The following is a 115343-nucleotide window of genomic DNA, read 5'->3' on the forward strand; positions in this document are numbered from 1 at the left end:
TTGTTCATCCAGCCGGTCGCCTGCGCCTCGGGCAGACCGATCCCATCCGTCCCGTCACCCCACCGCACCGCAGGCGACCCCTTGAACGGCTCGTCCAAGGTGGCTTGTTGGGCTACTGCTTCCGTCGGCGGCGGCTGATCCGGGCTCTCCGATTCCGCGGCGAGCGGCGCGCTCTCGCCGCCCCCGCCTCCGAACCATCCCGTGACCCGCCCGGGATCCAGAGCCACGACCAGCAAGGCGGCCGCAGCCAGCAGACCGACGGCGTACCAGCCCTTGCCTCTTTGCCGCCGGGCCGGTTGATGACTCCGCCACGGCTCCGGTCGGGCGGTCTCCTCCAGGCGCCGCGCCACCATACGGGCTCGCGCCGACGGCTCCTTGGGCGCGCCCTTGGTCCCCGCCTCGGCTTCGCGAAGGAAGCGCTCCCACTCTTCGTCCGGTATGGACTCCCCACCCTTGCCCACGACGGGCCCCACCTTTCGCGCGCGCCAGGCCCTCCCCCGGACCGGCAATGTTCAGCGCATCATCACACAGCTCGACTTGAGCCCATGATCGCCACTGGTGGATCTCCGGGGGCTCCTGCCGTTGCACCGAGTTGAGCACCACTTCAGGAGTTCGGTCCATGGCGCTACCGCATGCAGCGGCAAGGGGCGCGGCGGCGTAGCGGACTGCCGGGGACCGCTCATGGCCCACGCGCACGTCGTCTGCCGCCGTTGATGTCAGGCGCGGATGTAGGAACGGATGTCAGGCGCGGATGTCAGGCGGGCCGAGGCACGATGCTCACGGCGCGGTAGTCGTACCCGTCCTGCTTGAAACCGGGGGCTTCCCATGTGAGGTCGATCCGCTGTCCGGGAGACAGCGTGCGGAAGCCGGTCATCTGGATGTCGGAGTAGTGGCCGAAGCAGCCGCCGGGGGTCTCGGGGGAGTCGAGCACGCCCCACCCTTCCTCGTCGTTCCACTCGCGGACAGTCGCAGTCACCATGGGCAGCACCCTATGGGCTCTGTCTGCGCCGGCCCCTACCTGGAGCCTTGGCCTCGAAGCCACCGGGGCCCGCGACCGGTTGAGAGGCTGCTGAACGGCCGGGCGAACGCCGGGGCCTTGACCGACTCGGGCCGACCTGAGGTGTACGTACAACCATGCCCCAGGTGGAGGGTGTTGTGCACACCCGGACTCCAGGAGCGGGGTGCCGACCCACCTGTCGTTCTGAACGTCGCTGAATGAGACGGAAACTGAGACGGCCTGGCACGAGGCCAGATCATCTCCATCTCCGTCTCCATCTGGGCAGCCTTCTGAGCCGTAGCTCCAGCCAGTTCGGTCAGCGCCGGTCAGCGTCGGTCAGCGTCGGTCATTCCGGTCGCTCCGAGGCCTCGGAGGGACGGCAGCGGACAGGGGCGGTCGCGGGGGGTGCGGTATCGCGCTCCCGCGCAGCCCGCTTCGCTGCCGTGTTCCGGGCGTGAGCTTCGCGTCGTAGTCGCCGTTCGTAGTCGGCGATCTGACGAGCCACGGGGACGCCGGTACCAGTTCGGATCAACCGCTCATTGTCGCGATCCACCAAGAAGGGTCCGTTGCCTCCCAATCGAGGGCGCTGTCCGCTCCGACCGTCCCAGACTGCTCCCCAGTAGAAGATCCACCCGAACGGCAAGGCCTCTACGCGCAGGATCTGAAGGTCGTACTCGACGCAGCCTCGCACGCCTTCGATCTCGGCAAGCACCAGTCGGCGCGCGTCCCCCTCGGTCAGCATCGGCCGATGATGACATGGTGCCGCCACGCGCCCGCCCGATTCGGCGATGAGGATTCGGCGGGCCTGTTGGCGTGGCTGTTTTTTGGGTGGCTGCCCGATCCCACTCTCGGCATGTTGACTACGAGCATGCTTGCGCTCTGGCCTGCGGTTGAGTTGCACCGTGCGGGACCGCCCCGACGGCTCGCCGTTGTTGCCGCTGTCCTTGCGCTGGCAACGGTGACACTGCTCGTGGCTGCAGTAGCGAACTGGGCCCTTCCCGCGTCGGCTGACTCAGACGTCGGTATCCTCATCGGCTACGTTGTCGCCGTACCCGTCGGCGCGGCTGTGTTCGCGTGGTTCATCAACAGGGCAAACGTTGCCTGATGCGGCACTAGCTGCTGCTGGCAGCGTTCCGAGCCTGCCTCCTTGATCGGCGGTACCGGTGCCACCTTGGCGCAAGCTCACCGCACACGGCCACCCAGGCGGCGGCGACGGCACACGTACCGATGCCTTCGGGTTCTCCCGTCAGCTTGCTCAACGCCCAGAGGGCCGGCGTCGTAATGAGCCATGCCAGGAGCAGGGGCCTTGCCTTCGGCCACCAGTGCGGATCCTTCACAGGCGGGACGGTATCAAGGGCTCATCCATCCGCCTGATGACGGCAGGAGGTCGGCTCCGAGACCTTGGGAGGGAGCTGCCATGGGGCGAGTGATCATGGACCCTTAAGCTTCCGGCGAGCGTTGCTCACTTCGCGACCGGCGCGCTCACTGGAACCGCGCTCTTGAAATCGGTCAGCGTGAGCGTGCTCTGAAAGCCGGGCTCGGACGCGAAGTGGACGTCCTGACGTACGCGTACGATCCGGCCGTCCTTGTCGATCCATACATCGGCGTTGATCGCGATGGCGGGGCGCAGGTTGCGCCCGCTGATCTTGTCGACCGATTCGATGTCCTTCGGAGTGAGGCGGCCCGACACACGGACGGGTTCGCTCTCCCGGTGCACCGAGCCGCCGTGATCAAGGATGAGATCCACGTACTGAGGAAGTCGGTCCACGGGAATGCCGCCCTTGGCCACCGATGCGGGGAACTCCTGCCACACACCATGGGAGCCAGTGGCCCTCCGGTACACCTTTTGCCGGGTGATCACGACGTCCTCGGTGTACTGCTCGGTCTCGTCTCTCGTGCGCCCAGTGAAGGGCGCGTTGAGGTTGATCCGCCCGACAACACGCTGCAGTCGTCTGGTACCAGACTGCGTGACAGCTTTGAGCGCTGCCGAGTAGGGGGTGTCGTCGGCTGCGGCCAGCCGGTCGTGGACCACCTGCTCGCCGGTTTTCACGCGCGTGGGTGAGTCCGTGGCGCATGCCGAAAGCATCAATCCCGAGAACACCAGAATCAGGGCCATTGTCCGGTTGTGGGTCAAGAGTGAGTCCTTGCAGTACCCGGCCTGGAGAGAGCCATAGCCCAGGCCGCAGGGTGGTTGGTCGACTCATCCTTGCCTGCCGCCGGAACCAGGAAGCATTCGGGTCATCCGGCTGCACGATGCCCGGCACTGCTGCGCGACCCTGCTCACCGCGGCCGGCGTGGCGCCCCGCGTCGTGATGGAAATCCTGGGGCACAGCCAGATCGCCGTCACGATGAACGTCTACGCGCACGTCGTCCAGGACACGCAGCGCGAGTAGTCACGGCACTGATGTCAGATCTGGATGTCAAAGGCCCCCAGCCATGATCGGCTGGGGGCCTTGTTCCTGGTGGGCGCGGACGGTTTCGAACCGCCGACATCCGCCTTGTAAGGGCGGACGTGGCCGGCGGCGGAGTTCCCCAGGTCGTTCCGGCTGTAGCGGCAGCCCGGGGGAACGGTGCATCTCAACTGCGGCAAACCGTTGTTGACCGTGGTTGACCGCAGGATGTGGCACGACTGTGGCACGCGACCTTCTGATCCGTAGCACTACGCAGGTCGGTCGATGAAGGTCAAACCGCTCGGCCAACGGTTCTCAGCGAACCTTGCCGGGCGGGGTCGGCCGCTGTGGTCGCTGTACTTCGCTGCTGTACCGCAGCACTCGTTGCAGCGGCTTCGCTTGGTCGTGCTCGGCTGCCCTGAACGTGGGCCCGTACGTGATCTGAGGTTGGGTGCGCTCGGTCATCGCCAACAGCTCGTCGGCTGACGAGGGACGACCGGAAGCACCGTACGGCGGCGACCGCCGGGCCGGGGAGTTGCTCCCGTTGCGCCCCAAGGGCCGGCGCGGGCCGGATACCGTTCCCCGACATGAAGATCGTGATCTGGTCCTTCCTTGCCCTGTTCCTCATCGTCGCCGCCATCGGCGGCTTGCTCAGCGCCGCACATGGACACGACGCCCCAAGCGTCATCCGCGGCCTGGTCGCCAGTGCCTGGTTCTCGTGGGGGGCCTGGGTCAGTTGGAAGAGGGCATCTCGCCCCCGGAACACGGAAATTGCCCCCATCCAAGAACCGCACCAGAGACTTTGGCGGCGACGATGACCCCTGCTGTCGGCCTGGCCACGGGAGTACGCACCTCAATTGACCATTGGTTGAGGAGCAGTTGTTGACGGTCGTCATTGGTCGTCGCGGGAGGTTCCCGACTTGGGCCCCGGACATCGCACGCCGGGCGTCCGGCCGTGCTGTCGGAGGCGGCTTGTATCCTGCACGCATTCGACGATCAAACGATCACGGATACGGGCATGCGGGCATGCGGGCACGGGGCGGGCGTCCAGGGGCGGGAGCGCGGGGATTTCGATGAGTGACGCACATCCGATACAAAGCCATAGACCGGGCCTCTCGGTCGGCGCGCGCATCATCGCCGTGGTCGTCCTCGTCGCGATCGGGGCCGTCAGCGCCTGGCTCCAGCACGACGCTCCCGGCCGGAGTGCGGAGCCGCGTACGGAGTTCACCGCGAACAACCCGCCCGCCGGTCTGCCCACCGCGCTCACCACCGGCCAGCACCTCCACTGGTCCGACTGCACCTCGCCGCCCACCGCGCGCACGGGCTACGACTGCGCCACCATGAAGGCCCCCCTCGACTACCGGAAACCGGACGGCAGGACGATCGACGTCGCCCTGATCCGCCGCAAGGCCACCGGCCCGAACGCCCGGCGCATCGGCTCGCTCGTCCTCAACTTCGGCGGCCCCGGCGTGTCCGGCGTGAGCGGACTGCCCGAATCCCTCAACGAGTACGAACCGCTCCTCGACCGCTACGACCTGGTCTCCTTCGACCCGCGCGGCGTCGGCGCCACCATCCCCGTGCGATGCGGGAAGACCGCGGACGACACCGGCTACGACGGGGCCGAGGCCTGCGCCGAGCACTTTGGGGCGCTCCTCCCGTACATCGGCACCTCGCACACCGCGCGCGACCTCGACCTGATGCGCTACCTCCTCGGCGACGAGCGGCTGCACTACTTCGGCGTCTCGTACGGAACGGCGCTCGGCGCGGTCTACGCCCACCTGTACCCGTCGCACGTCGGACGGCTCGTCCTCGAAGCGTCCGTCGATCCGACCGAGGACCTCGACGAGGAGCAGGTGTCGCAGGTCAAGGCGGTCCAGGCGGCGTTCGACCGGTTCGCCGCGCACTGCGCGGCCCGTATCCGCCACTGCCCGACCGGCGACGGGCCCGAGGAGGCCGCGCGGCGCATGGCGCGCCTGGCCGACCGCCTGGAGAAGAAGCCCGCCCCGGCCGGCGCCGGAAGGAACCTCGACGCCGACGACCTCGCGTTCTCCGTCAGCGACCATCTCCGCCTCGGCACGGACGGCTGGGCGCCGCTCGCCAAGGCCCTCACCGCGCTGATCGACCACAACGACGGCCGTCCGCTGATCAAGGACCCGGACGACATCGGCTCCGCCGACCGCGCGGCGAGCCCGCGCGACAGCATCCGCGCCGCCCTGATTGCGATCACCTGCGCGGACTCCAGCCTGCGCCCCGGCTTCGAACGCCTCGACCGGGACGCGGCCCGCGTCAAAGCCGCCTCACCCGTCTTCGGCGCGGCCTGGTCCAGCGGCGTCTACCTCTGCTACGACTGGCCGTTCGACGGCGAGCGCGCCACGCTCCAGGTGAACGCCGACGGCGCTGCTCCCGTCCTGGTGGTCGGCGGCACCGGCGACCCGACCACCCCCTACCCCGGCGCCCGCCACATGGCCCGCGCCCTGGGCGACGGCGTCGGCGTCCTCCTGACGGCCGAGGAGGAGGGCCACGGCACATACCCGCAGAACCGCTGCGTCACGGAGACGGTCGACCACTACCTCCGCACGGGCCGCACCCCGGCCCCGGGGACGGTGTGCCGGGGCAGCATGTCCTGAGGCTCGTACGGATCCGCCGGGCGGCTCAGCAACAGCGCGGGCGTTAGCACGTGAATGGCGCAGCGGCCCCCACCGGCCGGAAACGACAGAGGCCCAGATCACCGGCTTCACACCGGCTGACCTGGGCCTTGTTCGTGTCCTGAGACTGGTGGGCGCGGACGGTTTCGAACCGCCGACATCCGCCTTGTAAGGGCGGACGTGGTCGGTGACATGTTCGCCCAGGTCACTACGGCCCTTGCGGCAGCCCAGGCGAACGGCGCATCTCGACTGCGGCGAGCCGTCGTTGACCGTGGTTGACCGCACGATGTGGCACGGCTGTGGCACGTTCCGAACGACCGAGGGTCTAGAAGGCACTTTGCGGGTAGAGCGTCCACCCTCGGCTGACCTGCCTCTCCCTACGCCCGGCCGCTCTCCGAAGAGCACCGAGAGCGCGACGATCCGTGACAGAGTCGGCGGTGGTGCAGCCTGCGTCCCGCCTTGCGGGGTTCCATGAGCGATCCATTAGCACTACGGTGCCGCTCGTGAACTGGGGGACACAGATCAGCACGGTCATCGGCGCCATGCTGGGCATCGGTGCCACCTTGCTCGTCGATCGCGTGCGGTACCGCCGTGATCATGCGAGCCGTGTTCAGGATGTACGACGAGATCTCTACACCAGGTACCTCACGGCCCTGACCGAGAGTTCATCCTCCTTGCGGCTGATCATCCTGAGGGAGGCTGACCCAACTGTTCGCTACCAGGCCGCTTTGGATGCCTTTCGAGACTCCTCGGTGCTCATGCGGCGCTATGAAATCAATCTGCAGGCACCGCCGGCAGTCAAGGAGAAGTCGGATCGCGTGTACCGACTCTTGCGTCAGTGGCGAGACCTGCTCGACACAAGGCCGGACCTCTCCTTGACCTCAGCGGAGTACATCGAAGCTCTTGATCAGTTCCACGAAGCACGCAAGGACCTTCAGGCGGTAATGCGCGAAAACCTCTGACACAGGGCACCGTTGGCCCGCGATCAGTGGAGCCTGGCTGGTGGGGCGCCGTTCATCGCTTGCCGACCGTGCCGCGCCCCTGACACAGGCTTTGAAGTCTGGCCTCATCCTTATCAGGTCGATCACAGGGTCCTATCAGCGTCGCTCAACCGGCCCTACGTCCCGCTCGATCGTCCATTGAGGTCCCGCGCCGACCGCTCGTGTTCGTGCCTGTTGGTGTCAGCCGCTGATGTCAGCCGGGCCGCACAGTGCCCAAGGTCCCTCCAGGCGTGACCATCCGGCGCCCCTTGCAATCGGTACTCAGGTACAGGTTTACCGTCGGAGGTGTCCCAGAGAGGGGACGTGATGACGGGAGTGAGCGCGATGACAGAGCTGGGCTGGGTACCGCAGTCGTGCACGCTGCCGACCGAGGAGCAGCCGTTGCGGCTGGCTGAGTGGGATGCCCTGTTCGCCACGCAGGTCACGGCGCCTATGCGGCTGGAGCCGCTGCGGGTTCGGCTGGAGCTGCCCGGTGGAGCGGAGTGCGAGGAACGGACGCGGGACCTGGCGGAGCGGGAGAACGGTTGCTGCTCGTTCTTCGGCTTCACGGTCACCGGTACCTCGGCCGCGGTTGTACTCGATATCTCGGTGGGTCAGGAACATGAGGCCGTGCTGAACGCTCTGGCGGCACGGGCGGGCGCCGCAGTCGCCTCTCAGGAACTGCAGTGAGCGGCGCAGACCTGCGCAGTGGCCAGGTCGCCGATGCCGCCGGGGTGAACATCCAGACCCTGCGCTATTACGAGCGCCGCGGGCTGCTCGCCGAGCCGGATCGAAGCCCCGGAGGTCACCGCCTGTACGGGGGTGAAGCGGTGACCACGCTGCGCATAATCAAGGCTGCTCAGCGCCTGGGCTTCACGCTGGACGAGGTGGCCGAGCTGCTGGAGACCGGACGCCACCGCCACGGCCGCCCCGTCGCGGGCTTGCAGGAGCGTGCGGCGGCCAAGCTCGCCGAGGTCGACGCGAAGATCGCGGACCTGACCACGATTCGCACCGCGCTGGTCACGGCCGTCGAGGCCGGGTGCGATGACCTGACCGAGTGCGCGGCGAATGCCTGCTGCCCGATCCCCTTCACCGACCTAGCCGAGGAGAACCGCAATGCCGGCCCCTGCTGCTGATCCCCGCCCGCCCCGGACCACCAACGCGCTGGCGAGCCTAGCCGGGCTGGCCTGCCTGGCGTGCTGCCTGCTGCCCGTCCTCATCACCGCAGGCGTGGTGGGCGCGGGAGCCTCCGCGATCGTGGGATGGCTGCCCGCCATCGCCATCACCCTGGCCGCCCTGGCCGGAGTGACCTGGTGGGCCATCCAGCGACGCCCCTCGTGCTCCTGCGCTCCGTCGACCGGAAGCGACGCTGGCTGCGGGTGCGGGAACCGTACGCACCCGGCGAAGATCACAGACTCTAGTGCTGGGTAGGGTCCCGATCCATGGTCGTCGCCCGCTCCCTTGCTCTGTTCGCCGTCGCTGCCCTCTTCGAAATCGGTGGGGCCTGGCTGGTGTGGCAGGGCATCCGCGAGCACAAGGGCTGGATCTGGGTCGGCGCCGGCGTCATCACCCTCGGGCTGTACGGCGTCGTGGCCACCTGGCAGAGCGATGACAACTTTGGCCGCATCCTCGCCGCCTACGGCGGGATCTTCGTCGCCGGATCGATCGCCTGGGGCATGATCGCCGACGGATACCGCCCCGACCGCTGGGACGTCATCGGCGCTCTGGTCTGCCTCGCCGGAATGGCTGTGATCATGTACGCCCCACGTAACCACTGATCGGGGCGCGGTACTGGCGTCATCCCCGGTGTACCGGGCGCTCTAGTCTGTCGCATCAGAGCGAGCGGGGACGGGCTGGGCGAGGCGGGCCATCAGGTGAACTGGGAGCTGGGTGCGGCCGGGCTGGCGGTCGGGATGCTGATTGCCGTGGTGACTGCGCCGGTTGGAGTGTCCGGGGCGGTGTTCCTGCTGCCGGTGCAGCTCAGCGTCTTCGCCGTGCCGAACCCGTCCGTCACGCCCACGAATCTGCTCTACAACGTGGTGGCGGGACCCGGCGCCCTGCTCCGCTACCGACGCGACGGCGCCCTGCGGGGACCGCTCGTGCGCCGACTGCTGCTGGGTACCCTGCCCGGCGTCGTCCTCGGAGCGGTCATCCGCGTATTCGCCCTTCCGGGTCCGAACATCTTCCGCCTCCTGGTCGCCGCCCTGATGCTGCCGCTCGGCACCTGGCTCATCTTCCGGACCCTGCGCCCTGAGCCTCCGGAGGCCCGACGCCCTGAGCCTGCCCCGAGGACAGTCACCGGCCTGGCCCTTGTGGTCGGGGTCGTGGGCGGCATCTACGGCATCGGTGGCGGCTCGATCCTCGGCCCCGTCCTCGTCGGCCGCGGCGTCCCTGTCTCCCAAGTCGCCCCCGCCGCGCTCGCCTCCACCTTCGCGACCTCGCTGGTCGGCGCCTCCACCTTCGCCCTGCTGTCCCTGACCCAGAGCGGCAGCATCGCCCCCGACTGGTTCCTCGGCCTGAGCTGCGGTCTGGGCGGCCTCATCGGCGGCTACCTCGGAGCCCGCATCCAACCGCGCCTACCCGAGAACCTGCTCCGCCTGCTCCTTGGCACACTGGCGGCCGGACTCGGCACCCTCTATGCGATCAACGCCCTGCACTGATCTGCCACCTCAACCTCTCACGGCGCCTGCACTTGAGGACGGCACCTCTCGAACTCGGAACTTGAGCGCACCGGCCAGGACCCAGCTTTGAGAACCCCTTTCGGGGGGCGGCATTTGAACCCACGACCTCTTCGTCCCGAACTCTCGGCCGAGAGGTCACTGAGGTCTGCCGGGCTGGTCAGTCGGGGTCTTGCGGCTGCTGTCGGTCACCTAGGGTCGGGAGGGTTGCTGTACTTCACTGCTGTACGCCAGGAAGGGCCCTGCTTGGATCGGCCCATGATTTCTGTTGGCACCCCGGACGAGACGCAAGAGAAAGCAGAGCTTGCGGTCTGGTTCGGCGGAGCGTCCTTGGCGTTCTGGTTCTGCTGTCCGTTCTGGATACTGGTCAGCTTCGTCGCGCTGCCTCTGGCGCTCGTTGGCCTGGTGCGGGCCTTTGTCGAGTACAGCGCATCAAAGTCGGGGCGAGCGAACAGGACGCGAGCCGTAGCAGGTGGCGTGTTGTCCCTCTTGGGGGCGGCAGCGGCGATCACCTACATGATCTTTCTGGCCACCCATCCTGATCTTCCCGTCCAGGGGTAGCCGCCTCATGGCGGCCTGTTCGATGCGGGTTAGGCGGACGAATAGACCCACCGCTTTAGGAGCGAGGTTGGGCGATCCCAGGCGTGACCTGCGGATTCCCTGGCTTGGGAACAGGTCGGCGGTATTGCCCTGGCAACCCCCGACACCCCGTGAGCCCCCGTGCGTTCTGGCACGAGAGTGGCACGGCCCGGGACCGTGATCCCCTGGAGGACCTCAAGGTCGCCCCTTTTTGAATCGGCACTCAGTCCCGTGCGAGCCATCTCTTGACGTTATCGGCCTCATCCGTCGTGAGTTCGCCGTTCCTGAGCATGAACTGGGCAAACTTCCTGATCGCTGAAGCGCGGTGAGGACGCGGCACCGCCAAAACCGACAGGTCCTCCTGGTTCTTCGTTCCGACGATGATGACGTCCCCCGTCGGAGACATCGTGGCAAGTCCTTCCAACGCGGGCCCGTTGATGGTCTCCCTGTTGGAGCCGGCAACGGTCCATTGCGCCTGGAGCCGCACTCGCGCCCAGTAAAGGTCACTGTCGTATGGTTCGTCGTCGTGCAGATTGACCATGAGGAGGAACTCTCCGCTCTCCCCGAACAGCCCGAATCGCGATGCCAGACCAAACCAGGCGTCGTCGACCTCCTGGAGAGGATCGGGACTGTCGTATGCGACGACGATGTCGACGCGCCCGTCTTGCGGTCCACATGACGTTGCATGAGCCGCTTGGGGCGGACAGGAGGTCACCGTTCGCTCGACAGCGAGCAGAGTGACCCCCGACGAGGCAAGTATCCTGGACAGTTCCTCAAACGTCTTCAGGGCTGCCTCCCAGCAGAAGCGTGCGAATTCGAACTGCACGAGCTTCCCACAAGCGTGGCCCCAGAACGCCGTTCGCTTTCCTGCCACAGTGACGCCAAGGCGAACGGCATTCTCGGGTCCCGTCTCCTGGACCGCCTCTTCGGGGAGTGACCGCTCAAGCCGAGTCAAAAGGACCGCCCTTCGGGCGCCCACTCGCCATGGGAGCTCCCGCACGCGGGCGTCTACTGGGTAGCGGGTAGTGGGGTCCCCAGTAGAAACGCCCCAGTAGAGGCCTCGGAGCGCCCTGACTGGGGTGCCTACTGGGTAGTGGGGTGCCGTCCCTCATTACCCAATGGCCCCGCCAGGCCCGCTCTCTGGAGACACCCAGGGTGTTTTCGGCGGGATGTATGAGAGCCAGTGGAACGGCGGATTCTGGAGCCACGTTGGGCCATCCGCGAGGAGAATGGACAACGGCACAGCACCATGATCGGCGGCGGAAACGGGAGCCGCCCCTATCGGGTGACTTCGGTCAGCCCGGTTTGCATGCGGGAGTGTCTGTGGCGGGGATGTGGCCTTGAGCAGGTAGCTCGTGGGCCCCGGGCCCTGCCGGTCCGTGTCCCTGACAGGCGCGGTCGGGGAGGGCCCGGCCTCGTTCTGCCGTGGCGAGTAGTGGGTCGGAGGTCCTAGGTCGGGCTTACGTCTCCAGCCCGTTACGCCACCGTGGCGCCCTGCCTACTATCCATGTCATGGATACGACAGGGACTCTGGATGAGGCGCTTGAACGACTGCACAACTCGGGGCCCGAGCGGCTTGGACGGCTCACCAATCACGCGCCGATGGCCGTCGAGGCCCTCGCTACTCACGGACAGGCACATTCGGTGCACCGCTGGCTCGACCTGTACGCACGCAAGCTTGAGGAGTTCCCGTCCCGTGTCGAGCCAGTCACGGACGGCAGTTGGTTTTCCGCGCTTGGCGATCCGCGTCGCGCGGCCGACTGGATTGGCTACTTCGAGCGCGAGATCGCCGAGCGTCCGTGGCGCGAGGTGCTCACTCAGTGGTGGCCCCGTCTTCTGCCCGGCATGTACGGCGGCTCGACACATCCGGTGATTCGGGTGGGCCACGCCGTGCGCACATTGCTGTCCGGCGAGGTGACCGAACCTCGTCTGGCTGAACTTGCTCACGGTCTCGGCTACTGGGCCGCGCGCCACCGCACCGTCGCGGTTCTTGCCCCGCTGCCCGGCGCCGACAGCGCAGCTGCCGCCCTCGACACGATATCGCCCATCGCCATACAGGACGGTGGCTTCTCCACCCGACTCAACCGCGTCACGGCCCTGCCAGTGTGGGCGGCCTCGGTAACGGAACCGAGCGACGCATACCGCCACCTCGCCGAACTGGTGCGGGCGGCAACACACCGATATGCCACCCACGGCCACGGCGAGGAAACGATGCTGGTCCACGCGGCCACGGCTCCCAACGCTGTCCTGCGCACCCTGCCCGCGCTCCCCCACGCCCTGTGGCTATCGAGCCTGCGGGCAGCCTGGACGGCCTCCGCGGCAGTGACCGCGATGTACGCACCGGCCACCTCGGTTGCATACGCCCCGCCCGGCACCTTCACTCCCGAAGAGGTTTTTGAACGCGCCTTGGCGCACGGCGATGAACACGTCATCAAGCTGACAGATACAGCCCTCGATGTCGGCGATGAACCGGCCCTTGCGGCGGCTTTGCGTTCCATGGAGCTGAGCGCCCCGTTGGGATGAGCGCAACCGCCTGCACCGGGTGCGGAGGTGCATGCCACGGACATCACCGTTTCTTGCTCTGGCGTTCGTCCTGAGTGGCCTGGTAGCGGTAGGAGTCGGTGCCGGTCTGGATGAGCGTGCAGCGGAAGGTGATCCGGTCGGCGATGGCCGCGCAGAGCCGGGGGTCTCCGAAGGTCTTGTCCCACTCGGCGAACGGGGAGTTGGTGGCCACGGCGGTCGCCTTGCACTCCTCCCGCTCGGTGCACGTGGTGCAACAGCTCAAGCTAAGCCTGAGCAAGGCCGTGTTCGCGCCCCCGAAGGGCGGCAAGCTCCGTGACGTCCCTCTCTGCCCGACCCTGTGGCAGAGTCGCTACAGGAGCACATCAAGCGGTTCCCGCCTGTGGAAATCAAGCTCCCGTGGATGCGAGCGAACGGCCAGCCGGTGACCCGGCGCCTCATCTTCACGGGCCCCAATGGTGGGCACGTCTGGCGTACGTCGCTGAACGAAGACCACTGGAAGCCCGCGCTCGCCAAGGCCGGCGTCATCCCCAAGGCCAAGAGCCGCGAGCACGCCGCCGCTCGGGAGCACGGCATGCACGCGCTCCGGCACTTCTACGCGTCCGTGCTTCTGGATGCCGGGGAGAGCATCAAGGCCCTCGCGGAGTACCTCGGGCACTCCGACCCGGGCCTGACGTTGAAGGTGTACGCGCACCTCATGCCGAGCAGCCGGGACCGGGCCCGGAAGGCTCTCCGGCCGCAAGATCACGAGGGCTGAGGTTCCAGAGATGTTCCACAGCATGAAAATGCCCCCGATCTGCGCCGTTAACGCAGGTCGGGGGCGTGATCACATTCTCTACTTCTTCTTGCCCTGGGTCTTGCCGGAGATCTTGGTGAGCTGGGTTTTTGCTGGTCAGGAGCAGTGGCCTCGTGCTCCTGGTGGTCGTCGTTGGTCATCAGTGGCCACTGTTGAGCGACGTCGGACGGCCCAGAGACGGCCCAGCAAACGCCATCATGAGCGTCGGTCTACAGCATTACGCAGTGCTTCGAGCCAACCGGTAAGGAGCCACCGAAGACGCCATAGCCAGCCTCTCCGCCTTCCGTGCGGCTGCAGGACCGGACTTGGCAGCGTGCGGGAAGGCCGGCGCGGAGTACGGACGCTTCTGCGCCGCGGACTGCCACCGCCATGCAGATGGCAGTAACCGTTCCACCCGGCCGAGTTTCCGCACGCTCGCCCCCGCAGTGTCACACCGGCACAACGCCCCATGAGCGGAGTCTCGCAGAGCCCGCACGACCAAATCCGCCGACGGAGACAACTGCTCACGACAGCTACTCAGATCCATCCCTTGAGCTATCAGCTTGGGAAGCTGCGGTCCTTTGCGGGCAGTTCAGGCGCTGACCTGGTCGGACCGATGGGTGCAGCCTTGACGGTCTCGGCCGCTTTCACCGTGTTTTCCCGCTGTTCCCCGCACGATCTGGTGCGGTTGTGGTGCGGGCTGCGCTGTGACAGCTTCCGGACAGCTACCTCGCCGGACTCCGCCTGTGCGCGTCGATGATCTGGATCAAAGACCTCACCCAGGGCGCTGATTGATCACGAACTCGATACGTTCTCCAGGTACGCGGCCTGGGCGGAGGGCTGGGTGTCTGTTCCCAGCCACTCGCAGAACAGGATGGTGGCGTCGTCCTGGAGCTGTCCGTGGTGGTGGTCCAAGACGGCGTGGATGACGCGGCGAAGAGTCTCGGGAACGGGTAGCCCGTCGGCGTGGCACCGGATGAGGAGTTCCACGAACCGGGCGAGGCCGAATTCCGAACCTCCCGCTCGTCGTGCTTCGGTGATGCCATCGGTATACAGCACGACCCGGTCGCCGGGTTCCAGCTGTTCGCGGCACAGATGCACAGGCAGGCCGAGGTCGATGCCCATGGGGAGGGCAGGCTCGCACCGCAGCCGACTGTTCCAGCGGCCGCCCCGGATGATCAGGGGCAGGTGGTGGCCGCGGTTGACGAAAGTGAGCAGACCGGTGGCGGCGTTCAACTCTGCAAGGATGCCGGTGGCGTAGCGCTGGTGGTGGAACTGCTCGATCAGGTCGGCCTCGATCCGTTCGCTGGTCTCGACCAGATCGCATCCATGGCGTCGGGAGTTGCGGCAGGTGGCCATGGCCAGGTTCGCAGTAAGCCCTGCCGCGGTGTCGTGGCCCATGGCGTCGAAGATCGACAGATGGACGTGGGTTCCGGCCGTCGCGTAGTCGTAGGCGTCGCCACTGACTTCATAAGCGGGCTCCAGTGCTGCCGCGATGACAACCCGGCCGTCGGCATAGGCGTGCGGCGGCATGAGATTCCACTGCATCTCCGCGCCGACGGCCATGGGCGCGGTCCGCGTGAGCCGGGCGTAGGAGTCGCTGCGGTCCCGCTTGCTCGCGACGACCAGGGCAGTGAGTGCGGCCAAGGCATCGGCGTCCTCGCGCACCATATCGTCCTCACGAGAGGTGCAGACCTTCATCACCCCGAAGCGTTCCATGCCGTTCAGTACCGGAACCCACCAGGCGCGGACACCATCGTCATTTACAGGTCCCGCAGGGAGGATCTCCCCAGTCTGGTAGGTACGTCCCGCCAAGGTGCCGTCGATCCGCAACTCCGCCGGGTCATCCCCGGGATCCTCGCCGGCATCCGGTCCTTTGCCGGTGAGCAGCCGCAGGCACCGCAGCTCCAGGTCCGACAGGTACACGAGCACAGTCGGGAATCCTGCGGGAGCGGCGCAGCGGTCCAGGGACTCGGGCAACGACTCCAGGGGCGCGAGGTGGCTGGTCTCCAGCAGGTCGACCAGCATTCGACGTACCGGGCCGTCCCACGTTGTCATCCGGGCACCGCCGATCCTGGGCGCACACGCCAACCGTTGGCTCCAGTCTTGCGGCCGAAGCCGCGCCACGCACCTCCGAGCAATTCGGAGGCGCCCCGTGCCGTACCGCGCAGCAGCCACGTGCGAGCACAGCGAGCTACCAAGGATCGCGCGACCGTAGACCGTTCCTTACATCACTATCCGTGACACCGGCAGGTGGCTGAACGATTGCTTCTGGTACTGAATACGGCCTCTGACGAAGTGCGGCGCTGCGCCGAAACTCGCCGGGGAGCTGCACGTTCGCTGTCCTTGACTGTCGTCGGCGGCCACCTCGGACGGCCCGGAGACAATTCCGGGACCGCCGTGTTTCCCGTTGCCTGGACCCCCTCGATGCGAACTATGGGCGCGACGGTTGTTGAGGTCTGCCGGGCTGGTGAACCGGTCGCCAAGCGCTGGTGGAGGTCGGCTGCGGTCATGCTGGTTGCTGTACTTCGCTGCTGTACAGCAACCAGTTTGGAAGATCGCGTTTGTGAGTGCGGCCGACCTGCGACCGCGCCGCACGCGACCTGCCAGCACCCGAATGCATCAGCGGCGTTCGTCGGCCTGGGATGCCCGGTTGCGTAGGGTGACCGAAGAGCCGGGCAGGCGAGTGAACCGGCCCCGGACGCGGGAAGGGTCGTGCGGTGGGCGAGGCTGAGCACGGGGACGTTCCGAACGGCGGTAAGCCGGACGCGGCAGCGAGCCCGGTCAAGCAGTCGGGCGCCCGCAGGTGGCTGCACATTCTTGGCGCTGTCGTGGTGGCGATCGTGCTGCCGGTCGCGGTGGCCGGGATCGTTGCCGGGCAACTGGGTGCCCGGGCTGTGTTCCTCGGACTGCTCCTCGGCGTTGTCGGGGCGAAGCTGGGCGGAACCCGTCGCATGCTGTACCTCGCCCCCGCGGTGGGGGTCGCGGTCGGCCTGGGCTCGTTCACCGCCTACGACTGGTGGTGGGTGGCGCTCCTCGCGGTGACCGGCGCCGTCGTGGGGGCGGGGATCGGCTTCGGCTGGTTCCCGCCGCTGCTGACGCTCGCCTTCGCTGCCACATTCGCGGCACCGACGCCGTCCGGCACCGACGCGCTGATCTCCGGCATCATGGCCGCCCTCGGTGTGGGCTACGGCATCGTGATCGCCCACCGCTTCGGCACCGCCCCCGTCGTCGAAGGCGACCGCCTGCCCGCCGGGGTGGCCGCCGTGGTGGCGCTCGTGTTCGGCGTCGCCCTCGGTGCCGGGGCCGCACTCGGGGTCGCACTCGGGTGGACCGAGCCCTACTGGGTGCCGGAGCCGATCATCATCCTCGCGCTGTACATCGTCACAGGAAAACGCGACCGGATCCGGGGCAAGGCCATCGGCACCGCAGTCGGTATCGCCGCCGCCCTGCCCGTGGCGATCCTCGCCCCGTCCGTCTGGGTCACCTCGGCTATCGCCACCGCTGCGTTCATCGCCGCTCTCACTCAGGCCGACAAGTACTGGCTGATGTACGGCCTCTACACCTTCGCCCTCGTCCTCGCACTCGCTTCCCCCGGCCAGGTCGCCGTTGAGGCCGAGCACCGGGGCTTCGAAATCCTCGCCGGCGTCGCCATCCTCGTCATCGGCCTCGCCGTCGTCCACGCCATCGGCAACCGCCTCCTGCGGCAAAGCCCACAACCCGAACTCGCAACCGGCAATCACAGCATCTGACGGCTGCCCACACCTCGCTCACCCCTGCGGACCCCAGTTCCCCGTGAGTTTCTGTCCGTTCTGGCACGAGAGTGGCACGGCTCGGAGACCGTCCAGCATCTCGCCTGCCGAGGGCTGACAACGGCGAGAGGTTGGCTCCGAGACTTTGGGCGGGAGCTGCCATGGGGCGAGTGATCATGGCCCCGTAAGCTCATCGCGAGTCGGGCAGTCTGTGGACCTGCCCGTTAAAGCACGACGTTGGGGCCATGATCTTCGAGGCTCGCCCCATGGTGGCTGCCTAAAGTCTCGGAGCCAACCGCCCCATCAGCGTGTTTACCGTTCTCGACTCGGGCCCGCACTCGCTGCGGCCCAGGGCTTGGCCCCGGCGCCGAAGGCGCAGAGGGGCCAAAGCCCAAGGGCCAGCCCGCGCTCGCGCGGGCACTTGATGAAGTAGAGAAAGTTCTATCCCTTGGGCTGGCTGCGCTCAGCGCGGTACTCGTCCAGCAGGCTGAAGAACAGCTCGACCGCTGGTGTGTTGGAGGCCTCGGCCTCGCGCTCGATCTCAGCTGCCCATCCCAGGGAGCTGTGCCTATCCAGCCGCTTCCACAGCCACTCGGCGAATGGCCCCTGGCAGCCAGGGTTCCAGAAGTCGAAGTCCTCTGCGGTGCCGTGCACTGCCAACGCGACTCGGTATCCGACAAGCATGGAGTCGAGATGCTGCAGGGAACTGTCAGGCAGCCACATCCCGGGGCGCAGGCGGACCTCGTCAAGGAAGTCGTGTACGTCGCCCAGCTCGGTCAGCTGCCTCGGCTTCTGCCGTGTTCCATCTGGTGCAGTCATCGGGGCACCTTAGCGGCGCAGCAGTTGCTTGCCATCGTGGCTCCGCACGTGCGGGCCGTTGCCGTCCAAGGCGTCTAGGAGCCGGATCGCGAAGACCTCGGCCATGCGCTCACTGACCTCTTCGGGCGTGAGCCAGTCAACCGCGGTCGATTCGCTGGACGTGCGCTCGGTGCCCCCGGAGGGCTTGCACCGGAAGACCAAAGCGACGACGCCCCTGGTCGTGTTCTTGTAGACGCCGGTGAGCTGGTCCACCTCGACGTGAATGCCCGTCTCCTCCAGGACCTCGCGGGCGACGCCGGCCTCGGGGGTCTCGTTGAGTTCGAGTACGCCGCCGGGGAGCTCCCAAGTGCCGTTGTCCGCGCGGCGGATCGCCAGGAGTCGGCCGTCCTCACCGATCACCACTCCAAGGGGCGCCGCCGCCGCTTCGGGTCCGTGCGCAAGCTGCCCTCCGGGCGCTTCCAAGCCCGCTACCGGGGCCCGGACGGTTTGATGCGGACGGCTGACGCGACCTTCGCGACGCAGACCGATGCGGACCGCTAGCTGGTCAGGCAAGAGGCCAAGATCCTTGACGGTGACTGGAAGAACCCTGACGTGAAGATCGCGTTCGGCGACTTCGCGGCGTCCTGGTTCAAGGATCGTGGCTACGCGGCCACCACGCGTGAGCGCAACGCGGGCGTCCTCAACCGGCACATCCTGCCGACGTTTCGCGCGGTCCCCCTGCGGGAGATCACCACGCCGCAGGTACGGCGCTGGCGTACCGACCTGCTCGATGCCGGGGTCGGGCCGGCCACCCTCTCCAAGGCGTACCAAGTGCTCCGGGCCATCCTGAACACGGCCGTGGATGACGAGCTGATCGAACGCAATCCGTGCCGGGTCAAGGGCGCGGGCACGGTCACCCACACCGAGCGGCCGTTCCTCTCCGTACCCGAGGTGTACCGGCTCGCCGATGCGGTCCCGCCTCGCTGCCGCGCCCTGGTGCTCCTCGCCGCGTTCGCCGCGCTCCGCTTCGGTGAGCTGGCCGCGCTCCAGCGCCGGGACGTCGACCTGGAGGCCCGTACCGTCTCCGTCCGCCGCTCGTACGCCGAGACCCGGACGCATGGCCTGACGGTCAAGGCTCCCAAGAGCGCGGCGGGCGTCCGCACCGTGGCGTTCCCGGCCTCGCTCGTGCCCGAGCCGGCGCACCACCTGGCCGAGCACGCGGAGGCCGCCGAACCGGGCTCGTCTTCGTCGGGGCCCGCGGTGGTGTCCTGCGGCGGAACAACTTCCGGCGGATCTGGCTCCGCACGCTCGCCTCGACCGGTCTCGGTGACGTCCACTTCCACGATCTCCGGCACACCGGGAACACCCTCGCGGCGACCGGCGGCGCCACGACCCGTGAGCTGATGCAGCGCATGGGCCACTCGTCGGTGCGGGCCGCGCTGGTCTATCAGCACCTCGTCAACGGACGCGACCACCAGATCGCCGACTACGTGGACGGTCAGATCAGGAAGGTGCGGCGCCCTCCGCGCGGTCCATCTGGCACGTGAGTGGCACGACAGCCCCCACCGACCGGAAACGACAGAGGCCCAGATCACCGGCTTCACACCGGCTGACCTGGGCCTTGTTCGTGTCCTGAGACTGGTGGGCGCGGACGGTTTCGAACCGCCGACATCCGCCTTGTAAGGGCGGCGCTCTACCGCTGAGCTACGCGCCCAGGACGATTCGACAGCCTACATGGCCCGGGGGGATACCCCGCAAACCCGTATCGGGCGAGCGGGTGGCGGGGGGACGAAGGCTCGGGGTGACGGGGCCCGCCAGGTCGGTCCGTGGCGGGGGCCACGGGGGCTCGGGGCCCGTGGTCCGGGGGTTATCCCCACCTTTCATTCGGGAGCGGCCCGGATCGTCCAGGGCTCCGTGGGTGCCTACCGTCGAAGATGCTTCGCCGACCGGCTCCGGTCGAGGTGTCCAGGTGTCCAGGTGTCCAGGCATCCGGGATCCCGCATCCGGGCTCGACGTTTGCGAAGTTCCGACCGACCGTCCCAGGGGGAGATCGTCATGGCCCGCACGCGCACCCGCGGCACCAGCAGGAACCGTACCCACAGCCCCACCCGCGCCACCCGCCCCGCCGCCCTCACCGCACTCGCGCTCGCGCTCGTCGCCGGTGTCAGCGCGTGCGGGGCGTCCGCGGGGGACGACAAGGAGCCCGAGACGCGGTCCTTCGGGCTGCACGGGCGGACCCTGACCGTCGACTCGGACGACTCCGCGCTCGATCTGGTGGTGTCGGACTCTGCCGAGGCCGGTGAGGTCCGGGTCACCCGGTGGTTCCAGGGGCACGTCACCCTCGGCGGGGACCCCGAGGTCACCTGGGGCATGAAGGGCGGCGACCGGCTGGTGCTGCGGATGAAGTGCTCGGGTGTCGTCGCCGACTGCTCGGCCCGGCACCGGATCGTGGTGCCGCGCGGGGTGGCCGTCAAGGTGGAGGACGGGGACGGGTCGGTGAGCGCGCAGGGCTTCGAGGAAGCGCTGAGCATTCGTACGGCGGACGGTTCGGTGCGGGTCAGCGACTCCTCGGGAGCGCTGGATCTGCGCAGCGGCGACGGCTCCATCCGGGCCGTCGGCGTGGACGCCCGCAGCGTGCGGGCCCGTACCGACGACGGCTCGGTGCAGCTCGAACTCGGCACCGTGCCGGACCTGGTGGACTCCCGCAGCGGCGACGGCTCCGTCTCGATCGTGCTGCCCCGGGCCGCCTACCGGGTGACGGCCGGGAGCGGTGACGGCTCGGTCCACGTGGACGTGCCTCGCGACGGTTCCAGCTCCCACCGGGTCTCCGCGCACACCGACGACGGAAAGATCACGGTACGAACAGCGAACTGACCGGCCCGTGTGTTCGTCTTCAACCGGTGGGAGAATGACAGCCGGGCTAGGCGGATGACAGCACGGGAGAGGGATGTGACGGCGACACCTTCGCGGCCGTACTCGCCGTTCGCGGGACCCGCGCGGCCTGCACACCCACACCCACACTCGCCCGGCTTCCGGCGGGGCCGCCCGTCGGCACGGTCGGGGCGCCCCCCTCGTACGTACGTCGCTGTCCGTGACGTTCTCACGCTCGTCGCTCTACCCCTGCTGGCCGCCCTCGCGCTGCCCGCGGCCTTCGCGGGAGGCGGCACCCGGCGCTGGTTCGGCGGGCGGTCCGAGAGCCAGCGGGCCGAGGCGCAGGCAGCCAAGGACGCCGCGGCGGCGGCGTTCTACGAACTCGACACCGCCCAGCGCGACCTGCGGATCTCGATCGAGACCATCACGGCCGTGGACGACTCGCCGGCCGCCCGCCGCGTGGTCTCCGACTTCGCGGCGCTGGGACAGCGGATCGACGAGGCCAGCCAGAAGTACATCACCGCCGTCGACGCCCACGATCTCGACCGGGACGAGCTGGAGGCGTCGGTCGCGGAGCGGGCCCGCGCCGAACTCGTCGCCGCGAAGGACGAACTCGGCCGTGTGAAGGCCGATCTGGACCGGTTCGAGCAGAGCCTCGGGCCGCTGCTCGGCAAGGCCGAGACCCAGCTCGCCCGGCTGGCCCCGGCCGTCGAACGTGCCCGCCAGGCACTGATCGCCGCGTCCAACGCCCTCGATTCCGTACGGCAGTCCGGGCTGAAGGCCGACGATCTCGCCGCCCGGCTCGCCGCTCTCGGCCCCGAGCTGACCAAGCTCAACCAGGGGGCCGGGCAGCACGGCGTGCCGGAGACGCTGGAGCGGGCCGAACGGGTGTCGCGCGAGGCCGAGGCGGTGCGCTCGGAGGCGGAGCGGCTGCCGGAGCGGGCCGCGGAGATCGACCACCGGCTCGTTTCGCTGCGGACCCGGGCGCAGGCGCTGACGACCCGCTCGGGGCAGGTGGAACCGGTGCTGAGCGAGTTGCGGCGGCGGTTCTCGGCGGCGTGCTGGCAGGACCTCCAGCATGTGCCGGAGCAGGCCACGGAGAACGTGCGGCAGGCAGAGGCGAAGCTGAACGAGGCGCGGACCGCGCGGGAGGCGCAGCGCTGGCCGGACGCGACCTCGCTGCTGGCGACCGTGCGCGCGCTGCTGAACAGCACGGACGAGGCGGTGTCCGCAGCCGGTGACCGGCTGCGGAGGCTGAACGCCGTGCAGAAGGATCCCCAGCAGGAGATCGACCGCACCCGGTTCGCGATCCGGGACGCGCAGCGGCTGGCCATGGCGGGCCGCTCGACGCCCGACCCCCGGCAGGCCCGCCCGCTCGACGAATCCGTCGGCCGGCTCGACCGGGCCGTGGCCACGCTGGAGGGCCGGCACCCCGACTACTGGCATTTCCTGACCGAGACGGAGGCCGTGCGGCAGACGGTGGCCCGCGTGGTCGCGCAGATCCGCGAGGAGCGCGGCGGCGCCTGAGACGCCCCGCGGTCACGCGGGGAGACCGAGACGTCCCGCGTGACCGGAAACCCCCAGGTGGCGGCGGAAAGCCCTGAAGGGGCTCCGAGGTCGTCTGGGCCATCCCCGGAGCCCCTCGCGGCCCCTCGGAGCCCTCGCGGCTTCCCCGGAGCCCCTGTGCCTTCCTCAGAGCCCCTGTGCCTTCCTCGGAGCCCTCTCAGGAGTCCTCCCGCACAACTCCTGCCACCGGCCGATCAGGGGCCGATCGGACTCCGGCCGGGTCCGATCAGGTGCGGTATCCGTAGTACGCCGCGTTCGGGTACGCCGCGAGGAGGCTCGACAGCGAGCGGCGGTAGGTGTCGGTGTCGTGGTAGGTCAGGTACGGCACCCCACTGGCGCTCCGGTACGACGTGATCATGGAGTGGTCCTTGGACCCGTCCTTGTCGAAGTCCATCTGCATCACGTCACCGATGTCCATCTGGTAGACGTTCGCCAGGGGCGTGGAACGCTGGGCGGTCTGGGTGAACCAGGACCACTCGTTGACGCCGACCCAGGTGTCGGTCTGGGTGGACGAGGTGTAGTTCCAGGTGCCGTACTCCTCGTCGGAGCCGGCGACCGTCGCCCAGCCGCCCGCCTTCAGGGACTGGCTGACGTAGTTGGTGCAGTCGCCGCCGACGGAGTTGAAGCTGCGGTAGGCGGGGTTGTAGTTCTTCCAGTACTTCTCGGCGTACGTCGCCATGCCCGCGTAGTCGTACGGGCCGCCGGTGAGCGTCTTGGGGTTGGCGGGCGCGGGGTACGTGGTCGCTGCCCGGGGGGCGTCGACAACGGCCATCGTGGTCCTGCGCGGTGCTGTCGTGACGGGCTCGTTGACCTGCCGGGGACCCTTGTCCGTCGAGCGCTCGCCCGTCAGCTTCCAGGTGCCGTCCGGCTGGGCGGCGAAGGTCAGGACGTGGTGGGCGCGAAAGCCCGTGGTGGCGGGTTCGTCGCCGCGGATCTTCCGGTAGGTGAGGGTGGTGGTCTCGGTGACCCAGGCGGTGGCCAGCCGGCCCGTCACCCGGGTCCGGTCCACGGCGACCTCGGTGTCGGCGGCGCTGTAGGCCTCACCGAGGGCGGCGAGACGGGACCGCGTGCCGCGCAGCGAGGAGAGAGCGGCGCTCTCGGTGTGGGCGAGGGTGCCGGACACCCGTATGCCCGCGGTGGTCGCCTTGAGGGCCGTACGGGCCGTCGGGGCCCGGTCCAGCAGGGCGGCGGTGCGGTCGGTGAAGACGGCGTCGGCCACGCGGCCGAAGGCATCGGCCGTCGACGCGGTCACCCGGGGGGCGGGGGCCGCCGCGTGGGCGGCGGACAGGGGCAGCAGGAGGGCGGAGAGGGTGATCGCCCCCACGACGGAACAACTGCGGCTTAAGTTCTTCGGTGTCACTGGTGATTCTCCTTGATCCCCGGTCGGACTCCAGGGAAGGGAATCTTTACATGTCCCACTCAACTGTGCGGAATCCGGGGGGAGTTCGCGTCGAGTGCAACCAAGTCCCATATGTCGGAGGTAAGTTGATCTCAATGCGCTGCCGGGGGGCCATCGGCCCGACAGCGGACCCTACTTCACCACGGTCGACCAGTCCGGTGACTGAGCGGGGTCCAGGCCGCGCAGGCGTTCCAGGGTCTCGGGCTTCTGCACGTCGAGCCAGTCGGACAGCTCTTGGAAGGACACGCACTTGACGCCCTTCTTCGTGCACACAGTCTTGATGACCTGATCGATGGCCCTCATGTAGATGCCGCCGTTCCAGTCCTCGAAGTGGTTGCCGATGAACAGCGGTGCCCGGCTGCCGTAGTACACACGGTTGAAGCCGGCCATGTAGGAGTTGACGGTCTGCTGCTCCCACTGCGGGTACTGGGCCGGGTCCCCCTCGGTCTCACCATCGGACTGGTTGTAGAGGAAGTTGAAGTCCATGGACAGGCCTTGGTACTTGCCGTTCTCGTAGGGAAGCATCTGCAGCGGGAAGTCCCACACGCCCTCCTTCTTCTTCGGCCAGATCTGGAAGTCGCCCGCGGAGCTGGCGTCGTAGCGCCAGTTGTACTTCTTGGCCGTGGCCTTCATGGCCTTGAGCAGGTTCTTCTGCCCTTCGAGGCAGGGCGCGCGGCCGCCGCTGATGGCCTTCGCCGGGTCGAAGGGGAGCGACGCCAGGTCGGTGTAGCCGGTGTTGGTTCTCCACTTCTCCACGAAGGAGAAGAACTGGTTGATCTCGCTCTCCCACTCCTCGACACTCCAGTCCCCGCCGCCCTTGTCGCCGCAGAAGTGGCCGTTGAAGTGGGTGCCGATCTCGTTGCCGGCCTTCCACGTCTTGCCGAGCTCCTCCAGCGTGGTGCGTATGTGGTCGTCGGTGGCGTAGCTGATGGCCGCCGAACCGGGCGAGTGCATCGGCGGTTCGTAGAGCGCCTTCTTGTCCTTGGGCAGCAGGTAGATGCCGGTCAGGAAGAACGTCATGTGGGCGTTGTACTGCGCGGCCAGCTCCCGGTAGTGGGAGAAGAGTTCGTCGTCGCCCTGGAGGGCGCCGTCCCAGGAGAAGACGACGAACTGGGGCGGTTTCTCACCGGGCTTGAGCGGTACGGCCTTCAACTCGCCCTTCTGCGGGCCGGTGTAGGACGTGGAGCCGTCGCCCAGTACATGGGTCTTGCCGTCCCAGACCGGTCCCTTCTTCGCCTTGGTGGCCTGACCGTGCGCGCGGGCGGACGCGGCCGGGGTGGTGTGGTCGGTGTTCAGGGCCAGGTAGGTGGCGGCCGTGGACGTGACGACGAGGAAGGCCGTCATGGCCGCGAAGCCCTGACGTGCGGAGGCGGCGGCCGCGGCGGGATCGGACTCACGGCGTCGGCGCCGGCTGTGCTTCGAGTTCATACGGGGCACATTCTGCGAGGGGGACGGAAGGAGCGTGGCGCGGCCACGGGGTGGCCGTCGGCGGGGGCCGAGCCGGACGGTCGGCCGACGGGATCAGCGAAGCGGGCTCATCGCACCGGACCAGATGCCGTACGGCACGTCGGCGACGGGTGCGCCGGCGATCCCCTCGAGCGGGAGCGGTTCGAGGCTCTTGGTGAGGTCGATGCGGTACAGGACCACCGCCGTCGACACGGAATCGTTCGAGCCCGCGTACCAGGCGGCCTTGTCGTCCAGCGTGGCGCCCCGCTTGCCGGCCACCTTCACCGAGAGGGGGGCCGCGCCCGGGTGGCCGATGCGGAAGGAGTCCGCGAGTGCCTCGGTGACCTGGCGGGCCACCTCGGCGCGCATCGCGCGGTGGGGTGCGGGCATGTCCAGCCGGACGCGGGAACCGTTGCGGGTGATGCGCCGGACCGAGTACGGCTCGTAGTGCGTTCCGTCGGCGGCGAAGGTGGCGTAGGCGCTGGCCATGCGGATCGCGCTGGGGGTGGCGGCGCCGAGGGACATGCCCGGCACCTGCGGTCCGATGCTGGAGGGGAGCAGGCCCGACGCCTCGGCGGTCTTGCGCACCTTGTCCAGGCCGGTGTCCATGCCGAGCTGCATGAACGGTGTGTTCACGTTCTGGGCGAGCGCCGAACGCAGGGAGATCTGGCCGTAGTTGCGGTCGCCCTCGTTGCGGGCGGCGACCTTCTTGCCGCCTCGGTCCCAGTAGGGGCCCTCGGGCGTGCTGACCGGGACGCCGTTGTCACCGTTGTACAGCGTCTCGGGGGTGACCGGTGTGGCCGCGCCCTCGCGGGTCTTGTGGACGCCGTTCTCCAGGGCGGCCGCGTAGACGAAGGGCAGGAAGGCCGAACCGGCGGGGACGGTGGTCGCGTTGGACTCGTTGTATCCCTGTTTACGGTGGTCGGGGCCGCCGTAGACGGCGAGGATCCGGCCGTCGTCGGAGATCGAGGCGGCACCGTAGTGGGCGGCCTTCGCGTTGGCCGGGTCGTCCTTCTTCGCCTGCTTGCGGGCCTTGGCCACGGCGTCGGTGAGCGCGCTCTCGCGCTTGCGGTCGAAGGTCGTGTAGATCTGGTAGCCGCCGAGGTCGAAGTCCCGGTCGGAGATGTGCCCGGCCTTCTTGGCGTACTGGGTCGCCAGCTGGACCAGGTAGTCGGTCTGCTTTCCGGTGTCGTAGCTCCCGGTCTGCTTGATCGGCTCGGGGAACTTCGTGTACTTGGCCCGCTCTGCGGCGGAGAGCTTGCCGGTCTTGACCATGCGGTCGAGGATCCAGGACCACCGTTCCTCGGCGCGCTCGTGGTTGGCCTTGCTGAGGGTCGGATCGTAGAGACCGGCGCCCTTGAGGAGCGAGGCGAGGAGGGCGCCCTCGCTGGCGTTGAGGCGGCTCACGTCCTTGCCGTAGTAGGCCTGCGAGGCGCGCTGGAGGCCGTAGGTGCCGCGTCCGAACCAGCTCGTGTTGAGATAGCCCTCGAGGATCTTGTCCTTGCTCATCTTGTTGTCGAGCTTGAGGGCGATCATGGCCTCGGTGAACTTGCGGGTCACCGAACGGTTCTGGGTCAGGTAGACGTTCTTGACGTACTGCTGGGTGATGGTGGAGCCGCCCTGGGTGTCCCCCTGGCCGACCGTCTTCACCAGGGCGCGGGCCAGACCCTTGGCGGAGATGCCGGGGTCGCTGTAGAAGCTCTCGTTCTCCGCCGCGAGGACCGCCGAGCGCACGTCCTCGGGTATGTCCTTCAGCGGCATGTCCTGGCGTCGCACCCAGCCGGTACGGGCCATCGGGCTGCCGTCCGACCAGAAGTAGACATTGTCCTGCTGGGTGGCATATGTGTTCAGGTTCTGGGGTATGTCCGTTGCCGCGTAGGCAATGACGAGCAGCGAACCGCTCAGGCCTATGGACAGCGCGAAGGCGCCGAGCCATTGCCGCCAGGAGGGCAGCCAGCGCCGCAGGCCGGTCCGGCCGGGGCGTGGATAGGCGGGCTTGAGGCGCCGGGTGTACGGCGCGAGGCGGGCGGCCAGCCGGGCCGGCGCGGAGGGCTGCGAGGGTTTGCGACGGCTGCCGCGACCGCGCTGCGGTCCGGATGCGTCAGCCACGGCACACTCCCGCGCCTCGGCGGCCCAAAGACAGGGGATTCGAGGCATCGTTGCGATGCCGGGTCCTGGTCACGACTGCGTCTCCCTCCGCACTCCGGATCTGCGCGCGCGGGTAGTTGCAGCGGCCGCTTTCGCGGCTGCGAGCCCCCCTCCCCGACCTTGCGGCTCGTCGCGGCCCTATTAAATTATCAGCGACCAATGAAATCGCTTCGATCAGCAACGAGACAAAAAAGCTCAGAGGCCAACGGAGTTCACTGGTTCACCCTGTGCGAGCGGCCGTCACTCCCTCTCCGGAAGCCTCGTCGCGCCACGCACGGCGAAGGCCGCCGAGCCCTCGGACGGCGGCCCGTTCCGGATAGCCTGTGCGCATGCCTCGCTACGAGTACCGCTGCCGGACCTGCGGCGACACCTTCGAACTGACCCGCCCCATGGCCGAATCGGCCGCTCCCGCGGCATGCCCCGCCGGGCACGACGACACCGTCAAACTGCTGTCGACGGTCTCCGTCGCCAGGGGTGGTTCGGGGTCCGCGCCGGCACCCGCACCGCGTTCGGGCGGCGGCGGAGGCGGGTGCTGCGGCGGAGGCTGCTGCGGCTGATCGCGGGGGATTTCTTACCAACTCTTCTCCAACGCCCGAATCCGCACCGGCGTGTTCACCGCGACATGGTCTCGGTCACACCAACAGGACGGCGCCGGGACAAAGTTGTACACATCCCCTGGAGCGCCCCGAACCGGGCGCGTCGCCCGCGAAACGACGTACAGACTCTCGATTCGCCCGTATCGCACGAAGTTCGCCATACCGCTCACCCGTTCATGAACCGGGCGCGGGAAGTGGGCGCTGAAACCTGGGAACTTCAGGGATCCGGCCGGGCGTGCCGGGAGCGTGCGAAGGCGGTTGCGCCAGAAGCGTGCGAAGGCGCGGGTGTGCCGGGGGCACGAAGGCGACTGTGCCGGGGGCGCGAAGGCGGGTGTGCCGCGAGCATGCCCGGCGGGGTGTGCCCCGAGCGCGCCCGGCCGGGTGTGCCGGAGGGAACGCCCCCGGCACACCCACGCCTTCGTACGGGACCGGAACCGGGTTCCGTGTGCCTGTCAGACCGTTCCGGGGACGCCACCGGCGCCGGGGCCACGGTCGGCGCAGATGCCCACGAACTCGCGCAGGATCCGCTCCCCCGCCACGACACCCCGCTCCGGCAGCGAGGTGACCGCCGGTGCCGTCCAGTCGTCCTCGGCGAGTTCACCGTGACCCGGACGCCAGCCGCGGTCGGCGGCGAGCAGCAGGTCGGCGTCGAGCAGCGAGTCCCCGGCGGCGAGGGTGAGGACGGCTCCGGTGCGGCGGGCGACCTCGCGCACGGCCGCGCTCTTGGTGAGCGGCCTGGGCACGGCGTAGATCTTGCGGCCCTGCAACGAGACCGTCCAGCCGCGCTCCTCCGCCCACACGGCCAGGTTCTTGACCCACTCCTCGGGGAGAAGCTCGCGCTCCACCACCAGATAGACGAACAGGTCCTCGGCGACCCGGTGCTTGCGTACCCATTCCGGGTCCGCGGTGGCCTCCAGGTGCTCGCGCACCTCGTCGAGCGGCGCGCACTCGGAGGCGAGCCGCTCCTTCACGACCGTGTGCCAGTCGAGGTCGGTGACGCCGTCGACGAGCAGATGCCCGCCGTTGGCGCAGATCGCGTACTCCGGGGCCGGGCCGGGCAGGTTGATGCGCTGGTACTGCTTGCGGGTGCGGGTCGTGGTCGGCACGAAGTGCGCGAGGTCACCGAGTTCCGTGAGCAGCGCGGCGGCCGTCTCCGTCATGAAGGAGAGCGGTCTGCTCTCGTGCACCTCGACGCAGAGCAGCCGGGGCGCGCGGGCGTCCGGCATGGTGAGGGCGAGCGCGGCGGAGGAGTAGATGAGCGTGCGGTCGAGGTCGCTGGCGACGAGCACCTTGGGCGTGGACATCAGAGGGTCACCGCCTTGCCGTCGGCACCGGTCGCGCCACGCGTGTACTTCGGATGGATCAACCCCACGCAGGTGTAGGGGAGTTCCTCGACCTCCTCGACGGGTACCCCGCGCTGCCCGGCGAGCAGCCGGACGTGGTCAAGGTCGGCACCCGCTCCGGCGCGCGCGAGGATCTTCCAGGGGACCCGGCGCAGCAGCACCCGGGTGGTCTCTCCGACGCCCGGCTTGACGAGGTTCACGTCGTGGATGCCGTACTCCTCGCTGATCCGCTCGACCGCGGCCCAGCCCTCCCAGGTGGGTTCGCGGTCGGCGGCGAGGAGTTCCTTCGCCCGGTCGCGGGCCGATTCGGCGACGTCGGGGAAGTGGGCGGCGACGGCGTCCAGGAACTCGACGGAGACGTCGGAGCCGGCGAGTTCGCGGTAGAACTTCGCGCCGTGGAAGTCGTGTTCGCCGACCAGGTCGGAGCGCAGGACGGTGCGTGAAATGAGCCCGGAGACGGTCGAGTTGAGGCAGGCGGAGGGGATGAGGAAGTCCTCGCGGGTGCCGTACGTGCGCACGCAGGAGCCCGGGTCGGCGAGCACCGCTATCTCCGGGTCGAAGCCGGTGACGCCTTCGGCCTCCTCGAACTCCTTGATGGCGTCGGCAAGTTCGCGGGTGATGGCGCCCTTGCCGGTCCAGCCGTCGACGAACACGACGTCGGCCGGGTCGTGGTGGGCGGCGAGCCAGCGCAGCGCGTTGGCGTCGATGCCGCGGCCGCGGACGATGGAGACGGCGTAGTGGGGCAGGTCGAGGCCGTGCTGGTGCTGGGCCCAGCGGCGCATCAGGACGCCGACGGGGGTGCCGGCGCGGGCCAGGGACACCAGGACGGGACGCGGGGACCGGTCGGCGAGCACGAGTTCGGTCACGGCGCCGACGGCCTCGGCGATCCGGGCGGCGGAGGCGTCGAGGGCGGCGCGGAACAGGTTCTGGTACTCGGCGCTCGGCTGGTACTCGACCGGCAGCGATTCGGCGTAGTGGGCGCCGCCGCTCTGGATCGCCTCCTCGCGCTCCTCGGTCGGCGCCTCCAGCGTCACGTCCGACAGGTCCTGGAGCAGCCACCCGACCTCGTCGGGGGCGTACGAGGAGAAGGCGGGGCCGCGGAGGGGCTCGGGCAGCATGGAGGGCCTTTCGGTGGACGGCCGTGCGGGGACGTACGAGGGCACGACGGCGAGCAGGACGTGCGGGGTGTGCGCCGCCAACTGTGCCAACAGGCCGTCGGGTGCGTGCAGTTCGGGGGTGTCGGCGGTGGAGTCGACGACCGCCACGACGGCGTCGAAGCCGGCGCCCGCGACGTTGTAGGCGTAGCGCTCGCCGGGGCCGTCGTCCGGGTCGTCGTGGGCCGGGAAGGCGATGCGGCTGCGGATCGCGTAGCCGGGGTCGTCGAGGGCGAGCACCGGGGAGCGGGTCGTGGTGGAGAAGCGCACCTCGGCGGGGACGGCCCGCTCCAGCTCACCGGCCAGTCGCAGCGGCGCGTACATCAGTTCCTCGAAGCCCAGGACCAGGACGCGGCTCGCGCCGTCGGGCAGGGCGTCGGCGAGCCGTGCCGCCATGGCGGGCAGGGCCGCCTCCAGGCGTATTCGGTGTCCCGGGGTGAACCCGTGCCGTCCGCCGTCGGGGAGGCCGTGCGGCCAGCCGAGGCCGACGCGGACGGCCGGGCTCGCGGGGGCGGGGGCCTCAGGTGCCGCCGGTTCGTGCCGGGCGACCAGGGCGGTGCCCTTCGCCAGGACGTCCTCGGGCAGGCGCACCGTGCCGGACGCGGCCGCGACCAGGTCGACGCGGGCGCCGATGTCCCCGGCGAACTTCTCGAAGCGGGCGTGGTCGGCCTCGGACCGCATGTCGACCAGTGCCACGACGACGTACCGCTCGCGCGGGTAGCGCCGGTGCAGGTCGCGGATCGTGTTGAGGACGGTGTTGCCGGTGGAGAACTCGTCGTCGACGAGGACCAGCGGGCCGGAGCCCGCGAGCAGGCCCGGGTCCTCGGGGAGGAGGAGGTGCGAGGTGGCGTGCGAGTGGGACTCCTCGAAGCCGCCCGCCTGCCGGACCCCGCGGACCGGGCGGCGGGTGGAGTGGAGGTAGGGGGCGACGCCGATCCCGTCCGCGACGGAGTGGCCGAGCCCGGTGGCCGTCTCGGCGTACCCGAGGACGACCGCCGCGCGGGCGTCCTCGGTGCCCAGCAGCTCGCGTACCCGGCGGCCGAGCTCGACGCCGTACCCGTGGACCACGGCCGGCGACTGCGGCACGTGCTTGCCGAGGATGTTCGAGACGAGCAGGTGGGCGCGCTTGGGGTTGCGTCGCAGCGCGAGTCCCAGCAGGCCGTTCAGCCCTTCGTCGCCGACGAGCTCGACGCCGAGCCGCTCGGCGACCCAGGTCCCGGTCCACACCGCGGCGTCCGTGGCGCCCGTGGGGTCCGGGCTGTTCGTGCCGTCCGGGCCGCTGCCGCCGTCGGGGTGGTTCGGGTCATGAGCGGGGAGGTTCATCTGTTCCTTGCTGTCGGGGGTGCGCGTCGCTCGGCCGGGCCGGCTCACGCCGGGAGTCCGGCGGTGAGCAGCTCGACGAAGCCGATGTCCTCGTGGGCGACCCCGAAGACCTCGGCGCGCAGCAGGGTGCGCTCGGCCCAGGCGCGATGCGGCTTCACCTCGTTCATTTTGTTCGTGTACGCCGACCTCAGTACACCCCCGCCGCCGCGCTCGGGCCTGAGGATGTCCTGGGCGTCACTGAATTCCTCGTGGCTGACCACGGACAGTGCGTGTACGGGCAGCACGTGCGAGGGGTGGATGCAGGTCTTGCCCATCAGGCCGTTGGCCTGGTCGAGGGCGATCTCGCGCAGCAGTCCGTCCATCGCGTGTTCGAGCAGCCTCTCGCGCAGTTCCTCCGCCTCCCCCTCCAGGAAGGGGCTGCGGCGCAGCAGCGGCTTGAACATGCGTTCCTGGACGCGGAAGTACTCCCACACGGGCCCGGTGACGGTGAAGCCGGTGCCGTCGGCCCGCCCCAGCATGTTCACCACGTCGGCGATCACGGAGGCGACCACCTGGACGTCGTAGGCGGTCATGTCGGGGGCACGGCGCAGTCCGTACGAGGAGCAGAAGTCCGTCACGCCGAGGCGCAGCGCGAGCACGCGGTCGCGGTACTTGTCGACGGCGCGGGAGATGCCCTCCAGGGTCTCCACGCGTGATTCGCGGTAGAGCAGCTCGGGCGACTCCAGGACGGGCATGGCGAACAGCCGTCTGCCGCTCTCCGCCTCGGCGTCGGCGAGGGCCTCCAGGAAGGGAGTGCCGCGGTCCTCGGTGAATTTGGGCATCACGAAGCCCGACAGCAGCCGGACGGCGGGGCCGAGGCGCCGTACGAGATCGGGGATCTGTTCGGGGTGGCGGACGCGGACGAACAGCAGGGGCGGTTCGCCGGCGTCCGGGCGGGTCGCGAGGTCGGTGAACTGGCGGACCAGGTTCTCCTCGGCGCCGACGACCTCGGAGTCGTCGATCGAGTCCTCCAGGCACAGCACCATCGAGACCACACCGCGCGTGGTCTGCTTGACGATGTCGTCGGCCAGTGTCGGCCGGGTCGCCGGGCTGTACAGCGTCGCGCCGAGGGCGGCGGCGAGCACTCTGGCCGGAGAGTCGGAGGTGAAGACGCTGGGCTCGCGGTGGAAGAGACGCTGCCGCTCCACCGGGGTGACGTGACCGAAATGACGCATGGGACTCCCCCGTGGCGGCTAGGTGGCCGAATGTGATGTGGCCGGTAATAGTACGTACTTATCCATGTCAGGGATTCCCACCGGGCGTGAAGTTCAGGTAACTGCGCCATGTCCAACACCGGCCGGTTCGCGAACGACCCCGCATTGTCGTGACCAGGACCGACAGGGCAGGATGACCGCATGACGCACGCGATGCTGAAAGGGTCGAACGTCCCGCTGGACGCCACAGCGGTGCGCGCCGTCCTGCGCTGGACGCCCGGGCAGGGTGTCCCCGATGTCGATGCCTCCGCGCTGCTCCTCGGCCCCGACGGTCGTGTGCGATCCGACGAGGACTTCGTCTTCTACAACCAGCCCCGCCATCCGTCGGGCAAGGTGTGGCGGCTCGGCAAGAAGCGCGGTGCCGAGGGCCTCACCGACACGATCCAGACGGATCTGACGGGTGTCGAGCCCGGCGTCGGACAGATTCTCCTGGTCGCATCGGCCGATGACGTCGCCTTCGACCGCGTACGTGATCTGCGCATTCTGCTGTACGACGCTGCCGTCGCGGACGGTGAACCTCTGGCGTACTTCGACATCAAGCCGGAGACCGGTGCGGAAACGGCGCTGATCTGTGGCGAGCTGTACCGCCGCGGTGAGGGATGGAAGTTCCGGGCGCTCGGCGAGGGCTACTCCAACGGTCTGGTGGGACTCGCGACCGATTTCGGGATCTCGGTGGACGAGTCGGAGGCGGCGGCCGCCTCCGCGCCGGAGCCGACCGCCTGGGCCTCGCCCGCCACGGCTCCCGAGACCTCGCAGCCGCTGCCGCCCGAGCATTCCGCCCCGGTCACCCAGCAGCCGGCCCCGGTCCCGCAGCAGCCCGCCTACGGCTATCCCGGGCCCGCCGCCGCCCCGGCCACGACCGGCCCGGCGTACGGCTACCCGCAGCCGGCCGGCCGGCAGGCGGATCCTTCCGCCTACGGCTACCCGCAGCCGCAGAGCGCGCCGGCCACGCAGCCCGCGTACGGCTTCCCGCAGGCGGTGGGCTCCGGGCCGGACCCGGACTTCCGGCTGCCCCCGCAGGGGCCGCAGTTCCTGTCCCGCTGAGTCCGGCGGACGCGAGCACGAGCGGCCGGCCGGATCCGGCCGGCCGCTAACGGCCGGCCTTCGACTTGTAGCCGCGGCCCCACTGGAGCCCCCAGCCGTAGAGGCGGTCGAGTTCGGCCTGGAAGCCGTACACGAACCTGACCTCGCGGCGTACGGTCACCTCGCCCTTGTCGCACTCGATCATGACGACGGCGCAGGAACGGGCCTGCGGATGGCGTTCCTCCAGGCCGATCTCGATGCGCGGGCCGTTGCTCGGATAGAGCGTGATGACGGCGTGCGTACGGTCGAAGGCCGGGGTCTGGTCGTAGATGTAGACGAAGACCAGCAGACGTTTGATGTCGTCGCGGTGGTCGAGGTTGACGTAGGCCGTCTCGCCCGACCCGGAACCGAAGCGGTCGTCGCCGCTGAGCTTCACGAACGGCGGGGCGTTGAGTTCCCCGAAGAAGCTGCCGAGCGGCTGGACGACGCCTTTGGTGCCGTCCGTCAGCTCGTACATGACGCCGAGGTCGAGGTCGACGTTGACCATGCTCTGGGTGTGCGCCTGGACCACTTCCGGCTTGAAGGTGCGGAAGGGATGGCGCAGCAGGCTGCCGCGCTGCGGCCCGCCGATGTCGGAGGTGCGCATCCGCCAGGACAGGTTGATGCGGAGGTTGCCGCTGGCCGCGCCCTGCTTGGTGAGTGAGACCGTGTGGTTGCGCTTGGTCAGTTCGATGGAGTTGGACGCCGCGCTGCCGGAGTCGAAGTCCGCCGAGCGGCCGCGCCACAGGTCCTGCCAGATGCCCATTCGGCCCCCCACGTCGGTCGGTATGCGGCGGGGCGGCTGTCGAGGACTCGTCCTCGACAGCCGCCCCGATCAGAGCGTTCCTCAGCCGGAGGGGTGTCACACCCCGGACGAGACCTCAGCCTTCTCGTCCGAGGTCGGGCCTTTTCCCTCGGCCTCGGCGAGCGCCTTGTTGCGGCGCACGGAGGACCAGAAGGACCAGCCGATCAGGACGACGCCGACGAGGCCGGTGATGACCTCGTTGATCTCGTACTGGATGGTCACGAGGAGGATCGCGGCGAGGGCGCCGATCGCGTAGTGCGCGCCGTGCTCCAGGTAGACGTAGTCGTCGAGGGTGCCCTGGCGGACCAGGTAGACCGTGAGCGACCGGACGTACATGGCGCCGATGCCGAGGCCGAGCGCCATGAGCACGATGTCGTTGGTGATGGCGAAGGCGCCGATGACGCCGTCGAAGGAGAAGGAGGCGTCCAGCACTTCCAGGTAGAGGAACATGAAGAACGCGGCCTGGCCGGCGAGGACGACGGCCGGCTTCTTCTTGCCGGTCCGCTCGGCCTCCTCCTCGGCCTCGTGTTCGCGCTCCTCCTCCTCTTCGAGCTTGTCCTCGAAGTAGCCGGAGAGACCGCCGACGATCATGTACGTGATCAGGCCGGCGACGCCGGAGATGAGCACCGTCTGCGCCTTGTCGACGTGTCCGCCGCCGTGCTGGTGGGCGTGGACCGCGAAGGTCATGGAAGTGATCAGCAGGACGATCAGGGCGATGCAGACCGACAGCATGTCGACCTTGCCGAGCTTGGCCAGCGGCCGCTCGATCCAGCGCAGCCACTGGATGTCCCGGTCCTCGAAGATGAAGTCGAGGAAGATCATCAGCAGGAACATGCCGCCGAAGGCCGCGATCGACGGGTGGGCGTCGGTCACCAGCTGCTGGTACTGGTCCTTGTCGTTCAGCGCGAGATCGACCGCGTCGATCGGGCCGATCTTGGCGCTCATGGCGACGATCACGACGGGGAAGATCAGCCGCATGCCGAAGACGGCGATCAGGACGCCGATGGTGAGGAAGATCTTCTGCCAGAAGGCATTCATCTTCTTCAGGATCCCGGCGTTGACGACCGCGTTGTCGAAGGACAGCGAGATCTCCAGGACGGCCAGGATCGCCACGATCCCAAAAGCGGTCCACCCGTCATAGGCGGCCGCCGCCGCCAGCCCTAGCACGGTGATCGCGAACGACCAGCCGAAGGTTTTCAGAAGCACTGGCTACCCAATCATCGTGTGGTGGGGGCACCCCCAAGCGGTGGCTCGGGAAGTGCGCAACCCCCGTGCCGTACTCGGCTTTACCTACTGTTGACCACGAAGTCTAAGGGGCCGCCTTCAGCTGATACAGGTGGGTCTAGGAAACATTGACCCCGAAGTCGAGTGCGATCCCCCGCAAGCCCGACGCGTACCCCTGACCGACGGCACGGAACTTCCACTCGGCGTTGTAGCGGTAGACCTCGCCGAAGATCATCGCCGTTTCGGTGGAGGCGTCCTCGGAGAGGTCGTAACGGGCGAGCTCCTGGCCGTCGGCCTGGTTGACGACACGGATGAAGGCGTTGTTGACCTGGCCGAAGGTCTGGCCGCGATTGTCCGCGTCATGGATGGACACCGGGAAGACGATCTTGTCGACCACGGCGGGGACCTTGGCGAGATCGATCAGGATCGACTCGTCGTCGCCCTCTCCCTCACCCGTGAGGTTGTCGCCGGTGTGCTCCACGGAGCCGTCCGGGCTCTTGAGCTGGTTGTAGAAGATGAACCACTCGTCCCCGAGCACACGGCCGCCGCTGCACAGCAGGGCGCTGGCGTCGAGGTCGAAGTCGGCTCCGGTGGTGGAGCGCGCGTCCCATCCGAGCCCGATCAACACGTGTGTGAGGTTCGGTGCGGCCTTCGAGAGGGAGACATTGCCCCCCTTGGCGAGCGTGACGCCCATGATGCTGGTCCTCCCCGAGGTTCGATCTTCACTTGGTACGGCCGGTCCGGTGCCGCACCGAAGCGGTGCGGCACCGGACCGGGATGCCCGAGGGCCTGCGGGACTCAGACGTTGACGCCGAAGTCCTGCGCGATGCCGCGCAGGCCCGAGGCGTAGCCCTGGCCGATGGCCCGGAACTTCCACTCGGCGCCGTTGCGGTAGAGCTCGCCGAAGACCATCGCGGTCTCCGTCGAGGCGTCCTCCGAGAGGTCGTAGCGCGCGATCTCCGCCTCGCCGGCCTGGTTCACCACGCGGATGTACGCGTTGCGGACCTGCCCGAAGGACTGCTGGCGGTTCTCGGCCTCGTAGATGGAGACCGGGAACACGATCTTCGTGATGTCGGCGGGAACGGTGGCGAGATTGACCTTGATCTGCTCGTCGTCACCCTCGCCCTCACCGGTGATGTTGTCGCCGGTGTGCTCCACCGAACCGTCCGGGCTCTTCAGGTTGTTGAAGAACACGAAGTTCTGGTCGGAGCTGACCTTGCCGTCCGCGTTCGTGAGGATGGCGCTGGCATCGAGGTCGAAGTCCACGCCGGTGGTGGTACGGGCGTCCCATCCCAGACCGACGATGACCGCGGTCAGTCCCGGGGCCTCCTTCGACAGCGATACGTTGCCGCCCTTGCTGAGGCTGACTCCCACGAATCCTCCCAATGGTGTTCAGGGGCGGGGAGCCCCGTAGGTGCGTTGGTATCGGATCAACGGTTCGATCCTAGTGACGGGTTCCCGTGCCTTGCAGGGCTTGGAACCGAAGAATCACAGGGTGTCGAGCGCCTTGACGTACTCGTTCAGGTCACGCGCGTCCGGCAGCGCGTTGACGACCGTCCAGCGGACGACGCCTTCCTTGTCGATGATGAACGTGCCGCGCACGGCGCAGCCCTTGTCCTCGTCGAAGACGCCGTACGCGCGCGAAATGTTGCCGTGCGGCCAGAAGTCGGAGAGAAGCGGGTACTCCAGACCCTCCTGCTCGGCGAAGACGCGCAGGGTGTGGATGGAGTCGTTGGAGACCGCGAGGAGCTGGGTGTCGCGGTCCGTGAACTGCGGCAGGTTGTCACGCAGGGAGCACAGCTCGCCGGTGCACACGCCGGTGAAAGCGAAGGGATAGAAGAGCAGTACGACGTTCTTCTCGCCACGGAAGTCGGACAGTTTCACGGTGGCGCCGTGGTTGTCCTTCAGCTCGAAGTCCGGGGCCTTGGTGCCGACCTCGATGGCCATAGTCACTCGCTTCCCTTCCAAGGGTCTGTTCGGGTGACGACCAGCGTACGCAGTGATCGGCTCCCGGCGGCGGCGCGACCCCCACCGGGTCGCCCGGGTGCCGGTTCGGGGCATGCGTGAGGCCCCCGCCGAGGTGGCTCGGCGGGGGCCTCACGGATGCTCTGCTTGCAGACGGGGCTGCAGCTCAGCGCTTCGACTTGGGGGTGGCCAGGCGGGTGCCCGACCATTCCTTGCCGACGGAGATGCTCTTCGTCTGGGAGAGGCCGGCTGTCTGTGCGGCATCACTGATGTCGCTGGGCTCGACGTAACCGTCCCTGCCGGTCTTCGGGGTCAGCAGCCAGATCTGGCCGCCGTCCTCAAGGAGACCGATGACGTCCACCAGTGCGTCCGTGAGATCGCCGTCCTCGTCCCGGAACCACAACAACACCACGTCTGCGACGTCGTCGTAGTCCTCGTCGACCAGATCCTGGCCGATCAGCGATTCGATGCCTTCACGGAGCTCGTGGTCAACGTCGTCGTCGAAGCCGATCTCCTGGACCACCTGTCCGGGCTCGAACCCCAGCCTGGCGGCCGGGTTGGTCCGCTCCTCCGCGTGGTCCGCGGTCGCGCTCACGGCTTGCCTCCTGATCATGTTTCGGAATTGGGGTCTCCCTCTGCTCGTCCAGAGCCGGGGGATCTCAGCCACGCGCGTACGCGAAGCGTTGGCCGTAGTCCACACGGGCGGAGCGGATCGCGCAAGTACCCGGCCGTCGAGACCGTCGAAACGGTGACGATCCTGGCAGTGCCGACGCAACTCCCGACGGGCCATCATGACGCCGCGTGACGGGCACCACACACTTCTGCCCCATTTGTCCCCTTCGGAACCCTTGGAGCGTGCGAAAGCCGAACGGCTTTGCGGAACGCGTCACGCCCTGAGCGTATCGTTACGTTTTGGTCGAGACCGTCCCAACGGTCCGCACGGGTGTCTCTATTACCCCCTGGTAGAGATGACGTACTCGTTCGCGGGGTACACGATGGGGATCGGTGCAGATGCAGGGAAAACCCACCGAAGACAGCCCTCTGACAGCGAAGGAACAGCGTGGCTTCCGGATCCGATCGCAACCCGATCATCATTGGCGGCCTTCCCAGCCAGGTCCCGGACTTCGACCCTGAGGAGACTCAGGAGTGGCTCGACTCCCTCGACGCCGCCGTCGACGAGCGCGGCCGGGAGCGGGCCCGCTATCTGATGCTGCGGCTGATCGAGCGAGCCCGTGAGAAGCGCGTGGCCGTGCCCGAGATGCGCAGCACGGACTACGTCAACACGATCGCGACCAAGGACGAGCCGTTCTTCCCCGGCAACGAGGAGATCGAGCGCAAGATCCTCAACGCGACCCGCTGGAACGCCGCCGTCATGGTCTCCAGGGCGCAGCGCCCCGGCATCGGCGTGGGCGGCCACATCGCGACCTTCGCCTCCTCCGCCTCGCTCTACGACGTCGGCTTCAACCACTTCTTCCGCGGCAAGGACGAGGGCGACGGCGGCGACCAGATCTTCTTCCAGGGCCACGCCTCGCCGGGCATCTACGCCCGCGCGTTCCTCCTCGACCGGCTCTCCGAGCAGCAGCTCGACGCGTTCCGCCAGGAGAAGTCGAAGGCGCCCAACGGACTGTCCTCGTACCCGCACCCGCGGCTGATGCCGGACTTCTGGGAGTTCCCGACCGTGTCGATGGGCCTCGGCCCGCTCGGCGCGATCTTCCAGGCGCGGATGAACCGCTACATGGAGGCGCGCGGTATCGCGGACACCTCCAAGTCCCACGTCTGGGCGTTCCTCGGCGACGGCGAGATGGACGAGCCGGAATCGCTCGGCCAGCTGTCGATCGCCGCGCGCGAGGGCCTGGACAACCTGACCTTCGTCGTGAACTGCAACCTCCAGCGCCTCGACGGCCCGGTACGCGGCAACGGCAAGATCATCCAGGAACTGGAGTCGCAGTTCCGGGGCGCCGGCTGGAACGTCGTCAAGCTCGTCTGGGACCGCACCTGGGACCCGCTGCTCGCGCAGGACCGCGACGGGGTGCTCGTCAACCGGCTGAACACCACGCCGGACGGCCAGTTCCAGACGTACGCCACGGAGACGGGTTCGTACATCCGCGACCACTTCTTCGGCGACGACCACCGGCTGCGCTCGATGGTCGAGGGCATGACCGACGACCAGATCCTGCACCTCGGGCGCGGCGGTCACGACCACAAGAAGATCTTCGCGGCGTTCTCGGCGGCCAAGGCGCACGCGGGCCAGCCGACGGTGATCCTGGCGCAGACGGTCAAGGGCTGGACGCTCGGCCCGAACTTCGAGGGCCGCAACGCCACGCACCAGATGAAGAAGCTGACGGTCGCCGACCTCAAGGGTTTCCGCGACCGGCTGCACCTGCCGATCTCCGACAAGGAGCTGGAGGACGGCGCGCCGCCGTACTACCACCCGGGCCGGAACTCGGAGGAGATCCAGTACATGCACGACCGCCGCAAGGGGCTCGGCGGGTACGTCCCGACGCGCGTCGTGCGGTCGAAGCCGCTGGTCCTGCCCGAGGACAAGACGTACGCGAGCGTGAAGAAGGGCTCGGGTCAGCAGTCCATCGCCACGACCATGGCCTTTGTGCGACTGCTCAAGGACCTCATGCGGGACAAGGAGATCGGCAAGCGGTTCGTGCTGATCGCGCCCGACGAGTACCGCACGTTCGGCATGGACTCGTTCTTCCCGAGCGCGAAGATCTACAACCCGCTCGGCCAGCAGTACGAGTCGGTGGACCGCGAACTGCTGCTCGCCTACAAGGAGTCGCCGACCGGCCAGATGCTGCACGACGGCATCTCGGAGGCGGGCTGCACGGCCTCGCTGATCGCCGCGGGTTCGGCGTACGCCACGCACGGCGAACCGCTCATCCCGGTCTACGTCTTCTACTCGATGTTCGGTTTCCAGCGAACGGGTGACCAGTTCTGGCAGATGGCCGACCAGCTGGCGCGCGGCTTCGTGCTGGGCGCGACCGCCGGACGGACGACGCTGACCGGTGAGGGTCTGCAGCACGCGGACGGCCACTCGCAGCTGCTCGCCTCGACGAACCCGGGCTGTGTCGCCTACGACCCGGCGTTCGGCTTCGAGATCGCGCACATCGTCCAGGACGGTCTGCGCCGTATGTACGGCTCGTCCGAGGAGCACCCGCACGGCGAGGACGTCTTCTACTACCTGACCGTCTACAACGAGCCGCTCCAGCACCCGGCCGAGCCGGAGAACGTGGACGCCGAGGGCATCCTGAAGGGCCTCTACCGCTTCAGCGAGGGCACCTCGGGCACCATCCCCGCCCAGATCATGGCGTCCGGTATCGGCGTCACGTGGGCTCTGGAGGCCCAGCGGATCCTCGCCGAGGAGTGGAGCGTCAGGGCCGACGTCTGGTCGGCGACCTCCTGGAACGAGCTGCGGCGCGAGGCGGTCGACGTGGAGCGGCACAACCTGCTGCACCCCGAGGAGGAGCAGCGCGTCCCGTACGTGACGCGGAAGCTGTCCTCCGCCCAGGGTCCGTTCGTGGCCGTCTCCGACTGGATGCGATCGGTTCCCGACCAGATCGCCCGGTGGGTGCCCGGCACCTACCAGTCCCTCGGCGCGGACGGTTTCGGCTTCGCGGACACGCGCGGCGCGGCCCGGCGCTTCTTCCACATCGACGCGCAGTCGATCGTGGTCGCCGTGCTGACCGAGCTGGCCCGTGAGGGCAAGGTGGACCGTTCGGTGCTGAAGCAGGCCGTCGACCGCTACCAGCTCCTCGACGTGAGGGCGGCCGGACCGGGCGCGGCGGGCGGCGACGCGTAGGACAGGTCCTGGCCGCCGGTACGACGGGCGAGGGGCGAGGGGCGACGGGCCGTGGGCCCGCCGCCCCTCGCCCGTTTTCTTTCTACGATGCGGGGCATGAAGGAAGACTCGGCACAGGCCCGTTGGGAACTGCGCACCCAGCGGCCCCTGCTCGTCCTCGCGGTGGCGTTCGCCCTCGCGTACGCCGTGCCGATCGTGGACAGCGACGCCGGCCGAACCCTGGCGTTCACCTGCACGGTGGTGGAGTGGGTGGTGTGGGGGGCCTTCGCGACCGACTACCTCGTGCGGCTCGCCCTCACACCGCGACGGATGTCCTTCGTCCGCGGCCACTGGCTCGACCTGTGCGCCGTGATCCTGCCGATCCTCCAGCCGCTGCGGCTGCTGCGGCTCGTCGCCACGCTGATGCTGGTGGGGCGGCGCGCGCGGATGGCCTCGCAGATCCGGCTCACGACGTACGTCGGGGGCGCGGTCGTCGGCCTGCTGATGTTCGGCTCGCTGGCCGTGCTGTCGGTGGAGCGGGACTCGCCGAACGGGAACATCAAGACGCTGGGTGACGCGGTGTGGTGGTCGTTTACGACGATGACGACCGTGGGGTACGGCGACCACGCCCCGACGACGGGGATGGGCCGCGTCCTCGCGGTCGGCCTGATGCTCTCCGGGATCGCCCTCCTCGGTGTGGTCACCGCGAACATCGCCGCCTGGTTCATCTCCCGGTTCGAGAAGGACGACGTGGAGGAGCGGCGGCAGACCGCGGCGATCGAGGCGCTGACGGCCGAGGTGCGGGCGCTGCGGGCCGAGGTCGCGGCCCTGACGGGCGGCCCGGGAATCCTGCCGCATCCCTTGTCGGCGGGGTCGGAGGAACACTCGCCCACCTAGCCCGGGGAGGGTGGGGGGACGGCTGCTCGCTCGTACGGACCGGTGGAAACGCTCATACGGACCGGTGGGCCGCTCGTACGGACCGGTGGGCCCGCCCCGAACACGCCGACGGGCCCGCGCGCCGCACAGGCGGCACACGGGCCCGTATCCGGTTCGGCCCCTCCGGTGTCAGAGCAGGCCGTTGCCCGGTCCGCCGCCCAGCCAGATGACCGCCAGGAGTGTGTCGATCGCTCCCAGCACCAGGGCTATCAGTGCCGGCACCGGCCCCGAGCCGGTCCAGCGGCGGCCCATCGCGAGCCACCCGCAAACCATCGCGGCCGGCCCGAGGACGATCCCCAGCGTGAAGAACCCGGCCACCGCACACACGGTGCCGACGATCCCCAGGGTCGCGCTGTCCGGCCCGGTCCGTGATCCTGTACGGCCACGTGAACGGGGGTGCCTGCGCGTACCGTTTCCGAAACCCGCCATCATCCGCTCCTGAACTCCCGTGACCTGTCGGTCGGTTCGGGTCGATGGACCGGGTACCCCCGTTTCACGCCGACAGACCCGCCCGGGCCCGGACGGGTCTGTCGGAGGCGAGAGGGTCAGATGTGGCCGACGCCCGCGCCGGCCTCCGCGTTCTCGCCCCGCTTGGTGAGCAGCGCGACGAAGACGGCCACGACGGCGACACCCGCGGCGACGAGGCAGGCGAGGCTCATGCCGGAGATGAAGGTCTCGTGGGCGACGTCGGTGATCTGCGCGGCGATCGCGGCCGGGGTGTCCTTGGTGACCGGCGCGACGCCGACCCGGACCGCCTCGGAGGCCTGGTCGAGCTGGGCCGGGGTGAGCGGCGGCAGCTTGGCGTCGGTCCAGTTGCCCGGGAGGTCGCTGTCGACCTTGGAGGCCATCACGGCGCCCAGGACGGCCGTACCGAGGCTTCCGCCGACCTGCATGGCGGCCTGCTGGAGACCGCCGGCGACGCCGGAGAGCTCCATCGGCGCGTTGCCGACGATGACCTCGGTCGCGCCGACCATGACCGGCGCGAGGCCGAAGCCCAGCAGGGCGAACCAGACGGACATCACGCCGCTGGAGGTGTCGGCCTCCAGCGTCGACATGCCGTACATGGCGATCGCGGTGGCCGCCATGCCGCTCGCGAGCGGGATGCGCGGGCCGAGCTTGGTGATGGCCAGACCCGCGAGCGGGGAGCCGACGATCATCATGCCGGTGAGCGGGAGCAGGTGCAGGCCCGCGTCGACCGGGCTCATGCCGTGCACGCTCTGGAGGTAGAACGTCACGAAGAACAGGCCGCCCATGAAGGCGATGGCCATGAGCACCATCAGCACCACACCCGCCGAGAGCGGGACGGAGCGGAAGAGGGCGAGCGGGATCAGCGGTTCCTTCACCCGCGTCTCCCAGATGGAGAACAGCGCGAAGCCCAGGACCGACAGCCCCAGGAAGAGCCAGGTCTTGCCGTCGCCCCAGCCCCAGGCCGGGGCCTTGATCAGGGCCCACACCAGGCAGAACATCGCGCCGGACAGCAGCACGATGCCGAGGATGTCGAAGGAGCGCGGGGCGTTCTCGGCGCGGTGGTCGAGCAGGATCAGCAGGCCCAGCACGAGGGCGATCAGGCCGACCGGCACGTTGATGAAGAACACCGACTGCCAGCTGACGTGCTGGACGAGCAGTCCGCCGAGGATCGGGCCGCCCGCGGTGGAGGCGCCGATGACCATGCCCCAGATGCCGATCGCCATGTTCAGCTTCTCGGCCGGGAAGGTCGCGCGGAGCAGGCCCAGCGCGGCCGGCATGAGCAGCGCGCCGAACAGGCCCTGGAAGACGCGGAAGGTGACCACGAGGGCGATGCTGTGCGACAGGCCGATCGCGCCGGACGCGGCGGCGAAGCCGGTCACGCCGATCAGGAAGGTCTGCCGGTGGCCGAAGCGGTCGCCGAGCTTGCCCGCGGTGATGAGGGAGACCGCGAGGGCGAGGAAGTAGGCGTTGGTGATCCACTGGACGTCGGCGAAGGTCGCGCCGAGGTCCTTGGCGATGGCCGGGTTGGCGATGGCCACGATGGTGCCGTCCAGGGCCACCATCATGACCCCGACGGCCACGGTGATGAGGGTGAACCACGGATGGCCGCGCAGGCCCGTGGACGGAGCCCGGTCCAACGGGGAGTCCGGAGTCTTGTCCTCCGGGCCCGTCTTGTCGATGGTGGTCTGACTAGTCATTTTTCGAGGCTAGTGACAGCCGCTGACAATTGACAAACTGATTCACAAGTCGGTAACTGTCACGTCGCTCACAGATAGGCTGAACTGCGCGAACAGTTCGGTTGGGGGAGAACGCGACAGATGACGGAAACGGTGGACACGACAGGCGTGGCAGGCGTGGCAGGCGCGGCAGACACGGCCGGAACGGCGGAGCCGGCGGCCGGGACGGGGGCGTCGGCCGTCGGCGCGACGGCGTCGGCGGAGCCCATGGAGTCGGTGGCGTCGGCGGAGTCGGCGGAGTCGGTGGTGCCACGCCCCGGGCTTCGGGAGCGCAAGAAGCAGCGCACCCGGGACGCCCTGCTGCGGGCCGCCCTCGAACTGTTCACCACCCAGGGTTACGAGCGGACCACGGTCGACGAGATCACCGAGGCCGTCGACGTCTCCCAGCGCACCTTCTTCCGCTACTTCGCGGGCAAGGAGGACGCCGCCCTGTTCCTCCAGCGGCTCACGGAAACACGTTTCATCGACGCGGTGCGCGAACGACCGCCCGACGAGGCCCCGTTGGAGGCACTGCGCCGGGCCGTCCTGGAGAGCTGGGACACGATCGGCGAGGCGATCGAGGAGGTGGTGCCCATCGAACTGCACATGCGCACCTATCAATTGATCGAGTCGACCCCCGCGCTGCTCGCCGCGCACCTGCGCCGCTCGGAGGAGATCGAGGAGGAGATCGCGCGGCTCATCGCCGAGCGCGAGGGCCTCGACGTGGACACGGACCCGCGCCCGCGCATCGCGGTCGCGGTGTTCGGCGGGGTGATGCGGGTGACGGGCCGGCTGTGGGGCGCGGGCGAGGACACCAGCGTCGAGGCGATCCGCGAGCTGACCGCGACCTATCTCGACCATGTGGGGCCCGCGTTGGCGGAGAAGTGGGGCAGCGCGCCGCGGTGACGGCCCGGTGATCCCCCGGTGACGCCTCGTACCGCCGGGTCACCTCTTGGAAGCCCACCGGGTCACGCTTCGGAAGTCCGCCAGGTCACCCTTGGCAACCCGCCAGGCCACCTCTTGGAAGCCGGCGCGACACCCTCGGGGAGCCCCGGCGCGACACCCGGTACCCGCCCGGGCGGGAGAGCCGGTTCGGACCGGCGTACGGAATACGCCGCCCTCCCGCGTACACGGTCCGGCCCAGAACCCGTACGCGAGCTGACGCACGCGGGCGTACGGAACCTCCCGCACGCCCGCGCTCGTTGTACGGATGCCGCCCGCGCGGGACGCTCCGCGAAGGCACCGGACCATCACAACACCCCCATGCAGAGCGTCACATATCGCACACGCATAGCGGAAAAGCACGTACACAGCGTCACTATTTAACTCAAACTGAACCCGGTTTGCCCTAATTACCCCATCAGAAACGTGATCCCAGTCACTCGTTTAACGGGAGGCTCTTCACTTCTCCTAGGGTGTCCTCTCAGTGACTTCCTTCGACACCACCCCCCAACTCAACGTCTGGCGCGCACTGCTCGCGCTGGCCGTGGTGTTCGTGATGCTGGCCACCAGTGGCTGGACCGCGCTCCACAGCCACCGGGCAGCATCTCCGCTCCAGGCGTCGCGCTCCGCGTGGGAACGCGGCAGCATCGCCGGGCACAAGCTGCCCGACCCGGACTCCGCTCCGGGTTCGCTGTCCCAGTTCTTCACCACGCTCGACGCGCAGCAGCGTTCGCAGCTCGCCCACCGTTATCCGCTCGCGGTCGGCAACATGAACGGTGCGCCGGTGACCCTGCGCTACGCGGCGAACCGTCTGGCGCTCAAGCACGAGCGCACGGTCGAGCGCGGGCGCATGCACGACAACCGGCTGTCCTCGCTCGGCCAGTACGACGCGGGCCGCCGCATGCACCGCTACGAAGCGCTGCTGCACAAGGACCGCAGGATCCTGGCCTTCGACCCCAACGGCTCGGGCCGGGTCGCCGAGGTCTTCGGCGACCTCGACAAGGCCCGCCGGGTCTCGGTCGTGGTCCCCGGTGTCGACACCGACCTGCTCACCTTCCAGCGCACGTACAAGCAGTACTCGGCGCCGGTCGGCATGGCGGGCTCGCTGTACAGGGCCGAGCGCTCGGCGGACCCGGGCATACGGACGGCCGTGATCGCGTGGGCCGACTACACGACGCCCAGCGGACTCGGTATCGACTCGGCCACCGCCATGCGGGCCGAGGACGGCGCGGTGCGGCTGAACGCGCTGGTGCGGGCGCTGCCGGGCAGTTCCGAGGTGGCGCTGTACTGCCACAGCTACGGCTCGGTCCTGTGCGGGGTGGCGGCCTCTTCGCTGCCCTCCCGGGTGTCCGACATAGCGGTGGCGGGCAGCCCCGGCATGCGGGCGGCGAAGGCGGCCAACCTGCACACCACGGCCCGGGTCTGGGCGATGCGCGACGCGGACGACTGGATCCAGGACGTGCCGCACATGGAGGTCGGCGGCCTCGGGCACGGCGCGGACCCGGTGTCGAAGGGGTTCGGGGCGCGCGTCCTGTCGGCCGAGGGCGCGAAGGGTCACGCCGGCTACTTCCAGCCGGGCACGGAGAGTCTCCGCAACTTCGCGGAGATCGGGATCGGCGCGTACCGCGCTGTCAGCTGCGCGCGTGATGACGACGCCTGCCGGACGGGTTTGTCCGCCGGCGCGTCGGCCTGACGCGCGTAGAGGACGAAAAACTGCGGTCCGCCCAGAGAGGCGACGGAGGCTTGCGTGCCGCATACGATGGCCCGCATGGGTGACGTACTGGCCGGATTTCATGCCGCCTGGGAGTTCGAGTCCGACTCCGTGCTCATCCGCTTCGAACGGGGGATCCGTACACCGAAGCTGTTCCAGGCGCTCGGCGAACGCCGTGTTCCCCTGGAGGCGCTCGCGGCGGTGACGCTGACGCCCGGGAAGCGAGGCACGGTCGTTCTGCGTGCGGTGCCGAGACCCGGCGCCGATCCGCTGATGGAAGCGGCCGCGGGACAGCTCAAGGAGGGGTGCGACCCCTATCGGCTGGTGCTGCCCGCCGAACGCGAGACGCTCGCCGAGTACTACGCGGACGAGCTGCGCGGACAGCTCACCACGGACGACGAGCCCGCCGAGCGCTTTCTCGTGAAGCCGCCCGAGGGGCCGCTGACCTTCAAGGCCTACGACGGAAAGGCCACCTTCGACGGCAAGACGGTGTCCTTCCGGTGGTTCTGGACGGGCGCGTCCTCGGCGAAGTGGAAGGCCGGCGACCAGACCTTCCCGGTCTCCTCGCTGTGCGGGGTCGAGTGGCGCTCCCCCGAGGTTTTCGAGGGGCATCTGCGGCTGCTGCGGCGGGAGCCCGCCCCGGCCCATCCCGCGCAGGCGGACCAGGACCCGGCGGCGGTCGTCTTCGGGCTCGGGTACGGGCCCGTCCACGAGTCGCTGCCGTTCGCGGCGGCCGTGCTCGCCGCCGCGCGCTCCGCGAGTCCCGCTCCGGTGAACGCGGTCCCGGCGCCGCACCGCGACCCGGCCGACATCGCGGACCGGATCCGGCATCTCGGGGAGCTGCACGAGGCGGGGCTCGTCACGGACGAGGAGTTCTCCGTGAAGAAGGCGGAACTCCTCGCCCAGCTGTAGCCGCGGGGGCCGGGACGCTCCGGGCCCCGCTCACTCCCGGCCCGCCGACGAGAACGACATGTCCGGGTAGCGGTCGCCCGCCACCTTGGCCGCGATCGGTTCCAGGAGGGCCAGCTCGTCCTCGGTCAGGGCGATGCCCGTGGCCGCCGTGTTCTCCTCCACCCGCGCGCGCCGCGTGGTGCCCGGGATCGGTACGACGGTCAGACCGTGGACACTCGCCCGCTGCTGGACCCAGGCCAGCGCGATCTGGCCGAGCGAGGCGCCACGGGCGTCGGCGACGGTACGGATCGGGTCGAGCAGCGCCGCGTTCGCCGCCGCGTTCTCGCCGGTGAAGCGGGGCTGGGTGCGGCGGACGTCGTCCTGCCCGAGGTCCTGGTCGGCGTTGCCGAAGGAGCCGGTGAGGAAGCCACGGCCCAGCGGTGAGTACGGGACGAGCGCCACGCCCAGCTCGCGGGCGGCGGGCACCACGTTCGTCTCGATGTCTCGGCTGAACAGCGACCACTCCGACTGGACCGCCGCGATGGGATGCACGGCCTGGGCGGCGCGCAGCTCCCCCGCGGTGACCTCGCTCAGGCCCAGATGCTTGACCTTGCCCTCGCGGACCAGGCCGGCCATGGCGCCGACGCTCTCCTCGATCGGCACGTTCACATCGCGTCGGTGCATGTAATAGAGGTCGATCACGTCGACGCCGAGGCGCTGGAGGCTGCCCTCGACGGCCTGGCGGATGTACGGCGGGTCGTTGCGGATGATCCGCTTGCGGGGGTTGTCCGGCGGGACCGTGACGCCGTACTTGGTCGCGATGACGATCTCGTCCCGGTGCGCCTTGAGGAACGGCGCCAGGAACCTCTCGTTCTCGCCGCGGCCGTACCCCTCGGCGGTGTCGTAGAGCGTGACGCCGAGTTCCAGCGCCCGGCCCAGGGCGGCCCTCGACGCGTCGGCGTCCGGCGGCCCGTACGCCCAGCTCATGCCCATGCAGCCGAGGCCCTGCACACCGACCTCGGGCCCGTCATCGCCGAGCCGTACCGCCGTGATCCTGCTGTCGGTCATCAAGACCTCTCCGACGCGAGGACGTGCCCCGCGTCCGCATAGAAACTGATCTTCCGGTCGAGCACCGCGAGGGTGTCCTGGAGCTCCGCGATACGGGCCCGGACGTCCCGGCGGGTCGCCTCCAGGAGCTCGTAGCGGTCCATGTACGTGTGGTCGCCGGCGCGCACCATCTCCGCGTAGCGGACCATGTCGGCGACCGGCATCCCGGTGAGCCGGAGCTTGCCGACGAGGTCCAGCCAGTCCAGGTCGCGGTTGCTGTAGCGGCGCTGGCCGGTGTGCGAGCGGTCGATGTGCGGCATCAGCCCGATGCGCTCGTACCAGCGCAGGGTGTGCGCACTGAGGCCGGTAAACGCGACGACCTCGCTGATCGTGTAGTTGTCCCGGCCGTCCGGGCGCCGCTCCTGCTCGGGAGGGCCGGCGCAGGTGTCGGCCCCGCTCGCGGTCCCGGTGGCCTCGGCTGTGGTCTCCATCACGGTCATGCCCTCCACGCTAAAACCTTGGAGTCCACTCCAGGCAACCGAACCGGCCGAAAATCCCAGGACATGGCCGGGAGGCGATGGTTACCGTGCGGATCATGAGCCTCGTACGCCGCGCCACTCCCGAGGACGCCTCCGAAGTGCTGCGCCTGCGCCAGGTGATGATCGACTCGGTCTTCGACGTGGGCTCCTCCAGCGCGTGGCACGCCGCGTCGCTGCCGACCGTACGCGCGAAGCTCGCCGATGCCGAGGAATCCTTCGTCGCCTTCGTGATCGACCACCCGGAGCGGCCGGGCACCCTCGCGGCCCTCGTCGCCGGGACGGTCGAGTACCGGATCGGGCGGGCGGACAATCCGCACGGCGCGGTGGGGTACGTCTTCAGCGTCGCCACCGATCCGGGCACCCGGCGCCGCGGCTACGCCCGCGCCTGCATGGAGACGCTCCTCGGCTGGTTCCGTGAGCGCGGTGTCGCCCAGGTCGACCTCAACGCCTCCACCGAGGCCGAGCCGCTCTACGCGGCCCTCGGGTTCGTCCGCAAGCCGGACCCCTCGATGCGGCTGTGCCTCTGAGCCGCTTAGGCTCGGGGCATGTCCTTGCAGAGCCTGGCGCTGATCTCGAACTGGCCCGTTCCCACCGCCGCGGCCGCGGTCGTCCGCGCGGACGGCACCGTGGCCGGCTCGCACGGGCCGGGCGGGCACCGGTTCGCGCTGGCGTCCGTCACCAAGCCGCTCGCCGCGTACGCCGCGCTCGTCGCGTACGAGGAGGGGGCGATCGAGCTCGACGAACCCGCCGGGCCCGCCGGTTCGACGGTCCGGCATCTGCTCGCGCACACCTCGGGTCTGGCCTTCGACGAGCACCGGGCGACCTTCACGCCCGGGGAGCGGCGGCTGTACTCCAACGCCGGGTTCGAGGTGCTCGGGGACCACATCGCCAAGGCGGCGGACATGCCGTTCGCGGAGTATCTGCGGCAGGCGGTTCTCGAACCGCTCGGCATGACCGCGACGACGCTGGACGGTTCGCCCGCGAGGGACGGTGTCTCGACCGTCGACGACCTCGTCCGCTTCGCCGCCGAGCTCCAGGCGCCGCGGCTCCTTGACCCGCGTACGGTCGCGGAGGCGATGACCGTCCAGTACCCCGGCACCAAGGGCGTCCTTCCGGGGTACGGCCACCAGAACCCCAACGACTGGGGGCTGGGCTTCGAGATCCGCGACTCCAAGTCACCGCACTGGACGGGGAGTTCGTCCTCGCCGCGCACCTTCGGCCACTTCGGCCAGGCCGGTACGTTCCTGTGGGTCGACCCGGCCGTGGGCGCCGCCTGCGTCGCGCTGACCGACCGGAACTTCGGGCCCTGGGCGATCGAGGCGTGGACGCCCTTCACGGACGCGGTGCTGGCCGACCTCGCCTCCTGACGCGGGCCGGCGTCAGCCTCGGAGCCGGCAGGGGAAGGCCGCCGCGTCCGGTCGGCCCGCGGAAGGCCGGCGCCTCGCGCCGAACCCCGGCGTCAGCCGGCCGCCATCTCCCACATCAGCAGCTCCGCCGGGGCCCCGGCGACCAGCTCCAGGTCCTTCGCGTCCGTGACCCGGGCCGCGTCCCCCTCCCCCAGTTCCACGCCGTCCAGCCGGACCTCGCCGCGCACGACATGGAGGTAGACGTGGGGCGCGTCGGGAACGGCCGTGCGCTCACCCGCCGTCAGCCGGCGCACATGGAGCATGGCTCCCGCCTCGGGAACGGCGTACGGGGTGGAGTCGGCGATGCCGCGGACGGTCTCGTACGCGGGGTCGCCGCCCGGTTCCACCGGGGCCAGCCACATCTGGACGAAGACCAGCGGCAGCTCGCCGTCGTTGCGCTCGACATGGCGGACGCCTCCCGCCGAACTCAGCCGCTGGACGTCCCCGTGGCGCAGCACCGACTCGTTCCCCGCCGAGTCGCGATGGGTCAGCTCGCCCTCCACCACCCAGGTGACGATCTCGGTGTGGCTGTGCGGGTGCTCGTCGAAGCCCGCGCCGGGGGCGAGCCGCTCCTCGTTGCAGGCGATCACCGCGCCGAAGCGGAGGTTGTCGGGGTCGTAGTGCGGGCCGAAGGAAAAGGCGTGGAGCGAGGAGATCCCGGCCGCCGGGTCCCCTCCGCGGTAGCGCTCGTCGGCGCGGCGGACGTCCATCACGCCTCCACGGTAGGGCCTGTCGTCCCGATCGGTCGGCACCGAGGTGCGTCCCGCCCCATGATCCGGACGGCAGGCCCCGGCCCTGGCCCGGCGGCCGCCTCTCGCTTACTTGCGACCCGCCGCCGCACAGCTCCGTCCGGATAAGGCAGTCTTGTCCCGTGCCCGAACCCCATGCCAGCAACACCGAGCGCCCAGCGCACGAAGTCGACTCGCACACCGCGACCCTCAAGCGGCTGGAGAAGTCGGCCGGCAGTCTCGCCGCCCAGGCCATCACGCGGATGGACGAGACGCTGCCGTGGTACCGGGCCATGCCACCGGAGAACCGGTCGTGGATCGGGCTGGTCGCCCAGGCCGGCATCGCGGCCTTCACGGAGTGGTTCCGGCACCCGGACGCGCCGCAGGCCATCTCCACCGACGTCTTCGGCACCGCGCCACGCGAGCTGACCAGGGCCATCACGCTGCGCCAGACGGTGGAGATGGTGCGGACGACAATCGAGGTCATGGAATCGGCCATCGACGAGGTGGCGGCGCCCGGCGACGAGTCCGTGCTGCGTGAGGCGCTGCTCGTCTACGCCCGCGAGATCGCCTTCGCCACCGCCCAGGTGTACGCGCAGGCCGCGGAGGCACGCGGTGCCTGGGACGCCCGGCTCGAGTCGCTCGTGGTGAACGCGGTGCTCTCCGGCGAGGCCGACGAGGGCGCCGTCTCCCGGGCCGCCGCGCTCGGGTGGAACTCGCCCGACCATGTCTGCGTGGTGCTGGGCACGGCGCCCGACGGTGACAGCGAGCTGACGGTCGAGGCGATCCGGCGGGCGGCCCGGCACGCCAAGCTCCAGGTGCTGACGGGCGTGCTCGGGGACCGGCTGGTCGTCATCGCGGGTGGCAGCGACAACCCGCTCGCCGTCGCCAAGTCGCTGATCGGTCCGTATGCCGCCGGATCGGTGGTGGCCGGGCCGATCGTGCCCGATCTGCTGGCCGCGACCCGGTCGGCACAGGCCGCGGCGGCCGGGCTGAAGGCGTGTTTCGCCTGGCAGGACGCCCCGCGCCCGGTACTGGCGGACGATCTGCTGCCGGAGCGCGCGATCGCCGGAGACCCGTCGGCCCGCGAGCAGTTGGTGGAGGAGATCTACAGACCGCTGGAGGAAGCCGGCTCCGCGCTCCTGGAGACACTGGCCGTCTACCTGGAGCAGGCGAGCAGCCTCGAAGGCGCGGCCCGGATGCTGTTCGTCCATCCCAACACCGTGCGCTACCGGCTCCGACGTGTGACTGACGTCACCGGCTGGTCGCCCTCGGATGTTCGATCGGCGTTCACGCTGCGGATCGCGCTGATCCTGGGGCGTCTGGCCGATGGAGATCCGCAAACCTAGGCTTTTGTCGGGGACCTACAATTCCCCCTCGTGTTCTTCGTCCCTGTCCCCACGGGCGGCCGTGGCCGTCCACAAGAGAGAGTGTGAGAGTGCTCGTACTCGTCGCTCCCGGCCAGGGCGCTCAGACGCCCGGCTTCCTGACTCCTTGGCTCGACCTCCCCGGCGCCGCCGAACGCCTCGCCGCGTGGTCGGACGCCATCGGGCTGGACCTTGCCCACTACGGCACCCAGGCCGACGCGGACGCGATCCGCGACACGGCTGTCGCCCAGCCGCTCCTGGTCGCCGCCGGTCTCCTGTCCGCCGCGGCACTCGGTGACGTCACCCCCGGTGCCGTCGCCGGCCACAGCGTCGGCGAGATCACCGCCGCCGCGTTCGCGGGAGTGCTCGACGACACCGCCGCGCTGACCCTCGTACGCAAGCGCGGCCTCGCGATGGCCGACGCCGCCGCCATCACGCAGACCGGTATGTCGGCGCTGCTCGGCGGGGACCCCGACACGACGGTCGCGCACCTGGAGAAGCTCGGTCTGACCCCGGCGAACGTGAACGGCGCGGGCCAGATCGTGGCCGCCGGCACGCTGGAGCAGCTGGCCGCCCTGGAGGCGGACAAGCCCGAGGGTGTCCGGCGTGTCGTGGCCCTGAAGGTGGCGGGCGCGTTCCACACCGTCCACATGGCACCCGCGGTCGAGGCGCTGGCCAAGGCCGCCGAGGACCTGACTCCGGCGGACCCGCGGGTCACCTACGTGTCGAACCGGGACGGCCAGACGGTCGCCTCCGGTACCGAGGTCGTCTCCCGCCTGGTCGGCCAGGTCGCCAACCCGGTCCGCTGGGACCTGTGCATGGAGACCTTCCAGAAGCTCGGCGCGACCGCGCTGATCGAGGTGTGCCCCGGCGGCACGCTCACCGGTCTGGCCAAGCGCGCGCTGCCCGGTGTCACGACGCTGGCCCTGAAGACCCCCGACGACCTGGACGCGGCTCGCGAGCTCATCGCCGAGCACGGCGCTGCCTGAGGAGCCCGAGAGCATGTCGAAGATCAAGGCACCCAAGGGCGCTCCGTTCGCGCGCATCCTCGGCGTCGGCGGCTACCGTCCCGTCCGGGTGGTGCCCAACGAGGTGATCCTGGAGACGATCGACTCGTCCGACGAATGGATCCGTTCGCGCTCCGGCATCGAGACCCGGCACTGGGCCTCCGACGAGGAGACCGTGGCCGCGATGTCGGTCGAGGCGTCCGGCAAGGCCCTGTCCGACGCCGGGATCAGCGCCGACCAGATCGGCGCCGTGGTGGTCTCCACCGTGTCGCACTTCTCCCAGACCCCGGCCATCGCCACCGAGATCGCCGACAAGCTCGGCACGAACAAGGCCGCGGCCTTCGACATCTCGGCCGGCTGCGCGGGCTTCGGTTACGGCCTGACCCTCGCCAAGGGCATGATCGTCGAGGGTTCCGCGGAGTACGTCCTCGTCATCGGCGTGGAGCGGCTGTCCGACCTCACCGACCTGGAGGACCGCGCGACGGCCTTCCTGTTCGGCGACGGCGCGGGCGCGGTCGTCGTCGGTCCCTCCGACGAGCCGCACATCGGCCCCACGGTCTGGGGCAGCGAGGGCGACAAGGCCGGCACGATCAAGCAGACCGTGCCGTGGGACCGCTTCAAGGTCGGCGACGTCTCCAATCTCCCGCTCGACTCCAAGGGCGAGATCAAGTTCCCTGCCATCACGCAGGAAGGCCAGGCGGTGTTCCGCTGGGCCGTGTTCGAGATGGCGAAGGTCGCCAAGGAGGCGCTGGAAGCCTCCGGACTTTCGCCGGACGACCTGGATGTCTTCATTCCCCACCAGGCCAACGAGCGGATCATCGACTCGATGGTGAAGACGCTGAAACTGCCGGGACACGTCACGGTCGCGCGTGACGTGCGCACCACCGGCAACACCTCGGCCGCCTCGATCCCGCTCGCGATGGAGCGGCTCCTGGCGACCGGTGAGGCGAAGAGCGGCGACACCGCGCTCGTCATCGGCTTCGGGGCGGGTCTCGTGTACGCCGCGACGGTCGTTACCCTCCCCTAGGCACTCCGTACCGGATCATCCGGTCCGTACGGAATATCGCCACCCCTCTGGAAACACACCGAAGGAGCGCCTGACATGGCCGCCACTCAGGAAGAGATCGTCGAAGGTCTCGCCGAGATCGTCAACGAGATCGCCGGGATCCCCACCGAGGACGTCCAGCTGGACAAGTCCTTCACCGACGACCTGGACGTCGACTCGCTGTCCATGGTCGAGGTCGTCGTCGCCGCCGAAGAGCGCTTCGACGTCAAGATCCCGGACGACGACGTGAAGAACCTCAAGACGGTCGGCGACGCCACCGCCTACATCCTCAAGAACCAGGCCTGATCTTCCGGTCACCTGGGCCGACCGTCCGGGTTCGCCGGGGCCCCGTGCCCTGGTTCACCCGGTCTGATGCCCCGCCACCCGGCGGTGGCGCCGCTGAATCCTCGTATCCGTTGGAGAAAGAATTCCCGTGAGCCCGACCAATCGCACCGTGGTCGTCACCGGTATCGGCGCAACCACACCGCTGGGTGGCGACGCAGCCTCTACCTGGGAGGGCCTGATCGCCGGACGTTCCGGCGTCCGCCCTCTCGAGCAGGAGTGGGCCGCCGACCAGGCAGTCCGTATCGCGGCGCAGATCGCCGTGGAGCCGGGCGAGGTCATTCCCCGCCCGCAGGCCCGCCGGCTGGACCGCTCGGCGCAGTTCGCGCTGATCGCGGCCAAGGAAGCCTGGGCCGACGCCGGTTTCACCGACAAGGCGGGCGAGGACCCGAGCGCCGACCCCGATCGGCTGGGCACGGTCATCGCCTCCGGCATCGGTGGTGTGACGACCCTGCTCGACCAGTACGACGTGCTGAAGGAGAAGGGCGTACGCCGTGTCTCCCCGCACACCGTTCCGATGCTGATGCCGAACGGTCCGTCCGCCAACGTGGGGCTCGCCGTGGGCGCCCGCGCCGGTGTGCACACCCCGGTCTCCGCCTGCGCCTCCGGCGCCGAGGCCATCGGCTACGCCATCGAGATGATCCGCACGGGCCGCGCCGACATCGTCGTCGCCGGTGGCACCGAGGCGGCCATCCACCCGCTTCCCATCGCCGCGTTCGGCAACATGATGGCGATGTCCAAGAACAACGACGACCCCCAGGGTGCCTCGCGCCCCTACGACGTCGCCCGTGACGGCTTCGTGCTGGGCGAGGGCGCCGGCGTCCTGGTCCTGGAGTCCGCCGAGCACGCCGCCAAGCGCGGCGCCCGGGTGTACGCCGAGGCGGTCGGCCAGGGCATCTCGGCCGACGCGCACGACATCGTGCAGCCGGAGCCCGAGGGCCGCGGCATCTCGCACGCCCTGCAGAACCTGCTCGACAACACCGACCTGAACCCGGCCGAGATCGTGCACGTGAACGCGCACGCCACCTCGACGCCGGCCGGTGACGTGGCCGAACTGAAGGCGCTGCGCAAGGTCTTCGGCGACGAGGCCGACCACTTCGCGGTCTCGGCGACCAAGTCGATGACCGGTCACCTCCTCGGTGGCGCCGGTGGTGTCGAGTCGGTCGCGACCGTGCTCGCGCTGTACCACCGTCTCGCGCCGCCGACCATCAACGTGGAGAACCTCGACCCCGAGGCCGAGGCCGCCGCCGACATCGTCCGCGGCGAGGCCCGCAAGCTGCCCGTCGAAGGCCGTATCGCCGCGCTGAACGACTCGTTCGGTTTCGGTGGTCACAACGTGGTGCTGGCGTTCCGTTCCGTCTGACGCCGGTAGTCCGTTCCGTACGGCGTGTGGCCCGTACCCCTGGTTCCAGGGGTACGGGCCACACGCCGTACGTTCTTCGGTTACGGTGCCGCGCCCCTGACGGGGTGTCACACCACCTGGTGCAGCCAGCGGACCGGGGCGCCCTCGCCCGCGTACCGGAAGGGCTCCAGTTCGTCGTCCCAGGGCTTGCCGAGGAGCTTGGCGAGGTCGGCCTCCAGGTCGCTCTCCCCGCGCTGGGAGCGCAGCAGCGCGGCGCGCAGCCGGTCCTCGGGGATCAGGATGTCGCCGTGGATCCCTGTGACGGCGTGGAAGATGCCGAGCTCGGGCGTGCAGCTGTAGCGCTCGCCCTCGGCGGTGGGGCAGGGCTCGGCGGTGACCTCGAAGCGCAGCAGATGCCAGCCGCGCAGCGCGGAGGCGAGCTTGGAGGCGGTGCCGACCTCGCCCTTCCAGGAGAACTCGGATCTCCAGGTGCCGGGGGCGGCGGGCTGCCGGATCCAGTCGAGGCTGACGCGCGTGCCGAGCACCCCCGCGACCGCCCACTCGACATGCGGACACAACGCGCGGGGCGCGGAGTGCACGTAGAGAACTCCACGTGTCGTCACTGGGGCCTCCGGACAGAGCGAGACATCTTGTAACTTAGCGGAACGGCAGTGGCAGGGCGGCCACGTGGCGAGGCTACCCTGCGGCGGCGCAAGGAGTGTGACGTACCGTCGGTCCAAGCGCCGTGAACCTCCGAGGTTTCACCCGGCGGGACGTGTCCGGACTCCCTTGCCGGGGGTCCGGGCCCGTCTCCCGGGCGAAGACGGCCACACCGCGGAAACGCGGTGCGACCGGCCGTGTACGACGTGGTGCGACCGACCGCGTGGAGCGGGTGCCGACCAACCCTGTACAACGAACGAGGAGACCAGGGGATGCGGAATCGCAGCCACCGTTCGCGGGCCGTCCTCGCCGTCGCCGCGGCGGCGGCTCTCCTGGGCGTCACCGCCTGCGACGCCACCGGTGGCAACTCCTCGGCGTCCAGCGGGACGGCGGGGGCCCGGCCGTCCCCGAGGCCCACGCCGGTCTGGGACCGCAGCCCGGACTCGATGGCCGCGGTCGGCGACTCCATCACGCGCGGTTTCGACGCGTGCAGTGTGCTGTCCGACTGCCCGGAGGTGTCGTGGGCGACCGGCAGCGATCCGCGCGTCGGCAGTCTCGCCGTACGGCTGCTCGGCACGGCCGGGGCGGCCGAGCGCAGCTGGAACTACGCGGTGACCGGGGCGCGGATGGCGGACCTTCCCGGCCAGATGGCCCAGGCGGCGACCCGCGGGCCCGAGCTGGTCACGGTGATGGCGGGCGCCAACGACGCCTGCCGCTCCTCCGCCTCGGCGATGACGTCCGTCGCCGACTTCCGCGCCGAGTTCCAGGACGCGATGAAGACGCTGCGCGGCGCGCTGCCCAAGACCCAGGTGTACGTGTCGAGCGTGCCGGACCTGAAACGGCTCTGGTCCCAGGGGCGCGGCAACCCGCTGGGCAAGCAGGTCTGGAAACTGGGCATCTGCCCCTCGATGCTCGGGGACGCGGACTCGCTGAACGCGGCGGCGACCCTGCGGCGCGGGCAGGTGCAGGACCGGGTGAAGGAGTACAACCAGGTGCTGCGCGAGGTGTGCGCCAAGGACCGGCGCTGCCGCTTCGACGGGAACGCCGTCTTCGACTACCGCTTCGGCACGGACCAGTTGAGCCACTGGGACTGGTTCCACCCGAGCAGGGACGGCCAGGCGCGACTCGCCGAGATCGCCTACCGGACTGTGACGGCACGCGAACCCGTGACCTAGGCTTTTCCTCATGAGCGAACTTTTCGGCACACTTTCCGACGGCACCCGGGTCCACCGCTGGACGCTGGAGCGCGCCGGTGTCCGGGTGCGTGTGCTCACCTACGGCGGGATCGTGCAGTCGGCCGAGGTGCCGGACCGGGACGGGCGGGCCGTGGACGTGACCCTGGGCTTCCCCGCGCTGGAGGGGTACACGGCCCATCCCGAGCCGTATCTCGGCGCGCTGGTCGGGCGGTACGCGAACCGGATCGGGGGTGCGGGCTTCCCGCTGGACGGGGTGACGTACCGCCTGGAGCCGAACAACGGGCCCAACACGCTGCACGGCGGCGACGGCGGTTTCGACAAGCGCGTGTGGGACGCGGAGCCGCTCGAACACGGGGTCCGGCTCTCCCGGGTCAGCCCGGACGGCGAGGAGGGTTTCCCGGGGCGCCTGGAGGTCTCGGCGACGTACACGCTCGACGAGCGGGGCGCTCTGCGGATCGCCTACGAGGCGGTCACCGACGCGCCGACCGTGGTGAACCTGACGAACCACACGTACTGGAACCTCGGCGGCTCCGGCAGCGCGCTGGGACACGAGCTCCGGCTCGACGCCTCGCGGCTGACACGGGTGGACGGGAACCTCGTCCCGACCGGGGAACTCGACCCGGTCGAGGGCACCCGCTTCGACTTCCGTGAGCCCCGCAAGACCGGCGCGGGATACGACCACAACTACGTGCTCGACAAGGGGCTCACCGACGCTCCCGTGGAGGTCGCCGAGCTGTACGACCCGGCGTCCGGGCGGGTGCTCACGGTCGCGACCACCGAACCCGGTCTCCAGTTCTACACCGCGGACCACCTGAGCGACCCCTTCGCCCCCAACGACGGCATCGCGCTGGAGACGCAGCACTTCCCCGACTCCCCGAACCGGCCGGACTTCCCGAGCACCGAACTGCGGCCGGGCGCGGTGTACAGGTCGCAGACCATGTACGGGTTCTCCGTGCGGTCCTAGTACTTGTCGGCCGGCCCCGGTCCGGATGTCAGGTTCCGGGCCGGGGGCGGCCGAAGGGGGCGCGAAGGTTACGCCTCGATGATCGTGCTCAGACGGCGGTCCAGAAGGGAACGACCTGCCTGGACCTCGTACAAACCCTTCACGAACGCCCACGTGTCCGCGGCCGTGTCCCAGATCTCGAAGGCGCGGCGCGGGAGCTCCACGACGGCTTCGACGCTCTCACCGGGCGCGGCCTCGACCCCGGCGAAACCGGCGAGCGCGCGGGCGGGCCGGCCGGTGCCGGGTTCCGCCGGGGCGAGGTAGACCTGGACGACCTCGCGCCCGGCCCGCCGGCCGGAGTTGCGGACACGGACGGTGACGGTCAGGTCCTCGATCTCGATGGACTCGTACGTCCAGTCGGTGTAGCCGAGGCCGTGCCCGAAGGGGTACGAGGGGGTCCTGCCCGCTTTCTCCCAGGCGCGGTAGCCGATGAAGACGTCCTCGGTGTACGGGAGTTCGCCGTCGGCCGGGCGGACCCGGGTGACCGGGGCGTCGGCCAGGGAGCCCCAGGTGGTGGGGAGGCGGCCGCCCGGCTCGTGGGCGCCGGTGAGGACGTCCGCGAGGGCGGCGCCGCCCTCCTGGCCCGGGAACCAGCTCAGGAGCACGGCGGCGACCTCGTCGCGCCAGGGGAGTTCCACCGGGGCTCCGGAGTTGACGACCACGACGGTGTTCGGGTTGGCGGCGGCCACGGCGTGCACCAGCTCGTCCTGACGGCCGGGGAGCCTGAGGTCCGCGCGGTCGAAGCCCTCGGACTCGACGCGGTCGGTGGTCGCGACCACGACGACGACGGTGTCGGCAGCGCGGGCCGCCTCGACCGCCTCGGCGATCAGCTCGTCCGCGTCGCGCACGGGCTCCTGGTGGGCGAGCGAGAAGCCGACGGCCTTCAGGGGGGCTTTGCCGGGGACCGTGACGACATGGGTCAGGGAGACCTCCACCGGTTCGCCCGCGGTGAGTTCGGCCCGGCCACGGGGGATCGGGGCGCCGAAGAACGTCACGAAGGGGTCGTCCCTGTCGGTGCTCTGGACGTCGTCGAAGTACGTCGTGCCGTCGACGGTGAGGGTGAACGCGCCGAGGCCCTTGATGCCGAAGGTGTGCGGGCCGGACTCGCGCGGGGTGAGGCTGCCGGTGAGTTCGACGCTGTGGAGGGTGTCCCCGGTGACCCCCGCGGGCAGGTCGTCGCCCATCCACTTGATCTGGCCGTTCGGGACGGAGGCGGTGGCGATGACCTCGCCGGCGGCGTCGCGGCAGACCGCACGCAGCTCGAACCCCGCGTCGGCGACGGGGAGTTCGACGGCCGGGTCGGCGCCGACCGCGTACGTAGGACCGCCCTCGGGGAGGGCGGCGGTGAGGCCGTCGAGGGGCGAGACGATCCGGGCGGGGAAGACGGTGGCGGAGCCGCCGCCCTGGACGCGGGCGTCGCGGGCGGCGGCGCCGATGAGGGCGACCCGGTGCCCTTCGGGGAGCGGCAGGGCGCCTTCGTTGCGGACGAGGACGAAGCCGCGGCGGGCCACCTCGCGGGCCAGCGCCTCCCCGTCCACGGTCGTGGGCGGTTCGGTCACGACGGGTTCGGCGCCTTCCAGGGCGCCGACGCGGGCGGCGAGACGGAGTACGTTGCGCACGGCCGCGTCGACCGTGGCCTCCGCGACCTCGCCGGCGCGCACGGCGGCGGCGAGCGGTTCTCCGTAGACGGTCCGGGGGCCGGGCATGGCAACGTCGAGACCGCCCTCGATCGCGGCCTTCGTGGAGCGGGCGGCCATCCAGTCGGAGACGTTGAAGCCGTCGAAGCCCCATTCGCCGCGCAGGACCTCGTTCACGAGACTGCGGTGCTCGCTCATCGTCGTGCCGTTGACGGAGTTGTAGGCGGTCATGACGCCCCACGGGCGGGCACCGCCGACGATGGCCTCGAAGGGCGCCAGGTACAGCTCGCGCAGGGCGCGTTCGGAGACGAGGTTGTCCACCGTGAAGCGGTCGGTCTCGGCGTCGTTGGCGACGAAATGCTTGACGGTGGTGGCGACCCCGCCGGACTGGACGCCCCGGACATAGCCGCCGCCGATCACGCCGGTCAGGAGCGGGTCCTCGCTGTACGCCTCGAAGTGGCGGCCGCCGAGCGGTGAGCGGTGGAGGTTGACGGTGGGGGCGAGCAGGACGTGGACGCCCTTGCGGCGGGCCTCCTGGGCGAGCAGCGTGCCGACGCGGCGGGCCAGCTCCGGGTCCCAGGCGGCGGCGAGCGCGGTGGGCGAGGGGAGCGCGACGGAGGGGTCGTCGGCGCTCCAGTGGACGCCGCGGACGCCGATCGGGCCGTCCGACATCACGAGGGACTCCAGGCCGATCTCGGGGAGCGCGGGCAGCGTCCACATGTTCCGGCCGGACAGCAGCCGGGCCTTCGCGTCCAGGCCGAGGCGGGCGAGGGCCGCCTCGACGACGGCCTCGCGGGCCGCGTCCGCGTCCGCCTCCGCGTCCTTTTGGTCCCCAGCCGTCCCCACCGCAGTGTCCGCCATGGCGGCACCTCCTCGTCGCTAGTGCCCGACAGGCCACTAGGGCCTGTCGTTTGGATCATGCGGCGGGACGCGGGGCAGGGCACGCACTCCCCCAAGCTCTGCGAGCAGGGGGGACCCCCAGCGGCGTTGTCGTCGGTTGCCGACGCTCCGCGTCGTCGCCCTCCTCCGCCTTGCAGCTGCACGCACCCTGCCCCGCTCGGCCCAGCCGACAAGGCACCGCTCCTCGATGCCACCTGATCCAAACGACAGACCCTAGCCGTCGGATCCGCCCCATCGTCGTACGCGGCGACGGTGCGGGGGAGGGCCCCGGCGCCGGCGCGCGGGCGTTCCCGGCCGCGCCTCGGGAGCCGGCGGCGAGGATTCCCGCCCGATCACGGGCGGGCGGGCTCCGGAGCGAGCGTGACGGCGACGGGGAGCGTCCCCGGTCACGAGGTGGCGCTGTGCTCCTCGGACGCCCCGTCGGAGGCCGTGTCGGCGTCCTCGTCCGCGTCGCCCTCGCGGATCTCCTCGCCGAGCAGGTCCCGGGCCATCAGCGTGGCGCCCGCGACGGCCCCCGGCATCAGGAACACCGCGACGAACGGAACGAGGAAGGCGAGACCCAGCGGGGTGCCGAAGCCCCAGACCAGTGTCTTGCGGGAGCGGAGCAGCGCGAGGCGCGCCCGGAGGTCGACGTCGCGGCGCTGCAGGGCGACGGCGACGAGTTCCTCGGTGAGGAAGAAGCCCGTGACGAAGAAGCCGAGCACCGGGACGACGGTCTGGCCGATGAGCGGGACGAAGCCGAGCGCGAGGAGGAGGACCCCCCACACGAGGGCCCGCGCGAGGACACGGAGGCTGTCGCGCGCGGAGATCCACAGCTCGCGCCAGAGCGGCAGACCGGACTCGGGTGCCGTGCCGTCCGGGGACACGTCGCGGTCGACCTTCTCCGAGAGGTTCTCGTAGAAGGGCTGGCCTATGAGCAGGGTGACCGCGGTGAAGGTGAGGACGGCGAGGAGGAGTGCCAGGGCGAACAGGACGGCGGTGAGGAAGCCGCGGAAGAGTCCCTCCCAGGGGCTGCTCCAGTCGTCCGCGAACGGCGTCGCCCAGGTGACGAACCCCTCCCCGTACATGCCGAGGGCGACGAGCGCCGCCGCGTAGAGCACGAGCGTGATGAGTCCCGGCAGCAGCCCGAACCCGAAACTCTTCCCGTGCCGGGCCACCCATCTCTGGCCGCGCAGCAGATAGCCGAAACCCACCCCAAGATCGCGCATGGGGAGACCTTATCGGGGTGCCGCGCCGGGCCACAGCCCGCGGTGGCGGCGGCCTTCGCCGCCCCGGGCGGGCCCGGGGCGGCCCGAGCACTCCCGGGCGTCCTGGGAGACGCCCCGAGAGGTCCCGGGCTGCCCGGCTTCGGCTTCGGCTTCGGCTTCGGCTTCGGCTTCGGCTTCGGCTTCGGTCAGAGCTTGACGATCATCTTTCCGATGTTGTCGCCGCGCAGGACGCCGAAGAACGCCTCCAGGTTGTTCTCGATGCCCTCGACGACCGTCTCGGCGTACTTCAGCTCGCCGGAGCGGATCCAGGCGCCGACCTCCTGGACGAACTCCTGCTGGAGGTCGTAGTTGTCGCCGACGAGGAAGCCCTGGATGCGGCCGCGGGTCTGGATCAGCCGGGCCAGGTTCCGGGGGCCGGGGGCGGGCTCGGTGTTGTTGTAGACGGAGATCATGCCGCAGATCGCGATACGGCCGTCCCGGTTCAGCGAGCCGATGGCGGCCTCCAGGTGGTCACCGCCCACGTTGTCGAAGTAGACGTCGACGCCGTCGGGCGCGGCCTCGCGCAGCTGCTGGGAGACCGGGCCGTTCTTGTAGTTGAAGGCGGCGTCGAAGCCGTACTCCTCGACGAGCAGTCTGACCTTCTCGTCGGACCCGGCGGAGCCGATGACGCGCGAGGCGCCCTTGAGCCGGGCGATCTGGCCCACCTGGCTGCCGACGGCACCGGCGGCGCCGGACACGAAGACGGAGTCGCCCTCCTTGAAGGCGGCGGTGCGCAGGAGACCGGCGTACGCGGTGAGGCCGGTCATGCCGAGGACGCCGAGGTACGTCGACAGCGGCGCGGCCCCCGGGTCCACCTTGACGGCCTGCTTGGCGTCCACGACGGCGTACTCGCGCCAGCCGAGGAAGTGCAGCACGTGGTCGCCGGCCTCGATGCCCTCGGCGTTCGAGACGATGACCTCGCCGACCGCTCCGCCCTGCATGGTCTCGCCCAGCCCGAAGGGGGCGATGTAGGACTTGGCGGCGCTCATCCGGCCGCGCATGTACGGGTCGACGGAGACGTAGGCGTTCCGTACCAGGACCTCGCCCGGACCCGGCTGCCGGACCTCGGCCTCGACCAGGGCGAAGTCGGCGGGCTGGGGCGGGCCGACCGGGCGGCTGACCAGGTGCCATTCACGGCCGGTGGAGGGAAGCTGGGGGGTCTCGGACATGAGGGTGCGCCTTTCAGGGTGACCGGCGAGCGAATAATGCTTCAGTACTTCAAACAATGAGTACCTGAAACAACGATGCTCATGAATATTTCACGATGTCAAGTAACGCGGTACGATCGAGGGCATGGCCACCCACAAGAGACCACGGATCGACCCCTTGACCATGGAGGTCGTCGAGTTGATCGGCACGGTCGTGGCCCGTTACCACGAGGAGTACGAGGACGCGGCCGCCGCGCACGCCCTCACCGGCGCACAGGCGCGGCTGCTGAGCCTGCTCTCGCTGGAGCCGCTGCCGATGCGCCGTCTGGCGCAGAAGCTGAGGTGCGAGCCGTCGAACGTCACGGGGATCGTGGACCGGCTGGAGACACGGGGGCTGGTGGAACGCCGCCCCGACCCGGCGGACCGCCGGGTGAAACTGGCGGCGGCGACGGCCGAGGGCCGCAGAATCGCCGGAGGGCTGCGCGACTCGCTCGACTTCGCCCGCGAGCCCCTGGCGGAGCTCTCGGACCAGGAACGGCTGTCCCTGCGCGACCTGCTGCTCCGCATGCTGGGCGAGGCCCCCGGCACCGCCGGCGCCGGCGGCTGAGACCCGGCACCCCCGGCGCCGGCGACCGAGACGCGGGCGCCTTCGACGGCGGGCCGGCCGGAGTGCGGCGGGCCGCGGGGAGCGACGGGCACGGTTCGGCGGGCAGCGACGGGTTTTGTTCGCGGGCAGCGGGCAGCGACGGGCTCTGTCCGGCGGGCAGCGGGGCCGGAGGGATCACCCCGTACCGGGCGACCCGCCTACGAGCACCACCACAGGAAGCGGTTGCAGTCGTCCGAGGACGAGGGCGTCGGCGTAGGCGCCGATGTCGTCGGGTCCGTGCCGGCGGGGGCCGACGCGCCCGAGCCCGCGGAGGCGGTCGCCGGGGCCGAGCCGGAGTGACCCGGGCGGGTGCCGAGGGTCGGGGATCCGGAACCCGCGGTGCTCTTCTCGCTCGTCGCGGTGGGAGACGCGGAGGCGGAGGCGGAGGGTGATCCGGAGGCCGACGCGGAGGAGCTGGGCGTGCGGGCGGCCGAGGGGGACTTGGAGGCGGACTTCTTCGGGAGCGAGGACGCCGCCGGCGCGGCCGAGCCGTCGGGCGACTCCGCCGCCGCGGGGCTGGGGCCGAGACCGGGCGCGTCGACGCCGAGCTCGGCGAGGCTCAGACCGCCGGCCGCGAGGACGAAGCCCACGGCTATGTACAGGGTGCGGCGGCGGCGTCGGCGATGCGCGGCCGCCTTGCGGTCGCGCCGGCTGGCGCCTGCCGGAGCCTGCGGGCCACCCGGACTCCCGGCCTCCGCGTCCAGGACACGGCCCCCGCGCCGCCGCGCGGCCCGGCGGGAGCGCCACTCGACGTCACCGTCCGCGCCGTGGCGCGCGTCGGCGTCCGCGCCCGTCGGCGGGCGCGCGCCGGCCTCGTCGGTGTCCGCGCCGAGTTCGTCGACCGGGGTACCGCACCCGGGACAGGCGAGGGCGCCGTTGAGGTGCCTGCGGCACACGTGGCAGTAGTCCATGACGCGGGAAGACTAGGGTCACCGCCGGTAACGTTCCTAGGCGCAGTTGTGAAGATGTTGTGCGGAATCCAGTATTCCGGTCCGTCGGACACCGACACCACCGAACATTCCCCGCCATCCTGCGCCCATCGCATCGAAACCGTTATGTGCGCGACCCATTGACACCCCCCGGGCCGCGTCCTTACTGTCACGCCAGCATTTCGAACGTGTGACGAAATTTCGAACAGAGCTGAAAGCACAGGGGGCATCTGCCGTGCGCATCACGGGAATCACCACACACGTGGTCGGGACACCCTGGAGGAACCTGACCTACGTCCAGGTGCACACCGACGAGGGCATCACCGGCGTCGGCGAGACCCGCATGCTGGGCCACACCGACGCGCTGCTCGGTTACCTGCACGAGGCACAGGCCAACCATATTCTCGGGTCCGACCCGTTCGCCGTCGAGGACCTGGTCCGCCGGATGAAGTACGGCGACTACGGGCGCGCCGGCGAGATCGTGATGTCCGGCATCGCGGTCATCGAGATGGCCTGCTGGGACATCAAGGGCAAGGCGCTCGGGGTGCCGGTCTGGCAGCTCCTCGGCGGCAAGGTCACCGACAGGGTCAAGGCGTACGCCAACGGCTGGTACACCACCGAACGCACCCCGGAGGCCTATCACAAGGCCGCCCAGGAGGTCGTCGCGCGGGGCTACAAGGCCCTCAAGATCGACCCCTTCGGCACCGGGCACTTCGAGCTCGACCACGAGGCCACGCTGTACTCGGTGTCGCTCATCGAGGCCGTGCGCGACGCGATCGGGCCCGAGACCGAGCTGATGCTGGAGATGCACGGCCGCTTCTCGCCGGCCACCGCCGTCCGGCTGGCCCGCGAGCTCGCGCCCTTCAAGCCCGCGTGGCTGGAGGAGCCGGTGCCGCCGGAGAACCTCAAGGCGCTGGAGAAGGTGGCCGCCAAGGTCGACATGCCCCTCGCCACGGGCGAACGGATCCACGACCGCATCGAGTTCCGCGAGCTCTTCGAGAGCCAGGCGGTCGACATCATCCAGCCCGACGTCGGCCACATCGGCGGCATCTGGGAGACCCGCAAGCTCGCCGCCACCGCCGAGGCGCACTACGTCCTGGTCGCGCCGCACAACGTCGGCGGCCCGGTCCTGACCGCCGCCTCCCTCCAGGTCGGCTTCACATCGCCGAACTTCAAGATCCTGGAGCACTTCAACGACTTCGCCGACGCGGAGATCAAGAAGGTCGTCAAGGGCGCCCCGCAGGTCGTGGACGGCTACTTCGAGCTGTCCCACGAGCCGGGGCTCGGCGTCGAGCTGGACGTCGACGCGGCGGCCGAGTTCCCCCAGCAGCAGGCCCGGTTCGACCTGTGGGCCGACGGCTGGGAGCAGCGCAAGCCCAAGGGGGCGAAGTGAGCACCGCGGTCGTCGTCGAGGGCCCGGGCGAGCACCGTCTGGCCCCGCACGAGCCGGTCCCGCCGTCGGCGGGCGAGGCGCTCGTGCGGGTGCACGCGGTCGGCATCTGCGGCAGCGACCGCGAGGTCTACCAGGGCAACCGGCCCGAGGGGTACGTCCGCTACCCCCTGACCCCGGGCCACGAGTGGTCCGGGACCGTCGAGAAGGTCGGCGCCGGTGTCCCGGCGACGCTGGTCGGCCGCAAGGTCGTCGGCGAGGGCTTCCGCAACTGCCAGGTCTGCGACCGTTGCCACGCGGGCGAGACAACGTTGTGCACGGCCGGGTACGAGGAGACGGGTTTCACCGTCCCCGGTGCCATGGCGGGCACGCTGACGCTGCCGGCCCGGCTGCTGCACGTGCTGCCCGACGACGCCGATCTGACGGCCGCCGCCCTGCTGGAGCCGGCCGCCTGCATCGCGGCCGCCGCGCTCAAGGCGAACGCCCGGCCCGGCGAGCGCGTGGCCGTGGTGGGCACCGGGACGCTCGGGATGTTCGCCGTGCAGTTCCTGAAGGCGGGTTCCCCGGCCGAGCTGCTCGTGGTGGGCACCCGCCCCGACCGGGCCGCACTGTCGAGGGAGTTCGGCGCCACCGAGTTCCGTACCAGGGAGCAGCAGCTCCCCGACGACTTCGACGTCGTCATCGAGACCGCCGGGTCCGCGTCCGCCGCGCGCACCGCCGCCTCCCTGCTGCGGCGCGGCGGGCGCCTGGTCCTCACGGGGATCCCGGCGCCGGGTGCCGAGGGTCTCGACCCGACCGATCTCGTCGTACGGCAGCTGGAGGTGCACACCGTGTTCGGGGCGCCGCCGGAGGCCTGGGCGCACACGGTGCGGGTCTTCGGGGCGGGGCTGCTGAACCCGTCGCCGCTGGTGACGCACGAGCTGCCGCTCGCCGCGTTCCCGGAGGCCATCGACCTGGTGGGTTCCGGTGATCCCAAGGTCGGCAAGGTCCTGCTGAGGCCGTGACCCTCCGAGCCGTGCGCCGGTACGGGGTTTCCTGACGGCCCCGTACCGGCGCACACCAAGCACCCGCGCGCCCAACGTCACGAACCATGCCCGAAATATCGAACGATGAAGGACAGCTTGTGACCGACGCCTCTCCCACGGCGCCCCGTCGCCCCGGCGAGCCGGCCCTGGCCGCACTCGGCCTGGGCGCGCCCGCCCTCTCCCCCGACGACGCCTCGCCGCACACCTTCCCCGGAGGCGGCCGCTGGCGCACCGAGGTCCCCTCCGTGGAGGGGCCCGAGGCGCTCGCCGTGGTCCTCAAGGAGGCCTCGCGGCTCGATGTGCCGATCCACCGGATCAGCCAGGGCAGCGGTGTCTGGATGCTGACCGACGCCGAGATCACCGAGATGGTCGAGGCCACCGGTGAACGCGACATCGAGCTCTGCCTGTTCACCGGTCCCCGCGGCAGCTGGGACATCGGCGCCTCGGTCCGCACCGACTCGCGCGGCGCCGGGCTGCGTGCCCGCGGCCACGACGCGGTGGCCGGCTGTGTCGAGGACGCCGTCCGGGCGACGGAGCTGGGCGTCAAATGCCTGCTCGTCGCCGACGAGGGCGTGCTGTGGACACTGCACCGGGCACGGGTCGCCGGGATCATCCCGGCCGACACCACCCTCAAGGTCTCGGCGCTGATCGGTCCGGTCAATCCGGCCTCGTACGCCGTGTACGAGAAGCTCGGCGGTGACTCGCTGAACGTGCCGAGCGATCTGACACTCGATCACCTCACCGAGATCCGGCGGGTCTCCGCCGCCCCCATGGACATGTACATCGAGGCCCCCGACGATCTCGGCGGGTACATCCGGATGTACGAGGTCGCCGAGCTGATCCGGCGCGGCGCACCGCTGTATCTGAAGTTCGGGCTGTCCAAGACCCCCGGGATCTACCCGTACGGACACCATCTGCGGGACCTGACCCTGAGCACGGCCCGGGAACGGGTGCGGCGCGGCCGGCTCGCCCTTGACCTGCTGTCACGGCACGGAGCGGGCGGCGACATGGCCCCGCTCGGCTCCCGCCTGCCCGGCACGCTCACACGGTTCGACACTCCCTCATAACGTTCGGACAAACCCCCTTCACAGAAGACGACACAGTCGCGCACAATCCAACACACCTTCTCGGCCTTCCTCTCTCAAAGCTCCCGGAGCTTCCGAGCTCCGCGAGACCGAGTCCGGTCCAAGACATCAAGGATGATGATCATGCGTAACCGCAGAGCCGCCCTCACCGCCATAGCCGGAGCAGCCTCCCTCGCCCTCGCCCTGTCCGCCTGCGGCCAGAACAGCGACGGCGGCAGCAAGGACACCTCGGGAGACACCAAGGGCGCCACGATCGGCATCTCGATGCCGACGAAGTCCTCCGAGCGCTGGATCGGCGACGGCAACAACGTGGTCAAGGACCTTGAGGCCAAGGGCTACAAGACCAAGCTCGCGTTCGGTGAGGACGACCCGGACCAGCAGGTCTCGCAGATCGAGAACATGATCACGCAGGGTGTGAAGGCCCTGATCATCGCGGCCATCGACAACAAGTCGATGAACAACGTGCTCCAGCAGGCCGCCGACGCCAAGATCCCGGTCATCTCCTACGACCGCCTGATCCTCGGCACCAAGAACGTCGACTACTACGCGTCCTTCGACAACTCGAAGGTCGGCGAGCTCCAGGGCAACTACATCCTGCAGAAGCTCGGTCTCGCGGACGGCTCCAAGAAGGGCCCGTTCAACGTCGAGCTCTTCGCCGGCTCGAACGACGACAACAACACGAAGTACTTCTTCGGCGGCGCGATGAAGGTCCTGCAGCCGTACATCGACAAGAAGCAGCTCGTCGTCAAGTCCGGCCAGACCGCGCTGAACCAGGTCACCACCCTGCGCTGGGACGGCGGCACCGCCCAGAAGCGCATGGACGACATCCTGACCTCGTCGTACAAGAGCGCCCGGGTCGACGCGGTGCTCTCGCCCTACGACGGCATCTCGATCGGCATCCTGTCCGCGCTGAAGTCGGACGACTACGGCTCCAAGAGCAAGCCGCTGCCGGTCGTCACCGGCCAGGACGCCGAGCTCGCCTCGGTGAAGTCGATCATCGCGGACGAGCAGACGATGACCGTCTACAAGGACACCCGCGAGCTCGCGAAGGTCGCCGGGAACATGGTCGACGCCGCGCTCAAGGGCAAGAAGCCCGAGCTCAACGACACCACGACGTACGACAACGGCACCAAGGTCGTTCCCGCCTACCTGCTGCAGCCGGTCGGCGTCGACAAGAGCAACTACGAGAAGGAGCTCGTCGGCACGGGCTACTACAAGGACAGCGACCTCAAGTAACCGCCACCCCCTAGTGATTGGAAGGCACGACCATGGCGGGACCCGTCCTGGAAATGCGCTCGATCGTCAAGACCTTTCCCGGCGTCAAGGCGCTCTCGGACGTCACACTGACCGTCCAGCAGGGCGAGGTCCACGCCATCTGCGGCGAGAACGGCGCCGGCAAGTCGACCCTCATGAAGGTCCTCTCCGGCGTCCACCCGAGCGGCAGCTACGAAGGGGACATCCTCTTCGAGGGGGAGGTCTGCTCCTTCAAGGACATCAGGGCCAGTGAGCACCACGGCATCGTGATCATCCACCAGGAACTGGCCCTGGTGCCCTACCTCTCCATCGCGGAGAACATCTTCCTCGGCAACGAGCACGCCACGCGCGGGTTCATCAGCTGGACCGAGACGCTGCGCCACGCCGCCGAACTGCTGCGCCGTGTCGGGCTCGACGAGAACCCGCAGACCCGCGTCGCCGACATCGGCGTGGGAAAGCAGCAGCTCGTCGAGATCGCGAAGGCGCTGTCGAAGAAGGTGAAACTGCTCATCCTGGATGAGCCGACGGCCGCCCTGAACGACGAGGACAGCGGCAAACTCCTCGATCTCATCCTGGAGCTGAAGGCTCAGGGCATCACCTCGATCATCATCTCGCACAAGCTGAACGAGATCGAGCGGGTCGCCGACTCGGTGACCATCCTGCGTGACGGGCGGACGATCGAGACGCTCGACGTGAAGGCCCCGGAGACCACCGAGGACCGGATCATCAGCGGCATGGTCGGCCGCGACCTCGAACACCGCTTCCCGGAGCGGACGCCGCACGAGCCGGAGGCGGGCGCCGCGCCCGCCCTGGAGATCCGCGACTGGACCGTGTTCCACCCGATCGACCAGCAGCGCAAGGTGGTCGACGATGTGTCGATCTCCGTGCGGCGCGGTGAGATCGTCGGCATCGCGGGACTCATGGGCGCCGGCCGCACCGAACTGGCGATGAGCGTCTTCGGGCGCTCCTACGGCCGGTACGCCGGCGGCACGGTGGTCAGGGACGGCAAGGAGATCCGTACGAAGTCCGTGTCCGAAGCGGTCAAGCACGGAATCGCGTACGTCACCGAGGACCGCAAGCACTACGGCCTCAACCTCATCGACACCATCAACCGCAACATCACGCTCAGCGCCCTGAACAAGGTCGCGAAGCGCGGTGTGGTCGACGAGCACGAGGAGCGGCAGGTCTCCGAGGGCTACCGCACCTCCATGAACATCAAGGCGCCGACCGTCTTCGAGCCGGTGGGCAAGCTGTCCGGCGGCAACCAGCAGAAGGTCGTCCTCAGCAAGTGGATCTTCGCCGGCCCCGAGGTGCTGATCCTCGACGAGCCGACCCGCGGGATCGACGTGGGCGCCAAGTTCGAGATCTACACGGTCATCGACAAGCTGGCGGCCGAGGGCAAGGCGGTCGTCTTCATCTCCTCCGAGCTGCCGGAGCTGCTCGGTATGTGCGACCGCATCTACACGATGGCCGCGGGACGGCTGACGGGTGAGTTCTCGCGGGCGGAGGCCTCGCAGGAAACGCTGATGCGCCAGATGACGAAGGACAAAGAGGTAACCCGATGAGCACGGATGTGACCGCCAAGACGCCGGCCCCGGCGCCGGCCGGCAAGAGCGGCCCGGACACGGGAGAGAACCTGCTTCAGCTGATGCTGAACGGCATGCGCCGCAACATGCGGCAGTACGGCATGCTGTTCGCCCTCGGTCTGATCGTGGTGCTGTTCGCCGTGTGGACCGGCGGCGACCTGCTGCTGCCGCGCAACGTCTCCAACCTGGTGCTGCAGAACAGCTACATCCTGATCCTCGCGATCGGCATGATGCTCGTCATCATCGCGGGCCACATCGACCTGTCGGTCGGCTCGCTGACGGCGTTCGTGGGCGCGGTGGGAGCCGTGCTGATGGTCAACCACGACATCCCGTGGCCCATAGCCGTGGTGCTGTGCCTGGTCATGGGCGCGATGGCAGGCGCCGCTCAGGGCTTCCTCATCGCGTACGCCGGCATACCGTCGTTCATCGTGACCCTGGCGGGCATGCTGACCTTCCGCGGTCTGACCGAGATCTTCCTCGAGGGCCAGACGATCGGCCCGTTCCCCGAGGGCCTGCAGAAGGTCGCCAACAGCTTCCTGCCCGAGGTCGGACCCACCACCAACTACCACAACCTCACGCTGCTGCTCGGCATCGGCCTGATCGCGTTCGTGGTGCTCCAGGAGGTCCGCGACCGCAAGCGGCAGCAGGAGTTCTCGCTCGACGTCCTGCCGAAGAACCTCTTCCTGCTCAAGCTCGTCGCGCTGGTCGCCGCCGTGCTCACCGTCACCATGCTGCTCGCCAGCTACAAGGGTGCTCCGGTGGTGCTGCTGATCCTCGGCGTCCTCGTCGCCGGCTTCGGCTACGTCATGCGCAACGCGGTCATCGGCCGGCACATCTACGCGATCGGCGGCAACCTTCCGGCGGCCAAGCTGTCGGGTGTGAAGGACAAGAAGGTCACCTTCCTGGTCTTCCTCAACATGGGCATGCTCGCCGCACTCGCGGGCCTGGTCTTCGCGGCCCGCTTCAACGCGGCCTCGCCGAAGGCGGGTCTGAACTTCGAACTCGAAGCCATCGCGGCCTCGTTCATCGGCGGTGCGTCGATGAGCGGCGGCGTGGGCACGGTCCTCGGCGCGATCATCGGTGGTCTCGTCCTGGGCGTGCTGAACAACGGAATGAACCTCGTCGGCATCGGCAGCGACTACCAGCAGGTCATCAAGGGTCTCGTCCTGCTGGCCGCGGTCGGGTTCGACGTGTGGAACAAGCGCAAGGTCGGTTCGTAAGTCAGCCGGGGCCCCGCCGGAAGGCGGGGCCCCTCCATTGGGCAGGAGCCGCAAAATGGAAACAAGCAGACGCACGGTCATCGCAGCGGCGGCGGCAGCGGGGTTAACCGCGGCCACCATCGGCACGGCGCACGCAGCGGGCGGCAGCAAGCCCGTGAGAGAACTCTTCGGCAAGCTCGCCGACGGCACCAAGATCCACCGGTGGTCGCTGGCGAACGGCGGGACACGGCTCAAGGTCCTGTCCTACGGCGGAATCGTCCAGTCCCTGGAGATCCCCGACCGGCACGGCCGGTACAGGAACGTCTCGCTGGGCTTCGACAACATCGACGACTACGTCGCCAGGACCCCGTACTTCGGCGCCCTGATCGGCCGGTACGGAAACCGCATAGGCAAGGGACAGTTCACCCTCGACGGCACGAGCCACCAGCTCTCCGTCAACGACGGTGTCAACAGCCTGCACGGCGGCACCAAGGGCTTCGACAAGCGCGTCTGGGACGTGGAGGGCTTCACCTCCGGCTCCGACGTCGGACTCGTCCTGCACTACACCAGCATCGACGGCGAGATGGGCTACCCGGGCACGCTCAGGGCGAAGGTCACCTACACCCTGACCCGGAACGGCGACTGGCGCATCGACTACGAGGCCACCACCGACAAGGCCACCGTCGTCAACCTCACCAGCCATGTGTACTGGAACCTCGCCGGTGAGGGCAGCGGCTCGATCTACGACCACGAGCTCGAGATCGCGGCCTCCCGCTACACCCCCGTCGACTCGGGCCTGATCCCCACCGGGGAACTCGCGAAGGTCGCCGGCACCCCCTTCGACTTCCGCCGGACCAAGACCGTCGGCCGGGACATCCGGGTCGCCCACCAGCAGCTCCTGTACGGCAAGGGCATCGACCACAACTGGGTCCTCGACAAGGGGATCACGGCGAAGCCCGAGCCTGTCGCGACACTCCGCGACCCCTCCTCAGGTCGCACCCTGACGATCGCGTCGAACGAGCCCGGCCTCCAGTTCTACTCGGGCAACTTCCTCGACGGCACCCTGGTCGGCACCGGCGGTCACATCTACCGTCAGGGCGACGCCCTGTGCCTGGAGACCCAGCACTTCCCGGACTCCCCGAACCAGCCGTCGTTCCCCTCGACGGTGCTGCGGCCGGGGCAGACCTACCGGACCAGCACGGTTCACTCGTTCGGCGCGTGACACGACCTCACAGCCAGTTCACAAAATCCGCACGACCTCACAACGATTGAACAGCGCCACATCCGTATCCGTATGAGAGGGCGGCCCGTGCTCCCCCGCGCGGGCCACCCAAAGAACGGGGGCCCGTCCTCCCCAGCGGGCTCGCCTTATACGGAGGTTCCATGGCCGGCAATGTCACCTCGCTCTTTCGCGGCACCGCGGCGCACAGCCCGTCGATGGCCGCACTGACGCGGGAGGGCGACGGAGCCGGCCCGGTGGACTTCTGTATCCCCTGCAACCCGTACTTCCCCACGCCCGCGATGTTCGACGAACTCGCGGGCCGGTTGCGCGAGATCATCACCTATTACCCGAGCAGCGCCGACACGATCACCAGTGAGCTGTGCTCGCTGCTCCAACTTCCGCCGCAGTGCGTCGCGATGGGCAACGGTTCGACCGAACTCATCACATGGATCGATCACTTGCTGGTCCGTGAGTCCCTCGCGATACCCGTCCCCACGTTCGGCCGCTGGACCGACCAGCCCATGGAGACCGGCAAGCGGGTCGACATGTTCCCGCTCCAGGAGTCCACCGGCTTCGCGCTCGACCTCGCCTCGTACGCCAAGTTCATCCGCTCGCGCGGCACCAAGGTCGCCGTCATCTGCAACCCGAACAACCCCGACGGCGGCTTCCTGCCGCGCCAGTCGGTCATCCAGTTCATGGACGCGATGGCCGACCTGGACCTGGTCGTCATCGACGAGTCCTTCCTGGAGTTCGCCGACGCCGAGTCGGAGCCCAGCGTGGTCGAGGACGCGGTCATGCGGCCCAACGTCATCGTGCTGCGCAGCCTCGGCAAGAACTTCGGCCTGCACGGCATCCGCTTCGGCTACATGGTCGCCAACCCCTCGCTCGCGGGCAAGGTCCGCTCGATGCTGCCGAAGTGGAACCTCAACTCCTTCGCGGAGACCGTGGTGTTCATGCTCAAGAACCACGGCAAGGAGTACATGGAGAGCCTGCACATGGTCCGCCGCGACCGGCTCGACATGGCCCGCCAGCTCTCCGCGCTGCCCGGTCTGACGATCTACCCCTCGCAGGGCAACTTCCTGTTCGTCCGTCTTCCCGTCGGCGCCGAGGGCACCGTGGTCCGGGACCGGCTGCTCACCGAGCACCGCATCCTGGTCCGCGAGTGCGGCAACAAGGTCGGCTCGTCCAGCCGCTTCCTGCGACTCGTGGTACGCCCCCAGTCGGATGTACGCCGTCTGGTGGCCGGCCTGGAACAGGTCCTCTACGGGTCCAGACAGGAAACCGCCGTACCCGAGCTGAGCAATAGTGGGACCGGCTACGGCTCGGGTAACGCCATGGTGGACCGTCTCGTCGGCGCCACCAACGGAGCCGGCATGCAGGGGCTGGCCGCGCAGGCGAACGCGTGGCCCGGACAGCCCGCCCCGGCGGTCCCCCAGCCGGTGGCCGCCGCCGCCCCGCAGCCCAGCCTGCCGTCCGCTCCCCAGCCGCGGCCCGCCGCTTCGCCCTACCCGGCCCAGCAGCCCGCCGCCGCCCCGGGCTATCCCGCCCCCCAGCAGCCCCTGGCGGCCCAGGGCTACCCCGCCCCGGGGCCCGCCAGCTGGCCGGCCCCGGCCCAGAGCCCGGGGGCGATGCCCGCCCAGATGCCGCCCGCCGCGATGCAGGCACCGGCCCCCTCGCCCGGGCTCCAGCCGGCCGCCCAGACGGGTATGCCCGGCATGGCGGGCGGCGCCTCCATGGGCGCGCAGGGCGGCCTGACGGCGGCCCAGGTCCGCGGCAGGACACAGCCGGAACCTCCCCCACCGCAGCCGAGCGGCGGCTGGGGAGCCGTGGGCGCCATCCTGTACAACCAGGCCGGCTAGGCCACTCACACCGCCGCGCGGGACCCCCGCGCGGCCGGCCTCCCCACAGGCCGGGCGGGATCCCCGCATGGCCGGCCTCCCCACAGGCCGGCCGCGGGGAACCGTCACGACCGAAGGCGCGGGCAGGGGCAGCGGTATCCCCGCCCGGCGCTTGAGGACCCTCGTGTCCCGCGCCGCGTTACGGCGCCGGACCACACAGCGGAGCGCCGGGCGGATCGAACCCCCGGCGTCTCCGCTTCTTCCATGTCCCCGCCCTGTCGCACCCCTGTGCGGCCGGCGGCCGGACAACGTGTCCGACATCGAACTTGACGCGTCGGCGCTTTACGGAACTGACAGCCGACCGACAGCAACCGTCTCTACGGTGCCGTGTTCATGACAGATTCCCCCACGAAAGACACGTCAGAGGCCCCTCTCGGGCGCCGGACCGTACTGATCGCCACGGGCGCCTCGGCCGCGGCACTCGCCGTGGCCGCCGCGGCACCCGTCACCGCCACCCCCACCCCCGCCCCCGTCGCCGACCCGGCGGACGCGGCCCCCGCCGCGGCGGCCGTCTGCACCCTCACCAAGGAGATGACCGAAGGCCCCTACTACCTCGACGGCCAGCTCGTCCGCGCCGACGTCACCGAAGGCAAGGCGGGCGCCCCGCTCAAGCTGGTGCTCACCGTCGTCGACGACGACACCTGCGCGCCGATCAGCAACGCCCTCGTCGAGATCTGGCACTGCGACGCGCTCGGCGAGTACTCCGGCTTCGTCGGCAACAACGGCCACAGCGAGCCGGACGACGGCACGTTCCTGCGCGGCGGCGTCCTGACGAACACGTCCGGCGTCGCGAACATCACCACGATCTATCCCGGCTGGTACCGGGGCCGCTGCGTGCACATCCACGTCAAGGTGCACACCGGCGTCACCCTCACCTCCGACGGCTCCTTCACCGGCGGCAGGGAACTCCACACCGGCCAGCTCTTCTGCAGCGAGACGATCACCACGGCGATGGCCAGGGTGTCCCCGTACTCCACCAACACGGTCACCCGCACCACCCTCGCCCAGGACTCCATCTACGACGACGGAGGCGCCTCCTCCGGCCTCCTGACCCTGACGGCCCTCGGCAGCACCACCTCCGCCGGCTACACCGGCACCCTGACGCTCGGCGTCGAGACGAGCTGACCCGTCCCCTCCCCCCACGAAGGCCGGGGGCGGTCCGCGCACCCGCGGGCCGCCCCCGGCCGCGACCGTCGGGACGACAGGGCCCGCCCGCGGCCGTCAGGACGACGATCCCGGTCCGCTGCCGTCGGGACGACGAAGCCGCCGCTTCCGGCTTGCCACCCGCTCCGCTCACGGCCATCTCGCGTAATCCCCCCGCGCCGGAATCGTCATACGACCATCAAATGACCTGCCCCTATGGACAATGGCCGCACCTTCCCCCGGCTTCCCGGGCTCGGACCGAGCCGAGCGGGGGGATCCCCGTCGCCGTCCTCCGGGAGAACCCGCATGGTGTTGAGCAGACGTACCTTCAACGCACTCGCCGGCACCGCGGCCCTCGGCCTCTCAGTGAGCGGCTCCGGGAGCGACGCGGCGTGCGCGGCCGGAAGGGCGCCCCTCGCACCCACCGGACCCCCGCCCGCACCGCCCACCGCCGACGGCGGGAAGCACACGGTCGGATTCGACCGCTACTCGATGCTGATCGACGGCAGACGCCTGGTGATCTGGTCGGGCGAGTTCCACCCCTTCCGGCTGCCGAGCCCGTCCCTGTGGCGGGACGTCCTGCAGAAAATGCGCGCCCACGGCTACAACGCGGTCAGCATCTACGTCGCGTGGAACTACCACTCCCCCGCGCCCGGGCAGCACGACTTCACCGGGGTCCGCGACCTCGACCTGTTCCTGCGCACCGCCGCCGAGACGGGGCTGTACGTCATCCTGCGCCCCGGCCCGTACATCAACGCCGAGGTCGACGCCGGCGGCTTCCCCGGCTGGCTGACGGCCACCCCCGGAGTGGCCCGCACGTCCGACCCCACCTACCTGAAGCACGTCGACGGATGGCTCACCGCGGTCGACCGCATCGCGGCCCGCCACCTCTACACCGACGGCGGCGGCACGATCGTCCTGTACCAGCTGGAGAACGAGTACGACAACCATGTGGACGAGCCCGCGGGCCGCGACTACATGGCTCACCTGTACGCCAAGGTGCGCGCCGACGGCATCGACGTCCCCCTCTTCCACAACGACAAGGGCAGGAACGGGCACTGGGCCCCCGGCACCTTCGACACGGGCGGCGAGCGCGGGCGTTACCTGTACGGCTTCGACGGCTATCCCTCCCCCTTCAAGACACCTCCGGACTGGGGGTACTTCGGCCCCGGCGGCATGAAGGGCGGCTCGACCGCCAGCCCGGACACCCCGGGGTTCATCCCCGAGTTCGGCGGCGGCTGGTTCGACCCGTGGGGCGGGACGGAGTTCGACGGCCTCGGATACGCCGAGTCCCGCCGCACCCGGGACGCGGCCTACGAACGGCGCTTCTACCTCACCAACCTCGCCAACGGCATCACGGTCCACAACGTCTACATGACCTTCGGCGGCACCTCCTGGGGCTGGCTGCCCGCGCCGATCGTCTACACGTCGTACGACTACGGGGCCGCCATCGACGAGGCACGCCGGCCGACCGGGAAGCTCCTCCCCATGCACCAGATCGGCCGCCTGCTGCAGTCGGTGCCCGACCTGGCCAAGCTCGACCGCGCCGAGCCGCTCCCCGGCGACGACATGGGGGCGGGCCCCGGCATCAAGGCGTACCACCTGGTCAATCCGGACACGCAGGCGCGCTTCCATGTGCTGCGCAACGACTCCCCCACCGAGGCCGTCGCGACCGTGGCGCTCGCCGGAACGGCCGTCGAGGTGCCGGTGCCGGGTCTCGACGCACGGCTGCTCGCCGCCGGGATCTCCCTGGGGCACCGGAAGCTGAGCTGGTCCACCGCCCAGCCGATGCTGTGGCTGACCGCGGGACGGCAGGACATCGCCGTGTTCACCGGCCGGGCGGGCGAGTCCACGCGCACCTGTCTGGAGGCCACGAGCGAGCCGAAGGTCACCGTGCTGGACGGGGACGCCGGGTACGGCTACGAGGACGGGGTCCTGCGGATCGACGCCGTGCTCGACGGCATCACCCGGGTCCGGGTGGAGGGCGGCGGGGTCCGGGCTCCCCTCCTGCTGCTGTTCGCCGATGACGAGAGCTCCCGTCTGCTGTGGCGCCACGACACCCCGTCGGGTCCGGTGCTGGTGCGCGGCCCGGCGCTGCTGCGCACGGCCGTCCTGCGCGGCACGGCCGCGCGTCTCACCGGCGACACGGCGGGGACGGCGGACCTGGAGGTGTGGGGGCCGCGCGGGGTGACCGAACTCGTCTGGAACGAGCACGCGTTGAAGGCCCACGCCACCTCCTCCGGGAGTCTGCGGGCCGAGCGGCCGCTCGCCGGACCGGGCCCGGTCCGGCTGCCCGCGCTCACCGGCTGGCGCCGGGCCGAGGGGAATCCCGAGTCGGCCCCCGACCACGACGACACCGGATGGCGGGTGGCCGACAGGACGTCCTCGTACAGCGTCACCCCGGTGCCCGCCGGGCAGCCCGTGCTGTTCGCCGACGACTACGGCTTCCACTACGGAGACGTCTGGTACCGGGGACACTTCGCGGACGCGGACGACGCGGACTCCGTGTCCCTGACCTATGTCGCCGGTACCCAGGGGCTGTTGATGGCCTGGCTGGACGGCGAACCGCTCGGCACGCACCGGATGCCGGTGCCGGACAAGAAGACCGTACGCAAGGGCACCTGGGCGGCCACCGCCACCTTCCCCGTCCGGCCCCGGGAGCGGCGTTCCCCTGTGCTGTCCGTCCTGGTCCGGCGGATGCAGCACGACGAGGACGGCAGGGCCGACGACACGCACAAGGCGGCCCGGGGCCTGACGGCCGTCACCTTCACCGGAGCCTCCCCTACGGTCCGCTGGCGCATCCAGGGCGAGGCGGCCCCCGACCCGGTGCGCGGACCGCTCAACGCCGGAGGTCTGCACGGGGAGCGGCACGGCTGGCATCTGCCGGGCTTCGCGGACGGCGGCTGGAAGCCCGCCGGCCTCCCGCGCGCCGAGCGGCGCCAGGGTGTCACCTGGTACCGCACCGGATTCCGGCTCGGTGTGGACAGCGGGCTGGACGCGTCGATCGGGCTCACCCTCACGGACGATCCGGCCCGCGCCTATCGTGTCCAGATCTTCCTGAACGGCTGGAACATGGGCCAGTACATCAACGACGTGGGCCCGCAGCACACGTTCGTCCTCCCCAACGGGGTGCTGCGCACCCGGGGGCACAACACGCTGGCCCTCGCCGTGCTGTCCGACGGGACCACGCCCGCAGGCCCCGGCCGGGTGGAACTGACGCTGCTGGGCAGCGCGGCCGGAGGAGTACCGGTGACACCGGTCGCCTCCCCCGGCCCCACGACCGCACAGCGCGGGTCCTAGGCCAGCCTGATCACGTTCCAGGACAGCGGCTCCAGGACGGCGCTGAGCGTGCCGTCCCGGAGCGTGGTCCCCTCGACCGGGTGCGGGGTGACCCGCTCCTGGTCGTGCAGGCTGTTGACGGCGTCCGGATCGGCGTCGGCGAGCGCGCTGTGCTCGACGACCGTCGTCAGCCCCAGCCGGTTCAGGGCCACTTCGAGCGGCAGCGGCTCGGTCCGGCTGCGGTTGACGGCGAAGACGGTGACCGAGCCGTCCTCGGCGCGTACCGCGGTGGCGTGCAGCAGGTCCGCCTCGCCGTACTTGCGGGTCTCGTACGTCGGCGAGTCCACCCGGACGTCGAGGACCTGCCCGCGCCCGTGGGCCGAGGCCTGCGCGAACGGGTGGAACGTCGTCTGCCGCCAGGCGGGGCCGCCCGGTTCGGTCATGATCGGCGCGATGACGTTGACGAGCTGGGCGAGACAGGCGACACGCACCCGGTCCGCGTGCCGCAGCAGCGCGATGAGCAGCGAGCCGAACACGACCGCGTCCGTGACGGAGTAGACGTCCTCCAGCAGGCGCGGGGCCTCCTGCCAGTCCTCGACCGGGTGCGGGTCGGTCCGGCTCTGGTACCAGACGTTCCATTCGTCGAAGGAGAGGTTGATCTTCTTCTTGGACTTCAGCCGGGCACCCACGTGGTCGCAGGTCGCCACCACGTTCTCGATGAACGACTCGGTGTCGACGGCGGAGGCGAGGAAGGAGTCCCGGTCGCCGTCGGTCTCCTCGTAGTAGGCGTGCAGGGAGATGTGGTCGACGAGGTCGTACGTCTCGGCGAGGACCGTCGCCTCCCACTCGGCGAAGGTCGCCATCCCCTGTCCGGACGAGCCGCACGCGACGAGTTCGAGGCCGGGCTCGATCTGCCGCATCGCGCGGGCGGTCTCGGCGGCGAGCCGGCCGTACTCCTCGGCGGTCTTGTGACCGGTCTGCCAGGGCCCGTCCATCTCGTTGCCGAGGCACCACAGCCGGATGCCGAAGGGGTCCTTGTCGCCGTGCTCGATCCGCCGCTCGGAACGGGCGGTCCCCGAGGGGTGGTTGGCGTACTCCTGGAGCGCCAGGGCCTCGGCGACCCCGCGGGTGCCGAGGTTGACGGCCATCATCGGCTCGGCCTGCGGGCCGATCTTGCGCACGAAGCCGATGAACTCGCTGAGCCCGAAGCGGTTGGACTCGGTGGAGCGCCAGGCGAGGTCGAGGCGGCGGGGCCGCTCCTCGACAGGGCCCACCGAGTCCTCCCAGTCGTAACCGGAGACGAAGTTGCCGCCGGGATAGCGGACGGCCGTGACACCGAGCTCGCGGACGAGGTCCAGCACGTCGGTGCGCAGGCCGTCGGCGTCGGCCGCCGGGTGACCGGGTTCGAAGATGCCGGTGTAGACGCAACGGCCGAGGTGCTCGACGAAGGAACCGAAGAGACGGGGGTCGACCTCACCGATGGTGAAGGCGGGGTCGAGGGCGAAGCGGGCGGTGCGCATGGGGTCCTTTCGGGGCGCCGGAGGGTGGGACGGTTCAGCCGCGGGGGCGGCGGGTGCGGGTCGGGTGCGGCCCGTTGAGCGGGTGCGGTGCGGGTGCGGTGCGGGTGCGGCCCGTGAGCGAGTGCGGATGCGGGGCGGGTGGGGCGGCCCAGGGTCGGGTGCGGGTCGGGTGCGGGCGGCCCAGGGTCTGCCCCGCGTCCCGCCGCATGGTCCGAACGGCAGGCCCTATCCCAGGCGGGGCCAGCCGTTCGCGGTCCAGGTCAGCCGGTTCAGGCCCAGCTTGGGTGTGCCGTTGTCGTCCGCGTCGTAGTAGTGGTACGCCAGCCAGTCCTGGCCGCCGTCCCGGAAGACCGACTCGCCGCCGGGGCCGATGTAGCGGCCGTGCCCGGCGAGCAGAAGGTCGCCGCCGCCGTCGAGCATCGGCTTACCGGTGCTGTCCACGTACGGGCCGGTCACCGACGTGGACCTGCCCACCCGGATCCTGTACGTGGAGTCCACCCCCGCGCAGCACGCGTCGTACGAGGCGAACAGGTAGTAGTGGCCGCCGTGTCGGACCACGTACGGGCCCTCGACGGCGTACGGGGCGTCCGGGCGGGTCGCCAGGTGGTGGACCGGCGCGTCCGCCACGGCCTTGCCGGTCACCGGGTCCAGTTCGACCATGCGGATGCCGGTCCAGTACGAGCCGAACGTCATCCACAGCCTGCCGTCGGCGGCGGTCACCGCCGGGTCGATGGCGTTCCAGGTGTCGTCGGTGTCCGAGGCGAAGGCCTTGCCGTGGTCGGTCCAGGTGCCGGGCAGACCGCTCGGGGAGGTGGCGACGCCGATCGCGGAGTGGTTGGTGCCCCAGGAGGAGACCGCGTAGTAGAGCCAGTAGCGGCCGGCGCGGTAGGAGAGGTCCGGGGCCCAGGGGTCGCCGGTCGCGTTGTACTCGTACCACCAACTAGGCGGAGAGGCGAAGGCGTTGCCCGCGTCGTCCCACTGAGTGCGGTCCCGGGAGAGACGGGCGCCGATCACACCGCCGGTCGAATAGGCGACGTATGCACCGGACTTGAGCTGGAGGACGGTCGGGTCGTGGATGATCTGCTGTCCGGTGACGGGCTCCGGGTCGGGGTAGCCGACGTCGGCCTGCGCGGTGGTCGGCAGCAGGGCGACGACGGCCGCGACGATCAGCGCTGCGGTTCTGCGTCCGGTCAACTGAGGCTCCTCGTCAGGTTATTGACCGGCCAGACCGGTGTGGGCGATGCCCCGCACGATCTGGCTCTGGAAGAAGACGAACACGACGATCAGCGGAAGGCCCGCGATCAGACCGCCCGCCATGAGCTGCGGCCAGATGATGCCGAAGGAGTTCTGCACGGTGGCGATGCCGTTCGGCATGGTCATCAGGTCGGGATTGCTGGTCACCATGTACGGCCACAGGAAGTTGTTCCACGAGGCGATGAAGGTGAAGATCCCGACCGCGGACAGGGACGGCCTGGAGAGCGGGAGGACGATGGTGAAGAAGATCCGCCAGCGGCCCGCGCCGTCGATGAACGCGGCCTCCTCCAGTTCACGGGGCAGCGACTGGAAGAACTTGTACAGGATGTAGACCATGGCCGCCGGGGCGCACTGCGGCAGGATCATGCCCCAGTAGGTGTCGACCATGCCGAGCGACTGCACGGTCGCGAAGAGCGGGACGCCGAGGACGGCCGGGGAGAACATCAGGCCGGCCATCGTGAGGGCCATCAGGGCGGACTTGCCGCGGAACTCGGTGCGGGCGAAGCCGTATCCGGCGAGGGCCGCGACGAGCAGCACGACGAAGGTGACGCAGACGGACACCACCAGGGAGTTCACGAACCAGTTGGGGATGTTGCCAGCCTCGATGACGCCCTTCCAGGACGCCGCCGTGAGGTGCTGCGGGATCCAGTGCGGGGAGGTCACCGACTCGGTGGGGGTCTTCAGCGAGGTCGACAGGGCCCAGGCCAGCGGGGCCATCCACACCAGGGACAGGGCGGCGGCGACCGCCGTCAGGGCGATCTGTGCCGGTGTCCAGGAGCCACGGGGCTTGCGCGGTACGGGAGTCGGGTGGGTGGTGGTCATCGGGCGTCCTCCTCGCGGAGCCGCAGCAGCCACATCCGCCCGAGGGCGACGGCCGCGATGATGAGGAACAGGATGAAGGAGATCGCGGAGGCGTAGCCGACTCGGTAGCTGGTGAAGCCCTGTTCGAGGGTGTACTGGACGAAGGTGCGGGTCGATTCCTCGGGTCCCGGGCCGAACTGGTACATGACGACGGCCTGGTCGAAGACCTGGAGCGAGGCGAGGATCTGGAGGGCGAGCACCAGGCCGGTGATGGTGCGCAGGTTCGGCACGGTGATGTGCAGCATCCGCTGGAAGGCGCCCGCCCCGTCCAGTTCGGCCGCCTCGTAGAGGTGGTGCGGGATGTTCTGGAGCGCGGCCAGGTAGAGCAGGAAGGAGAAGCCGACCGTCCACCACAGGGTCGCGACGACCACCGCGATCATGGCGGTGGACTTCTGGGTGAGCCAGGGGGTGTCGATGCCCAGGACGTGGTTGACCATGCCGTTGGTGGGCTGGAACAGCCACCACCACAGGTTGCCGACCACGGCCGACGGCAGCAGGAACGGTGCGAAGAAGCACAGCCGCCACAGCCACTTGAGATGGGTGATGTGGTGGGCGATCAGGGCCATGAGCAGGGCCACGACGACGATGCACGGGACGACGTAGAGGGTGAACTGGACGCTGTGTCCCAGGGAGTTCCACACCAGATGGTCCTGGAACGCCTCGCGGTAGTTGTCGAGGCCGACGAAGCCCGTGTGGTCGCCGGAGATGTTGGCGTCGGTCAGGCTGAGGTAGAGGCCGCGGACGACGGGCACGACGACGAACAGCCCGTACAGCACGAAGAACGGGGCGACGAACCAGCCGCCGTGCTGGAACCGGCGGCCCCAGCGGGCGCGGGCGGACTCCGTCCCGGTGGCCGCGCGGGCCCGCAGGCCGGTGGCGGGGGCGAGGGTCGTGGTCATGCGGCGGCTCCCTTCAGTTCCTGGGCGGCGGTCCGGCCGTCCATCGGATTCCGCATGGCCAGCAGTTCCTCCAGGACGGATTTCATCCGGCGGGCGGCGGCCTCCGGTTTCGCGGAGCCGACGTTGGACGACGCGACGACCGGGCCGATCCGCTTGGCGAGGGTGCCGGTGGAGCCGGCGAACCAGATGCGCGGTTCGGTGGCCGGGTGTTCCATGGCCGGGCGGGAGTACTCGCTCTGCGGGGTCAGCTTCAGATAGGCCGGGTCCTCGAACGTCGGCAGATAGGCGGGGACATGGCCGCCGCCCGCCCAGGCGGTGGCGTTCTTGACCATGTAGGCGGCCAGCAGGTGCGCGCCCTCGTTGGCGGCACCGCCGCGGTCGGCCTGGTGCGGCAGGACGAAGGAGTGCGACTCGGCGTGCGTGGCCGGGGTGCCGAAGACCGGGGGCAGCGGCTGGGCCCCGTAGCCGACCTTCTCGCCGCTGAAGTACGGCACCGACCAGTTTCCCTCCCACACGAACGGCGATCCGGCGAGGAACGCCTCGCCGTCGGCCTGGCCGACGATCGTGTAGCCGTCGGCGACGTGCTGGTGGAAGAACTCCAGGACCTGGGTGGCCTTGTCGGTGTCGAAGGTGACGTCGGTGCGGTCGTCGCTGAAGTAGCCGCCGCCGAGCTGCTGGTAGAAGGCGACGAAGAACCACCAGGAGAAGTTCTGGTCGAAGGCGTGCAGGCCGAGGGTCTGCTGCCCGTCCTTCAGCTGCTTCCTGGCCTCCTTGAGGAGGGCGAACCACTCGTCGGTGGAGTTCGCGGTCGGCAGCCTCCCGTCCGCGTCGAGCAGTCCGGCCTTCCGGCAGACGTCCGTGCGGTAGAAGCTCAGCTGGACGTGGATGTCGAGGGGCAGGGCGTAGAGCTTGCCGTCGACGATGCCGCGTTTCCAGAGCACGGGGTTGAAGTCGGCTTCCCGGACGCCGTACTTGGTGAGCAGGTCCATGTCCCAGGGGTCCAGGAGACGGCCGGGCGCGAAACCGGGGACGCGGCCCTGGTGCATGACGCCGAGGTCCGGAGCGCGGTTGCCCGCGGCGGCCATCGCGAGCTTCGTGTAGTACGGGTCGCCCCAGGTGAGCGTGGAGTCCTTGACCGCGATGCCGGGATGCTCCTTCCGGAAGGCGTCCACCATCGCGACCATGTTGGCTCCGTCGCCCCCGGTGAAGAGGTTCCAGTACCGCACCCGGGTGCTCGCGCCCGAGGCGAGCGCGTCCGCTCCGGTGCCGAGCGCGGCGAAGCCGAGGCTCCCCGCGACCGTCAACCCGCCCACTGTGGACAGGAGTTGCCTGCGAGTCAGGCCAGGTAGTCCCATACCCTGCCTCCACTGTTCGATATTTCGGAAGATGATCGCAACTTCGAACGGGACCGTAGATAGGAAGCGCTTTCTCGTCAATGGTTTGCGCAAAAACCGTGCGCTCGAAACGGCGTTGGGTGCGCGGGACGGAGGGCTCCGGAGACGGTCAGTGCCGGAGAATATGGGCGCCGGAGACGGCGCGGGCCGGAGGCGGTGCGGGCCGGAGATACGGTGCGGGCCAGAGATACGGTGGGCGCGCAAAAAAGCGAGTCCCCGTCCGGTGGCCGTCAACCGGGCGGGGACTCGCGGGTGTTCGGTTATCCGGCGAACTCCGGCTGCGGCAGACCCTTGCCCGCGCCGGGGACGACGAGCAGGGAGCCGGACATCGGGTGCGGTGCCGCGAGGCCCGTACGCGCGGTGGTGATGTAGAGGTCGGTGAGGTCGGCGCCGCCGAACGCGCAGGCGGTGGGGCGGCGGACGGGCAGTTCGAGAACCCGGTCCAGTTCACCGTCCGGCGTGTAGCGGCGGACCGCTCCGCCGTCCCAGAGGGCCACCCAGACGCCGCCCTCCGCGTCCACCGTCAGACCGTCGGGGAATCCGTCCTCCACGGTGGCGAACGGACGCCTGTCGACCGGCAGTTGATCGTCGCCGATGTCGAACACGTCGATACGGCGGGTCGGCGAGTCTATGTAGTAGACACGGCGGCCGTCCGGGCTCCAGCCCATGCCGTTGCTGACGCTCACGTCGTCGAGGATGGGGCAGACCGTGCCGTCGGGGGCGATGCGCGAGAGCGTGCCTCCGCCGGGTGCCTCGTCGTAGCGCATGGTGCCGCACCACAGCGAGCCGTCGGGCGCGACGGCCGCGTCGTTGGCCCGCCGGCCGGGCACGGGTTCCCGGTGCAGCCAGCGGAACGAGCCGCCGGCCGGCGCGGTCCCGGTGGATCCCGCCGCCGCAGGGGACCCGCCGGAGCCCGCCGGCCCGTAAAGCCCCACTCCGTCACGGAGGTTGACGACCAGTCCACCACCGGCCCGGGGCTTGGCCGCGCCCACGTGCTGCTCGGTGGCCAGCACCGTGCGACGGCCGGAGACGGGGTCGTAGGTGTGGATCCGGGAGCCGAGGATGTCCACCCAGATGAGCCGCCCCGCCCGGGCGTCCCAGGTCGGGCCCTCGCCGAGGGCCGCGTGCGCCCGGACCGCGACCTCGACGGCGCTCACCGCGCGTTCCGGTGGCCGAGCCGCTCGGACAGGTCCGCGGCGCCCTTCACCGCGAGCTGTTCCAGTTCGACGCGGCGCTCGTCGCTCCAGCGGATCATCGGCACGGAGATCGAGAGCGCGGCGACGACCTGTCCGGCCCGGTCGCACACGGGGGCGGCGACACAGCTGACGTCCGGGTTGGACTCACGGCTCTCGACGGCGATCCCGCGACTGCGGATCTCGGCGAGGGCCTCGCGCAGGGCGCCCGGCTCGGTGATGCTGTTCGGGGTCATCGCCACGAGGTCGGCGTCGTCCGGGACGCGTGAGGTCAGCTCCGGCTCGGAGAGGGAGGCCAGCAGCATCTTGCCGACGGAGGTGCAGTGCGCGGGAAGCCTGCGCCCGGCCGCCGAGACCATGCGCACCGCGTGCGTGGAGTCGACCTTCGCGATGTAGATGACATCGGTGCCTTCGAGGATCGCCACGTGTACGGTCTCGTCACAGGTCTCGGCGACGGAACGGGCGACCTGCTGGCCCTCGGCCGCGAGGTCGAGCTGCTCGGCGTAGCGGCTGCCGAGCTGGTACGGGCGCACGCCGAGCCGGTAGCGTCCCGGCTGGCCGGGCACCTGCACGATGTACGACCGGGCGGCGAGCGTGGTCACCAGCTCGTGCACGGTCGTGCGCGGCAGCTGGAGCTTGCGCACGATGTCGGGGGCGGAGAGCGTCCCGTCCCCGTCGAGAAAGAGCTCCAGTATGTCCAGAGCCCGGGTCACGGCAGGTACGAGGCGTCCCACAACCGGCCCCCTCTCTTTTGTTCGAAATTTCAACAGACGATCGGGATGACGAACACAGGCTAGTCATTCGCCCGGGGGCGGGCAATGGTTTGCAGGGCCCCTGCTCGCACGCCCCCCGCGCCGGCTCACGACGGGCCGCGCTCCGGACGGCACGAACGGCCCCTGCCGGACCACCCGGACCGGACCGGCCGGACCACCCGGCCGAAACGGGCCCGACCGAGCCCGGCCATGTCCGACGCAGCCCGACCACGCCCGACCACGCCCGAGTCGAGCCCGACCGGGTCCGGGCCGTCGAGTCCCCCGGGCGCCGCCCCGCCGGGGGCCGGTACGCGACCATGGAGCGCATGCCGGCCAAACACCCCGTCACCCCCTTCACCCCGCTCGACTTCCAGCTCGTCCTGCTGCGCCGCATGGCCGACCACAACCCCGGCCTGGTCGAGGACGCCCGTCACGAGCTGGGGGTGTCCATCGCGGACATGCGCGAGGCCAACCGGCGCTGGCAGGCGATGCTGCACTCCCCGCGCGGACGGTCCGCCGCCTCGCGCTATCGCTCGGTCCTCGGCGCCCCCGAGTCCGCACGCGAGCGCCGGATCGGCGATCTGACCTGCGAGGCCCTGCAATGGCCGGTGCCACTGTGGCCCGGTCTGCGCTTCGAGGTCCTGCTCGCCCCGAACGGCGTCGCCTGGAACGAATGGCTGGTACGGGCCCCGGGTGCCCCCGCCCCGGTGCTGGAGACCCTGGAGGACCTGGCCCCGTGGTGCTGCACGGTCGACGAGGCGGCCCGCGCCTTCGCCCCCGCCCGGCCCCTGGAGGGCACGGCACCGACCCGGTGGGGTCTGGCGTTCGCGGCACCCGACGCGTCGGGCGTACCGCACGCGTGCGCGGCGGAGTTCACCTGGGGGCTGCTGCAACGGGTGGGCGTCAAGGGGCCCGTGCCGGAACACCCCGGGGGCCCCGGGCGGTAGTCGCAGGCACGTCCGCGGTCGCTGCTCCTCGGGGTTCACTGGTCCGCGGGCGGTCGCCGGTCCCGGAGAGCGCCGGGTTCGCCGGTCCGGGGAGGGGTGCCGACGGGACCGAGGGCTCCGGGGCGAACCCCCTCAGGGAGCGGCGGCCTCGATGACACGGTCCACGACGACGGGCAGCGACCCGGGGTGGAGCCACAGGAAGAGATTCGGCTCGACGAGTTCCAGCTCCATAAGCCAGGGCTCGCCGTCGGCGCCGTCGACGAGGTCGACCCGGGCGTAGAGCACGCTGTCCGCGCCTCCCGGGACGGCGGCCAACGCCCTTTCGGCGACGGCCAGTTCGGCCGCAGTAGGCTCCCATGCCTCCAGGCGCGGGTGGGGCGTCTTGTCCCCGTCGTAAGGCGTCCCCGGCTCCAGCACGGCTCCCTTGCGGCTGGCGTGCAGCAGCCGTCCGCCGAAGAACTGGAGCGCCCGCTCGCCCCGGCTGTCGATGTCCGTCACGTACGGCTGGACCATGGCGGTCAGCCCTTCGGCGTGCATCCGCGCGAGCTGCCCGAGGGCCGTCTCCCGCTCCTTCGGCGCGTACCGGGCGGCGTAGCGCGCCCCCGCCCCCGCCGTGGGCTTCACGACGAACTCGTGATCGACGGGCAGGTCGGCCGGGTCCCCCGGCGCGAGATACCGGGTCGGCACGACCGGCACTCCCGCGTCCGCGAGGTCACCGAGGTAGCGCTTGTCCGTGTTCCATCGCACGACCGGCGCCGGATTCATCAGCCGCGTGAGCCCCGCGCACCGCTCCGCCCACCCCACGAACTCCGCCACACGCAGGCTGTAGTCCCAGGTCGACCGGATCAGCGCCAGATCGAACCGCGCCCAGTCGACCCCGGGGTCGTCCCAGTGCACGATCTCCGCCACCGCCCCGGCGTCCTCCAGCGCTCCCCTCAGCACCGGCAGATCCCGGTCGGCGCCGGGCTCCTCGCCCGGGTCGTAGGTGACGAGCGCGATACGGGCCACTTCGGACTCCCTCCTCGTACGGCACCGGCACCGCGACACGGCACCGCTGCACGGCATCAGTGCACGGCATCGGGCGCACCCCGTCGGGACGCCGTCCCGGGGCAGACCCCGCCGCAGGGTAACAACCGCACGTGCCCCCTGACGGGCCGCACTTGACCTTCACCAAGGGGCAGGGCCCAGCATCGGTGACGGAACGAGGAACCAGGGCCGGGACCAGGTACGACCCGGACACGGAACGACGGGGTGGACGCGTGGACATGCTGACGATCGGGGCCTTCGCGAAGGCCTCCCGGCTGTCGCCCAAGGCACTGCGGCTCTACGACGAACTGGAGCTGCTGCGCCCCGCCCGGGTGGACCCCGAGACCGGCTACCGCTACTACGCGGCCGAGCAGCTCCGAGAGGCCCGGCTGGTCGCGTGGCTGCGGCGGCTCGGCATGCCGCTCGCCCGGATCCGGCGGGTGTGCGCCCTGGAACCGGAGCCGGCCGCGCGGGAGATCGGCGCGTACTGGGCCGGGGTCGAGGCCGAGACGGCCGCCCGCCGGGATCTGGCGGCGTTCCTCGTGAACCACCTGTCACCGTCCCCGGGAAAGGACACCAGCATGCTGGAACTCCGCTATTCCGCACACTCCGACACCGGTCGGGTCCGTGCGGCGAACCAGGACAGCGTCCACGCGGGCGCCCGCGTCCTCGCGGTCGCCGACGGCTGCGGGCCGGGCGGCGCCCACGCGAGCACGGCGGCGGTACGGGCCCTCACGTTCCTTGACGACGAGCCGCTGTCGGCCGGTGGTGTGCTCAACCTGCTGGAGGACGCCGTGGAGGGCGCGGCACAAGCCGTGGCGGACCTGGTGCCGCGACACGCCACGGACGGGGCCCCGGACGGAGGTGGCACCGGCAGCACGCTCACGGCCCTGGTGTGGACCGGCTCCCAGCTCGCTCTCGTCCACATCGGGGACTCCCGGGCCTATGTCCTGCGCGACGGCGGGCTGCTCCGGATCACCCACGACCACACGGTGGTCCAGTCGATGATCGACGAGGGCCGCCTCACCCCGGAGGAGGCGACCACGCATCCGCAGCGCGCCATCCTGCTCAAGGCGCTGGGCGGCGACGCGCACGTACCCGATCTGCGGCTGCACGACGTCCGGCCGGGCGACCGCTACCTGCTCTGCTCGGACGGCCTGTCCACCGCCGTGCCGGACGAGGGGATCGAGCGGCTTCTCGCCTGCGCTCCCGACCCCGACGCTGCCGTCCGGGCCCTGATCGGGGCGGCGAACGACGCCGGCGGCCCGGACAACGTCAGCTGCGTCGTCGCGGACGTGGTCGAGGCGGCGGCCCGTCCGGAAGGATTCCGGCTCGGTTAGGGCCCGTCTGGGCGGGCACTGGCAGTCCTGGGGCCTGCGTTGACATGCTCCTCGCCCTGCGGGGTGAGGATTCTGGCCTTCTCGACTGGTTGCCGTGCCGCTATGCGGCGCGGTTTCCGGTCTTGAATCCGTGGCTTCCTGTTTCTTCGCGCTGTGCCAGAACGGATTCTGGGCTTACCGGCGCTCCGCAGGCCGATGCCGCCAGTCCGGCGGCCGTTTTGATGTTGAGTGCGGCGTTCTGGTCCCGGTCGTGGACGGTGCCGCAGGCGGTGCAGGTCCATTCCCTCACGCCGAGGGGTTTGGGCCCGTCCTTGACCCCACAAGTGGAGCAGGTCTGGGAGGTTGGTTCGAACCGGCCGATCTTCACCAGGATGCGGCCGTACCGGGCGGCCTTGTACGCCAGCATGTTCACGAACGAAGCCCAGCCCGCGTCGTGCACGCTCTTGGCCAGCCTGGTGCGTGCGAGTCCCTTGACCGCCAGGTCCTCCACGCCGATCGCTTGGTTGTCGCGGATCAGCTTCGTGGAGACCTGGTGGTGGAACTCGCGGCGGGCATCGGCCACCTTGGCGTGGACGCGGGCGACCTTGAGGCGGGCCTTGGCCCGGTTCTTTGATCCCTTCTGTTTGCGGGACAGCTCCCGCTGGGCCTTCTTCAGTTTCTTCTCCGCGCGGCGCAGGAACCGGGGAGAGTCGATCTTCGTGCCGTCCGAGAGGACCGCGAAGTGGGTCAGGCCGAGGTCGATGCCGATGGTGTGGTCGGTGTCGGGCATCCGGGTTGCGTCGGCGGCGGGGTCGGTGTCGACGACGAAGGAGGCGAAGTACCGTCCGGCCGCGTCCTTGACGACGGTGACGGAGGTGGGGACGGTGGGCAGGGTGCGGGACCACTTCACCTTCACCGCGCCGATCTTCGGCAGGTTCAGACGGCCGTCGGCGGTGATGTTCCAGCGGGCGTTGGCCGTGAACCGGACGGACTGGCGGGCATCCTTGCGGGACTTGAAGCGGGGCGCACCCAGCCTTGGGCCCTTACGGGTTCCCTTCAGGGAGGCGAAGAAGTTGCGGTAGGCGGCCTCGGCGTCGCGCAGAGCCTGCTGGAGCACGACCGCGGACACCTCGCCCAGCCAGCAACGCTCCTTCGTCTGTTTCGCCTCGGTGATCAGCTTCCGGGACAGCTCACCTGCCGTCGGGAATGCCGCACCCGCCTTCCGGGCGTCCTCGCGGGCGCGCACCGCGTCGTTGAACACGACACGCGCGCACCCGAACACCCTCGCCAACGCGGTCCGCTGACCGGCGTCCGGGTACAGGCGAAAGCTGTACCGGAGCTGCACGACGATCACACTAGACACATCGAACCCGCGACGTCACCGGGAACACACGCGCGAACCGTCACCGTCACCGGGCAGAGCCCGGCTCCGCCAGAACGCCACCGCGACGCCGCCACAGGATTCGCTTCACTCCCTGTCTGAAGTCCGGAGCACTGCGAAGGAATCTCGGTAGCCGAGGGAGGCCTCGATGGCGCGCCCCACCGGGTCGACGGGGGCACTGTCGCCGCGGCTGGTCACCCAGGTACGGAAGACGCTGGCCAGTTGCAGGCCGAAGGCCTCGGCCTGAGCCTCGTCCGCCTGACGTGATCCGTCGCGGGCGGCGACGGCGCGGGCGACCTCCTGCCGGAACGGCGTCGCCCGGGATCCGGAGTCGTGCCAGCCGGACCGGTCCGAGAGGGCCGCCCGTGCGACGGCCCTGGCGCCGTCCACGTGGTGGTCGCGGTGGCCTTCCTTCATGTGCCACAACTCGTGCCCCAGGATGACGAGTTGCTGCACCGTCTCGGCGCGCTCCTCGACGACGACGAGGTCGAAGTCGCCGAACTCCATCCACAGACCGGTGACTTCGATCTCGTCGGGGAAGCGCTCGAAGCGGAGCTGGACCGGACGGCCGCCCCGGCGCCGGCTCATCTCCTCGCAGAGGGCCTGCGCCAGCTCCCTCATGTCGACGGGCGTATCGATCCTTCTGCGCAGTACCCGGCCGAGCTCCACCGCGAGCGCCCGCATCTCGGAGCGGGCTCCGCGCGGGCGCAGCGCCGCCACGAACCTTCCGACGGAGCCGGACGGCTTCGTCGTCATCGCTCCGCCCCCTCGCCGTCGGGCGGGACGTCGGGAAAGAGCGACGGGGACTCACTCACCAAAGGTCTCCCGGCAGTTGACTCGTCAAGTTGTGACGCGAGGCCGACACTACGTGTCCGGGTCCGTCCACGCCACGGTTCCCCGGCGATCGTTCCCGGTTTCGGAACGATCCTTACGGCGCCTGCGCGCCCCCTCCACGTCCTCGGCGCGATCGTGCGGCAGGCCACCCGATCCCGGAGCCCGATCGTGTAGGAAGAGCCTGTCCCTCCCGGTGAAGTCCTCTCGGCAAGGAGTCCTCGTGTTCTCCCTCTTCCCGGCCCTGGTGGGCGGTTCGGTCGCGGACCGGTCCGCGCTGCGCTTCGGCGATCGGTCCCTGACGTACGCGGAACTGGCCGCCTCCGCTCAAGCGCTGGCCGTACGGCTCGACGGTGCCGGGAGGGTCGCCGTCTGGGCGACGCCGACCCTGGAGACGGCCGTCGGCGTCGTCGCCGCGCTGCTCGCCGGGGTGCCGGCCGTACCGCTGAACCCGAAGTCCGGGGAGACGGAGCTCGGCCACATCGTGGGGGACAGCGCGCCGTCCCTCGTGCTCGCGGCCCCGGGCGATGTTCTTCCCGCTCCGCTCGGCACGCTGGACCGTATCGACGTCCAGGTGAACGCGGATGCGGAAGCCGACGCGAAGGCGGACACGGAGGGGGAAACGGGGGCAGCGGCCGGGGTCTCCGGCGGCACGGGATCCCCGGGCTCCGCCACGCCCACCGAACCCACCGCCCCCGCCACGGCCCCCGGGACCGTCACCGACCCCGCCGCCCCCGCCCTGGTCGTCTACACCTCCGGCACCACCGGGCCGCCCAAGGGCGCGGTCATCCCGCGCCGGGCGATCGCCGCGACCCTGGACGCCCTGGCCGACGCCTGGCAGTGGACCGGCGACGACGTGCTGGTGCACGGTCTGCCCCTGTTCCATGTGCACGGGCTGATCATCGGCATCCTGGGCCCGCTGCGGCGCGGCGGGTCCGTACGGCATCTGGGCCGGTTCAGCGCCGAGGGCGTGGCGCGGGAGCTGGACGCCGGGGCGACCATGGTGTTCGGGGTGCCGACGATGTACCACCGGCTCGCCGAGGCACTCGGCGAGGACCCCGGGCTCTCCGGGGCGCTGGGCCGGGCGCGGCTGCTGGTGTCGGGCTCCGCGGCGCTGCCCCTGCACGACCACGAGCGGATCAGGGCCGCGACCGGTCGCGGGGTGGTCGAGCGGTACGGCATGACGGAGACCCTGATGAACACCAGCGTGCGGGCGGACGGGGAGGTCCGCCCCGGCACGGTCGGCGTGCCGCTGCCCGGCGTCGGTCTGCGGCTCGTCGAGGAGGACGGGACGACGATCGCCGGGTACGAGGCGGACGGCACCCCGACCGGCGCGTACGACGGTGTGAGCGTCGGCGAGATCCAGGTGCGCGGGCCGAATCTGTTCACCGAGTACCTGAACCGGCCCGACGCCACCGCCGCCGCTCACACGGCGGACGGCTGGTTCCGCACGGGCGACATGGCGGTCCTCGACCCCGACGGTTCGGTCCGTATCGTCGGCCGCAAGGCCACCGACCTGATCAAGAGCGGCGGCTACAAGATCGGCGCGGGCGAGATCGAGAACGCGCTCCTCGAACACCCGGGGGTGCGCGAGGCCGCCGTCGCCGGGGAACCGGACGCCGACCTCGGTGAGCGCGTCGCGGCCTGGATCGTCCCGCTCGACCCGCACGCGCCGCCGTCCGCCGACGCGCTCGCCGACCACGTCGCCCGCCTGCTGGCCCCGCACAAGCGGCCTCGCACCGTGCGTTTCCTGGACGAGCTGCCCCGCAACGACATGGGCAAGATCCTGAAGCGGGAGCTGCCGCGTGACTGAACGGATCTCGGCCCGTGAGGCCATCGCCCTGGTCACCGACAGCTTCGCCGAACTCCCCTCCTCCGACGGCGGGTTCCCGCCCGACGGCCCGCTCTCCTGGGAGGGGTACGGCGAGGCGCGGGCGCGCGCCGCGGACCGCACCGGCGAGGAGGAGTCCGTCGTCTGCGGCACCGCGACCTTCGGGACGGCGAGTTTCGGCACCACGATCGACGGCAGGGCTCCGCTCGGTCCGGTCACCGCCGTCCTCGTCGCCTTCGAGTTCGGCTTCCTCGGCGGTTCCCTCGGAGAACGCACCGGGGACCGTCTGGAGGCGGCCTACGACCATGCCCGTACGCACCGGCTGCCCGTCGTCTCGCTCGTCGCCACGGGCGGCAGCCGGATGCAGGAGGGCATGCTCGCGCTGACCCAGCTCCAGCGGGTGGCACGGCAGTCGGCGCTCACCAGGGAGGCGGGACTCGCGCAGATCGCGGTCCTGCGGGACCCGACGACGGGCGGCGGCTGGGCCACGCTCGGCGCGGGCGCCGATGTGACCCTGGCGCTGCCGGGCGCCCAGGTCGCCTTCGCGGGCTCCCGGGTCCGCCCGCCCGACGCGGACCCGGCCGCGTACACGGCCGAGGCGCAGGTCGCGGCGGGCTCGGTCGACGCCCTGGTACCGAAGGACGGGCTGCGGGAGGCGCTCGCCCTGTGGCTGGACCTGCTCACCCGGCCCGCCGGCGGGGCGGCGCCCGTCCCGGCCGCGCTGGGCGAGGCGGCCGATCTGCCCGCGACCGGCTGGGACGCGGTGCGGCGCGCCCGGGCCGCCGAACGGCCGCGCGCCGAAGCCTACTTGGACTCGTACTTCACCCGCCGGGTCGCGATCGGCGGGGACCGCTGCGGCGGCACGGACGACGGCGTGCTGTGCGGCTTCGGCCGCGCGTACGACGGGCGGACCGTCGCGTACGCCGCACAGCGCGGGACCCCGACCCGTCCCGCCGGATACCGCACGGCCGCCCGGCTGGTCCGGATGGCTGGACGGCTCGGCATCCCGGTGCTGACGCTGGTGGACACCCCCGGCGCCGCGAACGACGCGCTCGCCGAGCGGCAGGGGGCCGGCGCGGCGATCGCGGACCTGTTCGCGGCGGTCGCCACGGCCCGGACTCCCGTCACCACGCTGGTGATCGGCGAGGGCGGTTCGGGCGGTGCGCTGGCGCTGGCCGCTCCGGGCAACACCTGGGCCACGCCGGACAGTTACTTCTCCGTCATCGCGCCGGAGTCGGCGGCCGCCATCCTCAAGCGGCCCGCCGACGAGGTCCGGGCCACGGCGGCTCAACTGCGGCTCCGGCCGCAGGATCTGCTGGACCTGGGAGTGATCCGGGGCATCTCGCCGCACCGCACCGGAGGGTGAACGGACGACGGCCGTCGGTTCCTCCCTCCCAAGAGGGACCGACGGCCGTCCGCTCGGTGGGCCACCAGCGCGGTGGCCGCCCTGATCGGGCGTTCGCGGGGACGTGGGCCGGGCGGCGGGCTCTCCCCCGGGGAGCCCGCCGCCCGGCGGCCGGTCACCGGACGCCCACCGCCCGGATGGTCTCCTGGCCGACCGTGCCGCCCCGGTCGTCGCGGGCGGAGGCCCGCAGCGACACGAACCCGGCGCCGCGCGGCACGTTCAGCGTGCCCTGCCAGCGGGCCTTGCCGCCGCCGGTGAGCGGGACCGTCTTCCAGGTCGTCCCGTCGTCGTAGGAGACCTCCAGCTTTCCGCCCCCGATGGTGCCGGTGCCGGGCGCGCCCTTCACGTACTCGGCGTAGACGCTCACCGGGACCCGGCCGCCGCGCACGTCACCCGCGAGGTCCGTGTCGATGTCGTAGCCGAGGTTGATGAGCGGGAGGAACGTGTAGTGGTCCTCGGGGGTGGCCGCCGAGCGGACGGTCCACTCGGTGTGGCCCTTCGTGGAGAGCTTCCAGCGCTCCGGGTCGAGGGTGGTGTCCGTGACGACCTTGTAGGTGTGCTCGTCGGCGGGCGCGTCCCAGACGTATCCGGCGGAGCTCTTCCCCTGGTCGACCAGGACACCGTCCTGATAGACCTCGGTGAACTGCGTCATCCCGGTGTCCTCGCTCCACACGTCGCCGAAGCCGGTGTGGTCGGGACCGGAGTCGCCCCAGCCGGGTGTGTTGAACCGGATGTCGTTGCCCGCGCGCTGCTGGCCCCAGCCCAGTCCGGTGCCGAGCCAGGGGTGCCGGACGGGCTTGAACCAGTTCAGGGTCTCGTGGCTGCCGCCCCGGTAGGGGACCAGGCCGCTGCGCTCCTCCAGCGCTCCGTCCCCGACGTACGAGGACTCCGTCCAGGTCTGTCCGGGGCCGGTGGAGACGTAGTCGGTCCGCTCGGCCGGGTAGTCGATCCGCTCCTGGAAGCCGAGGCCGATGGGGAAGGGGTCGGCGATCGACCAGCGGAACTCGCTGCCCGGGACGGGCTTCGCGGCGTGGAACCTGGCGTCCAGCACGGCCAGTTCACCGCGCTTGGGTTCGTAGGTGAGACTCCGGTCCGGCACGGCGTTCCTGTAGCCGTGCGAAAGGTCGTACACGTAGGGCGTGTTGCGCGTGCCGGTCATGTCGACGGTCCGGGTCGCGCGCAGTCGTGCCGCGTCCGCCGCGTTGACGGTGGCGATCTGCAGCGGCCGGTTCTCGTTGTCGTCCGTGCCGAACCAGGCGTTGAGGCGTCCCGCCTTGTCGTCGGTGACGAACAGGGCCTTGGCTCCCGCGTCCTGGGCCGCCTGGGCGAGCGCGGACGGGTCGGCGCCGTCGGTGAGCCGGGCGAGGACGGCCTTGCCGCTCACCCCGGTGAACGGCCCGTCCCCGACGTCGGCCAGCGGCAGCCTGCTGCGGCCCTCGATCAGGGTGCCGCCCGGCTGGGCGACGGCCTCCTTGACGCCCGCGACCTCGAGGAGCGGCTTCCCGAGCCGCCACACGGTCCGGTAGTCGAAGGTGCCCTCGGTGACCTTCGGGGTCGGCGCGGCGAAGATGCTGTCGTACTTGACGGGTACCTGGATCGCGTCGAACAGGTCGGAGCCGCCGCCGTTGCGGTCGTACTCCATGAGGAGCTGCCGGGTCTCGGTGCGCCGGTCGACCTTCGCGCTGATCTCCCGCAACGTCCGCCCGTCCAGGGTGACTTCGCGGTCCTGGTCGAGAGTGATCTGGGGTGCGGCGAGGAAGCCGACGCCGAGAGAGTCGGCGCCGTGGCTGCCGCGTACGTCGAGGAAGGACGTGAGGCTGTACGTGCCGGGCCTCAGCCGCAGTTCCAGGGTGCCGGAGTCTCCGACGGAGGCGGAGTACGCGTCGACGTCCTGCGCCAGCTGCTGCACCGCGAGATAGGCAGCCGTCGGGGCGCCGTCCCGGTCCTTCACGTGGACGGTGAGCGTGTACCGCTCCTCCTCCTTGACCAGCCCGAACGCGGTGTGTGCGACGGGCGTGCCGTCCACCGACGCCACGATCCGCCCCGAGGTCTCGCCCACCGGCGCCTTCGAGCCGTCGCCGGTGACCGTGGTGGACGCGGTGCCGTGCGCGGGCACCGTGAGCGTGGTGTCGGCGAGGGTGGCGACACCCTCGCCGGCCCCCTCCGCGGCGAGCGTCAACCGCACCGCCGCGTCGGAGGAGTTGGTGTAGGTGAGCGTCCGGGTGACCGGCTTGTCGTCCTCGTAGGGCCAGCTGTAGAAGCCGAGGTCGGCGCTGCCGGTGGCGGTGATCTTCGCGTCGACCGCGTCCGGGACGCTCACCCGGCCGGAGCCCAACTGGTAGGCAGAGGCGTCGAGTTGCTTCGACGTCGACATCAGCGCGTCCTTGAGCCGGGCGCCGGTCCAGTCGGGGTGTTCCTGGGCGAGCAGCACGGCCACGCCGGCGACGTGCGGTGTCGCCATCGACGTACCGCTCATGGAGGTGTAGTAGCCGCTGCCGCTCACGAGCTGGGAGCGGGCGGCGAGGATGCCGACGCCGGGTGCGGAGAGGTCGGGCTTGAGCGCGTTGTCGCCGTAGCGGGGCCCGGCGCTGGTGAAGTAGGCGGCGTCATCGTTGGAGTCCACCGCGCCGACGGTCAGGGCGGAGTCGGCGGCGCCGGGCGAGCCGATGGAGGAGCGGGCGCCGGTGTTGCCGGCCGCGATGACGAAGAGGGCGCCGGTCTCCTCGGAGAGGGTGTCGACGGCTGCGGCCATGGGGTCGGTGCCGTCGCTGGGCTCGGTCGAGCCGAGGCTCATCGAGATCACTTTGGCGTGCACGTCGCGCGCGGCCCACTCCATGCCGGCGATGATCTGCGACTCGCTGCCCGAACCCTGGTCGCTGAGCACCTTGCCGACGGCGAGCGTGGCCTCGGGCGCGACGCCCTGCTCCTTGCCGTCGGATGCGGCGCCGGTGCCGCCCACGGTGGAGGTGACGTGCGTGCCGTGCCCGTTGCGGTCGGCGACCTCCTGCCCGTCGATGAAGCTCTTGGTCTGCGAGACCCGGCCCGCCAGGTCGGGGTGGCTCGTGTCGACGCCGGTGTCGAGGACGGCGACGGTCACGCCCTTGCCGGTGAGCCCGGCCTCCCAGGCCTTCGGGGTGCCGATCTGCGCGTTGCTCCCGGCCATGTCGGCCTCGACCCGCCCGTCGAGCCAGACTTTGCCGATCCCCGCCTGACGGGTCATCGCCTTCCAGAAGGTCCGGCCCTTGTCCGCGTCGACGGCCGCGCCGCGGATGCTCGGCAGCGAGCGGGTCCGCTCGGCCCCGCCCGGGACCGTGGTCCGCGCCTTCGGGTCGTACGTCACGATCAGCGGCAGTTCGCCCGTCTGCCGGTCGGTGAGCCCCTGCCGTATCAGCTCGCTCACGTCGAACAGCCGCCGGTCGAGGGTGCCGGCCCGCAGATACGGCAGCGCCTCGTCCGGTACGACGGTGACGGCGCCGTCGGCGACCTGGGTGCGCACGGCCCCGTCGGCCCCGCGGGGGCGTACGACGGAGACGGTCTTCTTTCCGCCGCCGACGTCGGTGACGGTCACCTTGTCGCCGGTCACGAGGGTGACGGTGTGCGCGGCACCGGCGGCACTCGCCTTCGCCGGGGCGCCGGTGGTCCCGGGGTCCGCGGTGTCCGCGGCGGCGAGGGCGCCGGCCTGCCCCGTGGGCAACAGGGCGAGCACGAGCCCGGCCGACAGCAGCGCCGCCGGACGTATCAGTGGTCCTCTGGTCATTCATGGCCTCTCTTCGTCGGCCGTGCGCGCGCCGGGCAGGGGGTGGCGCCCGGTGCTTGCGAAGAGTGTCGGGGGGCTCGTGCCGCGAAGGCGCCGACGAAGCCTGGCGGGAAGGCGCCCTGGCGGCTTCCCGCCAGGACATGCCGGTAGGAGCCGCAGAAACCGGGACAGCCCCCAAGTGGCGAGGCCGAGTTCGGCGATCGAGTGGGGCGGTCCCGGGGATCGGGTCGGGGGCCGGGTCCGGGGAACGAGTCGGACCACCCGTCCGGCGGCACCTCGCCCGGCCGTCCAAAAGGGGCGCCGCCCTCCCCACGCCCGCAGGATGCGAGAGAGGACCGCCGCCCGGCGGAGCCCCACGGTCTGCGCTCTCGGGAGGACCTGCCATGACCGCCAGTCTGGAGCAGCTGCGCCGCTGTCACTTCGCCGTCGACCTGGGCGCCTCGCGGACCCGTGTCTGGGTGCGGGGCGTGGGCCTGGTCGTCGATCAGCCGAGCGTCGCGGCGATCAACACGAAGACGGGCGCGCTGATCGCGGTCGGGGAGTTCGCGGAGCGCATGACGGGCCGTACGCCCGACTACATCCGGGTGGTGCGCCCGGTGTCCGGCGGCACCGTCGTCGACATCGACATGGCCCAGCGGATGCTGCGCAATCTGCTCGGCGACAAGGTCCGGCGCACCCTGCGCCGCAAGCCCCGGCTGCGGGCCGCGGCCTGCACGCCGCACGACGCGGACCCGCTGGCGCAGCGCGCCACGATCGAGACGCTGGTCGGGCTGGGGGCGCGGCGGGTCGAGCTCGTCGACACGCTGATCGCCGCGGCGGTCGGCTGCGGGCTGCCCGTCGAGCGGCCCGAAGCCACCATGATCATGGTCTGCGGGGCCGCCGCGACCCAGCTCGCCGTGCTGTCGCTGGGTTCGATCGTCACCGCCGAACGCATCCCGGTCGGCGGTGAGGCCGTGGACCACGCGATCGTCCAGCACCTGCGCCACCAGCACGAGCTGATGCTGCCGAGTCAGGCCGTACGGCCCCTTCAGCTCGCCCTCTCCGGGAACGGGCTGACCCCGCACGGACCGGCCCTGACCGAGATCCACGGGCGGGACGTGGCGACCGGGCTGGCGCGTTCCGTGAAGGTCGACACCGCCGCCGTACGCCTGGCGATCGAGACACCGCTGACCGCCGTGCTGGACGGTGTCGGCAAGGTGCTGCGGTCCTGCCCGCCCGATCTGGTGGCCGATGTCGCCGACCGCGGGATCATGATGGTCGGCGGCAGCGCGCTGCTCCCCGGGCTCGACCAGATGCTCCGGCAGGCGACCGGTGTACCCGTCCACATCGCCGAGCGGCCCGACGTCTGTGCCGTCCAGGGGCTCGGCTACATGCTGGAGGGCAAGATCGAGCCGATGGTCCTGAACCCGCTGGCGAACTGACGAACCGGCGTCCGAGGGCCTCGCATGACCGACCCCGCGCCCGGTCTCACACCCCTCCTGGAAGCGGTCCTCAGCGTCGGCACCGAGCTCGAACTGCGCGCGACCCTCCAGCGGATCGTGGACGCCGCCGCCGAGCTGACCGGGGCCCGGTACGCGGCGCTGGGGATGCGGGATCCGGGGCGGGACGGGCTGGTACGGATCCGCACGGCGAGCCCGCACATCCCGGAGACGGGCCCTCGGCCCGAGGAGCCGGAAGCACCTGAGGAGCCGAAGGCACCCGAGGAGCCGGAGACGCAAGGGTCTTCCGGGTCTTCCGGCGCTCCCGGACACCCCGTCACTTCCGGGCCCCCCGCCACTCCCGGACACCCCGTCGCTCCCGGGCACCCCGGCTCCCCCGGCTCCCCCGGCTCCCCCGAGCCCGACATCTGCCTGGACGTTCCCATCCGGGTCGACGACGAGGTGTTCGGCAACCTCTACCTGGCGGACAAGTCCACCGGGCCGGTGACCCTCGAGGACGAACAGCTGGTGCGCCTGCTCGCCACGCAGGCCGGCATCGCGATCGCCAACGCCCGGCTGTACGAGACGGCCCGGCAGCGGGAGCGCTGGATCGAGGGTGCCGCCGCCGTCACCACCACCCTGCTCAGCGGCGGGGTCGGAGCCGACGCGCTGACGACGGTCGCCGAACGCGCCCGGATTCTCGCGGGAGCCTCGGCGGGGATCATCCTCAAGCCCACGGACGAGGGCGGCATGGAGATCGTGGTCGCCTCCACCCCCGGGGACCCCACCGGCATCGTGGGTACGACCATCGCGCCCGGCAGCCCCGTCCTCGAACAACTCCTCGGCGGGGAGCCGGTGTTCATCGAGGACTCGGCGACCGACCCGCGGATGACGACCCCTGTACGGTCCCGGTTCGGGCCGAGCATGATGCTGCCCCTGCAGACCGAGGGCCGGCTCATCGGCACGCTGGCCCTGCCGCGCGGGCGGGGCGACCGCCCGTACACGGAGGTCGAACGCCTGCTGGCCACCCAGTTCGCCTCACAGGCCGCGCTCGCCCTGGTCCTGGCCGACGCCCGGCACAGCCGTGAACTCCTCGCGGTGTACCAGGACCGCGACCGCATCGCCCGTGACCTGCACGATCTGGTCGTGCAGCGCCTCTTCGCGACCGGCATGATGCTGGAGTCGACCCAGCGCAGGAACGCAGCCCACGAAGACGGCGGTGACGGCGAGGCCGAGGAGGTGTCCGCGGCCCTCGGCCGTGCGGTCGACGAACTCGAGGCCACGGTCCAGGAGGTACGCACCGCGATCTTCGCGCTGCAGCAGCCGCCGGCCGACGCCCCCACCACCTTGCGCGGCAGGGTCCTGCGCGAGACGGCCGGCGCGGCGGCGGTCCTCAGGGTCCAGCCGTCCACCCGGTTCGCGGGCCCGGTGGAGAACCGGATCACCGAGCCGGTGGCCGGCCGGCTCCTCGCCGCACTGCGGCGCGCCCTGGCCGCCGCCTCGCGACGCCCCGGGGTGTCACGGATCGAGGTCGTCGTCGACGTGACGGTGACCCTGCCGGACGGCCGTCCCGGCGTCCGCCTGACGGTCCACGACGACGGCGCCCCGAACGGCGCCTCCGAGGCTTCGGGCACCTCGGCCGAAAACGCGCCGGGCGGCGGAGACGACATGGGCGCCCCCGGCACGGACGTCGTCTGGCAGTCACCGGTGTAGCGGCCCTCCACAGGTCAACCGAGCGCACAGCCGGATCACTTGACGTCGCTTCAGACCCTCCGTAGCCTCCCGATCAGTATCTGTACATGACCGAGATTCACATCCAGGAATACCGGGACGGGGTGGGCGGACATGGGTGGACGGCATGTGGTGGTCTCCGGCGGGGGTACGGGGATCGGGCTGGCGACGGCGGAGGTGTTCGCCGCAGACGGGGACCGGGTGGTGCTTCTGGGCCGCCGCGAGAACGTTCTGCGCAAGGCCGCCGACGCGCTGAACGAGCGGTTCGGGCCCGCGGCCGCGTCCTGGCACGCGGTGGATCTGGCGGACCCCGAACAGGTCGGCGCGGCCCGGGACTCCATCGTCGCGGACGGCACTCCGGTGGACGTCCTGGTCGCCAACGCGGGCGGCAACGCCGCCGTGGCGCACGACGGCAGCCTCGCCTCCGTCGCCGACAGCTACCGGCGCAACTTCGACGCCAACGTGCTGACCGCCGTCCTGCTCACCGAGGCGCTGCTCCCCCACGTGCGCCGCCCCGGGGGCCGCATCGTGCAGCTCTCCTCGATCGCCTCGCTGCGCGGCCCCGGCTCGTACGGCGGCTCGAAGGGCTGGATCAACACGTACACCTACGATCTCGCCCAGCGCGTGGGTTCCGAGGGCATCACCGTGAACGCGGTGGCCCCCGGCTTCGTCGGCGACACCGAGTTCTTCGGGGACCGCGCCACCCCGGAGTTCGTCGCCGCCCGCGTGGCCCAGTCCCTCACCGGGCAGCCCGGCCACCCCGCGCAGATCGCGGCCGCGATCCGGTACGTCGCGTCCCCGGAGGCGGCGTACCTGACGGGTCAGCTGCTGCACGTCAACGGCGGTGCGGCACTGGGCCGTTAGGGCCCGCCGCCGACGGACGGAGGAGCGGGCCCGCCGCCGACGGACGGAGGAGCGGGCCCGGCGCGGACGGGCGGCGGGGCCGGTTCCGCGGCGGAGGACGGACCTCGAGCTCCGCCGGACCGTACAACCATCCGCCACCGGTGCGGGCGCGGTCCTCGTCGTACGCCGCCGCGCGGCCCGGAACCGACGACCGGACCACACCCCGGACATGACACGGCCCGCCGGGCATCCGCCCGGCGGGCCGTGCTCTCCGCACGTACAGGTGAGTCGGTGCGGACGGGTCAGGGCGCGTGGATCAGTACGGCAGGAGACGTCCCGAGGGGGTCCTGCGGTCGATCGGCGTCTCGCGCGGAGCGGCGGGCCGCCGGTTGACGCGAATCCGGATCTGACGGTTCATGACCCCTCCTCATGACTGATGAGACCGGCGTCCTCGTCGACGCGCATAGACGCATGGTGCCCACGGAATCGCCCCTCCTACCCTCCGAGCAGGATGTTCTGTCACCCGCTGGATCGGCACGCCCCATCCCGACCTGTCCGACGCGACCGGCGTTTTCGGTTGTTCACGGCCGTTTGTCCGTGTTCACCTGGGGCGCATGAACAGCAGACACAGCGCGCGCGTCACGCAGTGGTGGGAAGCACTGGATCCCGCTGCACGGAAGGCCCTCCTCGATCTCCACCTGGTCGAGGGCGACAGACTGCCCGAGCAGTTCGTGCGGGGCCTCACGGACCACGGCATTCATCCCGTCCAGCACGAGGAGCCGGAAGCCGGGCACCTCGTGCCCGGGGAGCTGGTGGAGTTCCTCGCCGAACAGCGGTCCGCGAACACCTGACCGTCCGCCCCGCGGACCGAGACACCGACAGGCCGACAGGCCGACAGCGCGCGCGAAGACGCCGTCCGGCGGGCCCCGGGGACCACGATGCCCCCTCTCCCCGGTGGGGCCGCCGGACGGCGCCGATCCGCATGCCCGCGCCCGGACCGGGTCCCGTCGCCGCCCGTGTCCCATGCCCGTCCCAGCGGTGATGCGTTCCCGCAGGTCACATGCGTGGGACTGTCCCGACGTCCCGATCCCGATCAAGAGGATCCCCCGCGGGAACCGGCGCTGCCAGCATGGCGGCGGCTGGGGATTCCCGGCTCTGATCATCAGAGGGGGAACACCAGATGGGAACAAGGACGCTACTGCGGGGCCTGACCCTCGCCGTGGCAGCGGTCCTGCCCCTGTGCGGACCCGCGGCGGTGCAGGCGGCGCCGGCCGCGGCAGTCGCGGTCTGCGGGCACACGAGCGAACAGCCCACGCTGAAGCAGGGATCCACGGGGGACGCGACGGTCGAGGCGCAGTGCGAACTCGACCTGGCGACGAAGCCGAGCCGGTACACGCCGATCGCGACGGACGGCTCGTTCGGACCGGGGACGGAGACGCGGGTCAAGGAGTTCCAGCGGTGCGCCGGGCTGAGCGCGGACGGCGTGCTCGGCCCGCAGACCTGGGCAGCGCTGAACACCTGGGCCGCACAGCCGCACACCTGCGCGACCCAGGGCACGGCGGGCACGGCGCAGGCGACCGTGTGCGGCCACACCGACGCGCGCCCGACCCTCAAGAAGGGCACGAAGAGCGATGAGGTCAAGGAGGTCCAGTGCCGGCTGAACCTCGCCATGGAGCCGTTCCACTATCCGCCGCTGACCATCGACGGCGACTTCGGGGGCGGCACCGAGGACCGGGTCATCGAGCTCCAGCACTGCGCCAACCTCAGCGCCGACGGCACCGTGGGCCCGAACACCTGGGCCAAGCTGGTGGACTGGTCCAGCCGTAACGCGTACTGCACGCCGCCCCACCCCGCCGGTCACCCGATCGACGGTCTGGACACGGCCAAGTACCAGCACCCCGGCGGGGCGCCGATCGACTGGAAGGCCGTACGGGCCTCGGGTGCCGAGTTCGCGACGGTCAAGGCCACCCGGGGCATGAACGTCACGGACGAATACCTCGCCACAGACCTCGAGGGGGCCAGGACGGCAGGGCTGGCCGTGGCGCCGTACCACTTCTACACGGGCACGGCGGCCGACACGGGTGCCGCGCAGGCCGACCGGTTCATCGCCGCGGTGCGGGCGACCGGCTACACGGGGAAGCGGGCGGGCGACCTGCCGCCGATCTTCGACCTGGAGCGCATGGACGACGGCAGCGGGCGCTGTCCCACCTACGGCACGGTGGCCGACGCCAAGGCCTGGCTCGACCGGGTGGAGAGCGCCTTCGGCCGGGTCCCGATGATCTACACCCAGAAGTCCTTCCTGGACGACTGCATGGGGTCGACCACCGCCTTCGCCCGGTATCCGCTGCAACTCGCCGACTACCGCCAGTCGATCACCCAGCCGCCGGTGCCGAACGGCTCGACGACCTGGGCGATGTGGCAGTACACCGACGCCGCGATCTTCCCGGGCGTCCGGGCGCCGGCGACCGGGGACGTGTTCAACGGCACCCAGGCCGATCTGGACCGGCTGGCCAACCGGTGATCCCGGACGTATCGACGTATCGAGGAGGACCCGCATGACCGGCCGATTCGCCCGCGCGTCCCTCGTCGCGCTGCTCGTCGCCCTGGGCTTCACCGTTCCGGCGCCCGCCTCGGCCGCCCCCGCCGCTGCCGCCGCCACGAGCTGTTACGGCGGCGCGGTCACGGTGCACTACGGGGAGGTGCGCGACTTCGGCCCGTACGTGACCACGAGCCGCTGCACGGACATCAACATGCGGATGACCGGCGGCGACGCCGAGTTCGGCTGGGCCTGCGTGCAGTTCGCGAGGGCCGGCGCCTGCAACTACTGGACCAAGATCGGCCGGAGCTGGACGACCATCGCCACCGACGTCCTGAACGGAACCAGGTTCACCGTGCCCAACGGCGTCGACCTGGAAGGCAGTTCCGCCACCTTCCAGATCGCCTTCTGACCCCCTCACCCACCTCACCGAACGGAGACCACCATGATCAAGACCAGGGCGCTCGCCTCGGCTCTCATCACCGTGGCCGCATTGCTGGGAGCGGGTGCCGCGCCCGCCGCCGCACAGTCCTCGGCCGCGGCGACCAGCTGCTACGGCGGCGCGAAGAACCTGAACTACCGCTACCAGGTGGGACCCAAGGAGTACGGCTCCTACACCACGTCCTCACGGTGCGGTGACATCAACATGCGGCTCACCACGGACGACGGGGTGTTCCTGTACGCCTGCGTGGTGTTCGTCGACCACACCGACAAGTGCAACCACGACAACACGTACTCCCTCCACGGCACCTCGTGGGCGACCGTCGCCACCGACGTCAAGGACGGCACCCGCTTCGTCCTGCGCGTCGGCCCCTATGACACCGACGCGCAGAACGTGGACTTCCAGCTCGCCTACTGACCTCTTTCCGCTCCTTCTCGCACCACCGTTCCGAAAGGACGACGATGACCTTCCTCTTCCGTTCCGCCGGCGGCCGCTCCGCCGGCAGCCGCCCGCTCGACCGCCGCAGCATGCTGCGCGGCACGCTGGCTGTCGGCGCCGGCCTGGCGTTCGGCCCGCTGCTGTTCTCCGGTACCGCGCAGGCCTACTCGTGGTCGCGCACCATGAAGCAGGGCGACAGCGGCGCCGACGTGCTGGAGCTGCAGATCCGGGTCTCGGGCTGGGCGGCCAACAGTGCGAGCCAGACCCGGGTCGGCCTGGACGGCGACTTCGGTCCCGGCACGGCCGCGGCCGTCAAGCGGTTCCAGGCGGCGTACGGTCTCGACGACGACGGGATCGCCGGTCCGAACACCCACGCGAAGCTCAACGCGCTGGAGCAGTCGGACGGCTCCACGGCCCACTTCAATTGGAGCGAGTTCTACGACCAGGCGAGCGGCAACTTCAACGGCGGCAAGGTGAGCGCGGCGCAGGTGAAGGAGAACGCCCGACGCTGCATGTACAAGCTGGAGGCGCTGCGCAAGAAGCTCGGCGACAAGCCGATCACGGTCAACTCCGGCTTCCGCAGCATCGAGCACAACGCCGACATCGGCGGGGCCAGCGACAGCATGCACCTGTACGGCACCGCGGCCGACCTCGACGTTCCCGGCGTGGCCACCAAGACCGTCTACCAGAAGGCGGAGACCTGCGGGTTCTCCGGCCTGGAGCGGTACACCGTCGACCACCAGCACGTCGACAGCCGGGCCGACCTCGGCCGCGACTGGTGGTGGGAGAGCGGCACGGTCTGACACCGTCCCGGGTGATCCGGAGCCGGAAGTCCCGGGTACCGCGGCGGCGGTACCCGGGACTTCCGGCTTGCGGGCGTCCGACGTCCGGCTTCCGGCTTCCGGCTTGCGCGCTTCAGGCTGCGGGCTTGCGGGCGTCCGGCTTGCGGGCTTCAGCCCTTCGGCACGTCCTTCGCGTCCTTCGCGTTCTCCGCGCTCTTCGCGTTCTCCGTGCTCTTCGCGTCCTTCAGCGCCGCCTCGCAGGAGGGCCAGTCGTGGAAGTCGTGCCGGGCGCTCCACAACCGGTGGGCCGCCCGGATGTTCCACTCCGGGTCGAACGCCCGCAGCGGTGTGCCGCCGAGCTCCCGCAGGCGGACGTCGGAGATCTGGAACACGCCCCAGTTGCGGCTGCCGTTGGTGTTGGGCAGCACCCACAGCGGGTCGAGGAACGAGGCGCAGCGGGCGACGGCCACGGCGGTGCCGGGGTCCTCGGCGAACACCTCACGGATGCGCTTCGCCACTTTGTCCGGCGACCAGGTCGCCATGCTCACCTTCTGCGCGTAGAGCGCCTTCTTCGTCTCCTCGTCGACGACGCTGCTGGCCGGCATGCCCGCCAGCACCTGGAACGCGGTGAGCCTGCGCAGGGTCTCGGGCCCGAAGTCACCGTCGACGGCGAGCCTGCCCTTGGCCCGCACCAGCAGGGTCTGGACCTCGCGCACGCACTCGTCGTGTTGTCCCATGCTCACCGACTTGCACGCGGAGGAGTACAGCAGGCCGTCCTCGGCCGACGGCGGGGCGTCGGCCGGCATCCACACGAAACCGGCCACCAGACCCATCACGACCACGACCGCGCCGGCCAGTACCGCGAAGCGGGAGGACAGCTTCTCGGGCACCCGGGGCCGTAGCGGCTTCCCGGTTCCGGCGGGGGCGGTCTCCGGCGGGGCGGCGGCGTCGGGTCCGGGGGCCGTCCGCGCGGTCACGACAGGACCCTCCGGCGTCGGTTCCGGTTCGGGGCCGCCCTCGGTGGTCACGGCGGTCACGGCCGGTGCGTTCCGGTCGGTGTCCGCCAGCGCCCACAGCCGGTGGAGTTCGCGGAGTTCCTCCGGACTGGCTCCGCACACCTTGCCGAAGGAGTGCACGACCCGGTAGTCCGTCGGGACGCCGAGGCCGGAGCAGTAGCGATGCAGACTGGAGCCGCTGACGCCCGCTTCCTTCCCGAGGCGGTCATAGCCCCGGCCACTGCGGTCCTTCAGCATCCGAAGGCAGGCGGCGAACTTTTCGGTTTGCGAAGGGGCAGCCACGCATCCACCCTTGCTCAAGCCCTCTACTGACGGGTAGAAGCTACACCGCGGAATCTGTGCGCGCTCTTTGAGTGCCGGAATGCGATCGTCAACAGCCTTGTGAACGACCGTATGTGACAAATCGTCATTCGACAGGTCCGGCGCCACGCCGAAAAGCACGTCAACGCGTGTCCCGCAACATCACCGTCCCGTCGGCGCGCCCCCGCCGGCCGGCAGCCACCCGTCGGGGCTGAACGCCATGGCGTTCACCGACCCGCGATGGCCGGTGAGGGCGGCGGACGGGCTCCGTACGTCTCGGACGGCCACCGAGGGGCGCTCTCGCGCGGGGCGGCTCACCCCTGGAGTTCTCAGGCCCTCGGGTGATGTGGGGCCCTCGGCGGGGCGGGTACGGAAGGTCGCCGTCCGGACGGTGTGCGGGGGCAGGACAAGCCGTTGGGGTGATCCTCTGTCAGCCTGGCCCGGGTGCTGTCCCCGACGACCGTGCCACCGCCCACAGGGGCCGCCTGCGGCCGTGCTCCCGACTGCGGAACGAGCTGTCCGTGCGGGTCGAGGCCGTTCTCACTGCCGGCGATTCGCCGATCGGACGCCTGCGTGGTGGGGCGGGTGGGACTCGAACCCACGGCCGACGGATTATGAGTCCGCTGCTCTAACCGGCTGAGCTACCGCCCCGTTACGGCGCGCCGCGCACATTTGTGCGCGCCGTCTGCCGCAGCATAGCCGCTCATACGATCTCCTGCTCCAGCTGGTCGGCTTCGCGCGACCATGATGCCTTCGGCATGCCCTGGGCGGTTCCCGCGGACATGAAAAAGGACCCCGAAGGGTCCTCTTTCGTTGCTCTCCCGACTGGACTCGAACCAGTAACCTGCCGGTTAACAGCCGGCTGCTCTGCCAATTGAGCTACAGGAGATCGAGCTCCCCCGACTGGACTCGAACCAGTAACCTGCCGGTTAACAGCCGGCTGCTCTGCCAATTGAGCTACAGGGGATTGATCTTTGCATCGAACGCACCCACCTGGGTATTCGCCAGGGGGCGTGCGCTTGCTGCGACACATACATTAGCGCAAGCAGGGGGGTGCTCCGCCAATCGGTTCCCTCCGCACCGATGCCGACGCAAGGGAAGGGTGGTCGTCATGCGCTACCGGCTCACGTTCGTCGCCGGACTGGCCCTGGGTTACGTGCTCGGCACGCGGGCCGGGCGCGAGCGCTACGAACAGCTGAAGAAGTCCATGCGCCAGGTCGCGCAGAACCCCGCGGTGCGCAACACCGCGGAGACCGCCGCGCACCAGGGCCGCGAGATCGCGGGCAAGGCGCTGCACACCGTGAGCGAGAAGGTGGGCGACCGCGTCCCCGACTCGGTCACGGACCGGGTGCGTTCCCTGCGCGAGCGGAACGCGGCCGGCACCGGCGAGGACGACTGGGGCACCAGCAACACGTAGGGCGTGTCGTCCGGATCATGGGGCGGGACGCGGGGCAGCCGGCAAGGCACCGCGCCTCGGCCCCGCCTGGTCCGGACGGCAGACCCCAGGAGGCCGATGCCGCCCGTCCTTGGGACGGCCCGGCGGCACCGGCTCCCGCCGTACGGCAGAATTCCCGCCATGGGGATAGTCGCCGGGCTGGACAGTGCGCCCGATTTCACTCGCATCGTCGTCTGCGACTCGGACACGGGTGCCGTGCTGAGGCAGGGTTATGCGCCACATCCGCTCGACGGCGCCGAGGGTGGCGGCCGTCCTTCCGACGTGGACCCCCAGGCCTGGCTGCTGTCCCTGGGCGAGGCCGCGGGAGGCGGGCTGCTCGAGGGCGTCCAGGCCATCGGCGTGTCCGCCCAGCAGAACGGGCTCGTCCCGTTGGACCCGCAGGGCAACACCGTGCGCCCCGCGATGGTCGGGGGCGACAAGCGGGCGCAGGTCTCGGCGGCCGATCTGATCGACGCGCTCGGCGGTCGCGAGGCGTGGGCGCAGGCGGTGGGCAGTGTCCCGCAGGCCGCGCAGCCGGTGACCAAGCTGCGCTGGCTGAGCAAGACCGAACCCGACGCCGCCCGGCGCACCAGCATGCTGCTCCAGGCCCACGACTGGCTGGTGTGGCAGCTTCTCGGACGGCCCGTGCGCAGGACCACGGACCGGGGCGGCGCCTCGGCGACCGGGTACTGGTCGGCGGCGACCGGCGCGTACCGGCAGGACCTGGTCGAACTGGCGCTCGGCCACCAGGCCGGGCTGCCGGACGTGCTCGGCCCCTCCGAGGCCGCGGGGACCACGCCCGAGGGCCTGCTGATATCCGCCGGGACCGGCGAGACCATGGCGGCGGCGTTCGGGCTCGGCATCGGGCTCGGCGACGCGGTGGTGTCGCTGGGCGCCTCGGGCTCCGTGATGGCCGTCCATGTCGAGGCGCTGGCGGACTCCACCGGCATGATCACCTCCCTGGCGGACGCGACCGGCATGCACCTCCCGGTCGTCACCACGCTCAACGCCGTACGGGCCCTGCGCGGGGCCGCGGAGCTCCTCGGCGTGCCCGACCTGGAGGGACTGTCCGAGCTGGCGATGAAGTCGACGCCGGGCTCGCACGGGCTCGTCCTGCTGCCGTACCTGGAGGGCGAGCGCACGCCGAACCTGCCGCACACGGCGGGGACGCTGGCCGGTCTGCGCCGGGAGTCGATGAAGCCCGAGCACCTGGCGCGGGCGGCCTTCGAAGGCATGCTGTGCGGACTCGCGGACGCGCTGGACGTCCTGCGCGGCCGGGGTGTCGACGTGCGCCGGATCTTCCTGCTCGGCCAGGCCGCCGAGCTGCCCGCCGTCCAGGCCGTGGCGCCCGCGCTGTTCGGCGCGCAGGTCGTCGTACCGCAGCCCGCGGACTACGCGGCGCTCGGCGCCGCCCGTCAGGCCGCCTGGGCCCTCGGCGCCGCGCGGGGCACGCTCGACCCGCGGACCCCGCCCCTGTGGCAGGGTCCGGTCGCCCAGGTGCTGGAGCCCGGTGACGAACTCGCCGTGGGACAGGCCGTACGGCAGCAGTACGTCACCGTGCGCGAACAGGCGCATCCCGGGGCGTTCCGGGCGTAACCCCTCCGAGGACGTACGACCGAAGGCGGAGGCGGCGTCCATTTTTGGACCGCACTTGGGTTAATCGGTTGAGGTAACGCGGGGGGAGTGTCCGACGATAGGGGGTGGTGCGTGCACCATGCACAGCCCGTCGGTCACCCCCGCCGTCCACGATTCCGAGAGACCCCGCGTGCTCATACGACTCCTGCGGACCCACCTCAGTCCGTACAAGAAACCCATCGCCCTGCTGGTGCTGCTGCAGTTCCTGCAGACCTGCGCCACGCTCTACCTGCCCACCCTCAACGCGCACATCATCGACAACGGTGTCGTGAAGGGTGACACGGGTTACATCCTGACCTTCGGCGCCCTGATGATCGGCATCTCGCTGGCCCAGGTCGTCTGCAACATCGGGGCCGTCTACTACGGAGCCCGTACGGCGTCCGCGGTGGGCCGGGACATCCGGGGCGC

Annotated in this window: 97 protein-coding genes, 5 tRNA genes and 5 pseudogenes (2 of these 107 only partly in view); 60 read left to right on the forward strand and 47 right to left on the reverse strand. The window is 70.4% G+C overall.

Translation table 11 applies throughout. The features are described from left to right. Window positions 1-461, reverse strand: the start of a protein-coding gene (locus OG410_RS13910; protein WP_329299426.1) for a hypothetical protein. The gene continues 634 nt to the left of window position 1, outside the view; 461 of the gene's 1095 nt are visible here — the first part of the coding sequence; it begins with the start codon at window positions 459-461; its stop codon lies beyond the left edge, outside the window. A gap of 293 nt (window positions 462-754) precedes the next feature. Then, window positions 755-979: a cold-shock protein gene (locus OG410_RS13915; protein WP_329299427.1), complete on the reverse strand. Its 225-nt coding sequence runs from the start codon at window positions 977-979 to the stop codon at window positions 755-757. Window positions 980-1865: 886 nt separating this feature from the next. Between OG410_RS13915 and OG410_RS13920 the strand changes: the two genes are divergently transcribed. Beyond that, window positions 1866-2102 carry a hypothetical protein gene (locus tag OG410_RS13920; RefSeq protein ID WP_329299428.1) on the forward strand — a complete coding sequence of 79 codons (237 nt, stop codon included), beginning with the start codon at window positions 1866-1868 and terminating at the stop codon, window positions 2100-2102. Between the two features lie 357 nt (window positions 2103-2459). Here the strand turns inward: OG410_RS13920 and OG410_RS13925 are convergent, their stop codons facing one another. Further along, on the reverse strand, window positions 2460-3113 hold the full coding sequence (locus tag OG410_RS13925) for a hypothetical protein (RefSeq protein ID WP_329299429.1): 654 nt from the start codon (window positions 3111-3113) through the stop codon (window positions 2460-2462). Window positions 3114-3216: 103 nt separating this feature from the next. On the opposite strand from OG410_RS13925, the pseudogene OG410_RS13930 reads away from it, so the two are divergent. The 3 genes and pseudogenes from OG410_RS13930 to OG410_RS13940 all read left to right on the forward strand — a co-directional run. Beyond that, a pseudogene (locus OG410_RS13930) lies at window positions 3217-3390 on the forward strand (tyrosine-type recombinase/integrase); the annotation flags it as partial. 584 nt (window positions 3391-3974) lie between these two features. Beyond that, window positions 3975-4205 carry a hypothetical protein gene (locus OG410_RS13935; protein ID WP_329299430.1) on the forward strand — a complete coding sequence of 77 codons (231 nt, stop codon included), beginning with the start codon at window positions 3975-3977 and terminating at the stop codon, window positions 4203-4205. Window positions 4206-4460: 255 nt separating this feature from the next. After that, window positions 4461-6014 carry an alpha/beta hydrolase gene (locus OG410_RS13940; RefSeq protein ID WP_329299431.1) on the forward strand — a complete coding sequence of 518 codons (1554 nt, stop codon included), beginning with the start codon at window positions 4461-4463 and terminating at the stop codon, window positions 6012-6014. A gap of 146 nt (window positions 6015-6160) precedes the next feature. Here OG410_RS13940 and OG410_RS13945 read toward each other — a convergent pair. Continuing rightward, window positions 6161-6249 (reverse strand) — tRNA-Val (locus tag OG410_RS13945). Between the two features lie 286 nt (window positions 6250-6535). Between OG410_RS13945 and OG410_RS13950 the strand changes: the two genes are divergently transcribed. The 6 genes from OG410_RS13950 to OG410_RS13975 all read left to right on the forward strand — a co-directional run bounded on the left by OG410_RS13950 (window position 6536) and on the right by OG410_RS13975 (window position 10251). Continuing rightward, window positions 6536-6994 (forward strand): hypothetical protein, encoded by a 459-nt coding sequence (locus OG410_RS13950; protein ID WP_329299433.1) that lies wholly within the window; start codon window positions 6536-6538, stop codon window positions 6992-6994. A gap of 363 nt (window positions 6995-7357) precedes the next feature. Then, complete coding sequence (locus OG410_RS13955) at window positions 7358-7702, forward strand: hypothetical protein (RefSeq protein ID WP_329299434.1); 345 nt, start codon at window positions 7358-7360, stop codon at window positions 7700-7702. Further along, window positions 7699-8148 (forward strand): MerR family transcriptional regulator, encoded by a 450-nt coding sequence (locus OG410_RS13960; protein WP_329299435.1) that lies wholly within the window; start codon window positions 7699-7701, stop codon window positions 8146-8148. The genes OG410_RS13955 and OG410_RS13960 overlap by 4 nt, the downstream gene beginning before the upstream one ends. A gap of 306 nt (window positions 8149-8454) precedes the next feature. Further along, window positions 8455-8790 carry a YnfA family protein gene (locus tag OG410_RS13965; RefSeq protein WP_329299436.1) on the forward strand — a complete coding sequence of 112 codons (336 nt, stop codon included), beginning with the start codon at window positions 8455-8457 and terminating at the stop codon, window positions 8788-8790. Between the two features lie 96 nt (window positions 8791-8886). Continuing rightward, window positions 8887-9672, forward strand: a complete 786-nt coding sequence (locus OG410_RS13970; RefSeq protein WP_329299437.1) for a sulfite exporter TauE/SafE family protein — start codon at window positions 8887-8889, stop codon at window positions 9670-9672. Between the two features lie 276 nt (window positions 9673-9948). After that, on the forward strand, window positions 9949-10251 hold the full coding sequence (locus tag OG410_RS13975; RefSeq protein ID WP_329299438.1) for a hypothetical protein: 303 nt from the start codon (window positions 9949-9951) through the stop codon (window positions 10249-10251). Between the two features lie 241 nt (window positions 10252-10492). Here the strand turns inward: OG410_RS13975 and OG410_RS13980 are convergent, their stop codons facing one another. Further along, window positions 10493-11095 carry a hypothetical protein gene (locus OG410_RS13980; RefSeq protein ID WP_329299439.1) on the reverse strand — a complete coding sequence of 201 codons (603 nt, stop codon included), beginning with the start codon at window positions 11093-11095 and terminating at the stop codon, window positions 10493-10495. A 686-nt stretch (window positions 11096-11781) separates the two neighbouring features. Between OG410_RS13980 and OG410_RS13985 the strand changes: the two genes are divergently transcribed. Beyond that, on the forward strand, window positions 11782-12792 hold the full coding sequence (locus OG410_RS13985) for a questin oxidase family protein (protein ID WP_329299440.1): 1011 nt from the start codon (window positions 11782-11784) through the stop codon (window positions 12790-12792). Between the two features lie 43 nt (window positions 12793-12835). On the opposite strand, the pseudogene OG410_RS13990 reads toward OG410_RS13985, so the two are convergent. Continuing rightward, window positions 12836-13033, reverse strand: a pseudogene (locus OG410_RS13990) (ATP-binding protein); the annotation flags it as partial. Here OG410_RS13990 and OG410_RS13995 point away from each other — a divergent pair. Then, window positions 13023-13546, forward strand: a pseudogene (locus OG410_RS13995) (tyrosine-type recombinase/integrase); the annotation flags it as partial. The pseudogenes OG410_RS13990 and OG410_RS13995 overlap by 11 nt on opposite strands. 813 nt (window positions 13547-14359) lie before the next feature. Here OG410_RS13995 and OG410_RS14000 read toward each other — a convergent pair. Then, on the reverse strand, window positions 14360-15592 hold the full coding sequence (locus tag OG410_RS14000; protein ID WP_443063886.1) for a PP2C family protein-serine/threonine phosphatase: 1233 nt from the start codon (window positions 15590-15592) through the stop codon (window positions 14360-14362). Between the two features lie 692 nt (window positions 15593-16284). On the opposite strand from OG410_RS14000, the gene OG410_RS14005 reads away from it, so the two are divergent. After that, complete coding sequence (locus OG410_RS14005; protein WP_329299442.1) at window positions 16285-17316, forward strand: FUSC family protein; 1032 nt, start codon at window positions 16285-16287, stop codon at window positions 17314-17316. 441 nt (window positions 17317-17757) lie between these two features. Here the strand turns inward: OG410_RS14005 and OG410_RS14010 are convergent, their stop codons facing one another. Both OG410_RS14010 and OG410_RS14015 read right to left on the reverse strand, forming a co-directional pair. Further along, entirely contained in the window at window positions 17758-18135 is a 378-nt protein-coding gene (locus OG410_RS14010; protein ID WP_329299443.1) for a hypothetical protein, read from the reverse strand. Window positions 18136-18144: 9 nt separating this feature from the next. Further along, window positions 18145-18531, reverse strand: coding sequence for an NUDIX hydrolase (locus tag OG410_RS14015; RefSeq protein WP_329304116.1), 387 nt, complete (start codon window positions 18529-18531; stop codon window positions 18145-18147). 195 nt (window positions 18532-18726) lie between these two features. Here OG410_RS14015 and OG410_RS42590 point away from each other — a divergent pair. From OG410_RS42590 to OG410_RS14030, 3 genes and pseudogenes are all read left to right on the forward strand, one after another. Further along, window positions 18727-18948: pseudogene (locus OG410_RS42590) on the forward strand (site-specific integrase); the annotation flags it as partial. 434 nt (window positions 18949-19382) lie between these two features. Then, window positions 19383-19511, forward strand: a pseudogene (locus tag OG410_RS14025) (tyrosine-type recombinase/integrase); the annotation flags it as partial. Window positions 19512-19517: 6 nt separating this feature from the next. Beyond that, complete coding sequence (locus OG410_RS14030) at window positions 19518-19661, forward strand: integrase (RefSeq protein WP_329299444.1); 144 nt, start codon at window positions 19518-19520, stop codon at window positions 19659-19661. A 92-nt stretch (window positions 19662-19753) separates the two neighbouring features. Here the strand turns inward: OG410_RS14030 and OG410_RS14035 are convergent. Beyond that, a tRNA-Val gene (locus OG410_RS14035) sits at window positions 19754-19828 on the reverse strand. Window positions 19829-20169: 341 nt separating this feature from the next. On the opposite strand from OG410_RS14035, the gene OG410_RS14040 reads away from it, so the two are divergent. Next, complete coding sequence (locus OG410_RS14040) at window positions 20170-20988, forward strand: DUF4097 family beta strand repeat-containing protein (RefSeq protein WP_329299446.1); 819 nt, start codon at window positions 20170-20172, stop codon at window positions 20986-20988. A gap of 75 nt (window positions 20989-21063) precedes the next feature. Then, entirely contained in the window at window positions 21064-22512 is a 1449-nt protein-coding gene (locus OG410_RS14045; RefSeq protein ID WP_329299447.1) for a hypothetical protein, read from the forward strand. A 265-nt stretch (window positions 22513-22777) separates the two neighbouring features. Here the strand turns inward: OG410_RS14045 and OG410_RS14050 are convergent, their stop codons facing one another. The 3 genes from OG410_RS14050 to OG410_RS14060 all read right to left on the reverse strand — a co-directional run bounded on the left by OG410_RS14050 (window position 22778) and on the right by OG410_RS14060 (window position 27553). Further along, window positions 22778-23911: an amidase domain-containing protein gene (locus tag OG410_RS14050; protein ID WP_329299448.1), complete on the reverse strand. Its 1134-nt coding sequence runs from the start codon at window positions 23909-23911 to the stop codon at window positions 22778-22780. A gap of 171 nt (window positions 23912-24082) precedes the next feature. Beyond that, the gene (locus OG410_RS14055; RefSeq protein ID WP_443063749.1) at window positions 24083-25378 is read right to left on the reverse strand and encodes a hypothetical protein; all 1296 of its coding nucleotides are present in this window, start codon (window positions 25376-25378) and stop codon (window positions 24083-24085) included. A gap of 93 nt (window positions 25379-25471) precedes the next feature. After that, entirely contained in the window at window positions 25472-27553 is a 2082-nt protein-coding gene (locus tag OG410_RS14060; protein ID WP_443063750.1) for a transglycosylase domain-containing protein, read from the reverse strand. Window positions 27554-27873: 320 nt separating this feature from the next. Here OG410_RS14060 and OG410_RS14065 point away from each other — a divergent pair, with 320 nt between their 5' ends. Continuing rightward, the gene (locus OG410_RS14065; protein ID WP_329299449.1) at window positions 27874-28101 is read left to right on the forward strand and encodes an FmdB family zinc ribbon protein; all 228 of its coding nucleotides are present in this window, start codon (window positions 27874-27876) and stop codon (window positions 28099-28101) included. Between the two features lie 491 nt (window positions 28102-28592). Here OG410_RS14065 and OG410_RS14070 read toward each other — a convergent pair whose 3' ends face one another. The 3 genes from OG410_RS14070 to OG410_RS14080 are packed head-to-tail and all read right to left on the reverse strand — an operon-like array spanning window position 28593 to window position 33174. Continuing rightward, window positions 28593-29444, reverse strand: coding sequence for an HAD family hydrolase (locus OG410_RS14070; protein WP_329299450.1), 852 nt, complete (start codon window positions 29442-29444; stop codon window positions 28593-28595). Continuing rightward, window positions 29444-31960, reverse strand: a complete 2517-nt coding sequence (locus OG410_RS14075; protein WP_329299452.1) for a phosphoribosyltransferase — start codon at window positions 31958-31960, stop codon at window positions 29444-29446. Before OG410_RS14075 ends, OG410_RS14070 begins: the two co-directional genes overlap by 1 nt. Before the next feature lie 44 nt (window positions 31961-32004). Beyond that, window positions 32005-33174 (reverse strand): HpcH/HpaI aldolase/citrate lyase family protein, encoded by a 1170-nt coding sequence (locus tag OG410_RS14080; RefSeq protein WP_329299453.1) that lies wholly within the window; start codon window positions 33172-33174, stop codon window positions 32005-32007. Window positions 33175-33354: 180 nt separating this feature from the next. Here OG410_RS14080 and OG410_RS14085 point away from each other — a divergent pair, with 180 nt between their 5' ends. Further along, window positions 33355-34257, forward strand: coding sequence for a TerD family protein (locus OG410_RS14085; protein ID WP_329299454.1), 903 nt, complete (start codon window positions 33355-33357; stop codon window positions 34255-34257). Window positions 34258-34303: 46 nt separating this feature from the next. On the opposite strand, the gene OG410_RS14090 is transcribed toward OG410_RS14085, so the two are convergent. The 6 genes from OG410_RS14090 to OG410_RS14115 all read right to left on the reverse strand — a co-directional run bounded on the left by OG410_RS14090 (window position 34304) and on the right by OG410_RS14115 (window position 38864). Beyond that, the gene (locus OG410_RS14090; RefSeq protein ID WP_329299455.1) at window positions 34304-35041 is read right to left on the reverse strand and encodes a TerD family protein; all 738 of its coding nucleotides are present in this window, start codon (window positions 35039-35041) and stop codon (window positions 34304-34306) included. Between the two features lie 96 nt (window positions 35042-35137). Continuing rightward, the gene (locus OG410_RS14095; protein WP_329299456.1) at window positions 35138-36286 is read right to left on the reverse strand and encodes a DUF475 domain-containing protein; all 1149 of its coding nucleotides are present in this window, start codon (window positions 36284-36286) and stop codon (window positions 35138-35140) included. Window positions 36287-36422: 136 nt separating this feature from the next. Next, entirely contained in the window at window positions 36423-36998 is a 576-nt protein-coding gene (locus OG410_RS14100) for a TerD family protein (protein WP_329299457.1), read from the reverse strand. Between the two features lie 104 nt (window positions 36999-37102). Next, on the reverse strand, window positions 37103-37678 hold the full coding sequence (locus OG410_RS14105) for a TerD family protein (RefSeq protein WP_261702495.1): 576 nt from the start codon (window positions 37676-37678) through the stop codon (window positions 37103-37105). A 114-nt stretch (window positions 37679-37792) separates the two neighbouring features. Next, the gene (locus OG410_RS14110; protein WP_261702496.1) at window positions 37793-38251 is read right to left on the reverse strand and encodes a peroxiredoxin; all 459 of its coding nucleotides are present in this window, start codon (window positions 38249-38251) and stop codon (window positions 37793-37795) included. Window positions 38252-38435: 184 nt separating this feature from the next. Then, window positions 38436-38864 (reverse strand): DUF3052 domain-containing protein, encoded by a 429-nt coding sequence (locus OG410_RS14115; protein WP_326788028.1) that lies wholly within the window; start codon window positions 38862-38864, stop codon window positions 38436-38438. Window positions 38865-39329: 465 nt separating this feature from the next. Here OG410_RS14115 and aceE point away from each other — a divergent pair, with 465 nt between their 5' ends. Together aceE and OG410_RS14125 are read left to right on the forward strand one after the other, a co-directional pair. Next, a complete protein-coding gene (gene aceE / locus OG410_RS14120; RefSeq protein ID WP_329299458.1) occupies window positions 39330-42077 on the forward strand; it encodes a pyruvate dehydrogenase (acetyl-transferring), homodimeric type in 2748 nt (915 codons plus the stop codon). A gap of 96 nt (window positions 42078-42173) precedes the next feature. After that, window positions 42174-42953 (forward strand): potassium channel family protein, encoded by a 780-nt coding sequence (locus OG410_RS14125; protein ID WP_329299460.1) that lies wholly within the window; start codon window positions 42174-42176, stop codon window positions 42951-42953. A gap of 168 nt (window positions 42954-43121) precedes the next feature. Here the strand turns inward: OG410_RS14125 and OG410_RS14130 are convergent, their stop codons facing one another. Next, the gene (locus OG410_RS14130; RefSeq protein ID WP_326788025.1) at window positions 43122-43424 is read right to left on the reverse strand and encodes a small hydrophobic protein; all 303 of its coding nucleotides are present in this window, start codon (window positions 43422-43424) and stop codon (window positions 43122-43124) included. A gap of 113 nt (window positions 43425-43537) precedes the next feature. After that, window positions 43538-45157 carry an MFS transporter gene (locus OG410_RS14135; RefSeq protein WP_329299461.1) on the reverse strand — a complete coding sequence of 540 codons (1620 nt, stop codon included), beginning with the start codon at window positions 45155-45157 and terminating at the stop codon, window positions 43538-43540. Window positions 45158-45403: 246 nt separating this feature from the next. Between OG410_RS14135 and OG410_RS14140 the strand changes: the two genes are divergently transcribed. The 3 genes from OG410_RS14140 (at window position 45404) to OG410_RS14150 (ending at window position 48740) form a co-directional block, all read left to right on the forward strand. Further along, on the forward strand, window positions 45404-46081 hold the full coding sequence (locus OG410_RS14140) for a TetR family transcriptional regulator (RefSeq protein ID WP_329304119.1): 678 nt from the start codon (window positions 45404-45406) through the stop codon (window positions 46079-46081). Window positions 46082-46601: 520 nt separating this feature from the next. Further along, entirely contained in the window at window positions 46602-47810 is a 1209-nt protein-coding gene (locus tag OG410_RS14145) for an alpha/beta hydrolase (protein WP_329299462.1), read from the forward strand. Window positions 47811-47876: 66 nt separating this feature from the next. Beyond that, window positions 47877-48740 (forward strand): DUF4429 domain-containing protein, encoded by an 864-nt coding sequence (locus OG410_RS14150; RefSeq protein ID WP_329304120.1) that lies wholly within the window; start codon window positions 47877-47879, stop codon window positions 48738-48740. Between the two features lie 30 nt (window positions 48741-48770). On the opposite strand, the gene OG410_RS14155 is transcribed toward OG410_RS14150, so the two are convergent. Then, window positions 48771-49787 (reverse strand): aldo/keto reductase, encoded by a 1017-nt coding sequence (locus tag OG410_RS14155; protein WP_329299463.1) that lies wholly within the window; start codon window positions 49785-49787, stop codon window positions 48771-48773. Then, window positions 49787-50266: a MerR family transcriptional regulator gene (locus OG410_RS14160; RefSeq protein ID WP_329299464.1), complete on the reverse strand. Its 480-nt coding sequence runs from the start codon at window positions 50264-50266 to the stop codon at window positions 49787-49789. Before OG410_RS14160 ends, OG410_RS14155 begins: the two co-directional genes overlap by 1 nt. 95 nt (window positions 50267-50361) lie before the next feature. Between OG410_RS14160 and OG410_RS14165 the strand changes: the two genes are divergently transcribed. Together OG410_RS14165 and OG410_RS14170 are read left to right on the forward strand one after the other, a co-directional pair. Then, window positions 50362-50832 (forward strand): GNAT family N-acetyltransferase, encoded by a 471-nt coding sequence (locus OG410_RS14165; RefSeq protein WP_329299465.1) that lies wholly within the window; start codon window positions 50362-50364, stop codon window positions 50830-50832. Window positions 50833-50850: 18 nt separating this feature from the next. Next, on the forward strand, window positions 50851-51672 hold the full coding sequence (locus OG410_RS14170) for a serine hydrolase domain-containing protein (protein WP_329299466.1): 822 nt from the start codon (window positions 50851-50853) through the stop codon (window positions 51670-51672). A gap of 92 nt (window positions 51673-51764) precedes the next feature. On the opposite strand, the gene OG410_RS14175 is transcribed toward OG410_RS14170, so the two are convergent. After that, entirely contained in the window at window positions 51765-52421 is a 657-nt protein-coding gene (locus OG410_RS14175; RefSeq protein WP_329304121.1) for a pirin family protein, read from the reverse strand. A gap of 161 nt (window positions 52422-52582) precedes the next feature. On the opposite strand from OG410_RS14175, the gene OG410_RS14180 reads away from it, so the two are divergent. From OG410_RS14180 to fabF, 5 genes are all read left to right on the forward strand, one after another. Then, window positions 52583-53788, forward strand: a complete 1206-nt coding sequence (locus OG410_RS14180) for a PucR family transcriptional regulator (protein WP_329299467.1) — start codon at window positions 52583-52585, stop codon at window positions 53786-53788. 89 nt (window positions 53789-53877) lie between these two features. Further along, window positions 53878-54795, forward strand: a complete 918-nt coding sequence (locus OG410_RS14185) for an ACP S-malonyltransferase (protein ID WP_329299468.1) — start codon at window positions 53878-53880, stop codon at window positions 54793-54795. A 13-nt stretch (window positions 54796-54808) separates the two neighbouring features. Continuing rightward, window positions 54809-55840: a ketoacyl-ACP synthase III gene (locus tag OG410_RS14190; protein ID WP_329299469.1), complete on the forward strand. Its 1032-nt coding sequence runs from the start codon at window positions 54809-54811 to the stop codon at window positions 55838-55840. A 75-nt stretch (window positions 55841-55915) separates the two neighbouring features. Further along, on the forward strand, window positions 55916-56164 hold the full coding sequence (locus OG410_RS14195) for an acyl carrier protein (protein WP_329299470.1): 249 nt from the start codon (window positions 55916-55918) through the stop codon (window positions 56162-56164). 127 nt (window positions 56165-56291) lie between these two features. Next, window positions 56292-57563, forward strand: a complete 1272-nt coding sequence (gene fabF / locus OG410_RS14200; RefSeq protein ID WP_329299471.1) for a beta-ketoacyl-ACP synthase II — start codon at window positions 56292-56294, stop codon at window positions 57561-57563. Between the two features lie 107 nt (window positions 57564-57670). Here fabF and OG410_RS14205 read toward each other — a convergent pair whose 3' ends face one another. Then, window positions 57671-58165, reverse strand: a complete 495-nt coding sequence (locus OG410_RS14205; RefSeq protein WP_326788014.1) for a DUF3145 domain-containing protein — start codon at window positions 58163-58165, stop codon at window positions 57671-57673. A 309-nt stretch (window positions 58166-58474) separates the two neighbouring features. Between OG410_RS14205 and OG410_RS14210 the strand changes: the two genes are divergently transcribed. Further along, window positions 58475-59377: an SGNH/GDSL hydrolase family protein gene (locus OG410_RS14210; protein ID WP_329299472.1), complete on the forward strand. Its 903-nt coding sequence runs from the start codon at window positions 58475-58477 to the stop codon at window positions 59375-59377. Between the two features lie 10 nt (window positions 59378-59387). Continuing rightward, complete coding sequence (locus OG410_RS14215) at window positions 59388-60362, forward strand: aldose epimerase family protein (protein WP_329299473.1); 975 nt, start codon at window positions 59388-59390, stop codon at window positions 60360-60362. 68 nt (window positions 60363-60430) lie between these two features. On the opposite strand, the gene OG410_RS14220 is transcribed toward OG410_RS14215, so the two are convergent. The 3 genes from OG410_RS14220 to OG410_RS14230 form a co-directional block, all read right to left on the reverse strand. Then, window positions 60431-62899, reverse strand: a complete 2469-nt coding sequence (locus OG410_RS14220; protein ID WP_329299474.1) for a beta-glucosidase — start codon at window positions 62897-62899, stop codon at window positions 60431-60433. 425 nt (window positions 62900-63324) lie between these two features. Next, entirely contained in the window at window positions 63325-64146 is an 822-nt protein-coding gene (locus OG410_RS14225; protein ID WP_329299475.1) for an EI24 domain-containing protein, read from the reverse strand. Between the two features lie 185 nt (window positions 64147-64331). Further along, complete coding sequence (locus OG410_RS14230) at window positions 64332-65354, reverse strand: NADP-dependent oxidoreductase (protein WP_329299476.1); 1023 nt, start codon at window positions 65352-65354, stop codon at window positions 64332-64334. Between the two features lie 124 nt (window positions 65355-65478). Between OG410_RS14230 and OG410_RS14235 the strand changes: the two genes are divergently transcribed. Further along, a complete protein-coding gene (locus OG410_RS14235) occupies window positions 65479-65940 on the forward strand; it encodes a MarR family winged helix-turn-helix transcriptional regulator (protein ID WP_329299477.1) in 462 nt (153 codons plus the stop codon). 197 nt (window positions 65941-66137) lie between these two features. Here OG410_RS14235 and OG410_RS14240 read toward each other — a convergent pair whose 3' ends face one another. Next, window positions 66138-66890 carry an SCO2400 family protein gene (locus OG410_RS14240; RefSeq protein WP_329299478.1) on the reverse strand — a complete coding sequence of 251 codons (753 nt, stop codon included), beginning with the start codon at window positions 66888-66890 and terminating at the stop codon, window positions 66138-66140. A 253-nt stretch (window positions 66891-67143) separates the two neighbouring features. Between OG410_RS14240 and OG410_RS14245 the strand changes: the two genes are divergently transcribed. From OG410_RS14245 to OG410_RS14290, 10 genes are all read left to right on the forward strand, one after another. Then, a complete protein-coding gene (locus tag OG410_RS14245) occupies window positions 67144-68301 on the forward strand; it encodes a mandelate racemase/muconate lactonizing enzyme family protein (RefSeq protein ID WP_326788006.1) in 1158 nt (385 codons plus the stop codon). Further along, complete coding sequence (locus OG410_RS14250; protein WP_329299479.1) at window positions 68298-69302, forward strand: zinc-dependent alcohol dehydrogenase; 1005 nt, start codon at window positions 68298-68300, stop codon at window positions 69300-69302. Before OG410_RS14245 ends, OG410_RS14250 begins: the two co-directional genes overlap by 4 nt. A gap of 86 nt (window positions 69303-69388) precedes the next feature. Then, window positions 69389-70390, forward strand: a complete 1002-nt coding sequence (locus OG410_RS14255) for a hypothetical protein (protein ID WP_443063751.1) — start codon at window positions 69389-69391, stop codon at window positions 70388-70390. A 141-nt stretch (window positions 70391-70531) separates the two neighbouring features. Further along, window positions 70532-71644: a multiple monosaccharide ABC transporter substrate-binding protein gene (chvE, locus tag OG410_RS14260; protein WP_443063752.1), complete on the forward strand. Its 1113-nt coding sequence runs from the start codon at window positions 70532-70534 to the stop codon at window positions 71642-71644. A 32-nt stretch (window positions 71645-71676) separates the two neighbouring features. Then, window positions 71677-73227: a multiple monosaccharide ABC transporter ATP-binding protein gene (mmsA, locus tag OG410_RS14265; protein ID WP_329299481.1), complete on the forward strand. Its 1551-nt coding sequence runs from the start codon at window positions 71677-71679 to the stop codon at window positions 73225-73227. Beyond that, window positions 73224-74468, forward strand: a complete 1245-nt coding sequence (mmsB, locus tag OG410_RS14270; protein WP_329299482.1) for a multiple monosaccharide ABC transporter permease — start codon at window positions 73224-73226, stop codon at window positions 74466-74468. Before mmsA ends, mmsB begins: the two co-directional genes overlap by 4 nt. Before the next feature lie 55 nt (window positions 74469-74523). After that, on the forward strand, window positions 74524-75669 hold the full coding sequence (locus tag OG410_RS14275) for an aldose epimerase family protein (RefSeq protein ID WP_329299483.1): 1146 nt from the start codon (window positions 74524-74526) through the stop codon (window positions 75667-75669). A gap of 161 nt (window positions 75670-75830) precedes the next feature. Further along, window positions 75831-77528 carry a pyridoxal phosphate-dependent aminotransferase gene (locus OG410_RS14280; RefSeq protein ID WP_329299484.1) on the forward strand — a complete coding sequence of 566 codons (1698 nt, stop codon included), beginning with the start codon at window positions 75831-75833 and terminating at the stop codon, window positions 77526-77528. Between the two features lie 372 nt (window positions 77529-77900). Continuing rightward, entirely contained in the window at window positions 77901-78692 is a 792-nt protein-coding gene (locus OG410_RS14285; protein WP_329299485.1) for an intradiol ring-cleavage dioxygenase, read from the forward strand. A gap of 324 nt (window positions 78693-79016) precedes the next feature. Then, on the forward strand, window positions 79017-82010 hold the full coding sequence (locus OG410_RS14290) for a beta-galactosidase (protein WP_329299486.1): 2994 nt from the start codon (window positions 79017-79019) through the stop codon (window positions 82008-82010). Here the strand turns inward: OG410_RS14290 and arfA are convergent. From arfA to OG410_RS14325, 7 genes are all read right to left on the reverse strand, one after another. Next, window positions 82007-83509, reverse strand: a complete 1503-nt coding sequence (gene arfA / locus OG410_RS14295) for an arabinosylfuranosidase ArfA (protein WP_329299487.1) — start codon at window positions 83507-83509, stop codon at window positions 82007-82009. The genes OG410_RS14290 and arfA overlap by 4 nt on opposite strands. Window positions 83510-83734: 225 nt before the next feature. Beyond that, window positions 83735-84703 (reverse strand): arabinan endo-1,5-alpha-L-arabinosidase, encoded by a 969-nt coding sequence (locus OG410_RS14300; protein WP_329299488.1) that lies wholly within the window; start codon window positions 84701-84703, stop codon window positions 83735-83737. Between the two features lie 18 nt (window positions 84704-84721). Further along, on the reverse strand, window positions 84722-85585 hold the full coding sequence (locus tag OG410_RS14305) for a carbohydrate ABC transporter permease (protein ID WP_326787995.1): 864 nt from the start codon (window positions 85583-85585) through the stop codon (window positions 84722-84724). Next, complete coding sequence (locus tag OG410_RS14310; protein ID WP_326787994.1) at window positions 85582-86523, reverse strand: carbohydrate ABC transporter permease; 942 nt, start codon at window positions 86521-86523, stop codon at window positions 85582-85584. The genes OG410_RS14305 and OG410_RS14310 overlap by 4 nt, the downstream gene beginning before the upstream one ends. Then, entirely contained in the window at window positions 86520-87878 is a 1359-nt protein-coding gene (locus OG410_RS14315) for an extracellular solute-binding protein (protein WP_329299489.1), read from the reverse strand. The genes OG410_RS14310 and OG410_RS14315 overlap by 4 nt, the downstream gene beginning before the upstream one ends. A gap of 299 nt (window positions 87879-88177) precedes the next feature. Next, a complete protein-coding gene (locus OG410_RS14320; protein ID WP_329299490.1) occupies window positions 88178-89074 on the reverse strand; it encodes an SMP-30/gluconolactonase/LRE family protein in 897 nt (298 codons plus the stop codon). Next, entirely contained in the window at window positions 89071-89844 is a 774-nt protein-coding gene (locus OG410_RS14325) for an IclR family transcriptional regulator (protein WP_329299491.1), read from the reverse strand. Before OG410_RS14325 ends, OG410_RS14320 begins: the two co-directional genes overlap by 4 nt. A gap of 335 nt (window positions 89845-90179) precedes the next feature. Between OG410_RS14325 and OG410_RS14330 the strand changes: the two genes are divergently transcribed. After that, complete coding sequence (locus OG410_RS14330; RefSeq protein ID WP_329299492.1) at window positions 90180-90809, forward strand: hypothetical protein; 630 nt, start codon at window positions 90180-90182, stop codon at window positions 90807-90809. A gap of 132 nt (window positions 90810-90941) precedes the next feature. On the opposite strand, the gene OG410_RS14335 is transcribed toward OG410_RS14330, so the two are convergent. Next, on the reverse strand, window positions 90942-91817 hold the full coding sequence (locus OG410_RS14335; RefSeq protein WP_329299493.1) for an ATP-grasp domain-containing protein: 876 nt from the start codon (window positions 91815-91817) through the stop codon (window positions 90942-90944). Window positions 91818-92074: 257 nt separating this feature from the next. Here OG410_RS14335 and OG410_RS14340 point away from each other — a divergent pair, with 257 nt between their 5' ends. Next, window positions 92075-93175 (forward strand): MerR family transcriptional regulator, encoded by a 1101-nt coding sequence (locus OG410_RS14340; protein WP_329304123.1) that lies wholly within the window; start codon window positions 92075-92077, stop codon window positions 93173-93175. 100 nt (window positions 93176-93275) lie between these two features. Here OG410_RS14340 and OG410_RS14345 read toward each other — a convergent pair whose 3' ends face one another. Together OG410_RS14345 and OG410_RS14350 are read right to left on the reverse strand one after the other, a co-directional pair. Further along, window positions 93276-94499 (reverse strand): RNA-guided endonuclease InsQ/TnpB family protein, encoded by a 1224-nt coding sequence (locus OG410_RS14345; RefSeq protein ID WP_329299494.1) that lies wholly within the window; start codon window positions 94497-94499, stop codon window positions 93276-93278. A 123-nt stretch (window positions 94500-94622) separates the two neighbouring features. After that, the gene (locus tag OG410_RS14350) at window positions 94623-95291 is read right to left on the reverse strand and encodes a toxin-antitoxin system, toxin component (RefSeq protein ID WP_329299495.1); all 669 of its coding nucleotides are present in this window, start codon (window positions 95289-95291) and stop codon (window positions 94623-94625) included. A 298-nt stretch (window positions 95292-95589) separates the two neighbouring features. On the opposite strand from OG410_RS14350, the gene OG410_RS14355 reads away from it, so the two are divergent. Beyond that, complete coding sequence (locus tag OG410_RS14355) at window positions 95590-97179, forward strand: acyl-CoA synthetase (protein WP_329299496.1); 1590 nt, start codon at window positions 95590-95592, stop codon at window positions 97177-97179. Continuing rightward, window positions 97172-98563 (forward strand): carboxyl transferase domain-containing protein, encoded by a 1392-nt coding sequence (locus tag OG410_RS14360; protein ID WP_329299497.1) that lies wholly within the window; start codon window positions 97172-97174, stop codon window positions 98561-98563. The genes OG410_RS14355 and OG410_RS14360 overlap by 8 nt, the downstream gene beginning before the upstream one ends. A 154-nt stretch (window positions 98564-98717) precedes the next feature. On the opposite strand, the gene OG410_RS14365 is transcribed toward OG410_RS14360, so the two are convergent. Next, window positions 98718-102359 (reverse strand): S8 family serine peptidase, encoded by a 3642-nt coding sequence (locus OG410_RS14365; RefSeq protein WP_329299498.1) that lies wholly within the window; start codon window positions 102357-102359, stop codon window positions 98718-98720. Between the two features lie 383 nt (window positions 102360-102742). Here OG410_RS14365 and OG410_RS14370 point away from each other — a divergent pair, with 383 nt between their 5' ends. The 8 genes from OG410_RS14370 (at window position 102743) to OG410_RS14405 (ending at window position 110570) form a co-directional block, all read left to right on the forward strand. Continuing rightward, window positions 102743-103780: a rod shape-determining protein gene (locus OG410_RS14370; protein WP_329299499.1), complete on the forward strand. Its 1038-nt coding sequence runs from the start codon at window positions 102743-102745 to the stop codon at window positions 103778-103780. 24 nt (window positions 103781-103804) lie between these two features. Next, entirely contained in the window at window positions 103805-105490 is a 1686-nt protein-coding gene (locus OG410_RS14375) for a sensor histidine kinase (protein WP_329299500.1), read from the forward strand. A 132-nt stretch (window positions 105491-105622) separates the two neighbouring features. Then, window positions 105623-106372: an SDR family NAD(P)-dependent oxidoreductase gene (locus OG410_RS14380; RefSeq protein ID WP_329299501.1), complete on the forward strand. Its 750-nt coding sequence runs from the start codon at window positions 105623-105625 to the stop codon at window positions 106370-106372. A gap of 593 nt (window positions 106373-106965) precedes the next feature. Next, on the forward strand, window positions 106966-107202 hold the full coding sequence (locus tag OG410_RS14385; protein ID WP_329299502.1) for a hypothetical protein: 237 nt from the start codon (window positions 106966-106968) through the stop codon (window positions 107200-107202). Window positions 107203-107531: 329 nt separating this feature from the next. Then, entirely contained in the window at window positions 107532-108872 is a 1341-nt protein-coding gene (locus OG410_RS14390; RefSeq protein WP_329299503.1) for a GH25 family lysozyme, read from the forward strand. Between the two features lie 34 nt (window positions 108873-108906). Beyond that, window positions 108907-109299: a hypothetical protein gene (locus OG410_RS14395; RefSeq protein ID WP_329299504.1), complete on the forward strand. Its 393-nt coding sequence runs from the start codon at window positions 108907-108909 to the stop codon at window positions 109297-109299. A 33-nt stretch (window positions 109300-109332) separates the two neighbouring features. Continuing rightward, entirely contained in the window at window positions 109333-109746 is a 414-nt protein-coding gene (locus tag OG410_RS14400) for a hypothetical protein (protein ID WP_329299505.1), read from the forward strand. 44 nt (window positions 109747-109790) lie between these two features. Continuing rightward, window positions 109791-110570, forward strand: coding sequence for a D-Ala-D-Ala carboxypeptidase family metallohydrolase (locus OG410_RS14405; protein ID WP_329299506.1), 780 nt, complete (start codon window positions 109791-109793; stop codon window positions 110568-110570). Window positions 110571-110719: 149 nt separating this feature from the next. Here OG410_RS14405 and OG410_RS14410 read toward each other — a convergent pair whose 3' ends face one another. From OG410_RS14410 to OG410_RS14425, 4 genes are all read right to left on the reverse strand, one after another. Then, on the reverse strand, window positions 110720-111847 hold the full coding sequence (locus OG410_RS14410; protein ID WP_329299507.1) for a helix-turn-helix domain-containing protein: 1128 nt from the start codon (window positions 111845-111847) through the stop codon (window positions 110720-110722). A 592-nt stretch (window positions 111848-112439) separates the two neighbouring features. Continuing rightward, window positions 112440-112516: transfer RNA gene (locus tag OG410_RS14415), tRNA-Ile, on the reverse strand. A 165-nt stretch (window positions 112517-112681) separates the two neighbouring features. Further along, window positions 112682-112754 (reverse strand) — tRNA-Asn (locus tag OG410_RS14420). Window positions 112755-112759: 5 nt separating this feature from the next. Then, window positions 112760-112832 (reverse strand) — tRNA-Asn (locus OG410_RS14425). A gap of 144 nt (window positions 112833-112976) precedes the next feature. Between OG410_RS14425 and OG410_RS14430 the strand changes: the two genes are divergently transcribed. The 3 genes from OG410_RS14430 to OG410_RS14440 form a co-directional block, all read left to right on the forward strand. Beyond that, entirely contained in the window at window positions 112977-113282 is a 306-nt protein-coding gene (locus OG410_RS14430) for a YtxH domain-containing protein (protein ID WP_329299508.1), read from the forward strand. A gap of 159 nt (window positions 113283-113441) precedes the next feature. Further along, a complete protein-coding gene (locus OG410_RS14435) occupies window positions 113442-114896 on the forward strand; it encodes an FGGY family carbohydrate kinase (protein ID WP_329299509.1) in 1455 nt (484 codons plus the stop codon). A gap of 169 nt (window positions 114897-115065) precedes the next feature. After that, window positions 115066-115343, forward strand: the 5' portion of a protein-coding gene (locus OG410_RS14440; protein ID WP_329299510.1) for an ABC transporter ATP-binding protein. 1456 nt of this gene lie beyond the right edge of the window; the window shows 278 of its 1734 coding nt (coding positions 1-278); the start codon lies at window positions 115066-115068; its stop codon lies beyond the right edge, outside the window.

Origin of the sequence: Streptomyces sp. NBC_00659, from assembly GCF_036226925.1 — a bacterium.
In the GTDB taxonomy this organism is placed as follows: Bacteria; Actinomycetota; Actinomycetes; order Streptomycetales; family Streptomycetaceae; genus Streptomyces.

Bases quoted from the DNA above. Each gene is read 5' to 3' on its own strand.
- OG410_RS13915 (WP_329299427.1), bottom strand. From the start codon at position 979: ATGGTGACTGCGACTGTCCGCGAGTGGAACGACGAGGAAGGGTGGGGC.
- OG410_RS13920 (WP_329299428.1), top strand. From the start codon at position 1,866: ATGCTTGCGCTCTGGCCTGCGGTTGAGTTGCACCGTGCGGGACCGCCC.
- OG410_RS13925 (WP_329299429.1), bottom strand. From the start codon at position 3,113: ATGGCCCTGATTCTGGTGTTCTCGGGATTGATGCTTTCGGCATGCGCC.
- OG410_RS13935 (WP_329299430.1), top strand. From the start codon at position 3,975: ATGAAGATCGTGATCTGGTCCTTCCTTGCCCTGTTCCTCATCGTCGCC.
- OG410_RS13940 (WP_329299431.1), top strand. From the start codon at position 4,461: ATGAGTGACGCACATCCGATACAAAGCCATAGACCGGGCCTCTCGGTC.
- OG410_RS13955 (WP_329299434.1), top strand. From the start codon at position 7,358: ATGACAGAGCTGGGCTGGGTACCGCAGTCGTGCACGCTGCCGACCGAG.
- OG410_RS13965 (WP_329299436.1), top strand. From the start codon at position 8,455: ATGGTCGTCGCCCGCTCCCTTGCTCTGTTCGCCGTCGCTGCCCTCTTC.
- OG410_RS13975 (WP_329299438.1), top strand. From the start codon at position 9,949: ATGATTTCTGTTGGCACCCCGGACGAGACGCAAGAGAAAGCAGAGCTT.
- OG410_RS13985 (WP_329299440.1), top strand. From the start codon at position 11,782: ATGGATACGACAGGGACTCTGGATGAGGCGCTTGAACGACTGCACAAC.
- OG410_RS14000 (WP_443063886.1), bottom strand. From the start codon at position 15,592: ATGCTGGTCGACCTGCTGGAGACCAGCCACCTCGCGCCCCTGGAGTCG.
- OG410_RS14010 (WP_329299443.1), bottom strand. From the start codon at position 18,135: ATGACTGCACCAGATGGAACACGGCAGAAGCCGAGGCAGCTGACCGAG.
- OG410_RS14030 (WP_329299444.1), top strand. From the start codon at position 19,518: ATGCAGCGCATGGGCCACTCGTCGGTGCGGGCCGCGCTGGTCTATCAG.
- OG410_RS14040 (WP_329299446.1), top strand. From the start codon at position 20,170: ATGGCCCGCACGCGCACCCGCGGCACCAGCAGGAACCGTACCCACAGC.
- OG410_RS14055 (WP_443063749.1), bottom strand. From the start codon at position 25,378: ATGAACTCGAAGCACAGCCGGCGCCGACGCCGTGAGTCCGATCCCGCC.
- OG410_RS14060 (WP_443063750.1), bottom strand. From the start codon at position 27,553: ATGCCTCGAATCCCCTGTCTTTGGGCCGCCGAGGCGCGGGAGTGTGCC.
- OG410_RS14065 (WP_329299449.1), top strand. From the start codon at position 27,874: ATGCCTCGCTACGAGTACCGCTGCCGGACCTGCGGCGACACCTTCGAA.
- OG410_RS14070 (WP_329299450.1), bottom strand. From the start codon at position 29,444: ATGTCCACGCCCAAGGTGCTCGTCGCCAGCGACCTCGACCGCACGCTC.
- OG410_RS14075 (WP_329299452.1), bottom strand. From the start codon at position 31,960: ATGAACCTCCCCGCTCATGACCCGAACCACCCCGACGGCGGCAGCGGC.
- OG410_RS14080 (WP_329299453.1), bottom strand. From the start codon at position 33,174: ATGCGTCATTTCGGTCACGTCACCCCGGTGGAGCGGCAGCGTCTCTTC.
- OG410_RS14085 (WP_329299454.1), top strand. From the start codon at position 33,355: ATGACGCACGCGATGCTGAAAGGGTCGAACGTCCCGCTGGACGCCACA.
- OG410_RS14090 (WP_329299455.1), bottom strand. From the start codon at position 35,041: ATGGGCATCTGGCAGGACCTGTGGCGCGGCCGCTCGGCGGACTTCGAC.
- OG410_RS14100 (WP_329299457.1), bottom strand. From the start codon at position 36,998: ATGGGCGTCACGCTCGCCAAGGGGGGCAATGTCTCCCTCTCGAAGGCC.
- OG410_RS14110 (WP_261702496.1), bottom strand. From the start codon at position 38,251: ATGGCCATCGAGGTCGGCACCAAGGCCCCGGACTTCGAGCTGAAGGAC.
- OG410_RS14125 (WP_329299460.1), top strand. From the start codon at position 42,174: ATGAAGGAAGACTCGGCACAGGCCCGTTGGGAACTGCGCACCCAGCGG.
- OG410_RS14130 (WP_326788025.1), bottom strand. From the start codon at position 43,424: ATGATGGCGGGTTTCGGAAACGGTACGCGCAGGCACCCCCGTTCACGT.
- OG410_RS14135 (WP_329299461.1), bottom strand. From the start codon at position 45,157: ATGACTAGTCAGACCACCATCGACAAGACGGGCCCGGAGGACAAGACT.
- OG410_RS14140 (WP_329304119.1), top strand. From the start codon at position 45,404: ATGGAGTCGGTGGCGTCGGCGGAGTCGGCGGAGTCGGTGGTGCCACGC.
- OG410_RS14150 (WP_329304120.1), top strand. From the start codon at position 47,877: ATGGCCCGCATGGGTGACGTACTGGCCGGATTTCATGCCGCCTGGGAG.
- OG410_RS14155 (WP_329299463.1), bottom strand. From the start codon at position 49,787: ATGACCGACAGCAGGATCACGGCGGTACGGCTCGGCGATGACGGGCCC.
- OG410_RS14160 (WP_329299464.1), bottom strand. From the start codon at position 50,266: ATGACCGTGATGGAGACCACAGCCGAGGCCACCGGGACCGCGAGCGGG.
- OG410_RS14165 (WP_329299465.1), top strand. From the start codon at position 50,362: ATGAGCCTCGTACGCCGCGCCACTCCCGAGGACGCCTCCGAAGTGCTG.
- OG410_RS14170 (WP_329299466.1), top strand. From the start codon at position 50,851: ATGTCCTTGCAGAGCCTGGCGCTGATCTCGAACTGGCCCGTTCCCACC.
- OG410_RS14175 (WP_329304121.1), bottom strand. From the start codon at position 52,421: ATGGACGTCCGCCGCGCCGACGAGCGCTACCGCGGAGGGGACCCGGCG.
- OG410_RS14190 (WP_329299469.1), top strand. From the start codon at position 54,809: ATGTCGAAGATCAAGGCACCCAAGGGCGCTCCGTTCGCGCGCATCCTC.
- OG410_RS14195 (WP_329299470.1), top strand. From the start codon at position 55,916: ATGGCCGCCACTCAGGAAGAGATCGTCGAAGGTCTCGCCGAGATCGTC.
- OG410_RS14210 (WP_329299472.1), top strand. From the start codon at position 58,475: ATGCGGAATCGCAGCCACCGTTCGCGGGCCGTCCTCGCCGTCGCCGCG.
- OG410_RS14215 (WP_329299473.1), top strand. From the start codon at position 59,388: ATGAGCGAACTTTTCGGCACACTTTCCGACGGCACCCGGGTCCACCGC.
- OG410_RS14220 (WP_329299474.1), bottom strand. From the start codon at position 62,899: ATGGCGGACACTGCGGTGGGGACGGCTGGGGACCAAAAGGACGCGGAG.
- OG410_RS14225 (WP_329299475.1), bottom strand. From the start codon at position 64,146: ATGCGCGATCTTGGGGTGGGTTTCGGCTATCTGCTGCGCGGCCAGAGA.
- OG410_RS14230 (WP_329299476.1), bottom strand. From the start codon at position 65,354: ATGTCCGAGACCCCCCAGCTTCCCTCCACCGGCCGTGAATGGCACCTG.
- OG410_RS14235 (WP_329299477.1), top strand. From the start codon at position 65,479: ATGGCCACCCACAAGAGACCACGGATCGACCCCTTGACCATGGAGGTC.
- OG410_RS14240 (WP_329299478.1), bottom strand. From the start codon at position 66,890: ATGGACTACTGCCACGTGTGCCGCAGGCACCTCAACGGCGCCCTCGCC.
- OG410_RS14255 (WP_443063751.1), top strand. From the start codon at position 69,389: ATGCCCGAAATATCGAACGATGAAGGACAGCTTGTGACCGACGCCTCT.
- chvE (WP_443063752.1), top strand. From the start codon at position 70,532: ATGCGTAACCGCAGAGCCGCCCTCACCGCCATAGCCGGAGCAGCCTCC.
- mmsA (WP_329299481.1), top strand. From the start codon at position 71,677: ATGGCGGGACCCGTCCTGGAAATGCGCTCGATCGTCAAGACCTTTCCC.
- mmsB (WP_329299482.1), top strand. From the start codon at position 73,224: ATGAGCACGGATGTGACCGCCAAGACGCCGGCCCCGGCGCCGGCCGGC.
- OG410_RS14275 (WP_329299483.1), top strand. From the start codon at position 74,524: ATGGAAACAAGCAGACGCACGGTCATCGCAGCGGCGGCGGCAGCGGGG.
- OG410_RS14280 (WP_329299484.1), top strand. From the start codon at position 75,831: ATGGCCGGCAATGTCACCTCGCTCTTTCGCGGCACCGCGGCGCACAGC.
- OG410_RS14285 (WP_329299485.1), top strand. From the start codon at position 77,901: ATGACAGATTCCCCCACGAAAGACACGTCAGAGGCCCCTCTCGGGCGC.
- OG410_RS14290 (WP_329299486.1), top strand. From the start codon at position 79,017: ATGGTGTTGAGCAGACGTACCTTCAACGCACTCGCCGGCACCGCGGCC.
- arfA (WP_329299487.1), bottom strand. From the start codon at position 83,509: ATGCGCACCGCCCGCTTCGCCCTCGACCCCGCCTTCACCATCGGTGAG.
- OG410_RS14305 (WP_326787995.1), bottom strand. From the start codon at position 85,585: ATGACCACCACCCACCCGACTCCCGTACCGCGCAAGCCCCGTGGCTCC.
- OG410_RS14310 (WP_326787994.1), bottom strand. From the start codon at position 86,523: ATGACCACGACCCTCGCCCCCGCCACCGGCCTGCGGGCCCGCGCGGCC.
- OG410_RS14315 (WP_329299489.1), bottom strand. From the start codon at position 87,878: ATGGGACTACCTGGCCTGACTCGCAGGCAACTCCTGTCCACAGTGGGC.
- OG410_RS14330 (WP_329299492.1), top strand. From the start codon at position 90,180: ATGGAGCGCATGCCGGCCAAACACCCCGTCACCCCCTTCACCCCGCTC.
- OG410_RS14340 (WP_329304123.1), top strand. From the start codon at position 92,075: ATGCTGACGATCGGGGCCTTCGCGAAGGCCTCCCGGCTGTCGCCCAAG.
- OG410_RS14350 (WP_329299495.1), bottom strand. From the start codon at position 95,291: ATGACGACGAAGCCGTCCGGCTCCGTCGGAAGGTTCGTGGCGGCGCTG.
- OG410_RS14365 (WP_329299498.1), bottom strand. From the start codon at position 102,359: ATGACCAGAGGACCACTGATACGTCCGGCGGCGCTGCTGTCGGCCGGG.
- OG410_RS14370 (WP_329299499.1), top strand. From the start codon at position 102,743: ATGACCGCCAGTCTGGAGCAGCTGCGCCGCTGTCACTTCGCCGTCGAC.
- OG410_RS14375 (WP_329299500.1), top strand. From the start codon at position 103,805: ATGACCGACCCCGCGCCCGGTCTCACACCCCTCCTGGAAGCGGTCCTC.
- OG410_RS14380 (WP_329299501.1), top strand. From the start codon at position 105,623: ATGGGTGGACGGCATGTGGTGGTCTCCGGCGGGGGTACGGGGATCGGG.
- OG410_RS14385 (WP_329299502.1), top strand. From the start codon at position 106,966: ATGAACAGCAGACACAGCGCGCGCGTCACGCAGTGGTGGGAAGCACTG.
- OG410_RS14390 (WP_329299503.1), top strand. From the start codon at position 107,532: ATGGGAACAAGGACGCTACTGCGGGGCCTGACCCTCGCCGTGGCAGCG.
- OG410_RS14395 (WP_329299504.1), top strand. From the start codon at position 108,907: ATGACCGGCCGATTCGCCCGCGCGTCCCTCGTCGCGCTGCTCGTCGCC.
- OG410_RS14400 (WP_329299505.1), top strand. From the start codon at position 109,333: ATGATCAAGACCAGGGCGCTCGCCTCGGCTCTCATCACCGTGGCCGCA.
- OG410_RS14405 (WP_329299506.1), top strand. From the start codon at position 109,791: ATGACCTTCCTCTTCCGTTCCGCCGGCGGCCGCTCCGCCGGCAGCCGC.
- OG410_RS14430 (WP_329299508.1), top strand. From the start codon at position 112,977: ATGCGCTACCGGCTCACGTTCGTCGCCGGACTGGCCCTGGGTTACGTG.
- OG410_RS14435 (WP_329299509.1), top strand. From the start codon at position 113,442: ATGGGGATAGTCGCCGGGCTGGACAGTGCGCCCGATTTCACTCGCATC.